The 112,896-nt window shown below is 70.0% G+C and carries 111 protein-coding genes, 1 tRNA gene and 1 riboswitch (1 of these 113 only partly in view); of the genes, 28 read left to right on the forward strand and 84 right to left on the reverse strand.

The genetic code is table 11. The annotated features are described in order from the left end of the window. Nucleotides 1-46 precede the first annotated feature (46 nt). The 3 genes from AB0A65_RS00005 to AB0A65_RS00015 all read right to left on the reverse strand — a co-directional run bounded on the left by AB0A65_RS00005 (nt 47) and on the right by AB0A65_RS00015 (nt 3,914). Entirely contained in the window at nt 47-1,519 is a 1,473-nt protein-coding gene (locus AB0A65_RS00005) for a trypsin-like peptidase domain-containing protein (RefSeq protein WP_359943694.1), read from the reverse strand. Nucleotides 1,520-1,695: 176 nt separating this feature from the next. Continuing rightward, on the reverse strand, nt 1,696-3,198 hold the full coding sequence (locus tag AB0A65_RS00010; protein WP_359943697.1) for a HAMP domain-containing sensor histidine kinase: 1,503 nt from the start codon (nt 3,196-3,198) through the stop codon (nt 1,696-1,698). Then, entirely contained in the window at nt 3,195-3,914 is a 720-nt protein-coding gene (locus AB0A65_RS00015) for a response regulator transcription factor (RefSeq protein WP_091053582.1), read from the reverse strand. The genes AB0A65_RS00010 and AB0A65_RS00015 overlap by 4 nt, the downstream gene beginning before the upstream one ends. 310 nt (nt 3,915-4,224) lie before the next feature. Between AB0A65_RS00015 and AB0A65_RS00020 the strand changes: the two genes are divergently transcribed. From AB0A65_RS00020 to AB0A65_RS00040, 5 genes are all read left to right on the forward strand, one after another. Continuing rightward, nucleotides 4,225-4,578: an STAS domain-containing protein gene (locus tag AB0A65_RS00020; protein WP_106361949.1), complete on the forward strand. Its 354-nt coding sequence runs from the start codon at nt 4,225-4,227 to the stop codon at nt 4,576-4,578. A 234-nt stretch (nt 4,579-4,812) separates the two neighbouring features. After that, nucleotides 4,813-8,502: a multifunctional oxoglutarate decarboxylase/oxoglutarate dehydrogenase thiamine pyrophosphate-binding subunit/dihydrolipoyllysine-residue succinyltransferase subunit gene (locus AB0A65_RS00025; RefSeq protein WP_359943702.1), complete on the forward strand. Its 3,690-nt coding sequence runs from the start codon at nt 4,813-4,815 to the stop codon at nt 8,500-8,502. Nucleotides 8,503-8,714: 212 nt separating this feature from the next. Beyond that, the gene (locus AB0A65_RS00030; RefSeq protein ID WP_359943705.1) at nt 8,715-10,040 is read left to right on the forward strand and encodes an extracellular solute-binding protein; all 1,326 of its coding nucleotides are present in this window, start codon (nt 8,715-8,717) and stop codon (nt 10,038-10,040) included. A 20-nt stretch (nt 10,041-10,060) separates the two neighbouring features. Then, on the forward strand, nt 10,061-11,005 hold the full coding sequence (locus tag AB0A65_RS00035) for a sugar ABC transporter permease (protein ID WP_359943708.1): 945 nt from the start codon (nt 10,061-10,063) through the stop codon (nt 11,003-11,005). A 1-nt stretch (nt 11,006) separates the two neighbouring features. Further along, nucleotides 11,007-11,894, forward strand: a complete 888-nt coding sequence (locus AB0A65_RS00040) for a carbohydrate ABC transporter permease (RefSeq protein ID WP_359943711.1) — start codon at nt 11,007-11,009, stop codon at nt 11,892-11,894. Nucleotides 11,895-12,025: 131 nt separating this feature from the next. Here the strand turns inward: AB0A65_RS00040 and AB0A65_RS00045 are convergent, their stop codons facing one another. Beyond that, complete coding sequence (locus tag AB0A65_RS00045; RefSeq protein WP_359943714.1) at nt 12,026-12,514, reverse strand: hypothetical protein; 489 nt, start codon at nt 12,512-12,514, stop codon at nt 12,026-12,028. A gap of 123 nt (nt 12,515-12,637) precedes the next feature. After that, nucleotides 12,638-13,600 carry a zinc-binding dehydrogenase gene (locus AB0A65_RS00050; protein ID WP_359943717.1) on the reverse strand — a complete coding sequence of 321 codons (963 nt, stop codon included), beginning with the start codon at nt 13,598-13,600 and terminating at the stop codon, nt 12,638-12,640. Between the two features lie 158 nt (nt 13,601-13,758). Here AB0A65_RS00050 and sodN point away from each other — a divergent pair, with 158 nt between their 5' ends. Next, nucleotides 13,759-14,169: a superoxide dismutase, Ni gene (gene sodN, locus AB0A65_RS00055; RefSeq protein WP_359943720.1), complete on the forward strand. Its 411-nt coding sequence runs from the start codon at nt 13,759-13,761 to the stop codon at nt 14,167-14,169. A gap of 180 nt (nt 14,170-14,349) precedes the next feature. After that, nucleotides 14,350-14,802, forward strand: coding sequence for an anti-sigma regulatory factor (locus AB0A65_RS00060; RefSeq protein WP_359943723.1), 453 nt, complete (start codon nt 14,350-14,352; stop codon nt 14,800-14,802). A gap of 192 nt (nt 14,803-14,994) precedes the next feature. Here the strand turns inward: AB0A65_RS00060 and AB0A65_RS00065 are convergent, their stop codons facing one another. Further along, the gene (locus AB0A65_RS00065) at nt 14,995-15,258 is read right to left on the reverse strand and encodes a WhiB family transcriptional regulator (RefSeq protein ID WP_112134386.1); all 264 of its coding nucleotides are present in this window, start codon (nt 15,256-15,258) and stop codon (nt 14,995-14,997) included. A gap of 839 nt (nt 15,259-16,097) precedes the next feature. After that, nucleotides 16,098-17,054: a diacylglycerol kinase family protein gene (locus tag AB0A65_RS00070; RefSeq protein WP_359943726.1), complete on the reverse strand. Its 957-nt coding sequence runs from the start codon at nt 17,052-17,054 to the stop codon at nt 16,098-16,100. A gap of 32 nt (nt 17,055-17,086) precedes the next feature. On the opposite strand from AB0A65_RS00070, the gene AB0A65_RS00075 reads away from it, so the two are divergent. Continuing rightward, a complete protein-coding gene (locus tag AB0A65_RS00075) occupies nt 17,087-17,536 on the forward strand; it encodes a hypothetical protein (RefSeq protein ID WP_359943729.1) in 450 nt (149 codons plus the stop codon). A 54-nt stretch (nt 17,537-17,590) separates the two neighbouring features. Here the strand turns inward: AB0A65_RS00075 and AB0A65_RS00080 are convergent, their stop codons facing one another. The 19 genes from AB0A65_RS00080 to proS all read right to left on the reverse strand — a co-directional run bounded on the left by AB0A65_RS00080 (nt 17,591) and on the right by proS (nt 34,392). Further along, entirely contained in the window at nt 17,591-18,328 is a 738-nt protein-coding gene (locus AB0A65_RS00080) for a CbiX/SirB N-terminal domain-containing protein (protein WP_359943732.1), read from the reverse strand. Next, the gene (locus AB0A65_RS00085; RefSeq protein ID WP_359943735.1) at nt 18,321-19,031 is read right to left on the reverse strand and encodes a phosphoadenylyl-sulfate reductase; all 711 of its coding nucleotides are present in this window, start codon (nt 19,029-19,031) and stop codon (nt 18,321-18,323) included. Before AB0A65_RS00085 ends, AB0A65_RS00080 begins: the two co-directional genes overlap by 8 nt. A 24-nt stretch (nt 19,032-19,055) precedes the next feature. Continuing rightward, nucleotides 19,056-19,196, reverse strand: a complete 141-nt coding sequence (locus AB0A65_RS00090) for a hypothetical protein (protein ID WP_359943738.1) — start codon at nt 19,194-19,196, stop codon at nt 19,056-19,058. A gap of 59 nt (nt 19,197-19,255) precedes the next feature. Continuing rightward, a complete protein-coding gene (locus tag AB0A65_RS00095; protein ID WP_359943741.1) occupies nt 19,256-20,929 on the reverse strand; it encodes a nitrite/sulfite reductase in 1,674 nt (557 codons plus the stop codon). A 48-nt stretch (nt 20,930-20,977) separates the two neighbouring features. Further along, entirely contained in the window at nt 20,978-21,079 is a 102-nt protein-coding gene (locus tag AB0A65_RS00100; protein ID WP_359943744.1) for a putative leader peptide, read from the reverse strand. A 126-nt stretch (nt 21,080-21,205) separates the two neighbouring features. After that, nucleotides 21,206-22,498 carry an MFS transporter gene (locus tag AB0A65_RS00105; RefSeq protein WP_359943747.1) on the reverse strand — a complete coding sequence of 431 codons (1,293 nt, stop codon included), beginning with the start codon at nt 22,496-22,498 and terminating at the stop codon, nt 21,206-21,208. A 159-nt stretch (nt 22,499-22,657) separates the two neighbouring features. Further along, nucleotides 22,658-24,160 carry a helix-turn-helix domain-containing protein gene (locus AB0A65_RS00110; RefSeq protein WP_359943750.1) on the reverse strand — a complete coding sequence of 501 codons (1,503 nt, stop codon included), beginning with the start codon at nt 24,158-24,160 and terminating at the stop codon, nt 22,658-22,660. Between the two features lie 66 nt (nt 24,161-24,226). Beyond that, complete coding sequence (locus tag AB0A65_RS00115; protein WP_359943753.1) at nt 24,227-25,624, reverse strand: choice-of-anchor A family protein; 1,398 nt, start codon at nt 25,622-25,624, stop codon at nt 24,227-24,229. A gap of 83 nt (nt 25,625-25,707) precedes the next feature. Continuing rightward, nucleotides 25,708-27,186, reverse strand: a complete 1,479-nt coding sequence (locus AB0A65_RS00120; RefSeq protein ID WP_359943756.1) for a histidine kinase N-terminal domain-containing protein — start codon at nt 27,184-27,186, stop codon at nt 25,708-25,710. A gap of 42 nt (nt 27,187-27,228) precedes the next feature. Next, on the reverse strand, nt 27,229-27,531 hold the full coding sequence (locus AB0A65_RS00125; RefSeq protein WP_106361934.1) for a DUF2469 domain-containing protein: 303 nt from the start codon (nt 27,529-27,531) through the stop codon (nt 27,229-27,231). Between the two features lie 111 nt (nt 27,532-27,642). Next, nucleotides 27,643-28,269: a ribonuclease HII gene (locus AB0A65_RS00130; protein WP_359943759.1), complete on the reverse strand. Its 627-nt coding sequence runs from the start codon at nt 28,267-28,269 to the stop codon at nt 27,643-27,645. A gap of 26 nt (nt 28,270-28,295) precedes the next feature. Next, entirely contained in the window at nt 28,296-28,889 is a 594-nt protein-coding gene (gene lepB / locus AB0A65_RS00135) for a signal peptidase I (protein ID WP_359945529.1), read from the reverse strand. Nucleotides 28,890-28,990: 101 nt separating this feature from the next. After that, complete coding sequence (gene lepB / locus AB0A65_RS00140) at nt 28,991-30,208, reverse strand: signal peptidase I (protein WP_359943762.1); 1,218 nt, start codon at nt 30,206-30,208, stop codon at nt 28,991-28,993. A gap of 111 nt (nt 30,209-30,319) precedes the next feature. Next, complete coding sequence (gene rplS / locus AB0A65_RS00145; RefSeq protein WP_359943764.1) at nt 30,320-30,670, reverse strand: 50S ribosomal protein L19; 351 nt, start codon at nt 30,668-30,670, stop codon at nt 30,320-30,322. Nucleotides 30,671-30,759: 89 nt separating this feature from the next. After that, complete coding sequence (gene trmD, locus AB0A65_RS00150) at nt 30,760-31,530, reverse strand: tRNA (guanosine(37)-N1)-methyltransferase TrmD (protein WP_359943767.1); 771 nt, start codon at nt 31,528-31,530, stop codon at nt 30,760-30,762. Beyond that, entirely contained in the window at nt 31,530-32,027 is a 498-nt protein-coding gene (gene rimM, locus AB0A65_RS00155; protein ID WP_359943770.1) for a ribosome maturation factor RimM, read from the reverse strand. The genes trmD and rimM overlap by 1 nt, the downstream gene beginning before the upstream one ends. Nucleotides 32,028-32,089: 62 nt before the next feature. Then, on the reverse strand, nt 32,090-32,320 hold the full coding sequence (locus AB0A65_RS00160) for an RNA-binding protein (RefSeq protein ID WP_026922808.1): 231 nt from the start codon (nt 32,318-32,320) through the stop codon (nt 32,090-32,092). A gap of 3 nt (nt 32,321-32,323) precedes the next feature. Beyond that, nucleotides 32,324-32,824 carry a 30S ribosomal protein S16 gene (gene rpsP / locus AB0A65_RS00165; RefSeq protein ID WP_359943773.1) on the reverse strand — a complete coding sequence of 167 codons (501 nt, stop codon included), beginning with the start codon at nt 32,822-32,824 and terminating at the stop codon, nt 32,324-32,326. 161 nt (nt 32,825-32,985) lie between these two features. Further along, on the reverse strand, nt 32,986-34,392 hold the full coding sequence (proS, locus tag AB0A65_RS00170) for a proline--tRNA ligase (RefSeq protein WP_359943776.1): 1,407 nt from the start codon (nt 34,390-34,392) through the stop codon (nt 32,986-32,988). A 145-nt stretch (nt 34,393-34,537) separates the two neighbouring features. Here proS and AB0A65_RS00175 point away from each other — a divergent pair, with 145 nt between their 5' ends. The 3 genes from AB0A65_RS00175 to AB0A65_RS00185 all read left to right on the forward strand — a co-directional run bounded on the left by AB0A65_RS00175 (nt 34,538) and on the right by AB0A65_RS00185 (nt 38,881). Further along, nucleotides 34,538-36,916, forward strand: coding sequence for an HAD-IC family P-type ATPase (locus AB0A65_RS00175; protein WP_359943778.1), 2,379 nt, complete (start codon nt 34,538-34,540; stop codon nt 36,914-36,916). Between the two features lie 114 nt (nt 36,917-37,030). Beyond that, nucleotides 37,031-37,987, forward strand: coding sequence for an ATP-binding cassette domain-containing protein (locus AB0A65_RS00180; RefSeq protein WP_359943781.1), 957 nt, complete (start codon nt 37,031-37,033; stop codon nt 37,985-37,987). Nucleotides 37,988-38,023: 36 nt separating this feature from the next. Further along, nucleotides 38,024-38,881, forward strand: a complete 858-nt coding sequence (locus AB0A65_RS00185; protein ID WP_359943784.1) for an ABC transporter permease — start codon at nt 38,024-38,026, stop codon at nt 38,879-38,881. A gap of 59 nt (nt 38,882-38,940) precedes the next feature. On the opposite strand, the gene AB0A65_RS00190 is transcribed toward AB0A65_RS00185, so the two are convergent. Then, nucleotides 38,941-42,090, reverse strand: a complete 3,150-nt coding sequence (locus AB0A65_RS00190; RefSeq protein WP_359943787.1) for an AAA family ATPase — start codon at nt 42,088-42,090, stop codon at nt 38,941-38,943. A gap of 296 nt (nt 42,091-42,386) precedes the next feature. Between AB0A65_RS00190 and AB0A65_RS00195 the strand changes: the two genes are divergently transcribed. Beyond that, on the forward strand, nt 42,387-42,881 hold the full coding sequence (locus AB0A65_RS00195) for a hypothetical protein (protein ID WP_359943790.1): 495 nt from the start codon (nt 42,387-42,389) through the stop codon (nt 42,879-42,881). A gap of 63 nt (nt 42,882-42,944) precedes the next feature. Here the strand turns inward: AB0A65_RS00195 and dapC are convergent, their stop codons facing one another. Continuing rightward, complete coding sequence (gene dapC, locus AB0A65_RS00200; protein WP_359943793.1) at nt 42,945-44,060, reverse strand: succinyldiaminopimelate transaminase; 1,116 nt, start codon at nt 44,058-44,060, stop codon at nt 42,945-42,947. A 4-nt stretch (nt 44,061-44,064) separates the two neighbouring features. Next, nucleotides 44,065-44,385, reverse strand: a complete 321-nt coding sequence (gene fdxA / locus AB0A65_RS00205; protein ID WP_359943796.1) for a ferredoxin — start codon at nt 44,383-44,385, stop codon at nt 44,065-44,067. 97 nt (nt 44,386-44,482) lie between these two features. Between fdxA and AB0A65_RS00210 the strand changes: the two genes are divergently transcribed. Next, the gene (locus AB0A65_RS00210) at nt 44,483-45,403 is read left to right on the forward strand and encodes a GNAT family N-acetyltransferase (RefSeq protein ID WP_359943799.1); all 921 of its coding nucleotides are present in this window, start codon (nt 44,483-44,485) and stop codon (nt 45,401-45,403) included. On the opposite strand, the gene AB0A65_RS00215 is transcribed toward AB0A65_RS00210, so the two are convergent. Both AB0A65_RS00215 and AB0A65_RS00220 read right to left on the reverse strand, forming a co-directional pair. Beyond that, nucleotides 45,393-45,884 (reverse strand): hypothetical protein, encoded by a 492-nt coding sequence (locus AB0A65_RS00215; protein ID WP_359943801.1) that lies wholly within the window; start codon nt 45,882-45,884, stop codon nt 45,393-45,395. The two genes, AB0A65_RS00210 and AB0A65_RS00215, sit on opposite strands and share 11 nt — an antisense overlap. Then, nucleotides 45,881-46,291, reverse strand: coding sequence for a hypothetical protein (locus AB0A65_RS00220; protein ID WP_359943804.1), 411 nt, complete (start codon nt 46,289-46,291; stop codon nt 45,881-45,883). The genes AB0A65_RS00215 and AB0A65_RS00220 overlap by 4 nt, the downstream gene beginning before the upstream one ends. A gap of 89 nt (nt 46,292-46,380) precedes the next feature. On the opposite strand from AB0A65_RS00220, the gene AB0A65_RS00225 reads away from it, so the two are divergent. Next, on the forward strand, nt 46,381-48,117 hold the full coding sequence (locus AB0A65_RS00225) for a SulP family inorganic anion transporter (RefSeq protein WP_359943807.1): 1,737 nt from the start codon (nt 46,381-46,383) through the stop codon (nt 48,115-48,117). Here AB0A65_RS00225 and AB0A65_RS00230 read toward each other — a convergent pair. Further along, nucleotides 48,055-49,605, reverse strand: a complete 1,551-nt coding sequence (locus tag AB0A65_RS00230; protein ID WP_359943810.1) for a heparinase II/III family protein — start codon at nt 49,603-49,605, stop codon at nt 48,055-48,057. The genes AB0A65_RS00225 and AB0A65_RS00230 overlap by 63 nt on opposite strands. A gap of 99 nt (nt 49,606-49,704) precedes the next feature. On the opposite strand from AB0A65_RS00230, the gene AB0A65_RS00235 reads away from it, so the two are divergent. The 3 genes from AB0A65_RS00235 to AB0A65_RS00245 all read left to right on the forward strand — a co-directional run bounded on the left by AB0A65_RS00235 (nt 49,705) and on the right by AB0A65_RS00245 (nt 52,674). Next, nucleotides 49,705-50,361, forward strand: coding sequence for a MerR family transcriptional regulator (locus AB0A65_RS00235; protein ID WP_359943813.1), 657 nt, complete (start codon nt 49,705-49,707; stop codon nt 50,359-50,361). A 3-nt stretch (nt 50,362-50,364) separates the two neighbouring features. After that, nucleotides 50,365-51,171: a fused MFS/spermidine synthase gene (locus tag AB0A65_RS00240; protein WP_359943816.1), complete on the forward strand. Its 807-nt coding sequence runs from the start codon at nt 50,365-50,367 to the stop codon at nt 51,169-51,171. A 341-nt stretch (nt 51,172-51,512) separates the two neighbouring features. After that, nucleotides 51,513-51,674: riboswitch (cyclic di-AMP (ydaO/yuaA leader) on the forward strand. A 7-nt stretch (nt 51,675-51,681) separates the two neighbouring features. Next, nucleotides 51,682-52,674: a C40 family peptidase gene (locus AB0A65_RS00245; protein ID WP_359943819.1), complete on the forward strand. Its 993-nt coding sequence runs from the start codon at nt 51,682-51,684 to the stop codon at nt 52,672-52,674. Between the two features lie 70 nt (nt 52,675-52,744). On the opposite strand, the gene AB0A65_RS00250 is transcribed toward AB0A65_RS00245, so the two are convergent. Then, a complete protein-coding gene (locus AB0A65_RS00250; RefSeq protein ID WP_359943822.1) occupies nt 52,745-53,695 on the reverse strand; it encodes a sigma-70 family RNA polymerase sigma factor in 951 nt (316 codons plus the stop codon). Between the two features lie 610 nt (nt 53,696-54,305). Here AB0A65_RS00250 and orn point away from each other — a divergent pair. Both orn and AB0A65_RS00260 read left to right on the forward strand, forming a co-directional pair. After that, complete coding sequence (orn, locus tag AB0A65_RS00255) at nt 54,306-54,938, forward strand: oligoribonuclease (RefSeq protein WP_359943825.1); 633 nt, start codon at nt 54,306-54,308, stop codon at nt 54,936-54,938. Nucleotides 54,939-54,995: 57 nt separating this feature from the next. After that, nucleotides 54,996-55,071, forward strand: a tRNA-His gene (locus tag AB0A65_RS00260). 47 nt (nt 55,072-55,118) lie between these two features. On the opposite strand, the gene AB0A65_RS00265 is transcribed toward AB0A65_RS00260, so the two are convergent. The 9 genes from AB0A65_RS00265 to AB0A65_RS00305 all read right to left on the reverse strand — a co-directional run bounded on the left by AB0A65_RS00265 (nt 55,119) and on the right by AB0A65_RS00305 (nt 62,360). Beyond that, nucleotides 55,119-55,592: a DUF1707 domain-containing protein gene (locus tag AB0A65_RS00265; protein WP_359943828.1), complete on the reverse strand. Its 474-nt coding sequence runs from the start codon at nt 55,590-55,592 to the stop codon at nt 55,119-55,121. A 40-nt stretch (nt 55,593-55,632) separates the two neighbouring features. Continuing rightward, entirely contained in the window at nt 55,633-56,172 is a 540-nt protein-coding gene (locus AB0A65_RS00270) for a DUF1707 domain-containing protein (RefSeq protein ID WP_359943831.1), read from the reverse strand. 23 nt (nt 56,173-56,195) lie between these two features. Further along, nucleotides 56,196-57,032: a type I methionyl aminopeptidase gene (gene map / locus AB0A65_RS00275; protein ID WP_359943834.1), complete on the reverse strand. Its 837-nt coding sequence runs from the start codon at nt 57,030-57,032 to the stop codon at nt 56,196-56,198. A gap of 4 nt (nt 57,033-57,036) precedes the next feature. Continuing rightward, a complete protein-coding gene (locus AB0A65_RS00280; protein WP_359943837.1) occupies nt 57,037-57,672 on the reverse strand; it encodes an adenylate kinase in 636 nt (211 codons plus the stop codon). Nucleotides 57,673-57,781: 109 nt separating this feature from the next. Further along, nucleotides 57,782-59,119, reverse strand: a complete 1,338-nt coding sequence (gene secY / locus AB0A65_RS00285; RefSeq protein WP_359943840.1) for a preprotein translocase subunit SecY — start codon at nt 59,117-59,119, stop codon at nt 57,782-57,784. Between the two features lie 237 nt (nt 59,120-59,356). Next, a complete protein-coding gene (rplO, locus tag AB0A65_RS00290) occupies nt 59,357-59,830 on the reverse strand; it encodes a 50S ribosomal protein L15 (protein ID WP_359943843.1) in 474 nt (157 codons plus the stop codon). A 2-nt stretch (nt 59,831-59,832) separates the two neighbouring features. Further along, nucleotides 59,833-60,015 carry a 50S ribosomal protein L30 gene (rpmD, locus tag AB0A65_RS00295; protein WP_106361906.1) on the reverse strand — a complete coding sequence of 61 codons (183 nt, stop codon included), beginning with the start codon at nt 60,013-60,015 and terminating at the stop codon, nt 59,833-59,835. 11 nt (nt 60,016-60,026) lie between these two features. Next, on the reverse strand, nt 60,027-60,665 hold the full coding sequence (gene rpsE / locus AB0A65_RS00300; protein ID WP_359943846.1) for a 30S ribosomal protein S5: 639 nt from the start codon (nt 60,663-60,665) through the stop codon (nt 60,027-60,029). Nucleotides 60,666-60,902: 237 nt separating this feature from the next. Beyond that, nucleotides 60,903-62,360, reverse strand: a complete 1,458-nt coding sequence (locus AB0A65_RS00305) for an RICIN domain-containing protein (protein ID WP_359943849.1) — start codon at nt 62,358-62,360, stop codon at nt 60,903-60,905. A 453-nt stretch (nt 62,361-62,813) separates the two neighbouring features. Here AB0A65_RS00305 and AB0A65_RS00310 point away from each other — a divergent pair, with 453 nt between their 5' ends. From AB0A65_RS00310 to AB0A65_RS00325, 4 genes are read left to right on the forward strand one after another with little or no spacing between them, the layout of a single operon-like run. Beyond that, entirely contained in the window at nt 62,814-63,314 is a 501-nt protein-coding gene (locus tag AB0A65_RS00310; RefSeq protein ID WP_359943852.1) for a GtrA family protein, read from the forward strand. Next, nucleotides 63,250-65,580: a glycosyltransferase gene (locus AB0A65_RS00315; protein ID WP_359943855.1), complete on the forward strand. Its 2,331-nt coding sequence runs from the start codon at nt 63,250-63,252 to the stop codon at nt 65,578-65,580. Before AB0A65_RS00310 ends, AB0A65_RS00315 begins: the two co-directional genes overlap by 65 nt. Then, nucleotides 65,577-67,010, forward strand: coding sequence for a glycosyltransferase (locus tag AB0A65_RS00320; protein WP_359943858.1), 1,434 nt, complete (start codon nt 65,577-65,579; stop codon nt 67,008-67,010). Before AB0A65_RS00315 ends, AB0A65_RS00320 begins: the two co-directional genes overlap by 4 nt. Continuing rightward, the gene (locus AB0A65_RS00325) at nt 67,000-70,527 is read left to right on the forward strand and encodes a PQQ-dependent sugar dehydrogenase (RefSeq protein ID WP_359943861.1); all 3,528 of its coding nucleotides are present in this window, start codon (nt 67,000-67,002) and stop codon (nt 70,525-70,527) included. The genes AB0A65_RS00320 and AB0A65_RS00325 overlap by 11 nt, the downstream gene beginning before the upstream one ends. Before the next feature lie 80 nt (nt 70,528-70,607). On the opposite strand, the gene AB0A65_RS00330 is transcribed toward AB0A65_RS00325, so the two are convergent. The 4 genes from AB0A65_RS00330 to AB0A65_RS00345 are packed head-to-tail and all read right to left on the reverse strand — an operon-like array spanning nt 70,608 to nt 74,841. Next, nucleotides 70,608-71,498 (reverse strand): carbohydrate ABC transporter permease, encoded by an 891-nt coding sequence (locus AB0A65_RS00330; protein WP_359943864.1) that lies wholly within the window; start codon nt 71,496-71,498, stop codon nt 70,608-70,610. Nucleotides 71,499-71,506: 8 nt separating this feature from the next. Next, on the reverse strand, nt 71,507-72,430 hold the full coding sequence (locus AB0A65_RS00335) for a sugar ABC transporter permease (RefSeq protein WP_359943867.1): 924 nt from the start codon (nt 72,428-72,430) through the stop codon (nt 71,507-71,509). Nucleotides 72,431-72,457: 27 nt separating this feature from the next. Continuing rightward, the gene (gene ngcE, locus AB0A65_RS00340; RefSeq protein ID WP_359943870.1) at nt 72,458-73,855 is read right to left on the reverse strand and encodes an N-acetylglucosamine/diacetylchitobiose ABC transporter substrate-binding protein; all 1,398 of its coding nucleotides are present in this window, start codon (nt 73,853-73,855) and stop codon (nt 72,458-72,460) included. 53 nt (nt 73,856-73,908) lie between these two features. Beyond that, entirely contained in the window at nt 73,909-74,841 is a 933-nt protein-coding gene (locus tag AB0A65_RS00345; RefSeq protein ID WP_359943873.1) for a MurR/RpiR family transcriptional regulator, read from the reverse strand. Nucleotides 74,842-74,979: 138 nt separating this feature from the next. On the opposite strand from AB0A65_RS00345, the gene AB0A65_RS00350 reads away from it, so the two are divergent. Next, nucleotides 74,980-75,933, forward strand: a complete 954-nt coding sequence (locus AB0A65_RS00350) for a BadF/BadG/BcrA/BcrD ATPase family protein (protein ID WP_359943876.1) — start codon at nt 74,980-74,982, stop codon at nt 75,931-75,933. A 189-nt stretch (nt 75,934-76,122) separates the two neighbouring features. On the opposite strand, the gene murQ is transcribed toward AB0A65_RS00350, so the two are convergent. Next, complete coding sequence (murQ, locus tag AB0A65_RS00355) at nt 76,123-77,049, reverse strand: N-acetylmuramic acid 6-phosphate etherase (protein WP_359943879.1); 927 nt, start codon at nt 77,047-77,049, stop codon at nt 76,123-76,125. Between the two features lie 102 nt (nt 77,050-77,151). Between murQ and AB0A65_RS00360 the strand changes: the two genes are divergently transcribed. After that, nucleotides 77,152-78,033 (forward strand): MurR/RpiR family transcriptional regulator, encoded by an 882-nt coding sequence (locus tag AB0A65_RS00360; protein ID WP_359943882.1) that lies wholly within the window; start codon nt 77,152-77,154, stop codon nt 78,031-78,033. 52 nt (nt 78,034-78,085) lie between these two features. Here the strand turns inward: AB0A65_RS00360 and AB0A65_RS00365 are convergent, their stop codons facing one another. From AB0A65_RS00365 to AB0A65_RS00490, 26 genes are all read right to left on the reverse strand, one after another. After that, nucleotides 78,086-78,739, reverse strand: a complete 654-nt coding sequence (locus AB0A65_RS00365) for a peptidoglycan recognition family protein (protein ID WP_359943885.1) — start codon at nt 78,737-78,739, stop codon at nt 78,086-78,088. Between the two features lie 55 nt (nt 78,740-78,794). After that, nucleotides 78,795-79,490: a GH25 family lysozyme gene (locus AB0A65_RS00370; protein ID WP_359945532.1), complete on the reverse strand. Its 696-nt coding sequence runs from the start codon at nt 79,488-79,490 to the stop codon at nt 78,795-78,797. A gap of 215 nt (nt 79,491-79,705) precedes the next feature. Continuing rightward, nucleotides 79,706-81,517, reverse strand: a complete 1,812-nt coding sequence (locus AB0A65_RS00375) for a glycoside hydrolase family 3 N-terminal domain-containing protein (protein WP_359943888.1) — start codon at nt 81,515-81,517, stop codon at nt 79,706-79,708. A gap of 165 nt (nt 81,518-81,682) precedes the next feature. Further along, nucleotides 81,683-82,078: a 50S ribosomal protein L18 gene (rplR, locus tag AB0A65_RS00380; protein ID WP_359943891.1), complete on the reverse strand. Its 396-nt coding sequence runs from the start codon at nt 82,076-82,078 to the stop codon at nt 81,683-81,685. Beyond that, complete coding sequence (gene rplF, locus AB0A65_RS00385) at nt 82,078-82,617, reverse strand: 50S ribosomal protein L6 (RefSeq protein WP_359943894.1); 540 nt, start codon at nt 82,615-82,617, stop codon at nt 82,078-82,080. The genes rplR and rplF overlap by 1 nt, the downstream gene beginning before the upstream one ends. Nucleotides 82,618-82,633: 16 nt before the next feature. Then, nucleotides 82,634-83,041, reverse strand: a complete 408-nt coding sequence (rpsH, locus tag AB0A65_RS00390; protein ID WP_112137307.1) for a 30S ribosomal protein S8 — start codon at nt 83,039-83,041, stop codon at nt 82,634-82,636. Between the two features lie 85 nt (nt 83,042-83,126). Further along, the gene (locus AB0A65_RS00395) at nt 83,127-83,312 is read right to left on the reverse strand and encodes a type Z 30S ribosomal protein S14 (RefSeq protein WP_030155111.1); all 186 of its coding nucleotides are present in this window, start codon (nt 83,310-83,312) and stop codon (nt 83,127-83,129) included. After that, a complete protein-coding gene (gene rplE / locus AB0A65_RS00400) occupies nt 83,312-83,881 on the reverse strand; it encodes a 50S ribosomal protein L5 (protein ID WP_112137309.1) in 570 nt (189 codons plus the stop codon). Before rplE ends, AB0A65_RS00395 begins: the two co-directional genes overlap by 1 nt. Further along, nucleotides 83,881-84,195 carry a 50S ribosomal protein L24 gene (gene rplX / locus AB0A65_RS00405; protein ID WP_359943899.1) on the reverse strand — a complete coding sequence of 105 codons (315 nt, stop codon included), beginning with the start codon at nt 84,193-84,195 and terminating at the stop codon, nt 83,881-83,883. Before rplX ends, rplE begins: the two co-directional genes overlap by 1 nt. 3 nt (nt 84,196-84,198) lie before the next feature. Next, nucleotides 84,199-84,564, reverse strand: coding sequence for a 50S ribosomal protein L14 (gene rplN, locus AB0A65_RS00410; protein ID WP_091039823.1), 366 nt, complete (start codon nt 84,562-84,564; stop codon nt 84,199-84,201). A gap of 12 nt (nt 84,565-84,576) precedes the next feature. Further along, nucleotides 84,577-84,846 (reverse strand): 30S ribosomal protein S17, encoded by a 270-nt coding sequence (gene rpsQ / locus AB0A65_RS00415; RefSeq protein ID WP_091053649.1) that lies wholly within the window; start codon nt 84,844-84,846, stop codon nt 84,577-84,579. Next, nucleotides 84,843-85,076: a 50S ribosomal protein L29 gene (rpmC, locus tag AB0A65_RS00420; protein WP_359943903.1), complete on the reverse strand. Its 234-nt coding sequence runs from the start codon at nt 85,074-85,076 to the stop codon at nt 84,843-84,845. Before rpmC ends, rpsQ begins: the two co-directional genes overlap by 4 nt. A gap of 2 nt (nt 85,077-85,078) precedes the next feature. Then, complete coding sequence (gene rplP / locus AB0A65_RS00425) at nt 85,079-85,504, reverse strand: 50S ribosomal protein L16 (protein ID WP_106361885.1); 426 nt, start codon at nt 85,502-85,504, stop codon at nt 85,079-85,081. Nucleotides 85,505-85,509: 5 nt separating this feature from the next. Next, nucleotides 85,510-86,322 (reverse strand): 30S ribosomal protein S3, encoded by an 813-nt coding sequence (gene rpsC / locus AB0A65_RS00430; protein WP_359943906.1) that lies wholly within the window; start codon nt 86,320-86,322, stop codon nt 85,510-85,512. Continuing rightward, a complete protein-coding gene (gene rplV / locus AB0A65_RS00435; protein ID WP_359943908.1) occupies nt 86,322-86,786 on the reverse strand; it encodes a 50S ribosomal protein L22 in 465 nt (154 codons plus the stop codon). Before rplV ends, rpsC begins: the two co-directional genes overlap by 1 nt. Before the next feature lie 36 nt (nt 86,787-86,822). Further along, a complete protein-coding gene (rpsS, locus tag AB0A65_RS00440; RefSeq protein WP_091053653.1) occupies nt 86,823-87,104 on the reverse strand; it encodes a 30S ribosomal protein S19 in 282 nt (93 codons plus the stop codon). Between the two features lie 3 nt (nt 87,105-87,107). Continuing rightward, nucleotides 87,108-87,950 carry a 50S ribosomal protein L2 gene (gene rplB / locus AB0A65_RS00445; RefSeq protein ID WP_359943911.1) on the reverse strand — a complete coding sequence of 281 codons (843 nt, stop codon included), beginning with the start codon at nt 87,948-87,950 and terminating at the stop codon, nt 87,108-87,110. Between the two features lie 22 nt (nt 87,951-87,972). Then, nucleotides 87,973-88,290: a 50S ribosomal protein L23 gene (gene rplW, locus AB0A65_RS00450; RefSeq protein WP_245888830.1), complete on the reverse strand. Its 318-nt coding sequence runs from the start codon at nt 88,288-88,290 to the stop codon at nt 87,973-87,975. After that, entirely contained in the window at nt 88,287-88,937 is a 651-nt protein-coding gene (rplD, locus tag AB0A65_RS00455; RefSeq protein ID WP_359943914.1) for a 50S ribosomal protein L4, read from the reverse strand. Before rplD ends, rplW begins: the two co-directional genes overlap by 4 nt. Before the next feature lie 2 nt (nt 88,938-88,939). After that, complete coding sequence (gene rplC, locus AB0A65_RS00460; RefSeq protein WP_359943917.1) at nt 88,940-89,587, reverse strand: 50S ribosomal protein L3; 648 nt, start codon at nt 89,585-89,587, stop codon at nt 88,940-88,942. A 7-nt stretch (nt 89,588-89,594) separates the two neighbouring features. Further along, nucleotides 89,595-89,903, reverse strand: a complete 309-nt coding sequence (gene rpsJ / locus AB0A65_RS00465; RefSeq protein ID WP_026922761.1) for a 30S ribosomal protein S10 — start codon at nt 89,901-89,903, stop codon at nt 89,595-89,597. 390 nt (nt 89,904-90,293) lie between these two features. After that, nucleotides 90,294-91,487 carry an elongation factor Tu gene (gene tuf, locus AB0A65_RS00470; RefSeq protein WP_359943920.1) on the reverse strand — a complete coding sequence of 398 codons (1,194 nt, stop codon included), beginning with the start codon at nt 91,485-91,487 and terminating at the stop codon, nt 90,294-90,296. Nucleotides 91,488-91,613: 126 nt separating this feature from the next. Further along, nucleotides 91,614-93,722, reverse strand: a complete 2,109-nt coding sequence (fusA, locus tag AB0A65_RS00475) for an elongation factor G (protein ID WP_359945535.1) — start codon at nt 93,720-93,722, stop codon at nt 91,614-91,616. 12 nt (nt 93,723-93,734) lie between these two features. Continuing rightward, on the reverse strand, nt 93,735-94,205 hold the full coding sequence (gene rpsG, locus AB0A65_RS00480) for a 30S ribosomal protein S7 (protein ID WP_359943922.1): 471 nt from the start codon (nt 94,203-94,205) through the stop codon (nt 93,735-93,737). A gap of 2 nt (nt 94,206-94,207) precedes the next feature. Further along, a complete protein-coding gene (gene rpsL / locus AB0A65_RS00485) occupies nt 94,208-94,579 on the reverse strand; it encodes a 30S ribosomal protein S12 (protein WP_091053661.1) in 372 nt (123 codons plus the stop codon). 607 nt (nt 94,580-95,186) lie between these two features. Continuing rightward, entirely contained in the window at nt 95,187-95,525 is a 339-nt protein-coding gene (locus tag AB0A65_RS00490; protein ID WP_359943925.1) for a hypothetical protein, read from the reverse strand. Nucleotides 95,526-95,578: 53 nt separating this feature from the next. Between AB0A65_RS00490 and AB0A65_RS00495 the strand changes: the two genes are divergently transcribed. Beyond that, nucleotides 95,579-95,767: a hypothetical protein gene (locus AB0A65_RS00495; RefSeq protein ID WP_359943928.1), complete on the forward strand. Its 189-nt coding sequence runs from the start codon at nt 95,579-95,581 to the stop codon at nt 95,765-95,767. 303 nt (nt 95,768-96,070) lie between these two features. Here the strand turns inward: AB0A65_RS00495 and AB0A65_RS00500 are convergent, their stop codons facing one another. From AB0A65_RS00500 to AB0A65_RS00550, 11 genes are all read right to left on the reverse strand, one after another. Further along, nucleotides 96,071-96,376 (reverse strand): AbrB/MazE/SpoVT family DNA-binding domain-containing protein, encoded by a 306-nt coding sequence (locus AB0A65_RS00500; protein ID WP_359943931.1) that lies wholly within the window; start codon nt 96,374-96,376, stop codon nt 96,071-96,073. A gap of 161 nt (nt 96,377-96,537) precedes the next feature. After that, the gene (locus AB0A65_RS00505; protein WP_359943934.1) at nt 96,538-100,428 is read right to left on the reverse strand and encodes a DNA-directed RNA polymerase subunit beta'; all 3,891 of its coding nucleotides are present in this window, start codon (nt 100,426-100,428) and stop codon (nt 96,538-96,540) included. Nucleotides 100,429-100,511: 83 nt separating this feature from the next. After that, nucleotides 100,512-103,943, reverse strand: coding sequence for a DNA-directed RNA polymerase subunit beta (locus AB0A65_RS00510; protein WP_359943937.1), 3,432 nt, complete (start codon nt 103,941-103,943; stop codon nt 100,512-100,514). Nucleotides 103,944-104,735: 792 nt separating this feature from the next. Next, entirely contained in the window at nt 104,736-106,007 is a 1,272-nt protein-coding gene (locus AB0A65_RS00515) for a hypothetical protein (protein WP_359943940.1), read from the reverse strand. Nucleotides 106,008-106,196: 189 nt separating this feature from the next. After that, the gene (gene rplL, locus AB0A65_RS00520; RefSeq protein WP_359943942.1) at nt 106,197-106,580 is read right to left on the reverse strand and encodes a 50S ribosomal protein L7/L12; all 384 of its coding nucleotides are present in this window, start codon (nt 106,578-106,580) and stop codon (nt 106,197-106,199) included. 39 nt (nt 106,581-106,619) lie between these two features. After that, a complete protein-coding gene (gene rplJ, locus AB0A65_RS00525) occupies nt 106,620-107,156 on the reverse strand; it encodes a 50S ribosomal protein L10 (protein ID WP_359943947.1) in 537 nt (178 codons plus the stop codon). 271 nt (nt 107,157-107,427) lie between these two features. Continuing rightward, a complete protein-coding gene (gene rplA, locus AB0A65_RS00530; protein WP_359943949.1) occupies nt 107,428-108,123 on the reverse strand; it encodes a 50S ribosomal protein L1 in 696 nt (231 codons plus the stop codon). Nucleotides 108,124-108,217: 94 nt separating this feature from the next. Then, entirely contained in the window at nt 108,218-108,649 is a 432-nt protein-coding gene (rplK, locus tag AB0A65_RS00535; RefSeq protein ID WP_106361868.1) for a 50S ribosomal protein L11, read from the reverse strand. A gap of 148 nt (nt 108,650-108,797) precedes the next feature. After that, nucleotides 108,798-109,529 carry a transcription termination/antitermination protein NusG gene (nusG, locus tag AB0A65_RS00540; protein WP_359943952.1) on the reverse strand — a complete coding sequence of 244 codons (732 nt, stop codon included), beginning with the start codon at nt 109,527-109,529 and terminating at the stop codon, nt 108,798-108,800. A gap of 254 nt (nt 109,530-109,783) precedes the next feature. Beyond that, the gene (gene secE, locus AB0A65_RS00545) at nt 109,784-110,065 is read right to left on the reverse strand and encodes a preprotein translocase subunit SecE (protein WP_198667517.1); all 282 of its coding nucleotides are present in this window, start codon (nt 110,063-110,065) and stop codon (nt 109,784-109,786) included. A 58-nt stretch (nt 110,066-110,123) separates the two neighbouring features. Continuing rightward, nucleotides 110,124-110,645: a helix-turn-helix domain-containing protein gene (locus tag AB0A65_RS00550; RefSeq protein ID WP_359943956.1), complete on the reverse strand. Its 522-nt coding sequence runs from the start codon at nt 110,643-110,645 to the stop codon at nt 110,124-110,126. A 92-nt stretch (nt 110,646-110,737) separates the two neighbouring features. Here AB0A65_RS00550 and AB0A65_RS00555 point away from each other — a divergent pair, with 92 nt between their 5' ends. Together AB0A65_RS00555 and AB0A65_RS00560 are read left to right on the forward strand one after the other, a co-directional pair. After that, nucleotides 110,738-111,658, forward strand: coding sequence for an ABC transporter ATP-binding protein (locus AB0A65_RS00555; RefSeq protein WP_359943959.1), 921 nt, complete (start codon nt 110,738-110,740; stop codon nt 111,656-111,658). Then, nucleotides 111,655-112,896, forward strand: the 5' portion of a protein-coding gene (locus tag AB0A65_RS00560; RefSeq protein WP_359943960.1) for an ABC transporter permease. Its footprint extends 390 nt past the window's final position; the window shows 1,242 of its 1,632 coding nt (coding positions 1-1,242); the start codon lies at nt 111,655-111,657; its stop codon lies beyond the right edge, outside the window. The genes AB0A65_RS00555 and AB0A65_RS00560 overlap by 4 nt, the downstream gene beginning before the upstream one ends.

Here is a 112,896-nt window from a genome sequence, read left to right on the forward strand (position 1 = left end):
CGGGCATCCGCCCGGGGCCGCGTCTCCGCATGTCCACGTTCAGGTGTCACGAGGCGGCGAGCGTCGCGTCCGTGGACGCCTCCTGGCCGTCCCGCGTGTACGTGATGGCGACCTTCGTGCCCGAGGCCGTGCCCTGCACCGCCGCGACCACCTCGGAGGCGCTGGTGATCGGGTTGCCGTCGACGGCGGTGATGATGTCGCCCTCCTTCAGGCCCGCGGACTCGGCGGGCGAGCCGCCCTCCACGGACAGGACCATCGCGCCGTTGCCGTCGGTGTCGGCCACCGAGACCCCGAGGTAGCCCTGCTCGACCGAGCCGCCCTCGATGAGCTGCTCGACCACGCTCTGCACGGTGTTCGAGGGGATCGCGAAGCCGAGGCCGATCGAGCCGGAGTCGGTGGTCGCGATCGCGGTGTTGATGCCGATGAGCTCGCCGTTGCCGTTGACGAGCGCGCCGCCGGAGTTCCCGGAGTTGATGGCCGCGTCGGTCTGGATCAGGCCGGTGAGCGTCGAGCTCGACTGCTGCTGGAAGCCCTGCTGCTCCTCGCCCGCGACGGTCATGGACCGGTCCAGGGCCGAGACGATGCCGGTGGTGACGGTCCCTTCGAGGCCCAGCGGCGAGCCGAGGGCCACGGCGGCGTCGCCGACCTGGATCGAGTCGGAGTCGCCGAACGTGATCGGCGTGAGGTTGTCGACGCCGGACACCTGGATGACCGCGAGGTCCTGGGTGGTGTCGGTGGCGATGATCTGCGCGTCGGCGGTCGTGCCGTCCGAGAAGCGGACCTCCACGGTCTGCGCGCCGTCGACCACGTGGTTGTTGGTGACGATGTAGCCGTCCTCGGAGTAGACGACGCCCGAGCCCTCCGCGGAGTCGGTGACGATCGTGACGACCGACGGGCTGACCTTGTTGACGATGTCGGTGTAGGTGAGGCCGTCCCCGGCGTTCATCGACACGGACTCCACGACGGTGGTGCCCGTGCTGCCGTCGTTGAGGAACCAGCCCGCCACGCCGCCGGCGCCGCCGGCGATCAGGGCGAGGGCCAGCGCCCCGGCGACGAGCTTGCCGCGGCCGCGCCGCGGCGGTGCCACGGCGGCGCCGTGGCCCTGGTACATCGGCGGGACCTGCGAGGGCTGCCAGCCCGGCGCGGGGGCGGCCATGTGCGGCGCGCCGACCGGGGCCGGGGCGGGGGCGCCCGCAGGGAGGACGCGCGTCTGGTCGGTGGGCGGGCCCTGGGGGGCCTGCGGGGCGGGCGCCTGGTGGACCGGCGGGTGGGCCGGGGCCTCCGGGTAGGAGGGGGCCGGGGCGGGCGGGAGGCTCGCCTCGGGGGCCGCGGGTGCGGCGGGGTGCTGGACGTGCTGGTCGGCGGCGGAGGAGTGGTCGGTGAAGCTCTCGGCGAGCGGCTGGTCCGCGGCGGCCGCGGCCTCAGGGTGGGGAGCCCCGGCGGGGCCCTGCGGCGATGCCCCTTCAGGGCCCTTGGGTTCGGTCCCCTCGGGGCCCTTGGTGCTCTCAGTGTTGCTCATGTAAGCAGCTTGCAGGGCCCAGCTCTCGGCCCGCTGCAAAAACGCCTTAAAACCCTTTAATGAACCGTGTCCCGTCCAGAGGCGGGCGCACTGGTCAGACGGGTCGGGCGGGCCCGGGCAAGCGTTGCCCCCGCGGGGGCTACCTCAGAGGTTCCCAAGAATCGGCTCGGAGGGACCTAGTCGTCCTGCTCTGCGGGTTCGGCCGCGAGGCGCACCGTGAAGGCCGTGCCCTCGCCGGGCCGGGACGCGACCTGGACCGTGCCGCCGTGGGCCTTGACGATGGCCGCGACGATCGCCAGGCCCAGTCCCGAACCGGGGTGGACCACCGCGTCGGAGCGGAAGAACCGCTCGAAGACCCGGTCGGCGGTCTCCTGCTCCATGCCCGGCCCGTCGTCGGCGACGGTGAGGAGCACCGTCCCGTCCTCGGAGGCGAGCTCCACGCGCACGATCGTGCCCGCGGGCGTGTGCCGCAGCGCGTTCGACAGGAGGTTGTCGAGGACCTGCCGCATCCGGGCCCGGTCCGCGGCGACCACCGTCGCCGAACCCGGGACGCACGAGAAGCTCAGCTCGTGGTCCTCGGTCATGACCGCGTGTGCCGCGACCGCCTCGTGCGCGAGCGGCGCCAGGTCCACCGGCTCGGTCTCCACCGGCCGCTCCTGGCCGAGGCGCGCCAGGTGCAGGAGGTCGCCCACGAGCAGGCCCATGCGCTTGGCGGCCTCCTCGATCTGGCGGATGTAGTGCTGCCGGTCGGCCTCGGGCATCTGCGGGTTCGACCGCACCAGCTCCGCGTACCCGCGCACGCTCGTCAGCGGCGTGCGCAGCTCGTGCGAGGCGTCGGCGATGAACTCGCGCATCCGCTCCTCGGAGTCGTGCGCGCGCTGCTCGGAGTACTCGCGGGCCCGAAGGGCCCCTTCGACTTTCGTGAGCATCGAGTTGATGGCCCGGCCGACGCGGCCGACCTCGGTCGCCGGGTCGTGCTCGGGGACGCGCCGCGAGTAGTTCCCGGCGGCGATCATCGCCGCGGTGTTCTCGATCTGCCGCAGCGGCGACAGGCTCGCCCGCACCAGGCCCACGCCGATCGCCGCGAGCCCCGCGAGGACGCCCGCGCCGATGAGCAGGTCCACCCAGACCAGGCCCGCGACGGTCTTGTCGAAGTGCGCGAGCTTGTACGACAGCACGTAGTACGCGTCGCCTTCGAGGTTGTGCGCCTCCGGGTCGTACTCCGGGTCGCTCGTGCCGACCATCGAGCCGGTCATCCCCAGGACCCGCCACCGGGTCGTGCCGTCCGCCGACAGGGCCGTGAACGCCTCGCCGTCGGCGGCCACCAGGTCGTCGTAGTCGAACACCGGGTAGTCCGGACGGTCCTTGGGCCGGTCGAACCGGTTGCCCTCGCCGTACAGGATCGAGAAGACGTACTGCTCGGGGCGCAGCGCGGGCGCGTCCTCGGAGTCGTCCATGTTCTCGGGGTCGAACGTGTCCGGGCTGAACCCGAGGAGCTGCGTCTCCAGCTCCTCGTCCACCGTGCCCAGGAAGTACGAGTGCAGCGCCAGGATCGTGGACACGCTGATGAGGATGAGCGACCCGGCCACGAGGACGAGCACGGCCGCGGTGAGCCGGACCCTCAGCGGGGTGCGGTCCCACTTGTCGCGGGCGCCTTCAAGGACGCGCGGTGCGCTCAACGATGCTGCTCCCGCAGGACGTAGCCGATGCCCCGGAGGGTCTGGATGAGCTTCGGCTCCCCCGTGTCGATCTTGCGCCGCAGGTACGACACGTACGACTCCACGATCCCGTCGTCACCGCGGAAGTCGTAGCGCCACACGTGGTCGAGGATCTGCGCCTTCGACAGCACCCGCCCGGCGTTGATCATGAAGTACCGCAGCAGCTTGAACTCGGTGGGCGACAGCTGCACGGCCTTGCCCGCCCGCCACACCTCGTGCGTCTCCTCGTCGAGTTCGAGGTCCGCGTACTGGAGGCGCGAGGGCCGCGGCAGCTCCCCGGAGGAGCGGCGCAGCACCGCGCGGATGCGCGCCACGACCTCTTCGAGCGCGAACGGCTTGGTGATGTAGTCGTCCCCGCCGACCGACAGGCCCGTGACGGTGTCGGCCGTGTCGTCGCGGGCGGTGAGGAAGAGCACCGGCGTGTGGTCCGAGCCCGAGCGCATCCGGCGGACCACCTCGAAACCGTCGAAGTCCGGCAGGTTCACGTCGAGGACCACCAGGTCGGGGCGGTGGCGGGCCACCGAGCGGAGCGCCTCGTCGCCCGAGCCCACGGCGTGGACGGCGAAACCGGCGTACCGCAGCGACGTCGCGAGCAGCTCGCAGATGTTCTCGTCGTCCTCCACGACCAGGAGGGTCGCTTCGGTCTCGGCGCTCGGCTGGCTGGTCGAAAGCGGCATGTGCCTCATCTTCGCGGTCGGGGCGGGCCGGTCGGCACGACGGGCCGGTGCTCCGCTGGTCACAGGTGGTCCTGAAGCATACGCCGGGCGCCGTGGCGTGCCAAGCAGTCGCGGCCCGCCCCCGCGGAGGTGACCGTCCGCACTGATGCGGATCACGTTCGTGTGACCTTTTTCCGAAGAGTGCGTGGCTTTGCGGTCGTCCGGCGCGCGCGAGCTGTTTTCGGTCGGAGCCGTCGGATAGACTTCGTATTCCAGCCGAGTACGGCAGGTGTGCTCGGGCAAGGATCCCAACAGGGGCGAGGATCGCAATATGACGCTGTCTATCGAGACCGCCACCACCGACACCGGTGTCGTCACCGTCGAGCTCTCCGGCGAAGTCGACTACGCCACGGCGCCCCAGATCCGGGAGACGATCACCAACGCTCTCGAAGCGGGCGGCGCCACCGCCATCCGGGTCGACGTCGCCAAGGTGACGGTCCTCGACTCCACCGGCATCGGCACCATCGTCGTGGCGTACCGCATCGCCCGCGAGATGGGCGTCGCGCTGGCCGTCGTCAACCCCAACCGCTTCATCACGCGGCTGTTCACCGTCGTCGGCGCCGAGGAGCTCCTGGAGGAGCCGACCGAGACGTTCTCCGGCAAGGAGCGCAGCGCGGCGGGCTAGCGCGCGCCACCCCGCACGCAGCGTGCCGAGAGGCTCCCGCAGGACGCACCGCGCCGGTGTGTCGAAACAGACTTCCACCCGTATCCACCTGCTGCGCAGCACAAATGCGACGGTCCCAGTGACCGGACCCGCAACGGCGTCACCGGTACTACAGTTCCTCCCCCTCCCGGTTACCCTTGAGTCCGGGGACTGCCGTCCCCGTCCACGCAGCGTCAAAGAAGAGGCGATTCAGTCGTGTCGAGTGCGACTCCGGGCAATCCGCTGACCGATTTCGGTGCCAATGAGTGGCTGGTCAACGAGATGTACGAGCGATACCGCGAAAACCCCGACAGTGTGAGCGCCGGGTGGCGCGAGTTCTTCGGGGGCGATCCGACGACCGCGCACCTCAACGGCGGGAAGCCGGCCGCGCAGGCCGCTCCCGAGCAGGCCCCGCAGGCCCCCGCCCCGGTGAAGACCGAGCCGGCCGTGCAGGCCGCGCCGGTGGTCCCGGCGGAGCCCGTGAAGCCCGCGCCCGCTGCCGTGGCACCCGAAGCTTCGACCGAGAAGGCGACCCCAGCAGTGAACGATTTCGGTACCAAGCCGCTCAAAGGCGTCGCGGCCAAGGTAGCCCAGAACATGGACGCGTCCCTGGAGATCCCGACGGCCACGTCCGTCCGCGCGGTCCCCGCGAAGCTCCTGTTCGACAACCGGATCGTCATCAACAACCACCTCAAGCGCGGCCAGGGCGGGAAGGTCTCCTTCACGCACCTCATCGGCTACGCGCTGGTGCAGGCGGTCAAGGCCCACCCGGGCATGAACGCCTCCTACAAGGTGGTCGACGGCAAGCCGCAGCTCGTCACCCCCGAGCACGTGAACCTGGGCCTGGCGATCGACCTCGCCAAGCCGGACGGCTCGCGCACCCTCGTGGTGCCGTCCATCAAGAACACCGAGACCATGGACTTCCGCGAGTTCTGGCAGGCTTATGAGGACCTGGTCCGCAAGGCCCGCAACGGGAAGCTCACGATGGAGGACCACGCCGGGGCGACGCTCACGCTGACGAACCCGGGCGGCATCGGCACCGTCCACTCCGTCCCGCGCCTGATGAAGGGCCAGGGCCTCATCGTCGGCGTCGGCGCCATGGAGGTGCCCGCGGAGTTCGCCGGGGCCTCCGACGAGACCCTCTCCGACCTGGGCGTCTCCCGGATCATGACGGTCACCTCGACGTACGACCACCGGATCATCCAGGGCGCCGAGTCCGGCCAGTTCCTGGCGACCCTCCACAAGCTCCTGCTCGGCGACGGCTTCTTCGACGAGGTCTTCCGCTCGCTGCTCATCCCGTACGAGCCGGTCCGCTGGGTCCGCGACGTGTCGAAGACCCACGAGGGCCAGATCGACAAGAACGCGCGCGTCATCGAGCTCATCCACGCGTACCGGGTCCGCGGCCACCTCATGGCCGACACGAACCCGCTGCACTACGAGATCCGCCGCCACCCCGACCTCGACATCCTGTCGCACGGCCTCACCCTGTGGGACCTCGACCGGACGTTCCCCGTCGGCGGCTTCGCGGGCCAGCAGCGCATGAAGCTGCGCGACATCCTCGGCGTCCTGCGCGACTCCTACTGCCGCCGCATCGGCGTGGAGTACATGCACATCCAGGACCCCGAGGAGCGCGCCTGGCTCCAGCGGCGCATCGAGGTGCCCTTCGAAAAGCCGAAGGTCGAGGAGCAGAAGCACATCCTGGGCCGCCTCAACGCCGCCGAGGCGTTCGAGACGTTCCTCCAGACGAAGTTCGTGGGCCAGAAGCGGTTCAGCCTCGAAGGCGGCGAGTCGCTCATCCCGCTGCTCGACCGCATCCTCAACGAGGCCGCGGGCGCCGAGCTCGACGAGGTCGTCATCGGGATGCCCCACCGCGGGCGCCTGAACGTCCTCGCGAACATCGTCGGCAAGAAGCTCTCCAAGATCTTCACCGAGTTCGAGGGGCACATCGACCCCAAGAGCATCGGCGGCTCCGGCGACGTCAAGTACCACCTGGGCCTCAAGGGGCGGTTCACGTCCCCGAACGGCCGCGACGGCATCACGGTCTCCGTGGCCGCCAACCCGTCCCACCTCGAAGCGGTGAACCCGGTCCTCGAAGGCGTCGTGCGCGCCAAGCAGGACCGCCTCAACCTCGGCGAGGAGGGCTTCACGGTCCTGCCCGTCGCCATCCACGGCGACGCGGCGTTCGCGGGCCAGGGCGTGGTCGCCGAGACCCTGAACCTGTCGCAGCTGCGCGGCTACCGCACCGGCGGCACCGTGCACGCCGTCGTCAACAACCAGGTCGGCTTCACCACCGCGCCCGCGCACTCGCGCTCGTCGCTGTACTGCACCGACGTGGCCCGCATGATCCAGGCGCCGATCTTCCACGTCAACGGCGACGACCCCGAGGCCGTCACCGAGGTCGCCAAGCTCGCGTTCGCCTACCGGCAGCAGTTCCGCAAGGACGTCGTCATCGACATGGTCTGCTACCGCCGCCGCGGCCACAACGAGGGCGACGACCCGAAGATGACCAACCCGGAGATGTACCAGGTCATCGACGCGAAGCAGTCGGTCCGCAAGCTGTACACCCGCGCGCTCATCGGCCGCGGCGACATCACCATGGAGGACGCCGAGGAGTCCCTGGCGGACTACCAGGCGCAGCTGGAGCGGATCTTCCGCGAGACCAAGGAGGCCCTGGCCGGGCAGACCGGCCCGCTGCCGTGGCGCCACCAGCCCGAGCCGGTCGCCGACATCGACACCTCCGTCGACGCCGAGACGATCGCGATGATCGGCAAGGCCCACACCACGCTCCCCGAGGGCTTCGCCCCGCACAAGGCCGTCCGCCGGGTGCTGGAGAAGCGCAGCGAGATGTCCACCTCCGGGAACGTCGACTGGGCCTTCGCCGAGACCCTCGCGTTCGGCTCGCTCCTCATGCAGGGCAAGGCCGTCCGCCTCGCCGGGCAGGACTCGCGCCGCGGCACCTTCGTGCAGCGCCACTCCGTGGTCATCGACCAGGAGACCGGCGGCGAGTACACGCCGCTGTCGAACCTGGGCGAGCACACCGCCAAGTACTTCGTGTACGACTCGCTGCTCAGCGAGTACGCCGCGCTCGGCTTCGAGTACGGCTACTCGGTCGAGAACCCCGAGATGCTGGTCCTGTGGGAGGCCCAGTTCGGCGACTTCGTCGACGGCGCCCAGACCGTCATCGACGAGTTCATCTCCTCGGGCGAGGCCAAGTGGGGCCAGCACTCCAGCGTGTCGCTGCTGCTGCCGCACGGCCACGAGGGCGCCGGCCCGGACCACACCTCCGGGCGCATCGAGCGCTTCCTCCAGATGTGCGCCGACGAGAACATGCGCGTGGTCAACTCCACGAGCCCGGCGAACTACTTCCACCTGCTGCGCCGCCAGGGCCTCGACCCGGTCAAGAAGCCCCTCGTGGTCTTCACGCCGAAGTCGCTGCTGCGCCACAAGGCCGCCGTCAGCCAGCTGGAGGAGTTCACCACCGGCCGCTTCCAGCCCGTCCTCGGTGACCAGGCGCTCGCCTCCGGCGAGATCCGCCCCGAGAACGTCAAGCGCGTCCTCCTGTGCTCCGGCAAGGTCTACTACGACCTGGCCGCCGCCCGGGCCGCCCGCGGCGTCACCGACACCGCGATCCTCCGCGTCGAGCAGCTGTACCCGCTGCCCGCCGAGGAGCTCAAGGCCGCGCTCGGCGCGTTCCCGAACGCCGTCGAGACCGCCTGGGTCCAGGAGGAGCCCGCGAACCAGGGCGCGTGGTCGTTCATCGCGCTCAACCTGCTGGAGCAGCTCGGCGGGGTCCACCTGCGCCGCATCTCCCGCCCGGCCGCGGCCGCGCCGTCCACCGGCTCGCCGAAGGTCCACGAGGTCGAGCAGCAGGCGCTCATCGACGTGGCGGTCCCGCAGCCGCAGTAAGCGACGAGAACCGAAGGGGGAGGCCGGAAACGGCCTCCCCCTTCGGCGTTCCCGGGCCCGGATCAGGGGCCCCAGGAATAACAGGTTGCGCATTGGTAGCGGTTTCTATATATGCGCACTCTTGACTCCTGTGATGAGAGCGATAACAATGGCAGGACGGCGCACCCTTCGCACAGCCGTCCCAACAAAGCTCACATTGGAGTGATGCATAGATGCCGAACCATCCCTCGCCTCCTGGAGCGCTCTCCAGGAGGACGCTCCTCACCGGGACGGCCGCCGCCGCGGGCCTCGGTCTCACCGGGTGCGGGTCCCTCGCGGTGTCGCTGAGCGACAAGACCGTCGTCAAGCAGTGGAACCTCCTCGCCGGCGCCGACGGCGCCATCATGACCGACCTCCACACCCGCTTCGAGGACGAGTACCCCGACGTCGACCTCCAGGCCACCACCCTCGGCTGGGGCACCCCGTTCTACACCCGGATCGTCATGGGCGCCTCCGGCGGCAACGGCGCCGACGTCGCCACCGCCCACGTCTCCCGCATCAAGAGCCTCTCCCCCGCCACCCTCCTCGACCCCTACGAGCTCAAGGAGATCGAGGACGCCGGGCTCGACCCCGACGCGTTCCCCGCCGAGCTGTGGGACAAGTGCTTCGTCGACGGCGCCCTCTACGCGGTCCCGCTCGACACCCACGCCCTCGTCAACTACTACAACCGCACCGTCTGCGAGCAGATCGGCGTCCTCAACCCCGACCGGACCCTCCTGGAGACCCAGGGCCGCGAGGACTACTTCGACATCCTCCGCGAGGCAAAGGCGGTCACCGGCGAGTACGGCACCTCGCTCGACACCTTCGGCGGCTGGCGGCAGTTCTGGGCCTGGTACCGCCAGGCCGACGGCGAGATGTCCTTCGGCGACGGCGACTACGAGATGGACGACGACAAGGCGCTCCAGGCCATCGAGACCATGTACCTCATGGCCGAAGAGGGCCTCTGCCCCACCTTCGCCGACGGCGCCCAGTGCGCCGCCAACTTCGAGAACGGCGCCGCCGGGTTCGTCCAGGTCGGCAACTGGGAGATCACCCGCTTCCGGGCCTTCAACGAGGCCCAGGGCCTCGACTTCTCCATGACCGAGATGCCCGACTTCTTCGGCAACCGCCGCACCCAGGGCGACTCCCACTCCTTCATCCTCCCCCACCACAACCAGTGGGACCCCGAGGTCCGCAAGGCCACCATCGAGTACGTGGCCTTCATGCTCCAGAACTCCTTCGACTGGGGGGCCGGGGCCGGCCACACCCCCGCCTACCTGCCCGTCACCGAGAGCCCCGAGTACCAGGCCCTGGAGCCGAACGCGGAGTACTCCGGCGTCGTCGACAACGTCCAGCTCGACCCGGACGTGTGGTTCGCGGGCTCCGGCGCCCGCCTCTTCGACGAGTCCGGCTCCGTGTTCCAGCAGGTCTACAGCCTGGCACTGAACCCCGAGGACGCGCTGGCGCTGCTCAAGGAGCGGATCCAGGACCTCGTCTCGCTCCCGAACCCGGTCGACTGAAACGATCCAAGGATCTCCCCATGACTGCGCAAACCGAGACGCCCGCCGAGGCGCCGACCGCGGAGACGCGGCCCCCGAGCACCCCGAACGCCAAGCGGCGCAACTGGACCGGACTTTGGTTCGTCCTCCCGTTCTTCGCCGCCTACGCGCTCTTCCTGATCTGGCCGACCGTCCTCGGCCTGTACTACTCCTTCACCGACAAGTCGATCACCGGCCGCACCCCGAGCTGGGTGGGCCTGGACAACTGGGCCGAGGCGTTCGCCGACGAGCGCGCCTGGAACGCCCTGTGGAACACCGCGGTGTTCACGCTGTACTCGACGCCGCCGCTGGTCATCCTGGCGATCGTCTTCGCGCTCCTGGCGAACCGGGCGCGCCGCGCGGGCTGGTTCCTGCGGCTGGCGTTCTTCGCGCCGTTCGTCGTCCCCGTCTCGGTCGTCACGACCATCTGGACGTGGATCTACCAGCCCGACGGCGGCCTGCTCAACCACTACCTGGAGCTGTTCGGGATCCAGAGCCCGGACACCCCCACGATCTGGCTCCAGGACGAGCACCGCGCCATGTGGGCCGTGGTCATCACGACCGTGTGGTGGACGCTCGGCTTCAACTTCCTGCTGTACCTCGCGGCGCTCCAGACGATCCCGCAGGACGTCTACGAGGCGTCCGCGATCGACGGCGCCGGCTGGTTCCGGCAGCTGCGCAGCATCACGCTGCCGCTGCTCAGCCGCACCACGGGCCTGGTCATCACGCTCCAGCTCATCGCGTCCCTGCGCATCTTCGACCAGATGTACCTCATGACCGGAGGCGGCCCGAACCGGGCCACCGAGGTCGCCATCCACTACATCTACATCGCGGGCTTCGAGGGCTACCGGATCGGCTACGCGTCCGCGCTGTCGTACGTCCTGTTCGTGCTCATCCTGCTCGTCTCGATCGTCCAGTTCCGGCTGTTCTCACGGAAGGGGGCCTGACATGACCGCAGTGCTCGACAAGCCCGCCGAAGCGCCCGCGCAGGAGCCCCCGCGGCGCCGCAGGTTCAAACGCCCGTCCGTCGGGGCGGTCATCGTGTACGTCGCGGTGGTGCTGCTCGCGGTCCTGTGGCTGCTGCCGCTGCTGTGGGCCCTGTCCACCTCGCTGAAGACCGAGACCGAGGCGAGCCTCGGCCAGGACGTCCACTGGATCCCGCGCGACTGGTCGCTGGAGGGCTACCGGACCCTGTTCCAGCAGGGCGACCACCTGGTGTGGATGGTGAACTCCACCGTCGTGTCCACGATCGTCACGGTCCTGACGCTGGTCCTGTGCGTCTTCGCGGCGTACGGGTTCTCGCGGTTCGACTTCCCGGGGAAGAACGTGATCTTCGGGATCATCATCGCGGGCCTCATGGTCCCCGGCCAGGCGCTCATCATCCCGCTGTTCGACATCGTGGGCTTCCTGAACCTGTCGAACACCTACTGGGGCCTGGCGCTCCCGCAGGTGGTCGCGCCGGTCATGGTGTTCATCCTGAAGCGGTTCTTCGACGCGGTCCCCCGCGACTACGAGGAGGCCGCGAAGATCGACGGCGCCGGGCACCTGCGGGTGCTGTGGAGCGTCATCCTGCCGCTGTCAGGGCCGATCCTCGCAGCGGTCGGGATCTTCACGTTCATCGGCTCGTGGAACAACTTCCTGTGGCCGCTGATCGTGGCCACGGACCCGTCGATGATGACCCTCCCGGTCGGCCTCGGCGTGGTCACGGGCGGGTACGGCCTGCTGTACGCGCAGAACATGGCCTCCGCGGTCGTGGGCGCGCTGCCGCTGCTCGTGGTGTTCATGATCTTCCAGAAGCAGATCGTGAACGGCGTGGCGGGCGTGGGCCTGAAGTAAGCGCGTCGAACGCACGAGGACGGGGCCCGGATCTCTCGATCCGGGCCCCGTTCGTGTTCGTCTCTCAGAGCGGTCCCCGCGTGCTCCAGCGGTCGCCGCTCACTCCGGCACTGCCGTCAGATCCGGTCCCTTCATAGAACCCCCTCCTTGACGAGGCACGACGCCGGGCTGTAGCCGACGGTGTCGCCCGACTGGACCCTGATCCACTCGGTCTCCCAGCGCAGGCCCGCGCAGCCGATGGTCCTGCCGCCCTGGGTGGGCTCGCACGCGCCGTTGACCTCGGTCTTGTTGTGCAGTCGGAGCAGGCGCCGCGCGCCCATGTCGGTCTCGGTGAACACCGAGACGCCGAACGTGGCCTTCACCGTGTACTTGCACGACAGGTCCTGCTCGTGGGTCCAGCCCTCGGAGAGGATGGCGTGCTGCGCCGCGATCGGGCGCGCCTCGGTGCCGGTGACCCCGGCGGCCTCGGAGGCCGAGCTCTCGCCGTTCCTCGCCAGTGCGATGGCGACGACCATGATCGCCGCCGCGATCGCCACCCTGACCAGGATCTTCCTGGTCACGGTCCACGTGCTTCCGGCGGCGGACTTGATGCCGCCCTTGACCCGACCCATTACCGACATGGCCGCTGCTCCCTGCTTTCGGAGTGACCTCCATTACAGGGTGGGGGCAGGCGGGGCCGGCCGCGGGAGAACCCCGCAGAAACCGGCCCCACTGTCGTACTTACGACGCTGTCGCGTGCGGCGTCAGGCGTTGGTGACGACGACCTTCCCGAACGCGTCGCCCGAGGCCAGGCGGCGCAGGGCCTGCTCGGCGTCGGGGAGGGCGTGCACGGAGTCGATCACGGGCTTGAGGCCGCTCTCGGCGCAGAACAGGAGCAGCTCCCGCAGCTCGGTGAGGGTGCCCATGGTCGAGCCGACGATCTCCAGCTGCTTGAAGAAGACGTGCCGCATGTCGACCTCGGCGATCGGCCCGCCGGTGACGCCGCAGTTGACGAGGCGCCCGCCGGGCTTGAGGGACTTGATCGAGTGCTCCATGACGGGCGCGCCGACCGAGTCGACGACCACGTCGACGCGCTCGGGCAGGCGGCCCCCGGCCTCGACGGGCACGGCCCCGAGCTCGGCGGCCCGCTCGCGCCGCTCGGGGGTGCGGCCGGTGGCGTACACGCGGGCGCCGAGGGCCCCGGCGAGGACGATCGCGGCGGTGGCGACGCCGCCGCCGGTGCCCTGCACGAGGACGGCGCCGCCGGCGCCGAGGCGGCCGCGGGAGGTGAGCATCCGCCAGGCCGTGAGGTACGCGGTCGGCAGGCACGCGGCCTCGGCGGCGGTCCAGCCCTTCGGCACGGGCACGAGGTTGCGGGCGGGCACCGAGACGTACTCGGCGAGCGTCCCGGGGTGGAGCTCGGAGAGGAGGGTCCGCTTGGGGTCGAGGGTCTCGTCGTCGAGCGAGGGGTCGGCGATGACGGGGTAGACGACGACCTCGTCGCCCTCGGCGGTGCGCCCCACGGCGTCGGTGCCGAGGACCATCGGGGTCTGCTCGGCGCGCAGGCCGACCCCGGCGAGCGACCAGAGGTCGTGGTGGTTGATCGAGGCCGCGACGAGCTCCACGCGGGTCCAGTCCTCCGGCACCGCCGGGGGATCGATCTCACCCACCGAGAGCGCGTCGAACGGGTCCTCGGGATTCACGTTGCGGGCGTAAGCGGCGAGCATCGGGACTGACCTCCGTCTCGTTGTTTTCACTGTCCACCATGGTGTTCTGTGAGCAGCGCTGTCGCGTACCCAACTCTAGGGGCCGGGCCAAATGGGGCGGCCGGAGAGGTAGGGTCGGCGGTGGAATCACAACCCACTGAAGGAAGCTGGAGGGGCGCATGTTCAAGCCTCTGTTCAAGCGGCTGCTGCCGCAGATCTCGGCTTCCGCTCACTGCGACCTGCCGTGCGGGGTCTACGACCCCGCCCAGGCCCGCATCGAAGCGGAGTCGGTCAAGGCCATCTGCGAGAAGTACCAGGCCAACGAGGACCCTGAGTTCCGCACCCGCGCCCTGATCATCAAGGAGCAGCGCTCGAACCTGGTCAAGGAGCACCTGTGGGTGCTGTGGACCGACTACTTCAAGCCGCCGCACTTCGAGAAGTACCCGCAGCTCCACACCCTCGTGAACGAGGCGACGAAGCTCGCGGGCGCCTCGGGCGCCAAGGGCTCCGCCGACCCGAAGGTCGCCGAGGAGCTGCTCGCGAAGATCGACCAGATCGCCGAGATCTTCTGGGAGACCAAGAAGGCGTAAGCGCCTTCGCGAATCGTGTGGAGCGCCCTGTCCCGAGCCACGGGAGGGGCGCTTCTCCGTTCGGGCCGTCCCCGCGGGTGGGAATTCGCCCGGGGTGTTCCGCACCCGGGCCGCGGTCCGATTATCCTTTGCAGCGAGAGGGGTCCACGGCCTTGGGCTCCTTGGTCACAGGAAGCGGTTATGCCGGTGAGCGATGAGCGCGACGACGTGCTGCTGCTCGACGTCCCCTCGACGGGCGACTACCTGTCGGTCCTGCCGACCGCGACCGCGGCGGTGGCGACCCGCCTCGGGTTCTCGCTCGACGAGATCGAGGACCTGCGCGCGGCGGTGAACGCCGCTGTGGCGCTCCTGATCCCGCCCGACCCCGGCCGCCCGCGGCCGTTCCGCCGCAAGGGCGGCGACGAGCCCCTCAAGTGCCGCCTGGAAGTGGGCGAGGAGGCCCTCCAGATCGTGCTGAGCCGCCCCAAGGGCGAGCCCCTCCCCGACGCCGGGTCCTACCAGTGGCAGGTCCTCAGGGCCCTCACCGACGAGGTCGAGGCCGAGGTCCACGACGCCACCACGACGATCCGCATCCGCCAGCGCCGCCCCGCCACGGAAGCGGACGCCGACACCGAGCGCCACCAGATCCACTGACCCCCGCCGCCTCCCGGCGGAATGTCGTACCCCTCGGGCACCATTCAAACCGGGGGCCCACCCCACCGCCTTCGGCGGGTCGTCAGCGTGTCCGCGGCCGGACAAGCTTGAAGGCCCGGCGGGCGGCCGGGCCTTCCAAGCTTCTGTTGTCGCAAATTCGAGGGATGGGTTACATCAAGGGATTGCGCAGTACTAGCCGACGACCTGGGTGGCGAGCGTGCGCAGGGCGCCGGAGCGGCGCTTCACCTCGCGGCGCTCGATCTCGCTCATGCCGCCCCACACGCCCGCGTCCTGACCGCTCTCGAGCGCCCACCGCAGGCACTCCTCGGTCACGGGGCAGCGCCGGCAGACGTTCTTGGCCTGCTCGATCTGTACCAGTGCCGGACCGGTGTCCCCGATCGGGAAGAACAGCTCGGGGTCCTCGTCGCGGCAGATGGCCTCGTGGCGCCAATCCATCAAAACATCTCCTTGCTAAGCATCAAGCATCTTGCTTTCACGGTGTTATGGGTTAGTTCTTGCGTTCGGGCGTCGCGGGCCGCTGGGGCCACGCGCCGGGCGTTCAGGTCGCGCTCCGCTCGCGCGCCGTACCGTGTTCCGCCCAGCGAATCGCTGCGGCGGTCGCACCACACGTACGGGCGCTATGGGGCACTCGGCACGGATCGCGGTTCCCCGCAAAGGGAATCGTTGTCACCGCAAGCTCGGAATGCCCTCGCGTCGCGCCAGCACCGTTGCTGAACGCTCTGGGCCGGGGGGCACACCCGCCTACGGCGTCGGCCGCCCAAATGGCGACTGCAAACTTACAGCTCCGCGAGCGGATCTGCGACAAGTCCGCACCGTGACCCGGGCCCTTGTGAATACTTTCACAAGGCTGTGCTTTGTCAAGGGTTCGACTCCGGAAATGAGTACGAAGTGAGTGAACTCACCGTGCTACCTCGAAGAAGACTCCGGGAACTCGTTCCGCAATGCCGCGGGGACCCCTACCGCGGGCCCTCGTGCGACACCCGCCACACGATCCCTCCGCGCGAGCCGAAGCCGTTGTCCGGCTTGCAGGCTTCGTAAAGGAGGGGGTCGGTGACAGCCAGTCGAACCGGTTTGACACACTGGTACTCAAGGTTGGCAGACACACCTTCAAAAGAAGTCCGCCAGGGCAGAAGTACCCGCAACGCCCGGTCTATACGCACCGAAAAGACGATATTCGGTTGTAAGTCTCGCGCCGTCCCGGTAGGGATGGCGAAATCAACCTTGCCTGCTCACGGGCGACTTGTCAACACCCACCTAGAGGTTTTCCCAAGTTGTTAGCAGGCCACCCGCAGCGCCTTCGGCACCGAGCTGAGTTCGAGTTCGGTGCGCTCTCCGAGATAGTCCCCGTCGAGCTGGAACGCCTGCGGGAGCGACGCGCGCAACCGGATCCTGGAGAGATCGTGATGCGTCACCGCGTGCTTCCCGTCGGGTCCGTCCCGTCCCACCAGCAGTGAAGCGGCGGTCCGAGCGGCGTCCGACAAACCCAGTTTACGCAGAATCAGGACATCAAGTCCAGCATTAAAGGACGCCCGCGCGTTGAGATTCACCGGGAGCGCGCCGAGGTACGTCCACGGTGCGCAGTTCTGCACCACGACCATCCCGGTCGATTCGATCTCCTCGCCCGTGGACAGCCCCACTTCGATCGAATCCCCTTCCACGCCATGCTCGTTCAGTTCCGCCATGACGGCGCGGGCGTAGTGCGCGCCGAGATTGCGCTTCTTGCGGTACGACTCCACCTTCTTGATGATCGACGCGTCCCAGCCGAGTCCGGCGCAGAACGTGAACAGCCGGTCGACCCCTTCCCCCTGCGCGCGACCGAGACTGACGGTGCGGGTGCGCGGCGAGTCCACCAGCGCGGACACGATCGCCATCGACGCGCGGCGCCGGTCCCACGGCAGGCCGAGGGCCCGCGCGAACACGTTCGTGGACCCGGCCGGGATCGGCGCGAACACCGGCGCCTCCTCGGCGGGCCGCCCGTCGGCGACCAGGCCGTTCACGACCTCGTTGACCGTGCCGTCCCCGCCGAGGCTCAGGACCACGTCGTACCCGGCGTCGGCGCCCCGGCGCGCGAGCTCCTCGCCGTGGCCGCGGTCGCCGGTCTTCTGCACGGTCAGGTCCAGCACCGAGTCGAGCTTCTTCACGACCCAGCGCGTACGGCGGCGCGAGCCGGTGGAGGCCTTCGGGTTCACGATGAGCAGGCCGCGCTGTGGCGCTGCTTTCAGGTCGCGCATAGGCGCAGCGTAGCCCGGGATACGGTTGGCGTGTGAACGAAACCGACGCCGACATGGGCGCGGTCACCGAAAGCCACGGTGACAGCGCACGTCCGTGGACCCTGACCGCAGCCGCCGGCGTGTTCTGGCTCCTCGCAACGGGACTCGTCGCGGCCGGGGCCTGGGGCCTGATCGAGATCCTGACCGGCCACGTCGACACCGTGAGCGGGGCCGTCGGGATCGCGCTGATGGCGTGGCTCGCGGCCCTGTACTACTGGTTCATCGGGCGCCGACTCCTCCAGTGCCGCGACATCGTCGCGCAGGCGGTGTTCCAGGCGCTCCTGTGGCTGCCGGTCGGGTACTACCTGCGCGAGGCCGCGCACCCGGTGGTCGGGGTCGCGGCGTGGGCGCTCGCGGCGGTGATGCTGGCGCTGGTCCTGTGCGGCCCGAGCCGCCGGGCCGTGGGGTTCGGGGAGCACCGGCCCTTCAGCGAGGGCGAATAGGCGGGCTTGAACCCGCGACCTCCTGGACCACGACCAAGCGTTCTACCGGCTGAACTACGCCTCCGCGGCGCGCTTCGCGATGAGGTCGAGCAGTTCCGGTGCGGCGCCCAGAGGTTCACCCGTGTGGACGACGCCCGCGCCGCGCGCCGAGGCGAGCGCGGCGTCGCAGAGGACGCCGGGGGCGATGAAGTAGCAGACGGCCGCGATGCGCTGGGCGCCTTGGGCCTTCAATGCCGCGACGGTGTCGGCCGGGCGGGGGCCGGGGCCCGAGGCGAAGCCGGGGCCGGCGGGGACGCCGAGGAGGCGGCCCGCTTCCTCCGCGACCGCGACGACGTGCGCGCGGCCCTCGTCGACGCGGGTGCCCGCGGCGCACACCACGAGCCCGTCGATGCCATAGGGCAGGTCGCGGACCAGCGCGTGCGCGAGGGACGGGTCCCCCACCGGGCGCGCGACGGCGACCGCGAGGCCCGGGCGGGACTCCTCGGCGCGCTTGGCGACCTCGGGGAGGTCGGTGCGGGAGTGGTAGGCGTCGGTGAGCAGCAGCGGGAGCGCCACCGCCGTGGTCTCGCCGGTGTCGGCGATCGTGTGCAGGACCTCCACCGGGTGCGGCTCGTTGAACTCCAGGAAGCCGACGTCCGCTCCGGCCGCCCGCGCGATGGCGCGGACGGCCTCCGGGGAGCGCGGGTCGGGGCTGCCGTGGGCGACCAGGACGATCGGACGCGGCGGCCCCGAGGGCGCCGGACCCGCCGCGGCCGGGGCCGTGGCGGGGACCGGTGCCCGGCGGTCAGACATGCAGTCCGCACTCGGTCTTGTCGAACGCGGCCCAGCGGCCCGCGCGCGGGTCCTCGCCGGGCGCGGTGCGGCGGGTGCACGGCCAGCAGCCGATGGAGCGGAAACCGTCCTTGAGCAGCGGGTTCACCGGGATGTTGTACCGCTCGATGTACGCCTCCTGGTCGGCCTCGGTCCACTTGGCGATCGGGGAGACCTTGACCTTGCGGCGCGAGAGGTCGAAGTCGACGACCTTCGTGCTCGCGCGGGTCGGGCCCTCGTCGCGGCGCAGGCCGGTGGCCCAGCCGTCGTAGTCGGCGAGGGCCGCGTTGAGCGGCAGGACCTTGCGGAGCGAGCAGCACTCGTCGGGGGCGCGGGAGAACAGGCGCGGCCCGAACTCGGCGTCCTGGGACAGGACGCTCTGGTCGGGCTGGATGGAGCGGACGTTGACGTCCATGGTCGAGGCGACGAAGTCGCGGACCGCCAGGGTCTCCGGGAAGTGCAGGCCGGTGTCGAGGAAGACCACGTCGATGCCGGGGGCGACCTGGCTGGCGAGGTGGACCACGGCGGCGTCGGCCATCGAGGAGGTCACGCAGAAGCGCTCGCCGAACTCGCCGACCGCCCACTCGATGATCCGGTGGGCCGTGGCGTCTTCGAGGCGCTCCCCCGCTGCGGTGGCGAGGTCACGGAGTTCGAATGGGTCTCTCTGGGTCCCGTTGCTGCTCATGCTGCTTCACTCCGATCGGGGTGTTCACTCCGGCTGGTCGCCGGTGGAGGGCGCCGCGATAATGGGCGCGGCCGCCATCCCGTGGTATTTGACGGCGAAGACGCGGGTGCAGTCCGCGCAGTGCCATCCGCCCTTGATGTCGACGTCGCTGTCGTCATCGGGCACGTAGGGTCGAAGGTCTTCCTCCCCGCAGTACGGGCAGTGGTAAGGGACGACGCGGCCGCTCACTGGAGGTCCGTCTCCTCCGCGCGGTGGACCCACTGCGCGAACGTCTCGCCCTCGGTGCGCCCGCCGAGGTAGCGGCGGGTGACGCGCTCGACGTAGTCGCCGAGGTCCTCCGAGGCGACCTTGAGCCCGCGGGACTTGCGGCCCAGGCTCGCCGCGGCCGCGTGGCCGCCGCCGAGGTGGACCTGGAAGCCCTCGACCTGCTGGCCGTCCTTGACGACGAGCTGGCCCTTGAGGCCGATGTCGGCGGTCTGGGTGCGCGCGCACGCGTTCGGGCAGCCGTTCACGTGGACCGACACGGGCGTGTCGAGCTCGGGGACGCGCTTCTCCAGTTCGGCGACGAGGTCGCGGGCGCGGTCCTTGGTGTCCACGATCGCGAGCTTGCAGAACTGGATCCCGGTGCAGGCCATGGTGGACCGGCGCCACGGCGACGGGTTCGCCTCCAGGCCGATCGCGCGCAGGTCCTCGACGGCGTCGTCGACCTTGTCGGCGGGGATGTCGAGGAGCAGGAGCTTCTGGAGCGGGGTGGCGCGCACGCGGTCGGAGCCGTACTTCTCGGCGATGTCGGCGAGCTGGCCGAGCATCGTGCCGGAGACGCGGCCGACGACCGGCGCGAGGCCGATGAAGTACTTGCCGTCGTTCTGCTGGTGGACCCCGATGTGGTCGAGGAGCTTCTCGGGGACCGGGGGCTGCTCCAGGTCGGGGAGCTTGCGGCCCAGGTACGCGTCCGATTCGAGGACCTCACGGAACTTCTCGGCGCCCCAGTCCTTGACGAGGAACTTCAGGCGGGCGCGGGTGCGCAGGCGCCGGTAGCCCCAGTCGCGGAAGATCTTGACGACGTTGACCCACACGTCCACGATGTCGTCCTGCGCGATCCAGGTGCCGAGGCGCTGGGCGAACATCGGGTTCGTGGAGAGGCCGCCGCCGACGTACAGGTCGAAGCCCGGCCCCAGTTCGGGGTGGTGGGCGCCGATGAGCGAGATGTCGTTGGTCTCGTACGGGCTGTCGGGCAGCCAGCCGATGGTCGACTTGAACTTGCGCGGCAGGTTCGAGAGGCTGCGGTCGCCGATGAAGCGGTCGTAGATCTCCTGGATCTGCGGCGTGGCGTCGATGACCTCGTCCACGGCGACGCCCGCGACCGGAGAGCCGAGGATGACGCGCGGGCAGTCGCCGCACGCCTCCTGCGTGTCGAGGCCGACCGCTTCGAGGCGGCGCCAGATCTCGGGGACGTCCTCGACGCGGATCCAGTGGTACTGGACGTTCTCGCGGTCGGTGACGTCGGCCGTGTCGCGGCCGAACTCCTTCGAGATGCCGGCGACCGTGCGCAGCTGCGCGAGGTTGAGCTGGCCGCCGTCCATGCGCACGCGCATCATGAAGTACTTGTCGTCCAGCTCCTCCTCTTCGAGGATGCCGGTCTTGCCGCCCGCGATGCCGGGCTTGCGCTGCGTGTACAGGCCCCACCAGCGGAAGCGTCCGCGCAGGTCGGCCGGGTCGATCGAGTCGAAGCCGCCGTGAGCGTAGATGTTCTCGATGCGCTGCCGCACGTTCAGCGGGTTGTCGTCCTTTTTGGACTGCTCGTTCTTGTTGAGCGGCTCCCGGTGGCCCATGGCCCATTGGCCCTGGCCTTTGGGGCGGGACGGTTTGCGCGTTGGCGTTGGCACGGTACTCCTCATCGCGGACACAGGTGTGGCGTGGTTCGTCGGCGGAAAAGCCGGAAGGAATTAAGCGCGCATCAGACAAGCGGCGCTGAACACACGGCAGAGGTCGACGTGGCGGCGTGCCACCAGTCGGAGCCCGTGTGCGCGAGACATGCCTAGAAGCATGACACAGGTTCCCGTCCACTGCACTCGACGTCCCGCTCCCTGGACAGCAGGTCACATGAGCGTGACACGCGTACGGCCGGGCCCCGTGGTCGCGGGGCCCGGCCGTACCGGTGTGCGGGACGCTTGTTACGCGTCCTGCATGTCGCGGTGCCGCGTCTCGGGCAGCGCGAGGATGCACAGCAGGTTCACGACGGCGATGCCGCCGAGGAGCCAGCCGACCCCCGAGGTGCCGGAGGTCGAGGCGATCTGGGCGACCACGAGCGGCGTGATGCCGCCGCCGAGCAGGCCGCCGATGTTGTACGCCAGGCCCGCGCCGGAGTAGCGGACGCCGGTCGGGAACAGCTCCGGCAGGAACGCGCCGATGGGCCCGTAAATGATGCCCATCGCCAGCAGCGCGCCCGAGAGCGCGACCGCGATGAGCACCAGGTTCTTCGTCTCCAGCAGCGGGAACAGCGCGAAGCTCCACACAATGCCGAAGACCGCGCCCGCGATGATGAGCTTCTTGCGCCCGTGCCGGTCCGAGAGGCGCGCCACGAGGAACGTGCTGATCCCGAGGACGACCACGGCGATGAGGGTGAGCCCGAGCATCGTGTTGCGCGGGATGCCGAGCACGGTGGTCGTGTACGTCAGGCAGTACGTGGCCGCCGTGTAGAACATGATGTAGACGACGAGGATCGACCCGGCGCCGAGCAGCAGCTCCTTCGGGTGGCGGGTGATGACGGTGAGCAGCGGGACCTTCGCGGCGCCGGTCTCGTCCATGTGCTTCGCGAACGCCGGGGTCTCGGCGACCTTGAGGCGGATGACCAGGCCGACGGCGACGAGCGCGAACGACAGCAGGAACGGCACGCGCCAGCCCCACGAGTCGAAGGCCGCCTCCGGGAGCCAGGCCGAGAGGGCCCAGAACACGCAGGTCGCGACGAAGTAGCCGACCGGCGAGCCCATCTGCGGGGCCGCCGCGTACAGGCCGCGCCGGTCCGCGGGCGCGTGTTCGGTGGAGAGCAGGGCCGCGCCGCCCCACTCGCCGCCGAGGCCGATGCCCTGGGCGACGCGCAGGACCACCAGGATGATCGGCGCCGCGACGCCGATCGTCCCGTAGGTCGGCAGGAGCCCGATGAGCGCGGTCGACAGGCCCATGAGCAGCAGCGACACGATCAGGGTGGCCTTGCGGCCGATCCGGTCGCCGAAGTGGCCGAACAGGATCGCGCCGAGGGGGCGGGCGACGAACCCGACGGCGAAGGTGCTCAGGGCGGCGAGCGTCCCCGCGAGCGGGGACAGGGTCGGGAAGAACAGCTCGTTGAGGACGAGCGCCGCGGCGGTGCCGTAGATGTAGTAGTCGTAGAACTCGATCGCGGTGCCGATGAAGCTGGCGGTCGCGATCCTCCTCATGTCCTGGGGCGGGGTGGTCGTGGTACTGCTCATGGTCGTCCTGTCGACGGGGGCGGGCGTGTCGCTCGCGGTCCGGACGGGGCGCCGCCCGTCCCGGCCGGGAGTAGGGCGAGCCTATGAGCGCGGTCGCTCGGAACGGTTTGTCGAGAAGGCAAAATCGCGGCGGACGGGCTTGTCCGCGGCGACAACGCGTCAGTCGGCCAGGCGCAGCTGGATCATCGCGAGGAGCCGCTGGTCGGGGTCGTCGAGGTCGATCCCGGAGACCTCCTTGATGCGCCGCAGGCGGTACCGGAGCGTGTTCGGGTGGACGTGGAGGGCGGCCGCGGCGGCGCCCACGTCCCCGAACGCGTCGAGGTGCGCACGCAGGGACTTCGCCAGCTCGGGGCTGAGCGCGTCGGCCGCGCCCCGCAGGCCCGGCACGGCCGCGAGCGCGTCGAGGGCCTCGCGCAGCAGCAGCTTCGAGCGGACCGCGCCGATCGGGACGACGGGCTCGCCGCTCCCGGCGACCGCCAGGAGCACCTGGTACGCCTGCTCCTTCGCGGCGGGGATCTCGGCGACCTTCGGGACCGGGTCGGCGAGCGCGGCCTGCGCAGGGGTGCCGAGGTTCTGCCGCAGGGCCGCGACGAGCCCGCCGAGCCAGTCCCCCACGCCGTCACCGTCGCCGGGGACCATGAGGTAGACGAGGCCGCAGGCGCGGGTGAGGTACACGTCGTGGCGGTAGGCGGCGGCGTAGACCGAGGCCACGTCGAGGGCCTGCGTCAGGTGCAGTTCCTTTGCGGCCGAGTCGGGTTCGGGGTCGTGGAGGTCCACGGCGGCGACGCTCATGGGGGTGTGGGCGTCGAGGCCGAGCTGGCGGGCGAGGAGCTCGGAGTCGACGCGGCCGGTGAGGAGGCCGTAGGCGAAGTCGGGCGGGACGGCCATGGTGGCGTTGCCGCCGGGGGCGGCCATGCGGAGCGCGGCGAGGCGGCTCGCGCCGCGCAGGACCTCGGCGGCGTCGGCGCTGAACGGGGTGCCGGTGTGCTGCACCCAGATCGAGCCGAGGGGGCGGCTGCCGGCCTGGACGCCGACGGCCAGCCGCTTGTTGGCGCCGATCGCGGGGTGGGCGGGGATCGCGATGACCTCGTCCGGGGGCCAGAGCCGCCGGAACACGCCCTGCTCGCGCAGGTGGTCGCGGTACGGGAGGGGGCAGCGGCGGCCCATGATGGTCTCGCGGCGGACCCAGTCGGCGTCGTCGCCGGTGTGGGAGTAGGCGACGACCTGGTGCGCGGCGTCCTCGATGGTGACGAGGCCGCCGACGAGGGTCGCGACGGTCTCGGCGAGCGCAGGCAGGCCGGTCACGGAGGCGTCGTCGCTCCAGGAGCCCTCGACGGCGGTGCGGGCGAGCATCTCGACCTGGTCCCAGCGGACGCCGTCGTCGATGTGGACGACCGGGAGCGGCGGTTCCGGGCCGGTGGCGGGACCCTTGACGACGAGCGCGGCGGCCCCGGCGCGGGCGGCGTCGGCGGCCATGGCGAGAGCCTGCTCGCCGCGGGCGCCGATCGCGAGGACGAGCTGGCCGGGCTCGGCGCGGTCGCCGGGTTCGAGGAGGGCCACGCCGGTGATGGCCGGGTTGGGGCCGGAGGAGGGGCGGACGGCGCGGACGACCGTGTCGCCGAAGGCGGCGAGCACGGCGTCGAGCAGGGTTGGTCCGGACATGCGTCCGATGTTATTGCAGGCCCCGGGGCCGCCGGAGGACCCCTCGGGTTCCGGCGGCCGACCGGGTCACTCCTCGGCGGTGCGGCGGCTGGCGGCGAAGGCGACGATGGCGCCGACTGCGGCGAGGGCCGCGCCGATGCCGAGCGGCAGGGCGAAGCGGGCGCCGGTCCCGGCGAGGCCGCCGGGGCCGCCGCTGGTCAGGACCGCCGCGGGCTCGCTCGTGGTGGCGCCGGTGGCGGAGGACGGCGCGTCGGTGGTGCTGCCGGTGGACGGCTCGTCCGTGGTGGGCGCGTCGGTCGTGTCGGCGGTCGTGGGCTCGTCGGTGGTCGGGCCGTCCGTGGTGGCGTCGTCGGTGGTCGGCACGTCGGTGCTGTTGATCGGGACCGAGGTGGGGTCGTCGTCCTCGCACTCGGGCAGGTCGCCCTCGAACGGGTAGGCGTGGACCTCCTGGCCGGAGCCGGCCTGGGAGCTGGAGCCGTGGACGAGGTTCCCGGTGAGGAGCATGCGGCCGTTGGTGCCCGACATGGTGACCTCGGTGGTGGACGACTGCTCCCCGGCGAGGACGGAGCCCTGGAACTGGGTGGTGCCGCGCAGGTTCACCTCGGCGGCGTCGGGGAAGTTCCACAGCAGGCGGGAGCGGTACTCGGTCTGCGGGCCGGAGTTGACGTTCAGGGTCCTGGCGTCGCCGTAGAGGTTGACGAGTATCGTGGCGCCGGCGGGGATGCCCGTGAAGCGGAGCGCCTGCGCGCCGCCGGTTCCTGAGACGAGGTCGGCGTCGACGGCGAAGACCTGGAGCGGGGAGGCGCCGTCGCCGGTGAAGAGGGTCTCGTAGCCGACGTTCTGGACGGTGCCGGTGACGGTGCGGCGGACGCCGTCCGCGGGGTAGGCGTAGCAGTGGCTGGCGGTCGAGAGCCGGTCGCGCAGGCTCGCATAGGAGTCGACCGCGGCCGTGTCGGTGACGGCGTCGGGGTTCACTTCGCCCGTGGGGGTCCCGGCGACGCGGACGACGCCGGAGTGCGAGCCCTCCTCGGCGAGGAGGCGCTGCTCGGTCGCGATACTGAGGTCGCCGCCGACGACGAGGTAGTCGGAGCCGTCGGGCGGGGGCACGCGGGAGCCGACCCCGGCGATGCCGACGTTGTAGATGGAACTGCCGCCGGTCTTGTTCTGCGTGAAGTCACCGAGGACCACGTTGCGGCCCTCGGACTCCGCGGCGGTGCCGGTCACGGTGAAGTCCCCGCCGACGAACACGTTGACGGAGTCGTCGTAGCCGATGATCCCGCCGTTGTTGTTGTCGTCGGGGTACGCGGTGGGGCAGTCCGCTCCCGAGCAGGGGCCGAGCCCGTCGGGGAGCGGGGCCGCGAGCGCGCCGGGGACGGCCAGCATGTACGCGGCGCCCGCGACGAAGACGGCCGCGGCCGCTACGGCCGCTCGCAGTGCGACAGGGCGCGATCGGGTCGCGGGCATGGCCGCCTCCAGTCCACAGTGGTAATCCCTGGGACTGTTGTAGCAGGTTCGGGGCCCGAACCCGGGGAGAACGCCGCGCGCTCCTACTGGAGGGCGAAGTCCACTACCGCTTCGGTACCGCCTTCGGGGCGCGGGCGCATGTCGATCGTGCCGCGCAGTTCGCCCGTGACGAGCGTGTGGACGATCTGGAGGCCCAGGCGGGTGGAGTCGGCGATGCGGAAGCCCTCGGGGAGGCCCTTGCCGTGGTCGGAGACGGTGACGCGGAAGTGGTCGCCGTCGCGCTCGACGCCGATGACGACCTCGCCGTCCTGGCCGGGCGGGTAGGCGTGCTCGACGGCGTTCTGGATGAGCTCGTTGACGACCATGACCAGCGGTGTCGCGTACTCCGAGGGCAGGACCCCGAAGGTGCCCTCGCGGCGCAGCGTCACCTTCGACTCGGCCACGGAGACCTCGACGGCCATGGAGGCGACGCGGTCGACGATCTGGTCGAAGCCCACGGACTCGTCCGAGGACTGCGAGAGCGTCTCGTGGACGAGCGCGATGGACGCGACGCGGCGCACCGACTCCTCCAGGGACAGGCGGGCCTGCGGGGAGCCGACCCGGCGGGCCTGGAGGCGCAGGAGCGCGGCCACGGTCTGGAGGTTGTTCTTGACGCGGTGGTGGATCTCGCGGATGGTCGCGTCCTTGGTGACCAGTTCGCGGTCGAGGCGGCGGACCTCGGTGATGTCGCGGACGAGGACGAGCGCGCCCGCGGCCTTCCCGCCGGGGCGCAGCGGGAGCGCCCGCATGAGGACGGTGGCGCCGCGGGCCTCGATCTCCTTGCGCCGCGGCGTGCCGCCCGCGAGCGCGTCGGCGATGCGGCGCGCGGCGTCGGCGCCCGCGTCGGGGCTGGAGGGGAGGCTGCGGGTGAGCTCGGCGAGGTCGCGGTCGCGGAGGTGGCCGGTGACGCCCATGCGGCGGTACGCGGACAGCGCGTTCGGGGAGGCGTAGCGGACGAGGCCGTCGGCGCCGATGCGGACGAGGCCGTCGCCGATGCGCGGCGCGGTGGTGGGCTCGCCGGGCAGCAGCGGGGGCGGGAAGCCGCCGTCGGTGAGCATCTGCACCAGGTAGTCGGCGGTCTTGAGGTAGTTGAGCTCCAGGTGGGAGGGGCTGCGGGTGTCCGAGAGGTTGGTGTCGCGGGCGGCCACGGCGATGACCTGGCTGCGGTCGCGGCGGCGCACCGGGATGGCCTCGTGGCGGGCGGCGACGTCGCCGCGCCAGACCGGGTCGCCCTCGCGGAAGATGCGGCCCTCGGTGTACGCGACGCTCAGGTGCTTCGCGTCCTCGCCTTCGAGGAGGCGCCCGACCTGGTCCTCCTCGTACGCGGTGGGGCCGGTGGTGGGCCGGACCTGGGCGAGGCACACGTACCGGCCCGGGTGGTCCTTGACGGCGCCCCAGAGGAGGAAGTCGGCGAAGGAGAGGTCGGCGAGGAGCTGCCATTCGGCGACGAGCCGTTGCAGGTGGGCCGCGGAGTTCGACGTGAGGTCGGTGTGGGCGCTGATCACGTCACGGAGTGTGGACACCGGACCAATGGTAGCGGCGGGCCGCGGTCCGCGGCCCGTCCTCTACGGCAGGGTCATGTCGGGCTTGTCCAGTTCTTCGACGTTGACGTCCTTGAAGGTCAGGACCCGGACGTGCTTGACGAAGCGGGCGGGGCGGTACATGTCCCAGACCCACGCGTCGCTCATCTCGACCTCGAAGTAGGTCTCGGCGTCGGCACCGCGCACGTTGACCTCGACCGCGTTTGCCAGGTAGAACCGCCGCTCGGTCTCGACGACGTAGGTGAACTGCCGCACGATGTCCCGGTACTCCCGGTACAGCTGCAACTCCATGTCGGTCTCGTACTTCTCGAGGTCCTCGGCGCTCAACGCTCCTCCTTCAATGCGACGGTAACCACGATAGTGCGCGCATGCCCCGCCGCGGACGCGGCTTGCCTTGCAAGCCCCGGATTCACGCCGGGCGGACCCGGTCGGGCCCGGTCAGGCGGCGGCGGGTACGGCGAGCGCGGCGACGTTGGCGTAGGAGAAGCGGTGCTCCTCGCAGGGGCCGAAGCGGCGCATGGCCTCCTCGTGCGCGGGCGTCCCGTATCCCTTGTGGACGGCGAAGCCGTACTCGGGGCGGCGGCCGTCGAGCTCGGCCATGATCCGGTCCCGGGTCACCTTGGCGACCACGCCCGCGGCGGCCACGCACGCGGCCGTGCGATCGCCCTTGACGACCCCGAGGCTCCCGGGCAGGCCGGGGACGGGGAACCCGTCGGTGAGCGTGTACCCGGGCCGCTCGGGCAGGCGCGCCACGGCGACGCGCATGCCCTCCAGGTTGCAGACGCCGACGCCGCGCCGGTCGATCTCCCGCGGCGGGTAGCTGACGACGGCGATGAGCGCCCGGGAGCGGTGCAGCCGCTCGAAGACGCGCTCGCGCGCGGCCTCGGTGAGCAGCTTCGAGTCGTTCAGCTCCTCCAGGCGCGCGCTCGGCGGCAGGACGACCGCCGCGACCACCAGGGGTCCGGCGCACGCGCCGCGCCCGGCCTCGTCGGTCCCGGCGACCGGCCCGAGGCCGCGCCGGGACAGGGCGGCCTCCAGCGCGTACAGGTCGCCGTCGCGCCGCATCCGGGAAGGGGCCGGGCGGAGCACGGTCAGGAGGGGTCGGGGACGTCGTCGAAGGTCTCCGGGATGGAGAACCAGTTGAAGTCGCCGAAGGGCCAGAACAGGACGAACGCCTTGCCGATCACGGCGTCGACCTCGATGGTGGAGGCGTCGACGTTCCCGCCGGTGCGGATGAACCGCTCGCGCGAGTCGCCGGAGGCCGAGCGGTGGTCGCCCATGACCCACAGGCGCCCCTCGGGGACGACCACGTCGAACGGGTCCTGCGAGGGCGGGTCCTGCTCCCCGGTGACCGGGTTGGTGAACAGGTACGAGTCCTCTTCGAGGGCGACCCCGTTGACGGTGATCCGCCCCTGGTCGTCGCAGCACACGACGTGGTCGCCGCCGACGGCGATGACCCGCTTGATGAACTCGTCCTCCTCCATGACCGACCGCCACGACTCGGGCGCGGTGAAGACGATGATCTCGCCGCGCTCGGGTTCGGAGAAGTCGTACACGAGCTTGTTGACGAGCACCCGGTCGTTGATCTGGAGGGTGTTCTCCATCGATCCGGAGGGGATGTAGTAGGTCTGGACGACCCACGTGCGCACCACGATCGCCACCAGGATGGCCACGCCCAGCAGGATGGGGAGTTCCTTCCAGAACGACCCCTTCTTCGCTGGCTGCTGCTTGTCGGAGGTCTCCTCGGCGCCCTCGCCGTCGGCGCCGGGCGCCTGCCCTTCTTCGATCACGGTGCGAGTCTACGCGCTCGCGCTCCGACGGCAGGGGCGGTGGTCGCGGTGGCGGGCAACGAAGGCGGTGAGTGCCAGGCCGTGCCCCAGGCCGCCGGGAGGCCGTCCCCGGCGGTGCCCGAGGCGGACTGGGCCCCTTCGGTTCCGGTGGTCCCGTCGAGCGCGTCGAACGAGTCGGGGATCTCCAGTTCGGTGGCCCTGTCGGTGGGCCACACCAGGGCGATGGCCCGGCCGATGATGTTCTCCACCGGGACCGGGCCCTGGCACCGCGAGTCCTTCGAGTTGCCGCGGTGGTCCCCCATCACCCACACTTCCCCCTCGGGGACGGTGACCTCGTCGAAGCGGCGCGAATGGCACGTGCCGGGCTCGGGTTCCACGGGCGCGTTGTCGTACACGTACTCGTCCTCGTGGAGCGAGACCCCGTTGACGACGACGTTCCCGTCGGCGTCGCAGCACATGACGGTGTCGCCGCCGACGCCGATGACGCGCTTGATGAAGTCCTTCTCGTCGGGCTCGGCGAGGCCGATGAGGTCGAGGACGCCGGTGGTGATGTCGTCTATGACGCCGCCGTCGCCGCCCGCGGGCCGGTACTCGGGGTCCCAGGAGTCGGTGCCGCGGAAGACGACCACCTCGCCGCGCTGGGGCGTGCGGAGCGTCGTGGTGAGCTTGAGGACGAGGACCTTGTCCCCCTCCTGGAGGGTCTGCTCCATGGAGCCGGACGGGATGTAGAAGGGCTGCACCGCGAACGTGCGCAGCAGGACCGCCGCGGAGAACGCGACGACGAGCAGCAGCGGCAGCTCGATCCACAGCGACAGGTACTGGCGCTTGTGCGGCTGCGAGAGGCGGCTCTCGGACTCCTTCTTCGGCTTCCCGACGGCGTCGTGGGTGCCGCTGACGACGCGGTGCGACGCGGAGACGCGGTCGTGGGAGGCGGAGACCCGATCGTGTGAAGCCGAGACCCGGTCGTGCGCACCGGTCACCCGGTCGTGCGGTCCCGTGACGCGGTCGCGCGCGCCGGTCGGTCCCTCGGGGCGGGTGAGGCGCTGGGTGGCGTCGGTGGCGGCCGGGCGGCCCGCGAACGGGACGCCGGGGCGGCCCTGCGGCTTCGCGGGGCCCTTGGGGGGCACGGGGGCGCCGGGCCCGCCGGGGCCGGGGAGGCGGCTCCAGTCGATGCGGCGGGGTCCCTTCGCCCCGTCGGAGGAACCGGGACTCATGCGGTGAGCGTAGCGGAGAACACGCGAAATGGAAAAACCCCGGGCGGGTGCCCGGGGTTCTCCGAAAACTATGCAGATCTACGGCTCGCAAGCTTCGCCGAGGCCCGAGGATCAGACCTCGCGGCGCTCCTTGATCTTGGTCGCGGCCTTGCCCTTGCGCTCGCGCAGGTAGTACAGCTTCGCGCGGCGGACCTTGCCGCGCATGGCGATCTCGATCGAGTCGACCATGGGGCCGTGGACCGGGAAGGTGCGCTCGACGCCGATGCCGTAGCTGATCTTGCGGACCGTGAAGGTCTCGCCCAGACCGCCGCCGTGGCGGCGGATCACGACGCCCTGGAACACCTGGACACGGGACCGGTTGCCTTCCTGGATCCGGACGTTGACCTTGACGGTGTCGCCGGGACGGAAGTCCGGCACGTCGGCGCGCATGGAGGCGGCGTTCAGCTCATCCAGAATGTTCATTGGTTTCAACCCTCGTTGACGAAGAAGTTCAGAAGTCCCGATCCGGGAGAGGTACCGCTTGAACGGGCGGGACGTCACGGGGAACCGTCTTACTCTGCCACACCCTGCTCGGGCGCGGCGGGCCCGGCCCCTTCGAGGAGGAGCCGGTCACGTTCATCGAGGCTACCCGGGCCGAGCCGCTCCAGCAAATCCGGGCGGGCCCGCGCGGTGCGCAGGAGCGCCTGCTCGCGCCGCCACCGGTCGACCTTGCCGTGGTCCCCCGAGAGGAGGACCGGCGGGACCTCGTGGCCGCGCCACTCGGCGGGCCGCGTGTAGGCGGGCGCTTCGAGCAGGCCCGCGTTGTGCGACTCGTCGTCCAGTGACGCCGCGTTGCCGAGGACCCCGGGCACCAGGCGCGCCACGGCCTCGACGATCGCGAGGACCGCGACCTCGCCGCCGAAGAGCACGTAGTCGCCGATGGAGACCTCGGTGACTTCCATCGACTCGGACGCGTAGTCCACGACCCGCTGGTCGATGCCCTCGTAGCGGCCGCAGGCGAACATCAGCCACGGCTCGGCCGCCAGCTCGTGCGCCATGGCCTGCGTGAACGGTCTGCCGGCGGGGCTGGTGACGAGCAGCCGGGGCTTCTGCTCCCCCGGAACGAGCTCGTCGAGGCACTCGCCCCACGGCTGCGGCTTCATGACCATCCCGGCGCCGCCGCCCGCGGGGGCGCCGTCCACCGAGTGGTGCACGTCGTGGGTCCAGCGGCGCAGGTCATGGACGTTCAGGTCGAGCAGGCCCCTCTCGCGGGCGCGCCCGATGAGGGAGAGGTCGAGGGGGGCGAGGTACTCGGGGAAGACGGTGACGACGTCGATCTTCACTACAGCTCCAGCAGCCCGGGCGGGAGGTCCACGGTGATGACCTCGGCCTCGAAGTCGATCATGGTGACCATCTCGGCGACGAACGGGATGCGCGCCGGGTGGGTGCCGGGGCGCCGGACCACGAGGGTCTCGTGGCCCGCGCCGTGCTCGACGCGCGCGACCGTGCCGACCTCGGTGCCGTCGGCCTCCACGACCTTCAGCCCTTCGAGGTCGTCGTCGCGGAACTCGTCGTCGGCGAGGTCGTCCTCGTCCACGTCGACCGAGAGCAGCACGCCGCGCAGCAGCTCGGACGCGTTGCGGTCGGTGACGCCCTCGAAGCCGACCATGGGCCGGCCCTGGTGCCAGCGCACGGTGAGGGCCTTCAGGGGGCCGTTCTTGGTGGCGTACTCGATTCCGGGCTGGAACCGGGCCTCGGGATCGTCGGTGCGGACCTCCACGACGAGTTCGCCGCGCAGCCCGTGGGGGCGCACGATCCGGCCGACCACGACCTCTGCCATTGCTTGCCTCTCCTTGCAGCACGACAGCCCCGGGGCGAACCCCGGGGCTGTCGCGTTATGACTCAGTAGGAATCGACGACCTCGACGCGGATGCCGCGACCGCCGATCGAGCCGATGACCTGCCGCAGCGCGTTGACGGTGCGGCCGCCGCGGCCGATCACCGTGCCCAGGTCGTCCGGGTTGACCCGGACTTCCAGGCGCTTGCCGCGACGCGAGTCGACCAGACGGACACGGACATCGTCAGGGTGATCGACGATGCCTTTCACAAGGTGTTCAAGCGCTGGTCGCAGCACGGTCTACTCCCCTTTTTCGTCGGACGCCTCGGCGGCCTCCGCCTTGACCTCTTCAGTCTTAGCGGATTCGTCGGCCTTCTCGGCGGACTTCTTCGACTTCGACGCGGGCTTCGTGTCGGCGGCCTTGGCGGCCTCCTCCGACACGTACGCCTTCGACGGGTCGATACCGGACTCCTTGAGGGCCGCGACGTACAGCGACTCCTTCTCGGGCTTCGGCTCGGCGACCTTCAGCGGGGCCGGCTCGGGCAGGCCCTTGAAGCGCTGCCAGTCGCCGGTCTTGCGGAGGATGGCCTTGACCTGGTCGGTCGGCTGGGCGCCGACGGAGAGCCAGTGCTGGACGCGGTCGGACTTGACCTCGATCCGGGACGGGTTCTCCTTCGGGTGGTAGATCCCGACGTTCTCAATGACCTTGCCGTCCCGCTTGACCCGCGAGTCGGCGATGACGATGCGGTACTGGGGAGTACGAATCTTCCCCATACGCGTGAGGCGAATCTTCACTGCCACGTTCTTGTTACTCCTGTAATAAGGATCACGTAGCGCGCACGCCTTCCAGGGGAATCACTCCGGATTGCGTTCGCGCTGAAACCTGGCTTTGCGTCACGGTAGTTGAGAGGGCTTCCGTCCCAAAGCTCATGTACAGCGACCGAGTCTAGCGCACAGGTAGATCAGTACGACCGGGCGAGGTAGGCGATGAGACCGGGTTCATCCAGGGAGTCCGGTACGGAGCCGTCCTCGCGTTGCAGGACCCGGACGGTGACCGAGGATTCGGCGGCCTTGCGCTCCCCTTCGACGCCGCAGGCGTCCCAGGGCAGGCGGGCGTACCCGGTCTGGGCGGCCTCGACGGCCTCCGCGACCGAGGTCGTGTCGGTGGTGTGCGACTCCCGGAACTCCAGGGCCTCGTTCCACAGCTGCTCCTGCGCGCCCTGGAGCGCGGCGGCGACGGCTTCGGCGAGCATCCCGAGCGGGATCGTCTGCTTGGAGCCCTCGACGCGGGAGGCCACGGTGGCCTCGCCGTTCTTCAGGTCGCGGGGGCCGATCTCGATGCGGACCGGGTAGCCCTTGAGCTCGGCGTCCACGGCGCGGCGGCCGAAGGCCACGTCGGCGCGGTCGTCGAGGCGCACGCGCAGGCCGTCGCCCTTGAGCTCGTCGAAGACCTTGCGCGCGGCGGTCTGGACCTCGTCGGTGTCCTTGACGGCCATGACGCAGACCTGGACGGGCGCGAGGTTCGGGGGCACGCGGAGCCCCGCGTCGTCGCCGTGGCCCATGATGAGCCCGCCGATCATGCGGGTGGAGGTGCCCCAGGAGGTGGTCCAGCCGTGGGCCTGCTTGCCGTCCTTGCCCTGGAACTGGATGTCGAACGCCTTCGCGAAGTTCTGGCCCAGCTCGTGGGAGGTGCCCATCTGGAGGGCCTTCCCGTCGCGCATGAGCGACTCGACGGCGAACGTGTTCAGGGCCCCGGCGAAGCGCTCGGCCTCGGTCTTGATGCCGCGCAGCACGGGCAGCGCCAGCACGTTCTCCATGAAGTCGGCGTAGACCTCGTGGAGGATGCGCAGCGTGAACGCGTGGGCGTCCTCATAGGAGTCGTGGACGGTGTGGCCCTCCTGCCACAGGAACTCCGAGGAGCGCAGGAACAGGCGGGTGCGCAGCTCGTAGCGCATGACGTTGCACCACTGGTTGAGCAGCAGGGGCAGGTCGCGGTAGGAGTTCACCCACTTCGCCATGTACTCGCCGATGACGGTCTCGGAGGTGGGGCGGATCGCGAGCTTCTCTTCGAGCTCCTTGCCGCCGCCGTGCGTGACCATCCACAGCTCGGGGGCGAAGCCCTCCACGTGGTCGGCCTCGCGGGTGAAGTAGGACTCGGGGATGAGCAGGGGGAACGAGGCGTTCTCCGTGCCGGTCTCCTTGATGCGGGCGTCCATCTCGGCCGTCATGCGCTCCCACAGGGCGAAACCGGTCGGACGGATCACCTGCGACCCTCGGGCCGGCCCGTTCTCGGCGAGCTGGGCCTTGGCGATGACGTCCTGGTACCAGCGAGGGAAGTCCTCGCCCTGCGGTGTGAGTACATTGGCCATAAACAGGGATTCTACGGGCCGGGCCCCGCCTGGCCGCAATCGGATTCCGCCGCTATGGCATCGGTCGGACGGCCGATGGGGCGATTGCGAAATCCCGGTCCTTCGGCCCTGATACAGGACGGCGAACGTCGCATAAGCTGTCGACGTGACAACACCCATGCTGGCAGGCGACCGCGGCCTGACGGCCGCAGAGGTTGCCGAGCGCGTCGAGGCCGGAGCCGTCAACGAGGCCAAGCGGCACACGAGCCGCCCGTTCTCCGCCATCCTGCGCGCCAACCTGTTCACCCCGCTCAACGCCGTCATCGGCGTGCTGGCCGTGATCGCCGTGACGTTCGGCGGCTGGAAGCAGGGCCTGTTCGCGGGCGTCATCATCGCGAACATCCTCATCGGCACCATCCAGGAGCTGCGCGCCAAGCGCACCCTCGACAAGCTCTCGCTCATGAACCAGGCCAAGGCGAAGGTCCTGCGCGACGGCGAGGTCCAGGAGATCGACCCGAACCGGATCGTCAAGGACGACCTGGTGTTCGTGGAGCCCGGCGACCGCGTCGTCGTGGACGGGCCCGTCGTGGAGTCCCGGAACCTGGAGATCGACGAGTCGCTGCTCACCGGCGAGGCCGACCCGGTCGCGAAGGCCCCCGGGGACGCCGTCAGGTCCGGGTCGTTCGCCGTCGCGGGCACCGGCCTGTTCCGGGCCGAGCACATCGGCGCGGACTCCTACGCCGCCAAGCTCGTCGAGGAGGCCAGCAAGTTCACGCTGGCCCGCTCGGAGCTGCGCGAGGGCATCAACCGGTTCATCAAGCTCATCAACTGGCTCATCGTCCCGATCGCGATCCTCCTCATCGTCAGCCAGGCCGCCGACGCGCAGAACTGGCGCGACATCATCGTCTCCACCGTGGCCGGGATCGTCCCCATGATCCCCGAGGGCCTGGTGCTCCTCACCTCCGTGGCGTTCGCGGTCGGCGTGGTCCGCCTCGGCGCCCGCAAGTGCCTCGTGCAGGAGCTGCCCGCCATCGAAGGGCTCGCCCGCACCGACGTGCTGTGCCTGGACAAGACCGGCACGCTCACCGAGGGCGGCATGGACGTGGACGAGATCCGCCCCATCGAGGGCGGCGACCGGGCCGCGTCCCTGGAGGCCCTCGCCGCGCTCGCCGCGGCCGACGACAGCCCCAACCCGACCATGCAGGCCGTCGAGGCCCATCTCGCGGACGAGTCCGTGGCGGACCCGCGGTGGCGGGTCATCGACGTCATGCCGTTCTCCTCCGCGCGCAAGTGGTCGGGGACGCGCTTCACCGACCACGGGACCTGGCTCCTCGGCGCCCCCGACGTGCTCCTGGACGCCGGCGACCCGGTGCTCCTCGAAGCCGACATGCTCGCCGCGCAGGGCCTGCGGGTCCTGTCCCTGGTCACCGCCGAGTCCGCGTCCACCAAGGGCGGCGTCACCGGCGTCAAGGCCCAGGCGCTCGTGGTCCTGCGCCAGCGCCTGCGCTCCACCGCCGCGGCGACCCTCGCCTACTTCAAGGAGCAGGGCGTCGCCGTCAAGATCATCTCCGGGGACTCCCCGGCGGCGGTCGGCGCGGTCGCGGCGCAGCTCGGCGTCGAGGGCGCCGCGGACACCGTGGACGCCCGCCGCCTCCCCGAGGACCCCGAGGAGCTCGCGGACCTGCTGGAGCGGGCCACGATCTTCGGGCGCGTGAAGCCGCACCAGAAGCAGGCGTTCGTGAAGGCCCTCCAGTCGCGCGGGCACACCGTGGCGATGACCGGCGACGGCGTCAACGACGTGCTCGCCCTCAAGGACGCGGACCTGGGGATCGCGATGGGCTCCGGTTCGGCCGCGGCCCGGTCGGTCGCACAGGTCGTGCTCCTGGACGACGAGTTCGCGACGCTCCCGCACGTGGTGGCCGAGGGCCGCCGGGTGCTCGGGAACATCGGGCGGGTCTCGAACCTGTTCCTCACCAAGACCGTGTACGCGATCGCCTTGGCGCTGTTCATCGCCGTGGGCGCGTCGATCGCGTGGTTCGCGGGCAACGACCCGCTGCCGTACCCGTTCCTGCCGATCCACCAGTCGCTCATCAACGCGTTCACGATCGGCATCCCGGCGTTCTTCCTCGCGCTCGCGCCGACCTTCGACCGGGCCCGGCCCGGGTTCGTGAAGCGGGTCCTGAAATTCGCGATCCCCGCGGGGATCTGCTGCGCGGTCCCGACGTTCGCGGTGTACCTGGCGTCGCTCGCGCACGACGGCTACGACTCGAAGCAGCCGCAGACGACGGCGGCGATCACGCTGTTCAGCCTCGCGCTGGTGGCTTTGGCGATCGTGGCGAAGCCGTACACGTGGTGGAAGGGCCTGCTGGTCGGGGTGTGCGCGGGCGCGTTCGTCCTGGTGCTGGCGGTGCCGCCGTTCGCGCGGTTCTACGAGCTGTCGCTGCCGGGCGTGTGGAACACCACGGCGGCGGCGATCGCGGTCGGCTGCGGTGTGGCGGCCCTGCTGTTCTGGCTGGTCGTGCGGCCGAAGCACCTGGCGGACTGACGCTATTTCCGCTCGTTCGGGGCCCCGCTACATCCGGTGTAGCGGGGCCTCGCGGTTTCTGGCGGGCGTGTAGCGCCTCTGGAGTGAAGGCAGATATCACTCAGGAGGCCGACCATGGCAAGCGAGACCGCGATCCGGGCCGAGGGGCTCGTCAAGCACTTCAAGGACATCAAGGCCGTCGACGGCGTGGACCTGGAGGTCCCGGCGGGGACCGTGTACGGGGTGCTCGGGCCGAACGGGGCGGGGAAGACGACGACCGTGCGGATGCTGGCCACCCTGCTGCGTCCGGACGCGGGGACGGCGACGGTGTTCGGGAACGACATCGTGGCGGACCCGTCGGCGGTGCGCACGCAGGTGAGCCTGACGGGGCAGTACGCGTCGCTGGACGAGGACCTGACGGGCGCGGAGAACCTGGTGCTGCTGTCGCGGCTGTACGGGTTCGGGAAGCCCGCGGCGCGGTCGCGCGCCGGGGACCTGCTGGACGCGTTCGGGCTCTCGTACGCGGCGGGCAAGCAGGTCAAGTCGTACTCGGGCGGGATGCGGCGGCGCCTTGACATCGCGGCGTCGATCATCATCACGCCGAAGCTCCTGTTCCTGGACGAGCCGACCACGGGCCTGGACCCGCGCAGCCGCAACCAGGTGTGGGAGGTCATCCGCACGATCGTCGGCGAGGGCACCACGGTGCTGCTGACGACGCAGTACCTGGAGGAGGCCGACCAGCTGGCGAGCCGCATCGCGGTCATTGACACCGGGAAGGTCATCGCCGAGGGCACCCCGGGGCAGCTGAAGTCCTCGGTGGGCGCGGGCTCGATCAAGCTGCGCCTGCACCACACCGACCAGCGCGAGCACGCCAGGAGCGTCCTCGCCGAGGCGCTCGACGCCGAGGTGGAGCTGGACGACGACCCGGTGGCGCTCACGGCGCGGCTGCTGCCCGGGCAGGACAACGCCGTGCAGGGCGCGCACGCGCTGAGCGAGCTGGCGAAGGCCGGCATCCTCGTCGACGACTTCTCGCTCGGCCAGCCGAGCCTGGACGAGGTCTTCCTCGCCCTCACCGAGCGCGTCGGCGCCTAGACAGCCCACTTGAGAGAGACAGAGGACGAACCGATCATGGCTTTCACCGAGACGAAGACGAGCACCGATCAGGACGCGCCGGCGCCTGTGGAGAAGGAGCGGCTGCGGAAGCTGCTCAACCAGGGCGAGCGCCCGGCGCCGCCGAGCGCGTTCGCGTCGGCGCGGGCCTTCGCGTGGCGCTCGATGCTGAAGATCAAGCACGTGCCCGAGCAGCTGGGCGACATCCTGGTGTTCCCGATCATCATGCTGCTCATGTTCACGTACCTGTTCGGCGGCGCGATCGCGGGCGGCACTGGGGACTACCTGCAGTTCCTGCTGCCGGGGATCATGGTCATGAGCATCGTCATGACGACGATCTACACGGGCATGTCGGTGAACATCGACATCAACAAGGGCGTCTCGGACCGGTTCCGGACGCTGCCGATCTGGCGGGCCGCGCCGATGGTCGGGTACCTGCTGGCGGACATGTTCCGGTACGCCGCCGCAGGCGCGATCATGTTCGGCACCGGCATGGTCATGGGCTACCGGCCCGAGGGCGGCGCGGCGGGCGTGCTGCTCGGCGTGGGGCTGCTGCTGGTGTTCTGCTTCGCGTTCTCGTGGGTGTGGACCTGGCTGGGCCTGATCACGCGGTCGGAGAAGACCGTCATGTCGATCTCGATGTCGATCATGTTCCCGCTGACGTTCCTGTCGAACATCATGGTCGACCCCTCGACGATGCCCGGCTGGCTCCAGCCGGTCGTGGAGAACACGCCGATCTCGCAGCTCGTGGACGGGGTGCGCGGCCTGTTCGACGGCACGGCGCCTTCGGGGGCGGTCCTGACGACGCTCGTCTGGTCGGCCGGGTTCATCGCGGTCTTCGGGTTCCTGACGCTGCGGGCGTACAACCGCAAGTGAGCTTCATCGAAAAACACCCGGCGGGGCCGGGAGGGCATTCGCCCTCCCGGCCCCATCGTCTACAGGGACCAGTCGGGGGCGGCCGGTCCGGGCCGGTAGGCGCACGAGGAACCGGTGGTGACGGCGGCGCGCAGGTGGGCGCCGAGCGCGGGGTGTCCGTCCTCGATCTTCTTGAGGGTGTTGCGGATGCGGTTGGTGACGGACTTGCGGGCCCGCTCGTGGTTGTCGCCGAGGCGCCGGGCCCGGCCGCCGAGCCCGGTGGCGGCCTTGAGGTGCTCGATGAGGGCCTGGCGTTCGGCGTCGAGCGCGGCGGCCCGGGCGTCGTCGCCGACGGCGGCGGCCGTGTCGATCTGCTCGTCGAGGGCTTCGAGGTGCTCGCGGAAGCGGGTGCGCGACTCGGCGTCGAGGAGGTCGTCCCCGCCCAGGCGGGCGTCGGCGGCGACGGCCTCGGACGGGTCGAGCAGGTCGGCCGCGGCGATCTCCGCGCCCGGGCGGGAGAGGAGTTCGCGGAGGTCCGCGAGGCCCTTCGCGTGCGGCAGGTGGAGGACGGCCCCGGCGTAGGCGAGGGTCCAGGTGGCGCCGTCGCGGCGGAACACGTTCCCGGCGTCGGGAGCGAGAGGCGAGCGGGACTCGCGTCCTTGGCCGCCCCCGCTTGCAACGGTGCCCGGCGGGTACGACAGCGCCCGGCCGCCGGACGGATCGGACGGATCGCCGGAGAGGCCGGTGCCGCCGCGGGCGAGTCCGGTTCCGTCGGCGGCGGGGCCGGTCCGGCTGCGGGCCGCGTCGGCCCGGTCGCGGATCTGGTCGATCCCGTTGCGGGCGAGTTCGGACCAGGGGCGGGCGCCGAGGAGGTCGGACTGCTTGGCGGCGGCGGCGAAGTGGGCGGCGGCGCGGTCGGGTTCGCCGAGGAACGCGGCGAGGGTGCCGAGCCAGTGGCCGATGGGGCCGCTGATGCTGGTGCCCCACATGGCGACGAGCCATTCGCCCTCGAAGGGGGCGAGCCGGTCGTAGACGTCCCGGGCGAGCTCCGCGTCCCCGTCGGCGACGGCGAGCTCGGCCTCGAAGCGGAGCATGAGGGACTCCCAGGACCCGAACATGTCCTCGGCGGCGACGAGGCGTTCGCGCACGGCGCGGGCCCGCGCCGTGTCCCCTGAGCGCAGGGCCGCGATGGCGGCGAGGAGGTCGCCGTGCCAGCCGCCGAACGTGGTGTGGCGGACGACGTGGGACGTGTCGGGGACCTCGCCGCGGGCGAGCTGGAGCTCCCAGCGCAGATGCGCCAGAAGGTCCTGGTAGGCCCGGTCGTCGGAGACGAGCACCGCGGCGCCGTCGATGAGCGCCTGCGCTTCCGCGAAGCGGCCCTGGACGATGTCGATCACCGCCTGGTCCACGTAGGACCCGCCGTGCCAGCGCTCGGACTCGCTGGCCTCGGCGAGGGAGCGGAACTCGGCGAGCTGGGTGAGGAACGCGGGGTCGCCCTGCTCCAGGAGCACGACCCACCGCAGTGAGGACGCGAGGAGGCGCATCTCCTCGTCGCCGGTGCGGCGGGTGATCTCGGCGAGCTCCTCCACGATCTCCTGGCGCCGGGCGGCGGTGCCGGGGCCCCAGGTGGCGGCGTGGGTGGCCCAGAGGCCGAAGGCGATCTCGTCGTCGTCGCCGCGTTCGCGGGCGGCGATCATGAAGCGGTACAGGAGCTGCCGGGTGAGGGCCTCGTGCTCCAGGCCGGGGTCGGCGGGCTCCCCGGCGAGGCCCTCGTAGGCGATGGCCTTGAGGCGCATGAGGTCGTCGGTGCGCTCGTTCTGGGGGACGTCCATGACGGCGCGGGTGAGGAGCATCGGGTCGCCGTGGTCCTCGGCCTCCTGGAGGGCGAGGGCGTAGAGGGCGCGGGCCTCGGTCCCGCGTTTGAGCCACTGGAGGGCCTCGCCGAGCTGGAGGCGCAGGACGACGCGCTGGCGGACCATCGCGGGGGTGCAGCGCTCGACGGCGCGGCGGAAGTACTTCTCGGCGCCGCCGAAGCTCATGCAGGAGGTGGACTTGGCGCCCGCGCGGGTGATGAGGTCGACGGCGGTCTCGGGGTCGAGGTCGTCCCCGGCGAGCCAGGCGTGGTGGGCGATCTCGGTGATGAGCATGTGCTTCTGGAGGGACTCGTCGGCGACGAGGGCGCGCACGACGCAGCCGTGGTGGTGGGCGGCCTCGTCGGGCTCCATCGTGTTGTAGAGGGTCTCGCGGACGAGGTCGTGGACGAACACGTACCGGTCGCGCTCGCGCCGGACGAGGCGGGTCTGGCAGGCGGTGTCGAGGGCGCACTCGATCTGCTGGAGTTCGATGCCGGACGCCTGGGACATGATCCCGGCGTGGAACTCGCGGCCGCCGACGGAGGCGAGGACGAGCATCTTGAGGATCGGTTCGGGGAGCTGGTCGAGGCGGCGGCGGAGGGCGTCGCGCATCCCGGCGCTGGTGGCGTCGACGGGCTGGCCGGAGGCCCACAGGAGCGCGGTCTGCTCGACGAAGAACGGGTTGCCGCCGGTGCGGCGGGTGATCTCGGCGACCGTGCCGGGGTCGGGGGCGGAGCCGACGGTGGCCTCCACGAGGGCGGCGACGCCGTCGTCGGCGAGGCCGTCGAGGCCGACCATGGCGGCCTTGGAGACGAGCTGGAGCATGCGGCCGCGGAGGCGGTGGCCGGGGTCGATCTCGGAGTCGCGGTAGGTGCCGACGAAGAGGATGCGCTCGAAGAACGTGTGCTGGCACGCGAACTTGAGCAGTTCGATGCTGGCGGTGTCGGAGAAGTGCAGGTCGTCGAGGACGATGAGGAGGGGGCGCACGCGGGAGGCGTTGATGAGCAGCTGGGTGACGGCGTCGTGGAGCTCGAACTCGACGGGCCGGGCCCCTTCGCCCTCGCCGAGGAACACGTCGATGGCGGGGGCGGGGCGCAGGGACTGCCAGACGTCGTCGCCGAGGCGCCCGCGCAGGGAGCGCAGGACCTGGAGCCACAGCCAGTTGTCGGGGACGGCCTCGGACTCCCAGGAGGTCGCGAAGGCGACGAGGAGGTCGTCGCGGCGGCCCGCGGCGGCCTCGGTGACCAGCGCGGTCTTCCCGATGCCGGCCTCGCCGACGACGAGGACGAGGCCGCCGTGGCTGGCCGCGGTGCGGTCGGCGGCCGCGCGCAGGGCGGAGGCGGGGTGGTCGCGTCCGATGAGCAGCGAGTCAGTCACCCGACCAGTGTGGCCGAAGGGTACGACGCCCGCCAATCGGTTCTGTTTTCACTGTCGGGTTCCGGACGAATTCGTTTCGGGGCGATCCCCCTGCTCAGGGCGGTCCGGTCGGGCAGGATGTCGGTATTTGCCCGGTGGATTCTCTCGAACCTGTGCGCGGTTTACGTCGAGTACCTAAAGTCCTACGGAAAGTTAGGCATCCCGGTGCCGACGGGGCGGTCGGGCCGTTCTCACCGACGGTCAAGGCAGGACCGCACCTGAGCCGGGGGCGCCGACAATCCACAGGAGCAATCCTCATGGCACAGTCCACGTCCAACGGAGCACGTAAGAACACCTGGCGAGCGGTCCTCATCGGGGCCGCCGTACCGTTCGCCGTCCTCGCCGCCGCACCGGCGGTCGGGGCCGCCGAGACCACCGACCGAGTCGAGACCGTCAACAGCGAGCAGCTTCCGCCGCTGCCCGGCGACCTGCCGGTGCCGGGCGACCTGCCCGTGCCCGACCCGACCGCGCTCACCGACCTCGCGACCTGCCTCACCGACCTGCAGGCGGCGCTCGACGCCGGCGCGCAGATCCCGGCCGAGAGCCAGGACGAGTACGAGCAGCTCCCGGGGCTGCCGCTGCCGGTGCCCGCGCCGGACCTGCCCGTGCCCGGCGGCGACTCGCCGATCCCGGACATCGGGGCGCTCGCCCAGACCTGCCAGGACATCCTCGCGACCGTGACCGGCGCCGTGCCGGAACCGCCGGTCGACCTCCCGGTCGACCCGCCGGTGGACGTGCCCGCGGTCCCGTAACGGGGACCGACGCACCGCGAAGGGGCCCGCAGCGAAAGCTGCGGGCCCCTTTTCCCGTGCGTGCTACTTGAGGCGCTGCGCGGCGTCCGCGATCGCCTCGTCGGTCGCGGTCAGGGACAGCCGCACGTGGCGGTTCCCCTTGGCGCCGTAGAACTCCCCCGCGGCGGCGAGGATGCCGCGGTCGGCGAGCCAGGCGACGGTGTCCCAGCAGTCCTCGTCGCGGGTGGCCCACAGGTACAGGCCCGCGGTCGAGTGGTCGATGCGCAGGCCGGCGGACTCGACGGCGGCGCGGAGGACCTCGCGGCGGCGCCCGTACCGCTCGCGCTGGGCGATCGCGTGCTCCTCGTCGTGGAGGGCGGCGATCGTGGCGCGCTGGACGGCCCACGGGACCATGAAGCCCGCGTGGCGGCGGATCTCCAGGAGGTCGGCGACGATCGCGGGGTCCCCGGCGAGGAACGCGGAGCGGTACCCGGCGAGGTTCGAGCGCTTCGACAGCGAGTGCGCGGCGAGGAGGCCGGTGAGGTCGCCGTCGTTGACGCGCGGGTCGAGGACCGACACGGGCGGGTCGCCGTCGTCCCAGCCGAGCGTCAGGTAGCACTCGTCGGAGGCGAGGACGATCCCGGAGTCGCGGGCCCAGCGGACCAGGCCGCGCAGGTGCTCCACGGACGCGGTCTCGCCGGTCGGGTTCGTCGGGTAGTTGATCCACGCGAGGCGCAGGCGCGAGGACGCGGCGTCGCGCGGGTCGGCCACGGGGGCCGGGTCGGCCTTCGCGAGGATCGCGCCGACCTCGTACGTCGGGTAGGCGATCTCGGGGTAGGCGACGGTCTCGCCGGGGCCGATCCCGAGCTGGAACGGCAGGTTCGCGACCAGTTCCTTGGAGCCGACGGTCGGGAGGACCGCGACGTCCTCGGCGACGCCGGTGTGGCGGTGCAGCCAGGAGCGCATCGCCGCGGCGAGGTCGGGGGGCCCGGCGACCGTGGGGTACCCGGGCATCGCGGCGGCCTCGTGCAGCGCCGCCTGGATCGAGTCGGGCACCGGGTCGACGGGCGCGCCGACGGTGAGGTCGACGAGGCCGTCGGGGTGCGCGGCCGCGCGCTCCTTGTACGGGGCCATGCGGTCCCACGGGAAGCGCGGCAGCCGCCGCGCGGGCGAGGCGCCGTGGAGGCGGCGCAGCGCCACGGGACTACTCCGCTTTCGTCGGCAGCTCGGCCACGAACGGGACGTCGCTGTCGATCTTGCCGACCTTGGAGGCCCCGCCGGGGCTGCCGAGGTCGTCGAAGAAGTCCACGTCGGCCTTGGTGTAGGCGGCCCACTCCTCGGGGACGTCGTCCTCGTAGAAGATCGCCTCGACCGGGCACACCGGCTCGCACGCACCGCAGTCGACGCACTCGTCGGGGTGGATGTAGAGCTTCCGGTTGCCTTCGTAGATGCAGTCGACGGGGCATTCTTCAATGCAGGCCCTGTCGAGCAGGTCCACGCACGGCTCGGCGATTACGTAAGTCACGAGTCGTCCTTCCTACGGCGCGCAGTCGGGCGGACTGCGCTGAGATGAGCCTAAAGCTTATTTCCTCTAGTAGACCCGAAGGCTTGGGGTGCGCCAGATGCTGGGACCGGAACACGTCGGCCGTCGCGTGGCGGTTCGGATCAGACTGCGGGACGCCCGGCCCGGTCGCCGGTTCACGGACGTCACGGGCGAGCTTATCGAGTTCGGCCCGGACCACTGGCTCGTGCGGCCTGCCGCAGGGGCAGCCGTCACCATCGACGCGGCCGCCGTCGTCGCGGCCCGCCCGATCCCGCCGAAGCCGACCCCGTTCTCCGAGATCATCGGCCTGGAGCGCCTCCTCGCCGAGACGTGGCCCGCGACCGAGACCGCCGACCTCGGCGGGTGGCTCCTGCGGGCCGCCGGCGGGTTCACCAACCGCGCGAACTCGGTCCTGGCGCTCACCGCCCCCGAGGGCGGCACCGATGCCGCGGTGGCGGCGGTCGTCGAGTGGTACCAGGCGCGCGGGCTGGTCCCGAAGATCTCCCTCGCCGGGCCCGTGACGCGCCGCCTCGAAGACGAGCTCGCCGAGCGCGGCTGGACCCCCGAGATGGACACCGTCGTGATGGTCAAGGCGCTCAAGGAGACCCGCTACGAAGGCGAAGCGGTCATCACGCACGCCCCGAGTGAGGCGTTCCTCGCGCAGACCGACCGCGGCGCCCCCGGGACCGCGCCGCGGGTCTTCGGCTCCGGGCCCGACCGGGCCTACGCCGAGATCCGGCGCGGCGGCGCGCTCGCCGCCCGGGGCCGCGGGGCCGTCGCCGGGGACGTCATGGCCCTCACCAGCGTCGGCACCGACCCTGCGCACCGCCGCCAGGGACTCGGCACCGAGGTCATGGCCGCGCTCGAAGCGTGGGGGGCGGGAACGGGAGCGGCGCGCGCCGCCCTCCAGGTGGAGGCCGACAACGCGCCTGCGATCGCGATGTACGAGCGGCTCGGGTACGCCGAGCGCTACCGGTACCGCTACCGGGTCAAGCCTTAGCGGCCGCGGTCTTCTTGGAGGGGCTGGCCTTGCGCTCGAACGCGATGCGCGTGGCCTTCAGCTCGCGGCCGTACACGTCCACGCCGAGGGCCATCACGATGAGGAACCCGACCCAGCCCGACAGGGCCAGCAGCGCGAAGTAGATCGGGATCTGCGAGAACACGCCCTGGAGGTCCGGGTAGTCCACGCGCGCGATCAGCGGGTTGATGAGCACCGCGAACAGGGTCGCGACCAGGAAGATCACGAGCAGCTCGCCGGTGATCTCCTGGCGGCGGCGCCGCACGCCCCACCAGATCCCCGCCGCGATCGCGACGGCGGCCATGGCGCCGAAGGTGTACAGGCCCACGAGGTCGCCGACCGCGGTGCCCTCGCCCCACACGTTCGAGGCGATCCGGCCCGCGAGGTTCGCGGCGATCAGGCCCAGCGCGAAGCCGTAGATCGACGGCCAGTGCGGCATCAGGAGGCGGCTGAGGAGGGTCACTGTCGGGACTCCTTCGGGGCAGAGGGGGCTTTGCTCGGTCTGGGACGAAAATACCGCCACAGCGCGACGGCGATCCCGGCGGTACCGGCCAGGAGCAGCGCGTAGCCGTTGAAGCCGCTGGTGATGATGAGCGAGCCCGCCTGCGTCGGCATCGACGCGGCCAGGACCACCGCGAACCACGCCAGGGACGTCAGCAGCGCGCCCCACCTGGTCCCCGTCCACCACACCGCCAGCGCGGCGAGCGCCCAGTTCCCGGCGAACGCGAGCGCCCCGGCGAGGGGGATCGCGATCCCGTCCCAGTAGAACGGGACGAGGAACGATTCGATCAGGGCGGCGAGGGCCGCCGCGGCCGTCGCGACGACCGCGCCGCCGACCCGGACCGCCGTCTCCAGACCTCTCTCACGCACGGTGGCGATCCTACGGCAGCAAGCGAACCGGTCGCCGCCCCGGCGCGTTGGAGGCGCCCTCCCGTACCACCGGACGGGACAATACGCTCATGACCACGATACGAGAGACAACTGCCACGAAAGCCCGACGATTCCGACAGCTGTTTCCCGAACGGTCCGACTTCCAGCACGTCCGCCGCCACTGGCACACCGACCTCCTCGCCGGGCTCACCGTCGCGGTCGTCGCCCTGCCGCTCGCGCTGGGCTTCGGGATCGCCTCGGGTCTGGGGGCCTTCGCGGGCCTCATCACCTCCATCATCGCCGGGGTGCTCGCCGCGCTCCTCGGCGGCTCGAACCTCCAGGTCACCGGCCCGACCGGGACGATGGCGGTCGTGCTCGTGCCGCTCGCGGCCACCCACTCGCACACCGGGGTCATGCTCGTGGGGGTCATGGCCGGGCTCATGCTCGTCGCGCTCGCGCTCACGGGCGCCGGCCGGTACGCGCGGTACGTGCCCGTCCCGGTCGTGGAGGGCTTCACGGCGGGCGTCGCGATCGTCATCGCCGTCCAGCAGCTGCCGTCGACACTCGGGCTGCCACCGCAGAACGAGCACATGCTCACGGGCGCTTGGGAATCGCTCCAGGCGTTCGCGGCGCAGCCGAACTGGGCGCCGGTGGGCGTCGCCGCGGGCGTGGTCGTCGCGATCCTCCTCGGCTCGCGCCTGCACTCGCAGATCCCCACCCCGCTGCTCGCGGTCATCGCCGCCAGCGCGGCGGCGTGGTTCGCGGACCTGGACGTGGCGGTCATCGGGTCGCTGCCGCGCACCATCCCCGCCCCGGACGCCGGGTTCCTCTCCTTCGCGTCGGAGGCCCCGCAGCTGGTGGCCGCGGCGGTCGCCATCTGCGCGCTGTGCGCGCTCGAATCGCTCCTGTCGGCCACCGTGGCGGACAACATGACCGTGGGGCGCCACCACAACCCGGACCGGGAGCTCCTCGGGCAGGGCGTGGCGAACCTGGTGACGCCGTTCTTCGGCGGCATGCCGTCCTCCGGGGCGCTCGCACGGACCGCGGTCAACGTCAGGTCCGGCGCGGCCGGGCGCCTCGCCTCGCTCACGCACGCGCTCGTGCTGGCGGTGATGATGCTGGCGCTGGCGCCACTGGTCGCGCACATCCCCCTCGCCGCGCTCGCGGGCGTGCTCATCGCGACGTCGATCCGGATGATCGAGGTCGGCTCGATGCTGGCGCTGGCGCGGTCGACGCGCGCCGATGCGGCGGTCATGTGGCTGACGCTCGGCGCGACGGTGGTGTTCAACCTGGTGTGGGCGGTCGCGGTGGGCATCGCTCTCGCGGGGCTGCTGGCTCTCGGCCGGATCTCCCGGTCCGTCTCGGTGGAGGAGGAGCCGATCGACCACGACGACCACCACGACGAGGAGGCGGCGCTGCTCCACGAGCACATCGTGGCGTACCGGCTCGAAGGGCCGCTGTTCTTCGCGGCCGCGCACCGGTTCCTGCTCCAGCTCCTCGACGTGGCGGACGTGCGGGTGGTCGTGCTGCGCATGAGCCGCGTGTCCACGATGGACGCGTCGGGGGCGACGGTCCTGGCGGACGCGATCAAGCGCCTGGAGCACCGCGGCATCGCCGTGTACCTCTCGGGGCTCGAACCCGTCCACGCCAAACCCCTTGAGGCCCTTGGGGTCCTGGAGCCGCTGTGGCAGCAAGGGCGGCTGTTCGAGCACACCAAGGAGGCGATAGCGGCCGCCCGCCAGCGCCTCAAGGCCGACGGGCTCCTAGAGCAGCTCGAAGCGGAGGCGCGAGGGTTCGGCGGGGAGGCCGAAGCGGAGCGCCCATAGGCGGTCGGCGGTGCCGCGGTGGTCGGCGGTGTCGACCGAGTCGACCACCGCGTCGTCGGGGTTGACGCCGTGGAGCACGAGGGTGCCGCGCTCGCCGGTCCACACGGCGCGGTCCCCTTCGAGCTCGGGCCTGATGCGGCTGACGAAGACCTCCGTCAGCTCGGGCCCGAAGTCGCGCAGGGCGATCCCGTCGTCGGTCCAGGCGAACTTGCGGATGAGCGCGCCGTCGCCGTACGCGTCGACGTACACCTCCAGGCCCTCGGGCCCGTCCACGAGCTCGGCCCGCGAGTCCTCGCCGGGCTGCTGCGCGGCGCCCTCGACGGTGGGCACGGAGTGCCACGCCGCGGAGGGGTGGACCTGCTCGTACCGCTCCTCGCCGAAGTACGCGGCGGTGTACTCCCCCGCCCCGGCGTCGCAAAGGAGCTGCTCGCCGTCCACGGCGATGATGAACGAGCCCAGGTCGAGGTGGTTGTGCGGCTCCTCGTTGTACCCGCCCTTGACGGCGAGCGCCCACAGGCGGCGCCCGATCTGCCTGCGCTCCACGAACCAGCCGACCTCGGGCAGGAGCGTGCGGGCGGGCCCGACCTCCTCGGGGAGCGGGCGGCCCCATTCGAGGGTGCGGGTGAGCGGGGCCCACCGCGCGCACTCGTCCTCGGCGAACGTCTGCGGCCGGTCGGCGGCCGGCGGCTCCGCGCCGAGCCGGTCCTGGAGGCGGGTGAGCAGGCCCGCGGGCAGCACGGGATCGGCGTCGGTGTCCCCGAACGTCGCGAACGACCCGGGGTAGAGCTGGGCGCGGGCCGGGAACGCGGCGATGGCCTCGTTCCCTTCGAGGAGGTCCTCGCCGGTGGCCTCGCGCCATGCCTCGGCGAAGTACGTGAAGTACCCGAAGCCGTAGATCCAGTAGTAGACGCCCTCGACGCAGCCGCCGTCGGGCCCGAAGGAGAACAGGTAGCTCTGGAGCGCGGGCAGCACCCGGCCGCGGATGACGTCGGTGTCGTACCCGAGCGCGAGCGCGGCGAGCCCGGCGGCGCCCGCGCACACGGCGGTCCAGTTGGAGATGCGCAGCTCCCACCACAGCGGGAACTCCGACTCGAAGAACGGGTCGAGCACGCGCTCGCGGATCTCGGCCTCGACCTGCTCGGCGCCCTCGACGTCCTCGCGCAGGCGCAGGATCTCGGCGAGGGTCTGCGCGGTCTCGCACGCGAACAGGTCGACGCACGTGCGCGGGTCGAAGTCCTCGCCCCAGTGCGCGGGCAGGGCCCAGGACCGCTCCTGGCAGACGTCCTTGATGAGCGAGGAGAGCGCGGCGGCCTCCCCGGTGATGGCGAGCGCGGCGAGGTGGCGGCGGCGCGCGAAGTACTGGACCTCGTAGGGGAGGCGGCGGCCGGTGGCGGCGAAGTCGTCGGCGAGCGCCGGATCGAAGTCCGGCACGGGCCTCGCGGCGATCTCGCGGAGTTCTTCGAGAAGCGCCGTACGAAGGTCACTCATCGACCAACGCCTTTCCGGGTGCGGGGTGGAGATCGGGCGGGGGATCCTGCCGTGGCTCAACGGTAACGCGGGCCCGCTTTCCGTCATAGACTCCCTCGTATGCGCATCGGCGAGCTGTCGGAGCGGACGGGCGTCCCGGCCGCCACGATCAAGTACTACCTGCGGGAGCACCTCCTCCAGGCGGGCGAGCACGGCGAGGGCAACACCGTCGAGTACGGGCCCGGCCACGTGCACCGCCTGACGCTGATCCGGGCGCTCTCGGAGACCGCGGGCCTGTCCGTGGCGCAGATCGGCGAGGTCCTCACCGTGCTTGCGCGCCATCCGGAGTCGGCGTTCCAGGCCCTCGGCGCGACCCTCGCGGCGACGCACCGCGACCCGACGTTCTCCCTCGCCAGCGAGGGCACCACGGAGGCCGCGGAGCGGACCGTGGACCAGCTGCTCAACGAGTACGGCTGGGCCGAGGTGGCGCCGCCGATGTACCGCGACGCCATGGTCACGGCCCTGACCGCGTTCTACCGCTTGGGGAACCCCGACCCGCAGGAGGTGCTGGAGCACTACGCGGACGCCGCGGCGGCCCTGGCCTCGGCCGACATGGAGGCCGTCGCGGAGGCCACGAAGGTCGAGGGCGTCAACGTCGAGCAGGCGGTGACCGCGACCGTGCTCGGCGAGACGGTGTTCGCGGCCCTGCGCCGCATCGCCCACATCGCCGCGTCCGCGCGCACGCAGGCCGCCCAGGGCCCCTCGGGCACAATCTAGGACGTGAGCGCACTCCGATTCGACCGCGACCCGAGCCGCCCAAACCTCCTCCACTTGGTCTTCGACGAGGTCGTGCAGGCCACGATCGACCTCGACGACCCGTCCTACCTGGACGCGGAGTACATGCAGCGGATCGCGTACCTCGTGGACGCGGCCGCCGAGCCGAAGCGGCCCCTGCGGGTGCTGCACCTGGGCGCGGGCGGGCTGGCGATGGCGCGGTACGTGGCGGCGACCCGGCCGGGCTCCTACCAGCAGGCGGTCGAGACGAACGACGAGCTGATCGAGCTCGTCCGCGCCGAGGCCCCGCTCCCCCGCGGCGTCAAGGTGAAGATCCGCCGCACCGACGCCCGCGAGGCCGTCGAGTCGGCCCCGGATGCCACTTACGAACTGATCATCACCGACGTCTACGACGGCGCCCGCGTCCCCGCGCACGTCACGAGCACCGAGTTCCTCCACGGCGCGAACCGGGTCCTGCGCCCGGGCGGGCACTACGCGGTGAACCTCTGCGACGGCGGCCAGATGAAGTTCCTGAAACCGGCCCTCGCGGCGATGCGGGAGGTGTGGCCGCATGTGGCGGTCATGGCCGAGCCCGCGGTCCTGCGCGGCCGCCGCTTCGGCAACGTCGTCGCCGTCGCCTCCGGTGTCGAGCTGCCGGTCGCGGAGCTGCGCCGCCGCTGCGCGGGCGCCGCCTTCCCCTGCCGCGTCGTCGAGGGCGCCGAACTCCGCGAGTACATCGCCGGCGCGCCCCCGGCCACCGACACCACCGCCATCAAGTCCCCGCCACCGCCCCGCTCCCTCCGCAGCTTCTGACCGCTCCCGGCCGCCGCCGCCGAGCCGCTGTCGCACCCGCCTGGCACGTTTGAAAGCGGGGGCGACTCGCGACGCGAGGGCCCCTCGCGAACCGTCCCGGCGGACGGTCCAGCCGCGGGTGGGCCGTTCGGACAATAAAGCCGCAGGATAGTGGCCCTGTCTCCCGTCGCGTCACGACTGTCCGGTCTCGATCGGTGAAGGCGCTCACAGAGGACTTGGCGATCCGGGTCACCCCGTACTAACGTCGGCGCCTGTTCCGGTCGGGTCCTCAGGGCTCCCCCAGAGACCCACCCGCCCGGACCGCCGAGCCGCGCAGCGCATGACGCCCGTTCCTCCCGGTGCAGGGCGAGACACCGCAGCGCGGGCCGGGGACCCAGCCGCGCCGTTCCCCCCATCCCGACGGCGCAGGGGTGAATCCCGCGAGGACGAACGTCCTGGCGGGTAGGGCGATCTTCCCTGCCCGAACCCGACAGCTAACCCGGTAGGCGGTCGAGGAAGAAAGGCCACCTGGTGGCTCAAACCTGCACAGACATCGACCATCGCTCGCGCGCCGCGGCGATCCTCCGCCGCGTCGCCGCCTACACCGGCGTCACCGTCGCCACCGTCGGGCTCGTGACGGCATTCGCCGGCAGCCGCGCCCACGCGGCCGACATCGACTACGACTCCGCGTCCGCCACCGAGATCGAGGACCACCTGGAGGACCTCGAGACCGAGCGCGACGCCACCGCCGCCACGATCACCGGCCTCCAGACCGACCTCGCCGCCGCGCAGGCCGTCATCGACGCCGCGGCCGCCGACTACGGCTCCTCCGACGTCCAGCTCACCTACGTCACCGCCGCGGTCGAGTCCGCCGACGACGAGCTCGGCGCGAAGGTCTCCTCGCTCGTCCGGTACGCGCAGGAGCAGACCGACAAGTACGCCGAGGCCGAGGCCGCCACCGAGACCACCGAGACCCTCACCGCGCAGATCGCCGGCCTCACGACCGAGGTCGACGGGCTCGACGCGCAGATCGAGGAGGCCCAGGCCGCCTACGACGAGGCCGCCGAGGCCGAGGCGGCCGCCGCCGCTGCGGAGGCCGAGAGCGAGAGCACCTCGTCCTCGTCATCCTCCTCCTCTTCCTCCTCGTCGTCGGGCTCGACGGCCGAGTACAGCGCCGACGCCGCGACCGCCGCGGTCCAGTTCGCGAAGGACCAGCTCGGCGAGTCGTACGTGTTCGGCGCCGCGGGCCCCGACACCTGGGACTGCTCCGGCCTCATCGTCGGCGCGTACAACGTCTCCGGCGTCTCGCTGACCCACTCGACGTGGACCATGTGGGACGAGACCAGCGCGATCGACAAGGGCGACCTGCAACCGGGCGACCTGATCTTCTACAACGGCCAGAACCACGTCGCCATGTACATCGGCGGCGGCCAGGTCATCCACGCGCCCAAGCCGGGCGACGTCGTGAAGATCACGAACCTGGACGACATGGGCATGTCGGTCGACGGCTACCGCCGCGTCTGATACCAGGACGAAGACGGAGGGCCGGGGCTTTCGCCCCGGCCCTCCGCCGTTCACATCATCGTCTACGCCTTCAAGCCGCCTCGGCCATCACCTGGTCGTTGGCGAGCTCCTTGAGGCGCGCGAGCGCCTGGATCTCGAGTTGGCGGATGCGTTCTCGCGACAGGTGGAACCGGTGCGCGACCTCGGTGAGCGAGTGCTCGCGGCCGTCTTCGAGCCCGTAGCGGGCCTTGACGATGCCGGCGGAGCGCTCGTCGAGGTGGTTGAGCATCATCTCGATCCGCTGCCGCTCCATCCCGGCGAGGACCACGTCCTCCGGGCTGGGCTCGTCGGAGTCGGCGACGAGGTCGCCGAGGTTGGTGTCGCCGTCGTCCCCGATCGGCGTGTCCAGCGAGACGGTGTCCTGGCTCCAGCGGATGAGCTCGTTGACCCGCTCGACCGTGACGCCGAGCGCGGCGGCCACCTGGTCGGGTTCGGGGTCGCCGCCGAGTTCACGCGTGAGCTGGCGGGTGACGTTGCGCATCCGGTTGACGTCCTCGACCAGGTGCACGGGCAGGCGCACGGTGCGCTCCTGCTGGGCGATGGCCCGGCTGATCGCCTGGCGGATCCACCACGTGGCGTAGGTCGAGAACTTGAAGCCGCGCGCGTAGTCGAACTTCTCGACGGCGCGGACCAGGCCGGTGTTGCCCTCCTGGATCAGGTCGAGCATGGGCATCCCGGAGCGGACGTACCGGCGGGCGATCGACACGACCAGCCGCAGGTTCGCCTTGATGAACTGTTCCTTCGCCTTGGCGCCGTCCTCGATCAGGCGCTTGAGCTCCTTCTCGGTGGCCCCGCCGAAGGTCTCCCCTTCACCCAGCAGGTGCTTCGCGAACAGACCCGCCTCGACCGCCTTCGCCAAGTCGACCTCGGCTGCAGCGTCGAGCAGCGGCGTCTTCGAGATCTCATGCAGGTAGACGCCTACAAGGTCTCGTTCCTCAGCGACCTCTTGGGTGGTGAGGGTGGGTGTTTCAGTAGTATCCACGCTCAAGGTCTCCTCCAGCTTCCTCGTCCCCCGACACCGCGTGAACGGTGTACCAGTTACAACGACCGCTTCGTTGCGTGGAATTCCGTGCCCCGGTGTTCGATGCGCCACGGTTACGAAACTGATGCGAACGGGTGCCCTTTCGGGTGTTCGCGCAATCCCGTCGTCCGGTCTCGCGGGCTATGCTCGGTTCACGGCTCCTGTCACTGGGACGGGGGCGGGGATCGTTCATGATGCCTCTGAGACGGAGATCACCTCACCGGCGTCGCGGTGGGGCGATCCGATTCCTGGTCACGGTATCGTCTCCGGCCTGCTTCATCGCAAACCTTCAATCTCTAGGGGTACACGCGCCTTACCTTGAAAAAGTTGAGAGATCATCTCTTTGCGGCCCGAATCACTCGGATAACGGCCGGGAAGGCGGCGACGCTCTGATACCCGCACCATAGCGGACGGTAGCGGTGACAAGCAACACCATTCTCAGCTGTTGATGTCGGATTCCGAGCACCCCTCGTTCCCCTCCAGTCTGCGCCTCCCCGGGCCTCCGCGGGGGCCTTCCGGGCCCGTGACTCGAAGATCACGCCCGTGACCGGCGGCGCGTAGAGTTGGCCGGGTGACAGAAGAACGCCTTGTGTGGGTCGACTGCGAAATGACCGGCCTCGACCCGGACACCGAAGCCCTCATCGAGATCGCCGTGCTCGTCACCGGACCGGACCTCGAACCCCTGGACGACGGCATCGACATCGTGATCGCGTGCGACGAGGCCGTCCTCGGGAACATGGGCGCGTTCGTGGCCGACATGCACGCCAAGTCCGGTCTCACCGACGAGGTGCGGGCCTCGAAGACCTCGCTCGCCGACGCCGAGGACCAGGTCCTGGAGTACGTGAAGCGGTTCGTCCCCGAAGCGCGCACCGCCCCCCTGTGCGGCAACTCCATCGCCACCGACCGCACGTTCATCACGAAGTACATGCCGCGCCTCGACGGGCACCTGCACTACCGGATGATCGACGTGTCCTCCATCAAGGAGCTCTCGCGGCGCTGGTACCCGCGCGTGTACTACAACCAGCCGCCGAAGGGCCTCGCCCACCGCGCGCTCGCCGACATCAAGGAGAGCGTGCAGGAGCTGGAGTACTACCGCCGCACCGTGTTCGTGCCGCTGCCGGGGCCGACGACCGAGGAGGCCAAGGCCGCCGCCGCGGCGCTGGTCGAGGCGTCCGGTGAGACCCCGAACACCCAACCCCGTTGACATCAGGCGGGCGCGGGTGGCTATTATTGTCCCCGGCTTCCTTGTTGAAGCCCGATGGTGGTCGTAGTTCAGCTGGTAGAACGCTTGGTTGTGGTCCAGGAGGTCGCGGGTTCAAGTCCCGTCGATCACCCCATCTGAAAAAGCCCCGCGGCATCGCCGCGGGGCTTTTCGCTTGCCCTGCTAGCGGTTCCGCTTGCGGCGCAGGCGCTCCTTGCGCTTGCGCTCCTCGGCGGGCCGCATGATGAAGCGCTCGGCGGCCGTCAGGGCCGTGCCGATGACGGCGAGCGGGACGATGACCCAGATGGGCCAGAAGTAGACCGAGCCCTCGGTGAGGGCCTCCACGACCGCCCACACGCCGAAGTTGATGCCGATCGGGATCGAGAACCCGAACCACAGCCACTTGATCCAGTCGGGGGTGCCGAGCTTCTCGGGCTCCTGGGCGTCGATGATCCGCTGGTACGCGGGCAGGTCCGCGAGGACCACCTCGGCGTCGCCGACGGTCTGGGCCGCGAGGAGCACGTCGACGCGCTTCTCGTACTCGTCGAGGTCGATGTACCCCTGGTCGACCGCGGCGCGGAGGATCTCGGTCAGGGCGCCGCGCTCGGTGTTGCCGATCCGCATCGTGCGGTCGCCGTACCGTTCGAGGGAGGACATGTCGGGGCTCTCCTTGGGGGGACGGGGTGTTCGGGGCGGTTCAGTGGCCGTAGTGGCGGCGGCGGTCGCGCCGCTCGTCGCGGCGTTCGCGGCGGCGCTCGTCCCGGTCGCGGTCGTCCTCGTCGTCATCGTCGTCGCCGCCGAAGCCGAGGTTCACCACCTGGAGGACCGTGGCGATGCCGAGGCCGAGGATGGGCCAGATGGGCCAGAAGTACGGCGCCTCGCCGGTGCCGATCCAGGTCGCGAACCACACGCCGGTGGTGATCAGGCCGACCGTGATGAGGCCCTGGAGGGCCGGGATGCGGCGCAGGCCGCCGCGGCGGCGCTCGGCCGGGGCCGAGGGGGTCGCGGGGGCGGTCTCACCTGCGGGGACGACCTCGGCCTCCTTCGGGCGGCCGCCGGGGAGGTCCTCGAAGATGAGGTCGAGCTCGGCGTTGGTCTTGGCGCCGTACGCCGCCTGGGAGCGCTCGTCGAACTCGGCGAGGTCGATGCGCCCCTCGTCGAGCGCCGCGCGAAGCTGCTCGATCGCCTTGTCTCGGTCGGCGTTCGAGATGCGCAGCCTGCTGTGGTCTTCGGTCACGAGGCCATTATGGCACCGGCGGCCTATTCGCCGCGAGCCGCGCTCGCAGCGAGTTCGCCCAGCTGTTCGACGCCGCCGTCGGGGGCCGTCAGGACCCACACGCCGTCCTCGCAGAGGGCGATGGTGTGCTCGGTGTGGGCGGCGACGGAGCCGTCGTCGGTGACGATGGTCCAGCCGTCCTCCAGCTCCGCGGTGTCGGGCGAGCCCAGGGTGACCATGGGCTCGATCGCCAGGGCCATCCCGGGGCGGAGCTTCGGGCCCTCCCCCGGGCGGCCGTAGTTGAGGATGTGCGGGTCCTGGTGCATCTCGGTGCCGATGCCGTGCCCGCCGAAGCCGGTGACGATCCCGTACTCGCCCGAGTGCTCCACGGAGTGCTCGATCGCGTGCGAGATCCCGCCGAGGCGCTTGGACGTCGCCGCGGCCCGGATGCCGGCCCACATGGACGCCTCGCACGCCTCGCGCAGCGCCCGCAGCTCCGGGGCCACCTCGCCGATCTCGATGGTGATCGCCGCGTCCCCGTGCCAGCCGTCGACGATCGCGCCGACGTCGACCGACAGGAGGTCCCCGGCCTTGAGGACGGCGTCCTCGGCCGGGATGGCGTGGACGACCTGCTCGTTCACCGACGAGCAGATCGAGGCCGGGTACGGGCCGAAGCCGATGTCGTAGCCCTTGAACGAGGGGACCGCCCCGGAGGAGCGGATGACCTGCTCGGCGATGCGGTCGAGTTCCGCCGTCGAGACGCCGGGGCCCGCGGACTCGCGCATGGCCTGGTGGACCTCGGCGACGACGAGGCCCGCGGTCCGCATCTTGCGGATCTGCTCCGGGGTCTTGTACTGGATCCGGTCGCGACGGCGGAACACGCGGCTACTCCGCGGCGCCGATGGCGCCGAGCGCGCGCTCGGTCACCTCGGCGACCTCGCCGATCGCGTCGATCCGGACGAGCTTGCCCTGCTCCTCGTAGTAGCCCACGAGCGGCGCGGTCTGCTCCGCGTAGACCTTGAGGCGGTTCTTGATCGTCTCGGGCTGGTCGTCCGTGCGCTGGAAGAGGTCGTCGGAGTCCGGGTCCGCGGGCGGATCGAACTCCAGGTGGTAGACCTTGCCGGTGGACTTGGAGACGCGGCGGCCGGACAGGCGCCGCACGACCTCGTCGTCGCTGGCGACCAGTTCGAGCGCGGTGTCGAGGACGGTCCCGGCGGCCTTGAGGATGCCGTCGAGGACCTTCGCCTGCTCGGTGTTGCGGGGGTAGCCGTCGAGGAGGAAGCCCTCCGCGGCGTCGTCCTGCGCGAGGCGGTCGGCCACCATGTCGTTGGTGACCTCGTCGGGGACGAGGTCACCGGCGTCCATGTACTCCTTGGCCTTGAGGCCCAGCGGGGTGCCGCCGGAGACGTTGGCGCGGAAGATGTCGCCGGTGGAGATCTTGGGGATGCCGAGCCGCTCGGCGATGATCTCCGCCTGGGTGCCCTTGCCGGCCCCGGGCGGGCCTACGAGTACCAGTCGCAAAGAAGTTCCTCCCGTGTCGTGCTGCCGATCCTCGGCGTCCTGGCGTTCGCCGAGCGTGCCGATAGCGCGGCCTGGGCGGCCGCGCTGTGGCACCGAGTTCAATCCTGCGTCAGCGCAGGAAGCCCTCGTAGTGGCGCTGCATCAGCTGGGACTCGATCTGCTTGACCGACTCCAGGCCGACGCCCACCATGATCAGCACCGAGGTGCCGCCGAACGCGAACTGAGCGAACAGCTGCTGGTTACCGAACGCGATGATGGCCAGATTGGGAAGGATAGCGATCGCGGCCAGGTAGAGCGAGCCCGGGAAGGTCAGGCGTGACAGGACTCGCTGCAAGTAGGTCGCGGTCGGGTTGCCGGGGCGCACGCCCGGGATGAACCCGCCGGCCTTCTTCATGTTCTCCGCGACGTCGTCGACCTTGAAGGTGATGGAGACGTAGAAGTACGTGAAGAAGATGATCAGGAACGCGTACAGCGTGATGTAGACCCACGAGCCCTGGTTGAGCAGGTACCGGTCGATGAACTGGACCCACGAGGCGTCGCTGTTCTGGTTGAGCTGGCGGAACAGCGTCGGGATGTACAGCAGCGACGAGCCGAAGATGACGGGCACGACGCCGGCCTGGTTGACCTTGAGCGGGATGTACGTGGACGTCCCGCCGTACATGCGGCGGCCGACCATCTTCTTGGCGTACTGCACCGGGATGCGCCGCTGCGACTGCTCGATGAAGATGACCGCCACCATGATCGCGACGCAGAGGCCGACGATGACGGCGAACATGAACCAGCCCTCGGACTCCTGGAGGGACCAGAACTGGCCGGGCATCTGGGCGGCGATCGACGCGAAGATCAAGAGGCTCATGCCGTTGCCGACGCCGCGCTCGGTGATCTGCTCGCCGAACCACATGATCATCGCGGAGCCGGCGACCATGACCGCCACGACCGTCACGACGGACATCCAGTAGGGGATGTTCGCGTCAGTGGCCGACAGGTCGGGCAGGATCGGGCTCGGGCACTCGGTCTGGAACAGGATGCCCGACCGCGCCAGCGCGATGTAGCCGGAGGCCTGGAGCAGGGCGAGGCCGAGCGTCAGGTACCGGGTGTACTGGGTGATCTTGACCTGGCCGGGCTGGCCCTCCTTGCGGAGCTGCTCCAGCCTGGGGATCACGACCGTCAAGAGCTGCATGATGATCGACGCGGTGATGTACGGCATGACGCCGAGTGCGAAGACCGAGAGCTGGAGGAGCGCTCCACCGGTGAACAGGTTCAGGAGGCCGAAGACGCCCGCTTCATCTACCGGCTGTGCCCCGAGGCAGGACTGCACCGCGGCATAGTCGATGCCGGGACTCGGCATCTGCGCACCCAGTCGGTACAGACCGATGATCATCAGGGTGAACAGGATCTTCTTGCGCAGATCCGGGGTCCGAAACGCGCTGATGAAGGCGGAGAGCAATGCGGTTCCTCCTGAACAAGACCCCCTGGCGGGGCCCATGGTGTTGCGGTGCAACACCTTTCGTTACCAGTGGGCGTGTGAAGTTCGTAGCGAGAGGGTCACGCGCCCGAGGAAGACGGTGGTCCTCGCCAAGGGAGCCTAGCAGGCGCATTCGGACGCAGCGTTATCGGCACTCAGCATGACGAAACGGGCCGGAGGGAACTCCGGCCCGTTTGCGCAGTTCAGTTGTTCGTCCGCCTACTCGGCGAGCGCCTCACCGGTCTTCTTGTCCACCACGGTGGTCGAGCCGCCGGCGGCGGAGACCTTGGTGGTGGCGGAAGCGGAGAAGGCGTGCGCCGACAGGTCGAACTTGACGCCTTCCAGCTCGCCGGAGCCGAGGACCTTGATGAGCTCCTTCTTGTTGAGGACGCCCACCTCGATCAGCTGCTCGGGGCCGACCTGGCCGCCCTCGGGGAAGAGTTCCACGAGGCGGTCGAGGTTGACCACTTGGTAGACGAGCTTGTTGTGCGGCTTGAAGCCCTTGAGCTTCGGGAGGCGCTTCTGGAGCGGCAGCTGGCCGCCCTCGAACGCCGCCGGCACGGTCTTGCGGGCCTTGGTGCCCTTGGTGCCGCGGCCGGCGGTCTTGCCCTTGGAGCCCTCACCGCGACCGACGCGGGTCTTGGCCTTCTTGGCGCCGGGGGCCGGCTGAAGGTCGTGAATGCGAATGCTCATGACTACTCGACCTCCTCGACGTCGACCAGGTGACGGACGCGGTGGACCATGCCGCGGTACTGCGGGAGGTCCTCCTTGTAGACGGTCTGGCCGATCTTGCGGAGGCCGAGCGTCTGGATGGTCGCGCGGGCCTTCGGCTTCTCGCCGATGACCGACTTGTGCTGGGTGATCTTCAAACGTGCCATGTCAGATCCCCCTAAGCCTGCGCAGCCTGGGCGGCCTCGGCGCGGGCGCGCAGCAGGCCCTGGGGAGCGATGTCCTCCAGCGGCATGCCGCGGCGGGCCGCGACGGCCTCCGGGGATTCGAGCTGCTTGAGCGCGCGCACCGTCGCGTGGACGATGTTGATCGCGTTCGAGGAGCCCAGGGACTTCGACAGGACGTCGTGGACGCCGGCGCATTCGAGCACGGCGCGCACGGGGCCGCCCGCGATGACGCCGGTACCGGCGGAGGCGGGCTTCAGGAGCACCTTGCCGGCCGCGTCCTCACCGAACGTCTCGTGCGGGATGGTGCCGCCGATGCGGGGGACCTTGAAGAAGTTCTTCTTGGCCTCTTCCACGCCCTTGGCGATGGCCGCGGGGACTTCCTTGGCCTTGCCGTAGCCGACACCCACGTTGCCCGCGCCGTCGCCGACCACCACGAGGGCGGTGAAGGCGAAGCGCCGGCCGCCCTTGACGACCTTGGCGACGCGGTTGATGGTGACGACGCGCTCGATGTGCGGGGACTTCTCGGCGCGGTCGCGACCGCGACCGCCCTCGCGCCCGCCCCGGCCACCGCGGCCGCCGCGGTCATTGCCGCCGCTGCCCCGGCCGCCGGCCGCTTGCTGTTGATCAGCCACGAGACTGATTCCTTTCGTTCGCTAAACGCTGACCCGGAACGGGCCAACTCGCATCGGATGTCCGGGTTCGGGACCCGGAGACGTCGCGCCGGAGCGCAACTTCTCGATTATGCCTGGTCAAGGGTCATGCGGCGAACGGCGGGGTGGGGATGAGGCAGGCGACACAGGCCGCCGCGCGTTCTCGGAACGCGCGGCGGCCTCGGCTGCGCCTCGACGGCGCCTTATATATGCGGCGTCTTACCGGACGGTGACGGCCCAGCGCTGGTTGGCGGCGCCGGTGCAGGTGCTCTGCACGACGGCGGCGCCGTCGGCGGTGGAGGAGCCGCTGACCGAGACGCACAGCCCGGAGTGCTGGGCGACGATCAGGTACCCGCCTCCAGAGGCGGCGCGGAGCGAGAAGCGCTGGTTGCCCCCGGCCCAGCAGCCCCACTGGCCGACGGGGGCGCCGCTGGCGGTGGACTGGTCGAGGACGTCCCAGCACTTGCCGGTGGCGGTGTTGGCGATGGAGCCGACCTTCGAGCCGGGGTAGACCGGGTCGAAGGTGAACGCCTGGGGCGCGCCGGACCAGCAGCCGTACTGGATGAGGGTGGTGCCGTCGGTGCCGGAGCCGGACGGGACGTCGATGCACTTGCCGGAGCCCGCGTTGACGAACTTGGTGGAGTACGGGTTGCCGTCGTCGCTGCCGACGACGCCCTGAATGGTGCCCGCGGCGGCGTCGATGTTGAGGGTGGAGTACCAGGTGAGGGTCATGCTGGTGGAGCTGGGGAAGCTGATGGGGAGCCAGACGTACTCGCTGTCCATGGGTTTGCCGCCCCACTGGGGTCCCCAGCGGTCGCCCATGTAGAGGTAGCTGGTCCCGGCGGTGCCTTGGACGGTGGTGACATGGGTGGGCTGGGAGCCGTAGGTGGTGGAGTTCCCGGCGTTGGACCAGCCGGACCAGGCGCCCTCGGGGAAGTTCGTGGTGGTGGCGTACTGGGTCTGGTTGGCGTTCCAGCCGGTGGCGCCGGAGGTCACGAGGAAGTAGACGCCGCCCCGCTGGAACACCGCCGGGGCTTCCCGGTGGTATCCGTCGAAGACGTAGACGAGCTCGTCGATGGCGAGGAAGTCGTCGGTGAGGCGGTAGACGTTGAGGTCGTAGTTGACGTCGGCGGCGGAGATGAGGTAGCCGGTGCCGTCGGTGTCGACGAAGAGGGTCATGTCGCGGGAGTCGTACCCGGCGGGGCGGAACGACCCCTGGTAGTCGTAGTCGCCGTCCACGGTGTCGGAGACCGCCACGGCCACTTCGGCGTCGCCGTAGTCGACGCCGTTCTCCTTGTGGGCCCACAGCACGTACTTGCCGGTGTTGGGGTTGTAGACGACCTTGGGGCGCTCGATGTTCGCGGGCGAGAGGTCGGGGTCGGACTCGGCGCTGAGGATGTCGTTGCGGAAGGTCCAGTTGACGAGGTCGGTGCTGGAGTACATCGAGACCTGGTCGAAGAGGTAGTCGTTGCGCTGCTCGCCGACGAGGTAGTAGGTGCTCCCGACCTTGAGCATGCCGCCGCCGTGGGCGTGCATGAGGTTCCCGGAGGTGTCGGTGATGGTCTGCCCGTTGTCGAACGCCACCGCGGCGGCTTCGGCCGGGGCGGGGGCGCCGAGGCCGAGCACGGCGGTCGCGAGGGCCGTCGCCGCCGCGAGCGCGCCCAGTCGTGAGGACATCGTCGTCTCCTTCGCTTGGGCCCCAAGAGCAGGGCCGGATCGAACGATTTCGATATTTCCACAGATTCCCCTCCTTGTAAAGACCCTTCGTCTAACGGGTTTAGTAACATATTTCCTCACGTTTCGATGGAACCCGATAAAGCTACTCACCGGTCGTCCCCCATTCGGGCAATAATCTCCGGTCAGGTACCCGACAGTCCGCGCCGGAATTGTAATCACGACTTGTCCGAATAGATCTGATACGCACGGGACGCGCGAAATCCGGTTCCGCGCAAACTGGACATTTGCTGACTCAGAAGTGACGCACCGTGATTCCGGTACGGGATCGCCGGGGCCCATGTGCTGCTCCGCACTGGCTAGGGTGGGTTCCACAACCCGATCAGCCGCGCGCACGAACGTCCAAAGAAGACGAGTCGGTGCGTTTATCCGCCGTGCCTTCAGGAGGCAAATCGAATGCGTCGGCTCCGGCCGCAACAGTGCCGCCGACAACTGTCGCGGCTCGCCCGATTCACAGGCGTCGGCCTGACCTGCTTCGCAATTCAGGCCGGAATTCTCCTGGCCCTGAAAGGCGCCGGAACCCCCGGCCCGCTCGCGAACGCGGTCGGATTCCTCGCCTCCGCCCAGGTCAACTTCCTGCTGTCCACGTACGTCACGTGGTCCGACCGCCGCCGCCCCGGCCCCCGCGCCGGGCGCTGGCTCTCCTTCCAGGCCACCGTCGCGGTGAGCCTGGCCTGCAACACGGGCGTGTACGCCCTCGTCTCGGCGTTCCTGCCGCCGGTGGCCGCCGCGGCCGCCGGGGTCGGCGCCGGGGCCCTGCTCACCTACCTCGCCAGCGACCACCTCGTGTTCCGCCGCATGACATCCACCACCGACCACTATGGAGACTCCCTTGACGATCATCGCCGACCAGCCGCAGCACTCCCCGGTCCGCACGGCGGCGCCGCCGCCGACTGACGGCGTCGCCGTGGTCATGCCCGCCTACCGCGAGGAGGCGAACGTGGCCGCCACGGTGCAGGACTTCCTCTCGACGCTCGTGCGCGAAGGGGTCCCGCACGCCGTGATCGTCGTGGACGACGGCAGCGACGACCGCACCGGCGCGGTCATCGACCGGCTCGCCGCCGCCCACCCCGGGCGCGTCATCGCGGTCCACCACGACCGCAACCGCGGCTACGGCGCGGCCGTGCGCACCGGGCTGGAGACCGCCCTGCGGCGCACCGGGTTCCGCGAGATCCTCCTGACCGACGCGGACTGCCAGTTCCGCGCCGGGGACCTGGTGCGGCTGCGCGAGCGCAAGAAGGAGGAGCGCGCCGACGCCGTGATCGGGTACCGGCGCAGGCGCGCCGACCCGTGGCGCCGCCGCCTCAACGCGAAGGTCTGGACCACCCTGTGCAAGGCCCTGCTCCAGGTCCCCGGGCGCGACGTCGACTGCGCGTACAAGCTCATCGACCGCTCGCTGCTCCAGGACCTGCGGCTCACCGGCCAGGCCGCCGCGATCTCCCCCGAGCTGCTGTGCCGCATCTCCGGGGACGGCGCCCGCATCGTCGAGCACCCCGTGGAGCACTACCCGCGCGAGCACGGCGAGCAGACCGGCGCGCGCCTCTCGGTCGTCGTCAAGTCCCTCGTCAGCCTCGCGGTCGTCTACGGCCACATGGTGCGCGACGCGCAGCGCCTCGGCTGGCTCCGGCGCCTCACCGCCCCCCGCGACCCCGGCGCGGCCCTGATCACGCTCGCGGCGGTCGTCGCCAGCGTCGTCGCGTACTTGTACTTCGCCGACCACGGGTACCTCCTCGCGTACCCGGACGCGAACTCGCACCTGCTCATCGCGCGGCGCGTGGTCGAGAGCCCCACGGCCGGGCTCGCGCAGCTCGGCGGCGTCTGGCTCCCGCTGCCGCACCTCCTGACGGCGCCGCTCGCGACCTGGGAGGCGTTGTACACCAGCGGGTTCGCGGGCGCCGCGGTCTCGATGGCCGCATACGTCGTCGCCGTGCGGGGCCTGTTCGTACACGCCAGGTCCGTGGGCGGGCACTGGGCCGCCGGGCTCACCGCCGCGGGGCTGTTCGCGCTCAACCCGAACGTGCTGTACCTCCAGGCCACGGCCATGACGGAGCTGCTGCTGTTCGCGTGCGCCGTCGTCGCGGTCCACCACCTCCACGAGTGGTGCACGCACGGGCGGCTGCGGGACCTGACGCTCGCGTCCGCCGCGGTCCTCGCCGCGTCGCTCACCCGCTACGAGGGCTGGATCCTCTGCGCCGTCACGGGTCTCATCGTGGCGTTCACCGCGCTGCGGCGGCACCGCCGGTACGCCCACACCGAGGGCTCGGTGGTCGTGTTCGGGTTCGTCGCGGGCGCCGGCATCCTCGGGTGGACCGCCTGGAACCTCGCGATCTTCGGCGACCCGCTCAACTGGAAGTCCGGCGAGTACGCCGACGCGTCGCTGTGGGTGGCCCAGGGGGAGGCCAACGTCGGGTCGCTGCCCACGAGCGCCGCGACCTACGGGTACGCCGCGCTCCACAACCTCGGGATCGCCACGGCCGCGATCGGGATCGCCGGGCTCGTCCTCTACGCCGTACGGAACCGCGTGCGCTCCCTCGCGCCCTACACGATGCTCGTGTTCGCGCCGTTCTTCCTGTGGGCGCTGTTCTCGGGCGAGCGGCCCCTCCACGTCGAGGAGGTCATGGGCGGGCTCTACAACGTCAGGTTCGGGCTCATCATGCTCATCCCCGCGGCCGTGTTCGCCGGGTACCTCGTCGGCGTGCTCGTGCAGCGCCTCCCGAGCAGGAGCGGCGCCGCGGCCGGGGCGCTCGCGCTCGCCGCGGTCGCCGGGGCCACCGTCGCCGTCGGCGGGCCCGTGGTGCTCGACGAGGCCGTCCAGTTCCGCTCCAGCGAGACCGCGGCCGACGACGCCGCCGTGGCCGCGTGGCTGCGCGGGCACCACGACGGCGGGACGACGCTCATGATGTCGTTCGAGAACGAGTCGGTGACCTTCGAGTCGCAGGTCCCCACCGGTTCGCTCATCTACGAGGGCTCGTACCGGATCTGGGAGGAGGCCCTCGCGGACCCGCACGCCGCGGGGGTCGAGTGGATCTACATGCGGGCCGAGCCCGGCTCCGAGGACGACGTCTGGCAGGCCCTGTGGGGCACCGACCTTCTGGAAGACCACTACGACCTGGTCTACGACGAGGACGACCGCCTCGTCTACCGCGCCGAGGAGACCGCATGAGCCTCAACGAGACCGACGCGCTCAGCGCCCGGCGCCTCCTGTCCCCCGGCCAGTGGGCCCTCGGGCTCGGCGTCGTCGGCGGCACCGCCGCGTGCATCGCGCTCGACCTGCTCACCGGGATCGGGCCGAGCCCCCTCCAGTGGGCGCAGGGCGGCATGTGCGCGCTCATCGTCCTGTACCTGGCCGTGATCGGCTTCAAGCTCGCGATGGTCCTCGGTTCCGGCCGGTCCACCGCGATGCGCTTCGCACCCGGTGCGCTGGAGACGTTCCCGGACGCCGAGCTCCCCCGGTACACCGTCCTCGTGCCGCTGTACCGGGAGGCCGCGGTCGTCCCCGGACTCGTGCGGCGGCTCTCCGCGATGGACTACCCGCCCGAGAAGCTGGAGATCCTCCTGCTCGTGGAGGCCGACGACGGCGAGACCCGGACGGCGATCGCTGCGCAGCGGCTCGGGCGCACGTTCCGCACGGTCGTCGTGCCCGACGCGGGGCCGAAGACGAAGCCGAAGGCGTGCAACGTGGGCCTGGCCCAGGCCACCGGCGACCTGTGCGTCATCTTCGACGCCGAGGACCGGCCCGACCCCGACCAGCTCCGCAAGGCCGCTCTGGCGTTCCGGGTGCTCCCGGACCGGGTGGTGTGCGTGCAGGCCGAGCTCCAGTACTGGAACCCGTGGACGAACTGGCTCACCCGGTGCTTCTCCGCCGAGTACGCCACCAACTTCAGCCTCACCCTCCACGGCATGGACCGGCACCGGCTGGCGATCCCCTTGGGCGGCACGTCGAACCACTTCAGGATCGACGCGCTGCGCGACCTCGGTGGGTGGGACCCGTTCAACGTCACCGAGGACGCCGACCTCGGCATCCGCATCGCCCGGCGCGGCTGGGACGTCAGGATGATCGTCTCGGTCACCGAGGAGGAGGCGAACTCCGCGCTCGGCAACTGGATCCGCCAGCGCTCCAGGTGGATCAAGGGGTACCTCCAGACGTGGCTGGTGCATTCGCGGGAGCCCGTGCGGATGTGGCGGGAGCTGGGGACGAAGAAGACCCTGGCGATCCACCTGACGCTCGGGTTCTCGACGGTCACGACGCTGATCAACCCGCTGATGTGGCTGATGACGCTGTCGTACTTCGTGTTCGGGCCCGAGTGGATGGAGCCGCTGTTCCCGCCCGCGGTCCTGTACGGGGGGATGTTCGCGATGATCGCGGGGAACGCGCTCATGTGCTACGCGCTGATGCTGGGGTGCCTGAAGCGGGGGCTGTACGCGGCGGTGCGGGCGATGCTGACGGTGCCGCTGTACTGGGCGCTGATGAGCGTCGCGGCGTACAAGGCGCTGGTGCAGCTGATCCGGCCGAGCAAGCGGCACTTCTGGGAGCTGACGGTGCACGGGCTGGACACGTCCGACGAGGCCGGGGAGGTCGTCCATGCGCGGTAAGGGACTGGGCCGCTTGGCGGTCGGGGCGCTGCTGGGCGCGGCGCTGCTCGTGGCGCCGGGGGCGCAGGCGGCGCCCCCGGAGGAGTTCGAGAAACTGCTGGTGGTCGACGGACTGGAGGAGCCGACGTCGTTCCGGTTCACGCCGGACGGGGACATCCTGGTGGCGGAGAAGAACGGCGACATCGAGCTGGTCCACGACGGGGAGCTGCACGAGCACCCGCTGATCGAGCTGGCGACGGCCGGGTCGGACGAGCGGGGGCTGCTGGGCCTGGAGCTGGACCCGGACTTCGCGTCGAACGGGTTCGTGTACGTCGGGTACACGGCGGCGGACAACCTGGACCGGTTGAGCCGCTTCACGATGAGCGGCCACGAGATCGATCCGGACTCGGAGCTGGTGCTCATCCAGTCGCACCAGGACGCGAACGTGTTCCACCACTCGGGGACCGTCAAGTTCGGGCCGGACGGGAAGCTGTACTGGACGCTCGGGATGAACACGAACTCCCAGAACCCGCCGAACCTGGGGAACGTCCACGGGAAGATGCACCGGATCAACGCGGACGGCTCGATCCCGGCGGACAACCCGTTCGTGGACACGCCGGGGGCGGAGCCGTCGGTGTGGGCGTACGGGCTCCGCAACTCCTTCCGGTGGGACTTCGTCCCCAGCGGACCGAACGCGGGGAGCGTCCTCGCGGGGGACGTGGGCGGTTCGGAGTGGGAGGAGCTCAACCGGATCGAGCGGGGCGCGAACTACGGGTGGCCGCACGTGGAGGGGCCGTGCGACGGGTGCCCGTACGCGCAGCCGGTGTACGCGTACCCGCACACGGCGCCGCCCGCGAGCGCGGGCTCGATCTCCTCGGTGGAGGTGTACGAGGGCGGGCTGCTGGGCGCGCAATACGAGGACGCGGTGTTCTTCGCGGACTACACGCTCGGGTTCGTGAAGTACCTGGAGATGGACGCGTCGTTCGAGACCGTGGTCGGGGTGCACGACTTCGACCTGGACGCGGGCACGCCGGTGGAGCTCCAGACGGGCCCCGACGGGGCGCTGTACCAGTTGAACATCTACCCCGGTGAGCTGTACCGGATCGCGCCCTCGGGTGGGAACCGGACCCCGGTGGCGAAGGCGTCGGCGTCGCCCGACTCCGGTTACGGGCCTTTGGAGGTGGCGTTCTCCTCGGAGGGGTCGGGCGACCCGGACGGGGACGGGCTGTCGTACTCGTGGGACTTCGGGGACGGGGAGTCCTCGACGGAGGCCGACCCGGTGCACACGTACACCGACGACGGGGTCTACCAGGCGGTGCTGACGGTCTCGGACGGCGACAAGTCGGCGCAGGCCCACGTGGAGGTGCAGGTCGGGAACACCAGGCCGGAGGCGGTGGTCCTGACCCCCGAGTCGGGGCTCGCGTACGACGCGGGGGACGTGATCGCGTTCTCGGGCGCGGCGACGGACCCGGAGGACGGGGAGCTGGGGGCGGCCTCGCTGTCGTGGACCGTGCAGTTCCACCACGCCGACCACGTGCACCCGTTCTACGGTCCGGCGGAGGGCGCGGGCGGGGAGATCACGATCCCGCGGGCGCCGCACGGGGGCGACAACACGTTCTACCGGATCGCTCTGACGGCCACGGACTCCGGGGGCCTGACGGACACGACCTATGTGGACGTGCATCCGAACACGGTGGAGGTGTCGATCGCGACGGACCCGCCGGGGCTGGCGTTCACGCTCGACGGGCGGCCGTACGAGTCGACGTCGAAGCGCCTGGTCGTGGGCACGGAGTACGCGCTGGGCGCGGAGTCGCCGCAGTACGCGGACGGCACGCGGTACCGGTTCGCGGGCTGGTCGACGGGGGCCGAGCGGCAGCACGTGTTCACCGTGCCCGGTGAGGACGCGGCGGTGACGGCCGAGTTCGAGGAGCTGCCGGTGCCGCCGGACCCGTGGGAGGCCACGGACGTCGGCGAGCGGACCACGTTGGGGCTGAGCAGCTTCGATGACGGCGAGTTCACCGTGTCGGGCGCGGGCTGGGACGTGTGGGGCGGGACCGACGAGTTCCACTACGTGCACCAGTCGCTCGTCGGGGACGGGTCGATCACGGCCCGGCTCACCGGGCTCGACGCCGAGAACCCGTGGGCGAAGGCCGGGATCATGATCAAGGAGTCCACCGCGGAGGGCGCGACCTATGCGTCCGTGGCGGTGACCCCGGAGCACGGGGCGCACTTCCAGGCGGACTTCGGGACCGACGGCGGCGGGTTCGACTACACGGCCGGTTCGGCGTGGCTCCGGTTGACGCGCAACGGGGACGAGTTCACCGGGGAGCTGTCGGCGGACGGGGAGACGTGGACGGCGATCGGGTCGGCGACGGTGCCGATGTCGGCGAACGCCCGCATCGGCCTGTTCGCGACCGCGCACGACAACACGCGGTTCGCGACGGCGGTGTTCGACTCCGTGGAGGTCGCCGCGAGCGGCCCGGAGCTGACGTGCGAGGACGTGGGCGATCCGGCGGTCGCCGGGTCGGCGTCGTTCGCGCCCGACGGGACCGCGACCCTGACGGGGGCGGGGAACGACATCTGGGGGGAGGCCGACCAGTTCCAGTACTGCCACCGGGAGCTCGCGGGCGACGGGGAGATCATCGCCCGCGTCGCATCCCTTGAGGACACGGACGAGTGGGCGAAGGCCGGGGTCATGGTGAAGACCGCCCCCGAGGAGGGCGCCGACTACGTCGCGGCCATGGCGACGTCGGGTCAAGGCGTGCACTTCCAGACCGGGTTCGACACCGATGTGGACGGGCCCGCTTCCGATGCGCCCGTGTGGCTCCGGCTCGTGCGCGAGGGCGCGCAGGTGACGGCGTACCACTCGGCGGACGGCCTCGCGTGGGAGCCGTTCGCGGGCGGGGCACTCGCGGGCCCGGCCACGGTGGGGCTGTTCGTGACCTCCCACAACGGCGGCGAGGCGAACACGGCCGTGTTCGACTCGGTCGTGGTCCGCGACGGGGCGCCGCAGGTGCCCGAGCCGTGGACCTGCGGCGACGTGGGCGGCCCGCGCATCCCCGGGGACGCGCTGTTCTCCGGCGGATCGGTCACGGTGACCGGCGCGGGGAACGACGTCTGGGGCGACGCGGACCAGTTCCACTTCTGCCACCAGCCCCTCGCCGGGGACGGTGAGATCACCGCGCGCGTGGCCTCCCAGGAGGACACCGACGAGTGGGCGAAGGCCGGGCTCATGGTCAAGACCGCACCGGAGGCGGGCGCGGACTACGCGGCCGTCATGGTCACCCCCGGGCACGGCGTCAGGTTCCAGACCGGGTTCGACACCGACACCGGCGGGGCCGGGGACGGCGCGCCGATGTGGCTGCGGCTCAACAGGACCGGCGGCACCGTGACCGCGTCGTGGTCCGAGGACGGGGAGGCGTGGACCGCGTTCGCAGTGGCCGAGGTCCCCGGTGACGCGGTGATCGGCCTGTTCGCGACCTCGCACGACGGGGGCGACCCGGGCGCGGCCGTGTTCGACTCGGTGGCCGTGTCGTAGACCGGCGCCGGGGGTCAGCGGAAGCCCCCGGCGCCGACCGCCGCTCGGGACGCGAAGGGGGCGTCCCGGGCGGCGGCTCGCTACTTGATCGCGCCGGCCGTCAGGCCCTCCTGGATCTGGCGCTGGAACAGCACGTACGCGACGAAGATCGGGATCATCGCGAGCACCGTCCCGGCGAACAGCGCGCCCGAGTCGCCCTCGTAGCCCTGGCGCATCGCGAGGTTCGCGAGGCCCTGGGAGATGACGGCGTCGTCGGGGTTGCGGCCCATGAGGACCAGCGGCAGCAGGAACTGGTTCCACTGCCCGATGATGTTGAAGATCGTGATCGCGATCAGGCCCGGCTTCGCCATCGGCAGCATCACCTGGAAGAACAGCCGGTAGTGCCCGGCACCGTCCACGATCGCGGCCTCCGCGACCCCCGTGGGGAGCGTGCGGAAGAACGCGGTCAGGAAGAACACCGTGAACGGCAGCGAATACGCGATGTAGACGATGATCAGCCCGGTGTAGGTGTTCAGCAGGCCCACGTTCCCGAGGGTCTTGAACAGCGGGAACAGCGCCAGGAACACCGGGAACATCATCCCGGCCGCGAACCCGAAGTAGATGACCCGGTTCCCGAAGAACTGGTAGCGGGCCAGCACGTACGCGGCCATCGCGCCCAGGAGCATCGTCCCGGAGACGCTGAAGACCATGACCTGCAACGTGTTCAGGAAGAACGCGCCGATGTGCCCGTTCGTCCACGCGTTCGCGAAGTTCTGCCAGTGCAGCGACTCCGGCAGCGCCAGCGGCGCCGACGCGATCTCCCGCGTCGTCTTGAACGAGGACAGCACGATCCACACCACGGGCACGATGACCATGAGCGACCACAGCCACAGGAAGCCCTGGGAGAAGAAGTTGAGCACGGCGCCTTCGCGCGGCGCACCGGAGGCGCGCGACTTCGCGGCGGGGGCCTTGACGGGGGTCTCGGTTGCCATGTCGAACCTCAGTACTCGATCTGCTCGCGGCGGCCGAACCGCAGCGACACCACGGCCAGGGACAGCGCGGCGAAGAACAGGACCACGCCGATCGCCGACGCGAACGCCTGCTCGCCGTGCTTGAACGCGTACTTCCAGATGACGCCCCCGACGACCTCGCTCGCCGTGTCGGGGCCGCCCTGCTCGGGTGTCATCAGGTACACCAGCACGAACACGTCCAGCGCCACGATGGACAGGTAGATCCACGCGGTCTGGACCGAGTCCCACAGCAGCGGCAGCGTGATCTTGAAGAACATCTGGAACCGCCCGGCCCCGTCGATGATCGCCGCCTCGTAGATGTCGCGCGGGATCGACGCCATCGCCGAGGAGAAGAACACCAGGTAGAACCCGACCGCGCTCCACACCAGGACCCCGATGACGGCCGCCAGCACGAACCGCTTGTCCGCGAGGAACCCGTTCACCGGCGTCGGGAGCCCGATCGCCCCCAGCGTCCCGGTGATCAGCCCGCCGAAGTTCTCCGGCGCGTACACCTGCTTCCACAGGATGCCGACGATCGCGACCGACAGCACCTGCGGGAAGAAGTACACGACCTTGTGGAACTTCGAGCCCGCCACGCCCTCGATGCGGCCCTGGCGGCTGCGCCCGCCCAGGTTCAGCATGAACGCGAAGAACAGGCCCAGCGCGATCGTCACCACCGGCAGCACCACCAGGATGATCCCGGTGTGCCGCAGGGCGGGCAGGACGAACCGCTCGTCCTTGAACAGGTTCACGTAGTTGTCGAACCCGATGTAGTTGAAGGAGTTGCTCGACCCCGACCAGTCGGTCAGGGAGATCTGGAAGGCCTGGGCGAACGGCAGGATCACCAGCCAGGCGTAGAGTCCCACCGGCAGCGCCAGGAAACTCAGGATGAACGGGTACCTGCCGTGCTTCACGACCCAGGCCCTCCTCTCGCTCCGGACCTAGTCCTCGTGGGTGAACTTCTCGATGGTGTCGTCCGCGGCCGTCTCGTCGGCCACCGTCTGCATCCGGTCGATGAACTCCGCCGCCGTGGACTCGCCCGACAGGAGCGATCCGAGCGCGGGCCGGACCTCCTCGTTCATCTTCGTGTACCAGAACCGGAAGAACGGCTGGAACAGGTCGTCCGGGTTGGACACCAGCGCGTCGGTCGCCTGCGCCGCGGGGTTGTCCAGCTCCACGCCCTTGACGATCGTCGCCGCCTGCACCGTGTCGCCGAAGATCTGCGCGCCCTCCTTGGAGAGCATGATCCGCAGGTACTCGTACGCCCCGGCCAGGTTCGTCGCGTTCTTCGGCACCACGAACGGCTCCTCGCCGCCCGCGCTGATCAGGCCCGGCTGCACCGAGCCCTCGAACGCCGGGACGCCCATCGGCATGTACTCGAAGTCCGCGGGCGCGATCGCCGCCTGCTCGTTCGGCAGCCACGACCCGCACGGGAGGAACGCGGCCTTGCGCTCGTTGAACGCCGTCTGCGACTGGATGTGGTCGATGCCCGGCGTGCCTTCGAGGATGTACCCCTCGGTGTAGAGGGCCGCGAGCGCCTCGGCGGCCTTGACGACCGACTCGTTGCGCCACGCGTCGGGCTCCAGGTGGTCGATGGCCTTGAGGACCTCGACGCCGCCGTGGCGGCCCGCGAGGATCAGCAGCAGGTCGTACAGGTACACCGGGTGCTGCCCCGCGTACGTCCACGGCGCGATCCCGGCCTCCTTGATGACGGGGCAGAGCGCGAGCATCTCCTCCCACGTCGTCGGCGCGGTCCAGCCCTGGTCGCGGAACAGCTTGGCGTCGTACCAGACCGTCCACGCCGAGAACACGTAGTTCAGGGCGTACACCTCGCCGTTGTAGGTGCCGGAGGTGAGCACGCCGTCCCGCAGGGTCTCGCGGACCGTCACGGCCGGGTCGTCGTACGAGGGCGCGTCGAGCAGCGGCGTCAGCTCCGCCAGCTCCCCGTCCGAGACGAGGGAGTCCATCGGGATCTGCTGCGCGCCCGAGTTGTCGAGCACGTCCGCGGGCTTGCCCTCGGCGAAGCGCGGCTGCTGCGTCTCGGCGATCGCCTGCGTCGCGAGGAACTCGATCTCCGCGTCCGGGAACGCCTCGTTGTAGATCGCCTGGTGCGCCACGGCGTACTCGTTGCCGAAGCCGCCGTCGAAGATGACGACGTCCAGGGGCGCCGACGGGTCGACGCTGAACGGGTTCTCGGCGTCGTCGCCGACCTCCACGTCGTCGACCTCGTCGTCGCTGCCGCTGGTCGCGCACGCGCCCAGCGAGGAGGCCGCGAGCCCGGCGGCGGTGGCCCCGAGCAGGTTGCGGCGGTTGAACAGCGGGCGGTTTGAAGTCCTCATGGGTTTCGCTCCTGATTGGGGGTAGAGGGTGTTGGTGCAGATCGGTCGGGCGGTCAGCCGGCGCCGTTCCGGGGCCGCGGCGTCGGTCGGTGGCCGACCACGGCTCGCGCACGCGATTCCAGGGCCTCGCTGGCCTCCGGGAAGCGCCGCTGCGCGACGGCTATGTGGACGAGATCGGCCACCAGCAGCTGGGAGTGCCTGGCGGCCAGCAGGTCCGCGCGGTGCCCGGTCCGCCGGGACGCGGACACCAGCGTGACGTCGGCGATCTCGGCGATCGGCGACTCGGGGAACGCCGTGAGCGCCACGGTGAGCGCCCCCCGGCTCCCGGCCTCCGACAGCATCTCCACGATCTCCACGGTCGTGCCGGACATCGAGGCGGCTATCGCCACGTCCCGCGGGCCGAGGATCGCGGCGCTGGCCAGCGCGTCGTGGACCTCGGTCCAGGCCCACGCGGCGACGCCGGTGCGGTAGAAGCCCATCTGGAGCTCGCGGGCGACGATGGCGCTGGAGCCGACGCCGTAGACGTCGACGCGGCGGGCGTTCGCCACGCTCGCGGCGACGCGCTCGACGGCGGCGAGGTCGAGGAGGTCCATGGTGCCGCGGAGCATCGCGGCGTCGATCGTGATGAGCTGCTTGAGGACTCGGTCGAGCGGGTCGTCGGCGCCGATCTCGCGGCCGATGTTGACGTCCCAGCCGGTCTCGTGCCTGGCCGAGGCCCTGCCGGTCTCGGTGGCGATGGCGACCCGGAGGGCCGCGTAACCGTCGTATCCGAGGTGACGGCAGAATCGTGTGATGGTTCCTGGGGAGGTGCCCGAGAGCTCGGCGAGATCCATGATCGTCGCCCGGGCCGCGGCTTCGGGGTCGGCCAAGACCTGGTCGGCCACTTTGGACATTGCCTCGGAGAGGTCGTTCGCGCCCAAGCGGATCCGTTCGAGGACACCCGCATCCGCTGAGGCGGGCGGGGCATCTGTCCGGGTTCGGTCCATGGGCGACCCTTTCGGGAGGTGGATTCAAGAAAAACTATTACCTATGCCACACTCGTGTCAAGTTCATGAGAATTTTTTTTACTGGTTTGCACCTAGAGCGGATACTGCTGGTAGCGCGAGAAGCGAGGACCCTCATACATGCATGCAAGACTCGCCGTCGGCCTTGACGCCGGCGGGACCAGCAGCCGCGCCGTCCTCATCGATGAGAGCGGAGCGGTGCTCGGCACCGGCGCGTCCGGACCGGCCAACCCGGTCGGCGGCGACCGGGAGATCGCCCTGTCCAACATGGCGCTGGCGTTCCAGCGGGCCCTCGGCGGGATCGACCCGGCCGAGGTCGGCTCGGTGTGCGTCGGCACCGCGGGCGCGCTGTCCCTGACCGAGGAGGTGCGCGAACTCTCCGCGGACCTCAAGCGGCGCTTCGCGACCGCCTGCGAGGTCGAGGTGGTCTCGGACGCGGTCATCGCGTTCGCGGCCGGGTCCTCGGCCGCCGACGGGACCGTGATCGTCTCCGGGACGGGCGCGGTGGCGTTCGCGATCCGCGACCGGGCCCCGGCGCTGCGCTCCGACGGCTACGGCTGGCTGTTCGGCGACGCGGGCTCCGGGTTCTGGCTCGGCCGCGAGGCCGTGCGGGCCGCGCTGCGCCACATCGACGGGAACGGCCCCGGCGGCCGCCTCGTCGAGGCCATCATCGCCGCGATCGCCCCCGACAAGCGGCGGTCCGGCGCCCTCGTCGCCAAGTGCATGGCGGACCCGCCCGTCCGCCTGTCGCGCTTCGCGTCCCTGGTCTGCGAGGCCGCCGACGGCGGCGACGCGGTCGCCGAGTCGATCGTCGCGCGGGCCGTGGGCCACCTGGCCGAGTCGGTCTCCTACGTCGTCGACCGCGAACTGCCGATCGTCATGGCCGGCAGCCTCCTGACCCGACCCACCCCCATCGCCGCGCTCCTCCAGGAGCGCTTCCGCCTGGTCTACCCCAAGGCCGGCATCAGCAAGGCCACCGATCCCGCCATCGGCGCGGCCTGGATGGCCGCCAGCGTGTTCGTCACCGACCCGGCCGAACGCGCCCGCCTCCACCGCCAGCTCGCCTGGCGTTAGCAACCCGCCAAAGACGAGACGCCGCCCCCGCCCCGACTGTCACACCCATCAGTGACACTCGAACCGGGGGCGGCGCCGTTCACCCGCCGACGCGGCGTACCCGAATGCCGCCGCCGCCGGCGAATGTCGTACCCCAGGGGCACAGTTGAACCGGGGGCGGCCGACGGCCGCGCCCGATCCGGCGCGCCCTCAGGCCGCCAGCGCGCCCGAGAGCCTGCCGTCGGCGCGTTCGAGCCGCGCCGCGGCGTCGGCGGCCCCGACGCCGAGTTCGAGCATCACGACCGCGGTCTTCACGTGGTTTCCCGAGGCCGCCAGGGCGGCCTCGGCCTCGTCGGCCCCGGCGCCGGTGATCTCGCGGATCATGCGGACCGCGCGGGCGGCGAGCTTCTGGTTGGCGACCTTCATGTCCACCATGTAGTTCCGGTAGACCTTCCCGAGCCGCACCATGCTGATCGTCGACACCATGTTGAGCACGAACTTCTGCGCCGTCCCCGACTTCAGCCGCGTCGACCCGGCCACGACCTCCGGCCCCACCTCGACCTCGATCCGGTGCTCGGCCGCCTCCGAGAGCACCGTGCCCGTGTTGCACGACAGCCCCACCGTCAGCGCACCGCGCCGCCTGGCCTCGCGGACCGCTGCGACGACGAAGGGGGTGCGGCCGCTCGCGGCCAGGCCGACGACCGCGTCGGCCGGGCCGATGCCGTCGGCGGCCATCGCGGCCTCGCCCGCGGCCGCGTCGTCCTCGGTGCCCTCGACCGCGCCGCCCTCGGCGGCCTTGCCGCCCGCGATGACGGCCTTGACGAGGTCCGGGTCGGTCGAGAACGTCGGCGGGCACTCGGCGGCGTCCATCACGGCCATCCGCCCGGCCGTCCCGGCCCCGACGTACCGCAGCCGCCCGCCCTTGGCGAGCCGGTCGGCCACGGCGTCGATCGCGGCGGCCACGTCGGGCAGCACCGCGGCGACGGCGGCGGAGACGCTCGCGTCGGCCTCGTTCATGGTGCGCGCCAGGTCGAGGGTCGACAGATCCTCTATCCCCGCGTACCGGGGGTCGGCGCGCTCGGTCGCCAGCATTGCCAACAGGGTTCGCGCTTCAAGGCGCTCGGTCGGTTCACTCACAGTTGCGAGCGTAGCGCAATGAAGTAAAATTTCACCCATCAAGGTTAGAGTGAAGAATCGCGCCGCACCGTGACGAATCGCCCGCGGGTGTACCGTGACGTCATGCCAGCAAGCCGCACCGAAGCGCCCAACCTCCTGGTGCTCATCAAGTCGGTCCTGCCTTCCCTCTCGAAGGCCGAGACCAAGGTCGCCCAAGAGATCATCCGCGAGCCCGAGGCCGCCTCCACGCGGACCATCACCGAACTCGCCCGCGCGGCGGGCACCTCCGAAGCGACCGTGGTGCGATTCTGCCGCTCCCTCGGCCTCGCCGGCCACCGCGAGCTGCGCATGCGCGCCGCCCAGGCCGTCATCGGCACCGGCGACGGCCCCGACCGCGAGATCGCGGGCGGCGACATCCCCACCGGCGCCGACATGTCCCGCATCATCGCCACCATCTCCTACGCCGACGTCGGCGCGATCACCGACACCGCGAACGCCCTCGACACCGCCGCCTGCGAGGCCGCGGTCGCCGCGCTCGCCGCCGCCGGGCGCATCGACGTGTTCGGCGTCGAGGCGTCGGGGATCGTCGCCGCCGACCTCGTGAAGAAGCTGCACCGCATCGGGTCCGTGGCCTTCAACTGGCCCGATGTCCACTCCGCGCTCGTCGCCAGCGCCCTCGCCGGGCCCAAGGACGTCGCCGTCGCGATCTCCCACTCCGGGGCGACCACCGAGACCGTGGAGTTCCTGGAGGCCGCCCGCGACCGGGAGGCCGTCACCGTCGCCATCACCAACCACGCCCGGTCCCCGCTGGCGCAGGCCGCCGACCTGGTGCTGACGACCGCCGCGCGCGAGACGACGTTCCGGTCCGGCGCCACCGTCAGCCGCATCGCGCAGCTCATGGTCGTGGACTGCCTGTTCGTGGGCGTCGCCGCCAAGCAGCGCAAGCGCACCGCGAAGGCCCTCGCGGCCACCGCCGCGGCGGTCTCGCACCGGCAGCGGACGTGACGATCGCGCGCGGCGGTCACCGCGCCGCGCGCGATCAGCTCGTGTACCCGGCCTACCAGTCGCGGGCGGCGTCCACTTCGTCCCGCAGCTGCGGGAGCCGGTCGTGGAAGATCCCGGGGCACTGGGTGGAGTTGAAGTCCATGTGCCCGTAGATCTCGCTCGACGGGATGCCGTACTGCTCGCACGCGTACGCGCACAGCGTCACCAGCGACTCCCATTGGGCCGCAGTGGGTACGGCGCCGTCGTGGTAGGCGCCCTCGTTGGAGATGCCGAGGGCGCTGCCGTTCTGGCCCGAGGTGTGGATGCCCATGATGAAGCGCTGCCCCGAGCGCAGGGCCGCGAGGCTCCCGGTGGTGCCCTCGGTGATCCAGCCGCCGCGGCTGACCACGAAGTTGTAGCCGGAGTCGCGCCAGCCGTTCCCGTCCATGTGCAGGTCCTGCACCCACTTGGCGTGGGCGTGGGCCTGCGCGCGGGAGTAGTCGGTGGTGTTCGCCGAGACCGTGTGGTGCACGATCAGCTTCGCCGGGCTCCCCTGGATGACGGGGTTGGTGCCGTTCGGGGGCCGCGCGCCCCAGGCGGTCGTCGCGTCGACGTCCGGCTCGACAGCGGCGAGGGCGGGCGTCGCGCTCGCGGCGGTCACGCCCGCGGCGGCGATGAGGGCGCCGGTGCCGAACAGGACCCGGCGGCGGATGCGGTGGTCGTCCATGGTCTGCCTCCAGGAACGCCGTGGGCCGGGCCCGGGGCCCGGCCCACGCGTCGCGCTAGGTGTTGTTCGCCAGCGCGGTGAGCCGCGCGGTCGAGCCGTTGAAGTAGTTCCGGTCGACGTTCCCGGAGATGCCGGAGACCGAGCCGGTGGACGTGTACTGCCAGAACGTCCAGGTGGTGCTGCTCCACCCGGCGGGGAGCGACGGGGTCGAGGCGCCCCAGTGGGCGACCCACAGGGGGCTCTTGGAGGCCATGCCGGTCCAGGAGCCGGTGCAGGTGTTCCACCACGAGGCGGTCGTGTAGATGACGACGTCGCGGCCGGTCCGGGTCTTGTACGTGTTGTAGAAGTCCGTGATCCAGTTGCGCATCGAGGTGGTGCTCAGGCCGTAGCAGGCCGCGCCCGAGGGCGGGGCCTCCAGGTCGAGCGCGCCGGGGAGGGTGAGGCCGTCGGCCGACCAGGCGCCGCCGTTGCTGGCGAAGTAGTTCGCCTGCGCCGCACCGGTGGAGGAGTTGGGCCGCGCGAAGTGGTAGGCGCCGCGGACGACGCCCGCGGCGTGCGCTGCCGGGTAGTTGGTGTTGAACCGGGCGTCCTTGAAGGTGGTGCCCTCGGTCGCCTTGATGTAGGCGAACTGGATGCCCGAGTTCTTGACGGACGTCCAGTTGATGGCGCCCTGGTAGTTCGAGACGTCGATGCCCGCGAGGCCCTGGGCCTGCGCGGGGCTCGCGACGGCCAGTCCGGTCGCGGTCAGCACCGCGGAGAGGAAGACCACGACCGCTGCGCGCAGTCCGTGGCGTCTTCTGAGGTTGCGGAGGGTTGCGAAGAGGTTCACACAATGCTCCCTGCTTGTCAGGAGATCTCACAAATGGGGGGAGTGCCTGGTTTGGCACTTGGCCCCAGTATGTAGATAAGTTCCACGAACAGTCAAGCCTGTGAAAATAACTTTCCGTTTCGCGGCGGTGAACGTGACTACCGGTAGCCGAGGCCGTGGCCGAAGGGGTAGAGCACGCCCCCTGAGGCGGCCGGGACGTCGACCGGGAGCGTCCCGGTCGGCTCGACCGCGCCCGCGATGACCTTCGCGAGGGCCGCGAGGGAGGGCGCGGCGTACGAGTACGCGGCGAGGCTCGCGTTGGCGCCGGGCAGCTGCGCGGCGTCGTAGGGCGTGCCGACCGCGGCGGTCACCACGGGGGCCGCATCGCCGTCGGAGGCGCCGTCGAGGAGCGCGGCCACGAGGTCGGCCTGCGGGGAGCCGGCGCGCACGTTGCGGGTGGCGACGACGACGAGGTCGCGCCCCGCGGCGGCGGCCACGGCGGCCGCGATGGCGTCGGCGTCCGGCTCGTCGCCGGTGACGTGGGCTTCGGCCTGGAACCCGTTGGCGTTCAAGGCGGCCGCGAGCCGCTGGGTGGTGTTCTCGCCCCACCCGGTGACCAGGACCGAGCCGGAGGCGAGCGGCAGCGTGCCGTCGTTGGCGAGGAGCGTGACGGAGCGGTCGGCGATGTCCTCGGCGGCGGCGCGGTTCGCGTCGGTGCCGACGGCGTCGGCCGCGGCGCCCTCGTCGGCCTCCGGATCATCCACAATGCCCCGCGAATGCTTCAGGGTGAGAATGCGCCGCACCGATTCGTCGATGCGTTCCTCGGTGAGCTCCCCGGCGGCGAGGGCGTCGAGGACGGCCCGGTGCGCGAGCGGAAAGTCCGGGGGCATGAGCAGCAGGTCGGCCCCGGCCAGGAGCGCGAGGACCGGGACGCGGTCGTCGCCGTACTCGGTGCGCACGCCCTGCATGTCGAGCGCGTCGGTGACGACGACGCCGGTGAACCCGAGCCGCTCGCGCAGCAGCCCGGTGAGGATCGGCGGCGACAGCGTCGCGGGCATGAGCGAGTCGTCCAGTGCGGGGAACTGCAGGTGGGCGGACATGACCATGTCGGTCCCGGCCGCGATGGCGGCCTTGAAGGGCGGCGCGTCGACCGCCTCCCACTCCTCGGCGGTGTGCGTGATGACCGGCAGGCCCACGTGGCTGTCGGTCGAGGTGTCGCCGTGGCCCGGGAAGTGCTTCGCGGACACCGCGACGCCCCCGGCCTGGTACCCGCGGACCTGCGCGGCCGCGAACTCGGCCACGAGACCGGGGTCGGAGCCGAACGAGCGGACCCCGATCACCGGGTTCGCGGGGTCCACATTGACATCCGCATCGGGGGCGAAATTGTGGTTCAGGCCCATCGCGCGCAATTCGGCGCCCGCGATCCGCGCCGCCTCCTCGGCGGCGGCGGCGTCCCGGGTCGCGCCCAGCGGCATCGCGCCGGGGAACTGCGTGGCGGGCTCGCCGATGCGCACGACCGAGCCGTACTCCTGGTCCGTGGCGATGAGCAGCGGCACCGCCGAGACGTCCTGGAGGCCGTTCGAGAGCCGCGCGACCTGCTCGGGGTCGGCGAGGCCGTTGGCCCAGTCGAAGTAGATGACGCCGCCGGGACGGTACGCCGCCACGAACGCGGCCCCGTCGTCGGCGCCGAGCCGCTCCCGGTTCGAGGCGACCGCGTCCGGGTCGCCGGAGTCCGCGGACTCGCCGTGGACGTACACCATGAACAGCTGGCCGACCTTGTCCTCCAGGGACATCGACGCGAGCAGCTCCCCCACCGGGTCCGCGGTCGTCTCCTCCACCGGCTGGTCCCCCTCGGGCTCGTCGGGCTCGTCGCCGCCCGCAGTCGCCTCGGCGATCACGGCTCCGCCGCCGACGACCGCGAACGCGGCCGTGACACTGGACAGGAGCACGGTCTTTCGGGAGAGCTTCACCGGACGCACCCGCCCATGGTCGCTCAAGCGGCCCCGGCGCCCGCGCCCGCCCCCCTCCCGGGACGCCCAAATCACCCTGACGGGACGTTTTCCGGCAGCGGGCAGGACGAAAGCCGGGCCGGAGCAGATGCTCCGACCCGGCTTCCGAAAAGCGGTCCTAGCGGACTAGAACTTCAGACCGGCCTCGCGGGCGGCGTCGGCCAGGGCCGCGACGCGGCCGTGGTACTTGACGCCGCCGCGGTCGAAGACCACGGCCTCGACGCCGGCGGCCTTGGCGCGCTCGGCGACCAGCTTGCCGACTTCCTTCGACTTCGCGGTCTTGTCGCCCTCGAACGCGCGCAGCCCGGCCTCCACCGTCGACGCGGCGGCCAGCGTGCGGCCCGTCACGTCGTCGATGACCTGGGCCACGATGTGCTTCGAGGAGCGGAAGACCGCGAGGCGCGGCTGAGCGGCCGTGCCCGTGATCTTCTTGCGGCCGCGGAAGTGCCGGCGGTTCTTGCCGATCCGGCGGCGCTCGGACACCGACCCGGACGGGCGGCGGTTTTCGAGTTTGCTCGCCATTACTTACCTGCCTTCCCGGCCTTGCGGCGGATGCGCTCGTCGACGTACTTGACGCCCTTGCCCTTGTAGGGCTCCGGCGGACGCAGACGGCGGATGTTCGCGGCGACCTGGCCGACCAGCTGCTTGTCGATGCCCTCGACGTGCAGCAGGGTCGGCTTCTCGACCGTGAACGAGATGCCCTCAGGCGCGTCGACCTGGATGGTGTGGGAGAAGCCGAGGCTCATCTCCACGCCCTTGCCCTTGGCCTGCGCCCGGTAACCGGTGCCGTTGATCTCCAGGGACTTCTTGTAGCCCTCAGAGACGCCGACGACCATGTTGTTGACGAGGCTGCGCGCCAGGCCGTGGAGGGCCCGGGACTTCCGCTCGTCGTTCGGACGGGTCAGGGAGTAGGTCCCGTCCTCGCCCTTCTCGATGCCGATGGGCTCGGGCAGCTCATGGCTGAGCTGGCCCTTGGGGCCCTTCACGGTCACCGTCGCGCCATCGACCTTGACGTCGACGCCGGAGGGCACCAGAATCGGCTGCTTCCCAATGCGGGACATGCTTAATACCCTCCTGCTACCAGACGTAGGCGATGACTTCGCCGCCCACGCCGCGCTTGCGAGCCTGGCGGTCAGTCAGCAGGCCCTGGGACGTGGACACGATGGCCACACCCAGGCCGCCGAGGACGCGCGGCAGCTCAGTGGACTTGGCGTAGACCCGCAGGCCCGGCTTGGAGACGCGGCGCAGGCCCGCAAGGGACCGCTCGCGGCGCTCGCCGAACTTCAGGTCGATGACCAGGGTCTTGCCGACCTTGCCCTCTTCGGGCTCCTCGGCGCGCCAGTCGGCGATGTAGCCCTCCTGCTTGAGGACCTCCGCGATGGAGGCCTTCATCTTGGAGTGCGGCATCGCGAGCTGGTCGTGGTACGCCTGGTTGGCGTTCCGCAGACGGGTCAGCATGTCTGCGATCGGGTCGGTCATTGTCATTAGCGTTGTTTACCTTTCTCACCCCGGTTCCCCGCCTTGTGAAGCGCGGCAGGGCCTGTGGCGATCGGAGCTATGGTTCCTGGAGTTACCAGGAGGCCTTGTGGACGCCCGGGAGTTCACCCGCGTGGGCCATGTCGCGCACGCAGACGCGGCACAGGCCGAACTTGCGGTAGACGGCCTTCGGCCGGCCGCACTTCTGGCAGCGGGTGTAGGCGCGCACGGCGAACTTCGGCTTCCGCTTGGCCTTCGCGATGAGGGCTTTCTTCGCCATTAGTCGTTCTCCTTGAACGGGAAGCCGAGCAGCTTCAGGAACGCCCGGCCTTCGTCGTCGGTCTTCGCGGTGGTCACCAGCGTGATGTCCATGCCGCGAACCCGGTCGATCTTGTCCTGGTCGATCTCGGGGAACACGGACTGCTCGGTGAGACCGAAGGTGTAGTTCCCGTTGCCGTCGAACTGCTGGTCCGAGAGCCCGCGGAAGTCGCGGATGCGCGGCAGCGCGATCGCCAGCAGGCGGTCGAGGAACTCCCACATGCGGTCGCCGCGGAGGGTCACCTTCGCGCCGATCGCCTGGCCCTCGCGGAGCTTGAACTGCGCGATGGACTTCTTGGCCAGGCGGACCAGGGGCTTCTGCCCGGTGATCGTCGCCAGGTCGGCCAGAGCGCCGTTGATCAGCTTCGAGTCCCGAGCGGCCTCGCCGACACCCATGTTCACCACGATCTTGGTCAGACCGGGGATCTGGTGGATGTTGACGTACTTGAACTGCTCCTGGAGCGCGGGGCGGATGTCGGAGCGGTAGGTCTCCTTCAGCCGCGGCTGCGTCTTCTCTGCAACGTCAGTCATTACAGGTCCTTACCCGTCCGCTTGGAAACGCGGACCTTGCGGCCGTCGTCGCCGAACCGGTAGCCGACGCGGGTCGGCTGGTTGTCGGCGTCGAGCACCTGCACGTTGGACACGTGGATCGCGGCTTCCTGGGTGACGATGCCACCGGTCTTCGATCCACGCGCCGTCTGGCCGGCCTTGGTGTGCTTGGTGATGCGGTTGACACCCTCGACGAGCACGCGCTCGCGGTCGGGGTACGCCTCCAGCACCAGGCCCTCGGCGCCCTTGTCCTTGCCCGCGATGACGCGGACTCGGTCGCCCTTCTTGATCTTCATCTCTTACAGCACCTCCGGTGCGAGGGAGATGATCTTCATGAACTGCTTGTCGCGCAGTTCGCGGGCGACCGGCCCGAAGATACGGGTCCCTCGCGGTTCGCCGTCCTTGACGAGGACGGCGGCGTTCTCGTCGAACTTGATGTACGTGCCGTCGGGACGGCGCGTCTCCTTGACCGTGCGAACGATGACGGCCTTGACGACGTCGCCCTTCTTCACCCCGGCACCCGGGGTGGCGTCCTTGACGGAGGCCACGATCGTGTCACCGATCCCGGCGTAGCGTCGGCCGGAGCCGCCGAGCACCCGGATGCACAGGATCTCCCGCGCACCGGTGTTGTCGGCGACCTTGAGCCGCGACTCTTGCTGAATCACGTCCCGGTCCCCCTACTTCGCCTTCTCAAGGATCTCGACGATGCGGAACCGCTTGGTCTTCGACAGGGGACGCGTCTCCATGATGGTGACGCGGTCGCCGATGCCGGCCTCGTTGTTCTCGTCGTGAGCCTTGTACTTCTTGTTGGACTTGATGACCTTGCCGTACAGCGAGTGCTTCTTGCGGTCCTCGACCTCGACGACAGCGGTCTTGTCCATCTTGTCGCCGACGACGAGGCCCTCAAGGACCTTGCGGCGGCCGCGAGTCTGAGTTTCCTCGCTCACTTCTCAACCTCCTCGGGCGCGCTGCTGAGGCCCAGCCGGCGCTCGTTCATGACGGTGTAGATCCGCGCGATCTCCTTGCGGACCAGACCGAGCTCGTGGTTGTTCTCCAGCTGGCCGGTGGCGTTCCGGACCCGCAGGTTGAACAGCTCTTCCTTCTTCTCCACGAGCTTCGCCTGGAGTTCCTTCTCGTTGAGCTCGCGCAGCTCACCGGTGTCGATACCAGTAGCCATCACTACTCACCTGCCCCTTCACGAGAGACGATGCGGCACTTCATCGGGAGCTTGTGGATCGCCCGCTGAAGGGCCTCGTGGGCCGTCTCCTCGCTCGGGTACGAGAGCTCGAACATGACGCGGCCCGGCTTGACGTTCGCCACCCAGAACTCGGGCGAGCCCTTACCGGAGCCCTGACGGGTCTCCGCGGGCTTCTTGGTGATCGCACGGTCCGGGAAGATCGTGATCCACACCTTGCCGCCACGCTTGATGTGGCGGGTCATGGCGATACGAGCGGACTCGATCTGGCGGTTGGTCACGTAGCTGTGCTCCAGCGCCTGGATGCCGTACTCGCCGAAGGAGACCTTCGTGCCGCGAGTGGCCTTGCCCTTGCGCTTCGGAGCGTGAGGCTTCCGGTAACCGCGCGGCGGTTTCCGTGGCATGAGCATGTCGCTTAGCCCTCCTGCTTCTCAGTGGCGGGCGCGGCGGCAGCGGCCTCCGCAGGCTGAGCGGCGGCCCCGCGGCCACCACGGCCGCGTCCGCCACGGGCGCCCCCGCCGCCGGCACCGCCGCGGCCGCCGCGTCCACCGCGGTCGCCGCCGGCGTCACGACGACGCTGCACCTGCTCGGCCTGCTCCTTGAGCGTGGCCTCACCCTTGTAGATCCACACCTTCACGCCGATGCGGCCGAAGGTCGTGGCGGCCTCGAACAGGCCGTAGTCGATGTTCGCGCGCAGCGTGTGCAGCGGGACCTGGCCCTCGCGGTACTGCTCGGAACGGCTCATCTCGGCGCCGCCGAGGCGGCCCGAGCACTGCACCTTGATGCCCTTCACGGTCGGGTTGCGCATGGCCGACTGAATGGCCTTGCGCATCGCGCGACGGAAGTTGACACGGCTGGACAGCTGCTCCGCGACGCCCTGGGCCACGAGCTGAGCATCGATGTCGGGGTTCTTGACCTCGATGATGTTCAGCTGGACCTGCTTGCCGGTCAGCTTCTCCAGGTTGCCGCGCAGACGATCGGCCTCGGCGCCCTTGCGGCCGATGACGATGCCCGGGCGGGCGGTGTGGATGTCGACGCGGACCCGCTCGCGGGTGCGCTCGATGTCGACCTTGCTGATCCCGGCGCGCTCCAGACCCTGGGTCATGAGCTTGCGGATCTTGACGTCCTCGCCGACGTACTCGGCGTACTCCTTGTCGGCGTACCAACGCGAGGTCCAGTCGGCGCTGATGCCGAGGCGGTACCCGTGCGGGTGGATTTTCTGACCCATTAGGCGGTCTCCTCCTTCTCAGCGGTCTCGGACTTCGCCTCGGCCTCGACCGGCTTCGGCGCGGCCTTCGGGCGGCGCACCGACGGAGCGGCGCTGGAACCCTTGGCCTGGACGGACTCGACCACCACGGTGATGTGGCTGGTGCGCTTGTTGATCCGGTAGGCGCGACCGTGGGCGCGCGGACGGTACCGGCGCATGGTCGGGCCCTCGTCGACCTTGATCTCGGACACCAGAAGCGATTCCGGGTCCAGACCGAGGTTGTTCTCGGCGTTCGCCTGAGCCGACGCGATGACCTTGTAGACGACCTCGGCCGCGCTGAAAGGCGCGAACTCAAGGGTCGTCAGGGCCTCGTCCACAGGCAGGCCACGCACGAGGTCGACGACGCGGCGCGCCTTGCGGGGAGCTACGCGGACGTACCGCGCCACCGCGCGCGCCTTCGGAGCCTCCTGCTCCACTGTTGCCATCGTTCTAATCCTTCGTTCGTTTCTCAAACCCGTGGCCTAGCGGCGACGGCTCTTCCGGTCGTCCTTCTCGTGCCCGCGGAACGTGCGGGTCGGGGCGAACTCGCCGAGCTTGTGCCCGACCATGTTCTCCGTGACGTAGACCGGAACGTGCTTGCGACCGTCGTGGACGCCGAAGGTCAGCCCGATGAAGTCCGGGGTGATCGTCGAACGGCGCGACCAGGTCTTGATGACGTTCTTGCTCTTGGTCTCGACGGCGACGTCCACCTTCTTCTGGAGGTGGTCGTCGACGAACGGGCCCTTCTTGAGGCTGCGAGCCATGGCTTACTTACCCCGCTTCCGGTTGGCGTGGCGACGGCGCACGATGAGCCGGTCGGTCGGGTGGTTCTTCTTCCGCGTGCGACCCTCGGGCTTGCCCTGCGGGTTCACCGGGTGGCGACCACCGGACGTGCGGCCCTCGCCACCACCGTGCGGGTGGTCGACCGGGTTCATGACGACACCGCGGACGGTCGGGCGCCAGCCCTTCCAGCGCATGCGGCCGGCCTTGCCCCAGTTGATGTTCCCCTGCTCGGCGTTGCCGACCTCGCCCACGGAGGCGCGGCAGGTGACCTGGACCAGGCGGATCTCGCCGGACGGCATGCGCAGGTGCGCGTACTTGCCTTCACGGGCGAGGAGCTGGATCGAGGCACCGGCCGAGCGGCCCAGAGCGGCACCGCCGCCGGGCTTGAGCTCCACCGCGTGGACCGTCGTACCGACCGGGATGTGGCGCAGCTCCAGCGAGTTGCCGGGCTTGATGTCCGCGCCCGGGCCGTTCTCGATGGTGTCACCCTGCTTGATCCCCTTGGGGGCCAGGATGTAGCGCTTCTCGCCGTCCGCGTAGTGCAGCAGCGCGATGTTCGCGGTCCGGTTCGGGTCGTACTCGATGTGCGCGACCTTCGCCGGCACGCCGTCCTTGTCGTGGCGACGGAAGTCGATCACGCGGTAGCGACGCTTGTGGCCGCCGCCGCGGTGACGGGTCGAGATCTTGCCCGAGTTGTTGCGGCCGCCGGTCTTGGAGATCGGGCGCAGCAGCGACTTCTCGGGGGTCGAACGGGTGATCTCGGCGAAGTCGGAGACGCTGGAGCCACGACGCCCGGGCGTCGTCGGCTTGTACTTGCGAATAGCCATATCGGTTAACTCCCTGCGTCTCTTAGGCGATCTGTCCGCCGAAGATCTCACCGAGACGACCGGGGTCGCCCTCGACGGTGACGATCGCGTGCTTGACGCTCTTGCGCTGGCCCCAACCGGTACGGGTGCGCTTGCGCTTGCCCGATCGGTTCAGGGTGTTGACGCTCTTGACGTCCACGTCGAAGATCTCCTTGATGGCGATCTTGATGTGGCTCTTGTTGGCGCGCGGGTCGACCTCGAAGGTGTACTTGCCCTCACCGAGGAGGGTGTAGGTCTTCTCCGAGATGACCGGCTTGATGATGATGTCGCGCGGGTCGGCGACGGTCACTTCGCTGCTCACGCCGCGACCTCCTCGTCGGTCCGGTCCGCGATGAACGCCTCGATGGCGGCCTCGCTGAACACGATGTCCTCGTTGTTGAGCACGTCGTACGTGTTGACCTGGCCCCAGTCGAGCAGGTGCACCTCGGGGAGGTTGCGCAGGCTCTGGGCCGCGGTCTCCTCGTCGCGGGAGAGGACCACGAGGACCTTCGACGCGCCGGTGATCGCCGCGAGGGCGGCCTTGGCGGCCTTGGTCTTCGGGGTCTCGTCCGCGATGAACGAGTCGATGACGTGCACGTTCTCGCCGCGCACCCGGTCGGTGAGGGCGCCCGCCAGAGCGGCCGCCTTCATCTTCTTCGGGGTCCGCTCGGCGTACGAGCGGGGCTGCGGGCCGTGGACGACGCCGCCGCCCGCGAACTGCGGGGCGCGGGTCGAGCCCTGGCGCGCGCGGCCGGTGCCCTTCTGGCGGTAAGGCTTGCGACCGCCGCCGCGGACCTCGCCGCGGGTCTTGGTCTTCGCCGAACCCGAACGGGCGGCCGCGAGCTGGGCCGTCACGACCTGGTGCATGAGCGGGATGTTCGGCTCGACGTCGAAGATCGACGCCGGAAGCGCGATGGTCTTCCCGGTCTCCTCACCAGAGGCGTTCTTCACGATGATTTCAAGGCTCATGCTTATGCCACCTGCTTCACTGCGGAGCGGACGAGCACCAGGCCGTTCTTCGGACCGGGCACCGCACCCACGATGAGCAGGAGCCCGCGCTCGGCGTCGACCGCCTGGACGCGCAGGTTCTGCGTGGTGTGGCGCGAGCCGCCGTGGCGGCCGGCCATGCGCATGCCCTTGAACACGCGGCCCGGGGTCGCGCAGCCGCCGATGGAACCGGGGGCGCGGTGGACCTTGTGCGCACCGTGGCTGGCGGGGAGACCGCCGAACCCGTGGCGCTTCATGACGCCCGCGAAGCCCTTGCCCTTGGTGGTGCCCGTGACGTCCACGATCTGGCCGGCCTCGAAGGAGGTGGCCTCGACCGTCTGGCCGAGCTCGTAGTCGGCGGCGTCCGAGGTGCGCAGTTCGACGAGGTGGCGACGCGGCGCGACGCCGGCCTTCTCGAAGTGCCCCTGGAGCGGCTTGGTGACGTTCTTGAGTTTGATGTCGCCGAAGCCCAGCTGGACGGCCGAGTAGCCGTCGACGTCGGGCTTGCGGACCTGGGTGACCACGTTCGGGCCGGCCTGCACCACAGTGACGGGAACGGCGCGGCCGTTCTCGTCCCAAACCTGGGTCATGCCGAGCTTGGTGCCCAGGATTCCCTTGATCTGCCTGTCCATTGGTCCCCTACAGCTTGATCTCGATGTCGACGCCGGCCGGGAGGTCAAGGCGCATCAACGAGTCGACCGTCTTCGGGGTCGGGTCGAGGATGTCGATGAGGCGCTTGTGGGTGCGCATCTCGAAGTGCTCTCGCGAGTCCTTGTACTTGTGCGGCGACCGGATGACGCAGAAACGGTTGATCTCGGTCGGCAGCGGCACCGGCCCGGAGATGGCAGCACCGGTACGGGTGACCGTCTCCACGATCTTGCGGGCCGAGGAGTCCACGACCTCGTGGTCGTAGGCCTTCAGCCTGATGCGGATCTTCTGTCCCGCCATGTGTCCTAACCTAACGTAAATTGGCTGTTCAGACCGCTCCACGCGGTCGGGCGTGTCGCGAGTTTGAGACTGGCTCGGGCACGCGAATGCCCTCTGCCGGCCTTTCTGGCTCGCCCGCCTGCCCGTCGTGAACGGTCCCTCTCAGCACAGCAACAGCGCCTACTAGGGCCCGCGGGCCGGGCGTGAGCACCGCGCACGTCGAAAGCGCGCTGGTGCGAACGCAACCTGAATATTATGCCTGCTCCCCCGAATGCCCAGCAAGCTGGGGTCGGGGAACAGTGGGACAGGTTACGCGGATGCAGGTGTATTCGCGTCCGGGACGTCACAGGACGACGCTCCCCGGACGCGAATGAACCGGGGCGGCCCTCGCGGACCGCCCCGGAACGGGTCTTACTTGACGACCTTGGTCACACGACCGGAGCCGACGGTGCGGCCGCCCTCGCGGATCGCGAAGAGCAGGCCCTCGTCCATGGCGATGGGCTGGATGAGCTCCACCTTCATGTCGGTGTTGTCGCCCGGCATGACCATCTCGGTGCCCTCGGGGAGGGTCACGACGCCGGTCACGTCGGTGGTGCGGAAGTAGAACTGCGGGCGGTAGTTGTTGAAGAACGGGGTGTGGCGTCCGCCCTCGTCCTTCGACAGGATGTACACCGCGGCCTCGAAGTCGGTGTGCGGGGTGGTCGTGCCAGGCTTGACGACGACCATGCCGCGCTCGACCTCTTCGCGCTTGGTGCCGCGGAGCAGGAGGCCCACGTTCTCACCGGCGCGCGCGTCGTCGAGGGTCTTGCGGAACATCTCGATGGCGGTCACCTTGGTGGTGATGGCGCCCTCGCGGATGCCGACGATCTCGACTTCCTCGTTGGGGAGGAGCACGCCGCGCTCGACACGACCGGTGACCACGGTGCCGCGGCCGGTGATCGTGAAGACGTCCTCGATCGGCATCAGGAACGGGAGCTCAGTGGCGCGCTCCGGCTCCGGGACCGAGTCGTCGACGGCCTGCATGAGCTCGGCGACCGCGTCGACCCACTTCTGCTCGCCTTCGAGGGCGCCCAGCGCGGAGACCTGCACGACCGGGGCGTCGTCGCCCGGGAAGTTCTGGTCGGACAGCAGCTCGCGGACCTCCATCTCGACGAGCTCGAGGATCTCCTCGTCGTCGACCATGTCGGCCTTGTTGAGCGCCACGACGACGTAGGGAACGCCGACCTGGCGGGCGAGCAGGACGTGCTCGCGGGTCTGCGGCATGGGGCCGTCGGCCGCGGACACGACCAGGATCGCGCCGTCCATCTGGGCCGCGCCGGTGATCATGTTCTTGATGTAGTCGGCGTGACCGGGGCAGTCGACGTGCGCGTAGTGACGCGCCTCGGTCTGGTACTCGACGTGCGAGATCGAGATGGTGATACCGCGCTGGCGCTCCTCGGGAGCGTTGTCGATCTCGTCGAACGGCGTGTACGGGTTGAGGTCCGGGAACTTGTCGTGCAGGACCTTGGTGATCGCGGCGGTGAGCGTGGTCTTGCCGTGGTCGACGTGACCGAGCGTGCCGATGTTCACGTGCGGCTTGGTCCGCTCGAACTTTTCCTTAGCCACTTCGTCCTCCTGTGGACTGGGTAAATCTGGTTTGACTTATCTGACCTATTGCGTCGCTTCGGATTTCAGCGCCTCTGCTGGCAACAGGTGGTCAGCGGTCCCGCCCAGGCTCGGGCGGGGAGCCGCTTACTCGCCTGTCGCCTTGGCGATGATCTCCTTGGCGACGTTCGTCGGGACTTCGGCGTAGGTGTCGAACTGCATCGAGTAGTTCGCGCGCCCGGCCGTCTTCGACCGCAGGTCGCCGACGTAACCGAACATCTCCGACAGCGGCACCTTGGCCACGACCGTGCGGTCGTTGCCGCGCTCGCCCATCTCCTGGACCATGCCGCGACGGGAGTTGATGTCGCCGATGACATCGCCCATGTTCTCTTCAGGGCAGATGACCTCGACGGCCATCAGCGGTTCGAGGATCACCGGACGAGCCCGCTTCGCGGCCTCCTTCAGCGCCATGCGACCCGCGATCTTGAAGGCCATCTCCGAGGAGTCGACCTCGTGGTACTGGCCGTCGACCAGTTCCATCTTGACGCCCACCAGCGGGTAGCCCGCCAGGACGCCGTCCTCCAGCGCGGACTCCGCGCCGGCCTTCACCGACGGGATGTACTCGCGCGGGATGCGGCCGCCGGTGATCTTGTCGTCGAAGGCGAAGATCTCGTCCTCGTTCGACTTCATCTCCAGCGGTTCGAGGTTGACGAGCACCCGCGCGAACTGACCGGAACCGCCGGTCTGCTTCTTGTGCAGGTACTCGACCTTCTCGACGCGCTGCGTGATCGTCTCGCGGTAGGCCACCTGGGGCTTGCCGATGTTCGCCTCGACGTTGAACTCCCGCTTGATGCGGTCGACCATGATGTCGAGGTGCAGCTCGCCCATGCCCGAGAGCACGGTCTGCCCGGTCTCCTCGTCGGTCTTGACGCGGAAGGTCGGGTCCTCCTCGGCCAGGCGCTGGATCGCGGTGCCCAGCTTGTCCTGGTCGGCCTTCGACTTCGGCTCGATGGCCACGTCGATGACCGGCTCGGGGAAGATCATCGACTCCAGGATGACCTGGTTCGACGAGTCCGACAGCGTGTCGCCGGTGGTGGTGCCCTTGAGGCCCTGCACCGCGATGATGTCGCCCGCCTGCGCCGACCCGCGCTCTTCGCGCTTGTTGGCGTGCATCTGGTAGATCTTGCCGATGCGCTCCTTGCGGCTCTTGGTCGAGTTGATGACCTGAGTGCCGGTCTCGACCGTGCCCGAGTAGATCCGGACGTAGGTGAGACGACCGAGGTGCTTGTCGGTCTGGATCTTGAACGCCAGCCCCGCGAAGGGCTCCTCGACGTCCGGGTGGCGCTCGGCCGGGGTCTCGTTGTCGGTGAGGGTCCCCTGGATCGCCGGGATGTCGAGCGGGCTCGGCAGGTAGTCGATGACCGCGTCGAGCAGGGGCTGGACGCCCTTGTTCTTGAACGCGGTACCGCAGATGACCGGGTTGATCTCGTTCGCGATCGTGGCCTTGCGGATGGCGGCCTTGACGTCCGCGACCGAGATGTCCTCGCCCTCCAGGAAGCGCTCGGCGAACTCGTCGTCGACGTCCGAGAGGGTCTCCATGAGCTTCTCGCGGTACTCGGCGGCCTGGTCGGCCATGTCCGCCGGGATCTCCTCGATCTCGTAGTGCTCACCGAGGCCGGTCTCGCCGCGCCACACCTTGGCGTGCATCTCGACCAGGTCGACGACGCCGATGAAGTCGGCCTCGTTCCCGATCGGGAGCTGGATCACCGCGGTGTTGGAGTTGAGGCGGTCGCGCATCATCTCGACGCAGCGGAAGAAGTTCGCACCCGTGCGGTCGAGCTTGTTGACGAAGCACATGCGCGGGACGTCGTACTTGTTCGCCTGGCGCCACACGTTCTCGGTCTGCGGCTCCACGCCGGCCACGCCGTCGTAGACGGCGATCGCGGAGTCGAGCACGCGCAGCGAACGCTCCACCTCGACGGTGAAGTCGACGTGGCCGGGCGTGTCGATGATCTGGATGACGTGGTCGTCCCACTCGCACTTGGTCGCAGCGGAGGTGATGGTGATACCCCGCTCCTGCTCCTGCTCCATCCAGTCCATCGTGGCAGCGCCGTCGTGGACCTCACCGATCTTGTGCGACACGCCCGTGTAGTACAGGATGCGCTCGGTCGTGGTGGTCTTACCGGCATCGATGTGGGCCATGATGCCGATGTTGCGGAGCTTGGCGAGCTCTGCGTTGGCTTTGTTAGCCACGATGTCTCCTTCTCACTACCAGCGGTAGTGCGCGAACGCCTTGTTGGAATCGGCCATCTTGTGCGTGTCCTCGCGCTTCTTGACCGCGGCACCGAGACCGTTCGAGGCGTCCAGGATCTCGTTGGTCAGACGCTCGACCATGCTCTTCTCGCGGCGGTCGCGGGAGAACCCGACGAGCCAGCGAAGGCCCAGGGTGGTGGCGCGCTGGGGGCGCACGTCCACGGGGACCTGGTAGGTGGCGCCGCCGACGCGGCGGGAGCGGACCTCAAGGGTCGGCTTCACGTTGTCGAGGGCGCGCTTGAGGATCACCACGGGGTCCGAGTCGGCCTTCTTGCGGCAGTTCTCAAGGGCCTCGTAGACGATCCGCTCGGCGAGGCGGCGCTTGCCGTCCTTGAGCACCTTGTTGATCAGCTGGGTGACGAGCACCGAGTTGTAGACCGGGTCGGCGGTAAGCGGCCGGCGCGGCGCGGGACCTTTACGCGGCATGCCTACTTCTCCTTCTTCGCGCCGTAGCGGCTGCGGGCCTGCTTGCGGTCGCGGACACCCTGGGTGTCCAGCGCGCCGCGGATGATCTTGTAGCGGACACCCGGGAGGTCGCGGACACGGCCGCCGCGGACCAGCACGATGGAGTGCTCCTGGAGGTTGTGGCCGACGCCGGGGATGTAGGCGGTGACCTCGGTGCCGTTCATGAGACGGACGCGGGCGACCTTGCGCATGGCCGAGTTCGGCTTCTTGGGCGTGGTCGTGTACACGCGCGTGCAGACGCCGCGGGCCTGCGGCGAGCCCTTCAGCGCGGGCGTCTTGTTCTTGCTGGTCTTGGCCTGGCGGCCTTTGCGGACCAGCTGCTGGATAGTCGGCACTAGGCGGACCCCTCTCAACAGTGCGGTTGCGTACTCTGTTCCGACGCCATCTGTCCCCCATGCCGGAGCAGGCGCAAGCGCTGCTCAGTGGCGTGGGTTCCCGTCCCCCGCGTTCGGGCGTGTCGCGTCTCTCCGGACCCATACCCGCGCCCCGGCAGACCGAAGTCCGCCGCAATGCGAGTTCAGACGCGTTCGCGAAGCGATCTCCTCGGAGACCGGCTAAAGAGCCGTGTTCGCGAAGCCCCCAGTGCGAGGGATGCGTGCCGATGGCGCCGGCCCGCGGGACGGGAGTCCCGAGTGCCTTGCAGACACGCAACCTGGCCTGGCTCTCACGGGGACCGAGCTGCCGGAGTTGACAGGGCCACCATGCCGCTCAAAGCGGTGTCCAGGCGCAAGGGAGAAGCCTACCTAGCCTAACGAACAAGGTCAAAGCCGATTTCGCCCTGAGCGGCATCCGTGTCCAGTGTCACGGAGCCCGGGGCGAAAGGGCGATGCCTCGTCCATGCGGCGCGGTAAGCACACCGCAGCCATCTTATCTCGCGGGACGCGCGGTCCCCGCGCGGGGAGCCCGGTGGGAGTGCTTGTTCACCAGGGCTTCCCCGGGATGTCAGGCGACCCCGCCGCCGTACGGCTCCTGGCCCGCCGAGCGGGCCATCGAGATCACCCAGACCAGCAGCGCCGCAACGACAACGGCCCCCGCGATCCCCAGTGCGGTCCACGCCGTCCGCCGGATCCCCGGCAATCGCGACGCCCCCAGCAGGAACCCCTCCGAGGCCCGGATGTCCGCCTCGGCCTGCCGGGCCAGCATGAGCGCCATCACCGCCGGGATCGCACCGCCGACGAACACCGACAGCGCCGCCCCCACCCCGGCCAGCATCCTGGCCGCCACGACCTTCGTCGACTCCACCGGCTCCGGATCCTCCGGATGCCGAACCCCAGACTCCATCAACCCATCCTATTGGGGTTGCGCCCCACCCTCGGACGAGGGAACATCCCGGCATGACAAACCGCCCGAGCGATGCAGAGCTCAAGGAACAGTACAAAGAAGCCTGGGATGAATGGTTCGCCTCAGAAGACGCCGGGCTCTGGGACTCGACCGTCGGGGACGGCCTCGAAGACGAGCCCGAGTGGAACACCGTAATTCCCGAGAAGAACGACGACAGCGGCGGCGCTTCGCACCGCCGCTGACTCACGGATTCTTGAAGATGTCGTGCGTGCCGATCCGCCGCCAGACGATATGGGGTTCGCCTGGGACTTTCTCGCCACCGTACGACCAAGTAGCGCGTCCGTCGGGAGCCCAGGTCAGTTCAAAAACCCCCGGGGCCGACTTCACTCCCTTCACTCGAAGTCCGGGACGAGGTTGCGTCCCTGCCGACAAGTCAGCTTTGAAGTCGCGCATCGCTTTCAAGAACCGCTCCCGTTGCTCGTCACTGAGTCGCTCCCAGTCCTGGTCGAACTTGGAAGACGGTTCATAGGTCGGAACCACAACAGCTAGCGCTCCCGGTTCAGGTACTCGAACATCTCATCGATGTCGTCGAAGACCTTGCCGCTGCCCCCCGCAGCGATCTCCGCCTCCACCTCGCGCTCGCCTGCCTGCCATTCAGAAGTCCAGAACCACCGCTGATCGGCGGGGATCTCGACAACGCCTTCCATCGTGACCACCCCATCCTCGTGGATGTTGAACCTGATGGTGTCGCCTTCTTTGACTTGCAAAGCCTTTCGAACCTCCTTCGGAAGAGTGATCTGTCCCTTCTGGCGGATTCGAGCGGTGCAGGTCGCGATGATCTCGGGTTCCATGCGTTGCTCCTCTGCCGCGAGACACCCTCCCCAGGATGTTCAATATTTCCGATTGTAGCACTTCTTGCCTTCTTGCCTTCTTGAAACGCCGGTGGGCCGGTGGCGCTTCGCGCCACCGGCCCACCGGTTTCTTGCATGCCGTCGGGAATCGGCGGGTGTTGCTAGAAGGTCCCCAGGTCGTACGAGTCCTCAAGGCTCACGGCCGGGCCGCCGCCGTAGGCGAAGGCCGAGGCGGTGGTGTCCTCGTAGCCGCCGAGGGAGTAGACCGCGGCCTTGGCTTCCTCGGTGGGTTCGACGGAGACGTTGCGGTACTTGGCGATGCCGGTACCGGCCGGGATGAGCTTGCCGAGGATGACGTTCTCCTTCAGGCCGACCAGCGAGTCGGACTTGCCGGAGATCGCGGCCTCGGTGAGCACGCGGGTCGTCTCCTGGAACGAGGCCGCGGACAGCCACGACTCCGTCGCCAGGGACGCCTTGGTGATGCCCATCAGCTGCGGGCGGCCGGAGGCCGGCTCGCCGCCGTTGGCGATGATCTTGCGGTTCTCCTCCTCGAAGGAGAGCCGGTCGACCAGGGAGCCCGGCAGGAACTCCGACGTGCCCGAGTCGATGATCGTGATCCGCTTGAGCATCTGGCGCACGATGATCTCGATGTGCTTGTCGTGGATCATCACGCCCTGCGACCGGTACACGTCCTGGACCTGCTCCACCAGGTGGCGCTGGACCTTCCGCGGACCGAGCACGCGCAGCAGCTCGTGCGGGTCGATCGTGCCCTCGACGAGCTTCTCGCCGACCTCGACGTGCTCGCCCTCGCCCACGCGCAGGCGCAGACGGCGCGGCACCTTGTCGACCACGATCTCCTCGGAGCCGTCGTCCGGCGTGATGATGATCTTCCGCGACTTCTCCGCGTCCTCGATGCGCACGGTGCCGCTCGCCTCGGCGATCGGCGCCTTGCCCTTCGGGATGCGGGCCTCGAAGACCTCCTGCACACGCGGCAGGCCCTGCGTGATGTCCTGCGACGTCGCCGCACCACCGGTGTGGAACGTACGCATGGTCAGCTGGGTGCCCGGCTCGCCGATGGACTGCGCCGCGATGATGCCCACGGCCTCGCCCAGGTCGACCTTCTCGCCCGTGGGCATCGAACGGCCGTAGCAGGCCGCGCACACGCCCTGGCGGGACTCGCAGGTCAGGACCGAGCGGACCTTGACGCTCTGCACGCCCGCTTCGAGCAGCGTCGCGATGTGGTCGGAGTTCAGCGAGGTGTTCCGCTCCAGGACCACCTTGCCGTCGACCTCGACGTCCTCGGCGAGGTTCCGCGCGTCGATCGAGGAGTCGACGATGTCGGACTCGATCAGGCGCCCGTCGACCTCGGTCGCGAACTGGAAGTCCAGCGCCCGGTCGGTCCCGCAGTCGTCCTCGCGGATGATGACGTCCTGCGACACGTCCACCAGGCGACGGGTCAGGTAACCCGAGTCGGCGGTCCGCAGCGCGGTGTCGGCGAGGCCCTTGCGGGAACCGTGGGTCGAGATGAAGTACTCCAGCACCGTCAGGCCCTCGCGCAGCGAGGACTTGATGGGGCGCGGGATGATCTCGCCCTTCGGGTTCGCCACCAGGCCGCGCATGCCGGCGATCTGGCGGAGCTGAAGCATGTTGCCCCGGGCCCCGGAGTTGATCATCTGCCACAGCGGGTTCTCCGGCTGGAGCGTCTCGTTGAGGTCTTCGAGCACCTCGGCCGTGGCCTTGGTCCAGATCTCGGTGAGCTCGCCGCGCCGCTCCTCGGCCGTCATCAGGCCGCGGACGTACTGCTTGTCGATCTTGGCGGAGTCCGCCTCGTACTTCTCCAGGATCTCGGCCTTGTGGGCCGGCTCCACGACGTCCTCGATGCCGATGGTCACACCGGACCAGCCGGCCCAGCGGAAGCCCGCGGACTTCAGCGCGTCCAGGCAGGCGCCCAGCTGCACCTTCGAGTAGTGCTCGGACAGGTCGTGGATGATGTTCGACAGCTGGCCCTTGCGGACTTCGTAGTTGACGTACTCGAAGTCCGGCGGCAGGCACTCGTTGAAGAACACGCGGCCCAGCGTCGTCTCCACCAGCAGCGGCTCGCCCGGGGTCCACTCCTCAGGAGCAGTCCACGGCTCGGCGCCGCCGCCGTTGTTGATGTGCTGGATGCCGTCCAGGCGGATGCGGATCGGCGACTGGAGGTCGAGCTCCCCGCGGTCCTTCGCCATCTGCGCCTCGCCGACGTCGGCGAACGCCCGGCCCTCGCCCACGCGCCCTTCGGACTTGTGGGTCAGGTAGTACAGGCCGATGATCTGGTCCTGCGTGGGCAGGGCCACCGGCTTGCCGTCCGAGGGCTTCAGGATGTTGTTCGACGCCAGCATCAGGATGCGGGCCTCGGCCTGGGCCTCGGCGGACAGCGGCACGTGCACGGCCATCTGGTCGCCGTCGAAGTCCGCGTTGAACGCGGTGCACACCAGCGGGTGCAGCTGGATGGCCTTGCCCTCGACGAGCTGCGGCTCGAACGCCTGGATGCCGAGGCGGTGCAGCGTGGGCGCGCGGTTGAGCAGGACCGGGTGCTCGGAGATGACCTCTTCGAGCACGTCCCACACGACCGGGCGCGCGCGCTCGACCATGCGCTTGGCCGACTTGATGTTCTGCGCGTGGTTCAGGTCCACCAGGCGCTTCATCACGAACGGCTTGAACAGTTCCAGCGCCATCTGCTTCGGTAGGCCGCACTGGTGCAGCTTCAGGCGCGGGCCGACCACGATGACCGAACGGCCCGAGTAGTCCACGCGCTTGCCGAGGAGGTTCTGGCGGAACCGGCCCTGCTTGCCCTTGAGCATGTCGGACAGCGACTTGAGCGGGCGGTTGCCCGGACCCGTCACCGGACGCCCGCGGCGGCCGTTGTCGAACAGCGCGTCCACCGACTCCTGGAGCATCCGCTTCTCGTTCGCCACGATGATCTCGGGCGCACCGAGGTCCATCAGGCGCTTGAGCCGGTTGTTCCGGTTGATGACGCGGCGGTACAGGTCGTTCAGGTCCGAGGTCGCGAACCGGCCGCCGTCGAGCTGCACCATCGGGCGCAGCTCCGGCGGGATCACCGGCACGCAGTCGAGGACCATGCCCAGCGGCGAGTTGCCGGTGGCCTGGAACGCGGCCACGACCTTCAGGCGCTTGAGCGCGCGGAGCTTCTTCTGCCCCTTGCCCGTCGCGATGGTCTCGCGCAGGTTGATCGTCTCGGCGTCCAGGTCGAGGTTCTCCAGCAGGTTCTTGATGGACTCCGCGCCCATCCCGCCGGTGTAGTACTCGCCGAAGCGCTGCTGGAGCTCGCGGTAGAGCATCTCGTCGCCGATGAGCTGGCGCACGTCCAGCTTGCGGAACGTGTCCATGACCTCGTCGAGGCGGTCGATCTCCCGCTGGGCCTTGTCGCGGATCTGGCGCATCTCGCGCTCGCCGCCGTCCTTGACCTTGCGGCGGACGTCGGCGCGGGCGCCCTCGGCCTCCAGCTCGGCCAGGTCGGCTTCGAGCTTCGAGGCGCGCTCCTCGATCGCGGCGTCGCGCTGCTGCTCCAGGTGGCGCTTCTCGGCGACGATCTCGTTCTCCAGCGTCGGCAGGTCGCGCTGGCGCGCCTCGTCGTCGACGGCGGTGATCACGTAGGCCGCGAAGTAGATGACCTTCTCAAGGTCCTTCGGCGCCAGGTCCAGCAGGTAGCCCAGGCGCGAGGGGACGCCCTTGAAGTACCAGATGTGCGTCACGGGCGCGGCCAGCTCGATGTGGCCCATGCGCTCGCGGCGGACCTTCGAGCGCGTCACCTCGACGCCGCAGCGCTCGCAGATGATGCCCTTGAAGCGGATGCGCTTGTACTTGCCGCAGTAGCACTCCCAGTCCCGGGTCGGACCGAAGATCTTCTCGCAGAAGAGACCGTCCTTCTCGGGCTTGAGGGTCCGGTAGTTGATGGTCTCGGGCTTCTTCACCTCGCCGTGAGACCACTGCCGGATGTCCTCCGCGGTGGCGAGGCCGATCTTCAACTTGTCGAAGAAGTTGACGTCGAGCACTGAACTCTTCTTCCCCTTGTGCTGCTTCTGTAAGGATGGGATGAGACGTAAGGCGGGGGCCCTGAGCGGGCCCCCACTCGACGTCAGGCGCTCTCGAAGTCCACGCTCGAGGGCTCTTCGTGGGACAGGTCGATCCCGAGCTCCTCGGCCGCGCGGAAGACCTCGTCGTCGCTCTCGGTCATCTGGATGGCCTGCCCGTCGGCGGACAGCACCTCCACGTTGAGGCAGAGCGACTGGAGCTCCTTGAGCAGCACCTTGAACGATTCGGGAATGCCCGGTTCGGGGACGTTCTCGCCCTTGACGATCGCCTCGTAGACCTTCACGCGGCCCACGACGTCGTCGGACTTGATCGTCAGCAGCTCCTGGAGCGCGTACGCCGCGCCGTAGGCCTGCATGGCCCAGCACTCCATCTCACCGAAGCGCTGGCCGCCGAACTGGGCCTTGCCGCCGAGCGGCTGCTGGGTGATCATCGAGTACGGACCGGTCGAACGCGCGTGGATCTTGTCGTCGACCATGTGGTTCAGCTTCAGGATGTACATGTAGCCGACCGAGATCGGGTCCGGGAACGGCTCGCCGGAGCGGCCGTCGAACAGCTGCGCCTTGCCGGTCGGGGCGACCATGCGCATCCCGTCGCGGTTGGGCAGCGTGTTCGCCAGGACGCCCTGGACCTCCTCGGGGTGGGCGCCGTCGAACACCGGCGTCCCGACCTTGGAGTCCGCCGGGGCCTCGTCGGCGCCGATGGCCTTCAGGGCCTGCTGCCAGGCCTCGTCGAAGCCCTCCAGCTTCCAGCCCGTCTTCGCCGCCCAGCCCAGGTGGACCTCCAGTACCTGGCCGATGTTCATTCGGCCGGGCACGCCCAGCGGGTTGAGCAGGATGTCGATCGGGGTCCCGTCGGGGAGGAACGGCATGTCCTCCTGCGGCACGACCTTCGAGATGACGCCCTTGTTGCCGTGGCGGCCGGCGAGCTTGTCGCCCACGCCGATCTTGCGCTTCTGCGCGATGTACACGCGGACCAGCTCGTTCACGCCCGGGGACAGCTCGTCGCCGTCCTCGCGGCTGAAGGTGCGCACCCCGATGACCGTGCCGGCCTCGCCGTGCGGGACCTTCAGGGACGTGTCGCGGACCTCGCGGGCCTTCTCGCCGAAGATGGCGCGGAGCAGGCGCTCCTCCGGGGTCAGCTCGGTCTCGCCCTTGGGCGTGACCTTGCCGACCAGGATGTCGCCGTCCTCGACCTCGGCACCGATGCGGATGATGCCGCGGTCGTCCAGGTCGGAGAGCATCTCCTCGCCGACGTTCGGGATGTCCCGGGTGATCTCCTCCGGACCGAGCTTCGTGTCGCGGGCGTCGACCTCGTGCTCGTCGATGTGGATCGAGGTGAGCACGTCCTCTTCGACCAGGCGCGAGGAGAGCACGATGGCGTCCTCGAAGTTCTGGCCCTCCCAGGTGGTGAACGCGACCAGCAGGTTCTTGCCGAGCGCCATCTCGCCCTTGTCCGTGGACGGGCCGTCGGCGATCGGCTGGCCGGCCTCGACGCGCTCCCCCTCGGTGACCAGGGGCACCTGGTTGATGCACGAGCCCGCGTTGGAGCGGCGGAACTTGTGCAGCAGGTAGGTGCGGCGCATGCCGTTGTCCTGCGAGATGGTGATGTAGTCGGCGCTGGAGTCCTCGACGGTCCCGTCGGCCTCGGCGACGACCACGTCGCCGGCGTCGACCGCGGCGCGGTACTCCATGCCGGTGCCCACCAGCGGCGAGTCGGTCTTGATGAGCGGCACGGCCTGGCGCTGCATGTTCGCGCCCATGAGGGCGCGGTTGGCGTCGTCGTGCTCCAGGAACGGCACCAGCGCGGTCGCGACCGAGGTCATCTGGCGCGGCGAGACGTCCATGTAGTCGATCTCGTCGGCGGTGAGGAGCTCGGCCTCGCCGCCGCGGCCGCGGGCCAGGACCTGCGCGTCGACGAACGAGCCGTCTTCGTTCAGGAGCTGGTTCGCCTGCGCGATGGTGAAGCGGTCCTCTTCGTCGGCGGTCAGGTAGTTGACCTCGTCGGAGACCTTGCCGTCCACGACCTTCCGGTACGGCGTCTCGATGAAGCCGAACGGGTTGACGCGGGCGAACGTCGACATGGCGCCGATGAGGCCGATGTTCGGGCCTTCCGGCGTCTCGATCGGGCACATGCGGCCGTAGTGCGACGGGTGAACGTCGCGCACGTCCATGGCGGCGCGGTCGCGGGACAGACCACCGGGGCCGAGCGCCGAGAGGCGACGGCGGTGGGTCAGGCCCGTGATCGGGTTGACCTGGTCCATGAACTGCGACAGCTGCGAGGTCCCGAAGAACTCCTTGATCGCGGCCACGACGGGGCGGATGTTGATCAGGGTCTGCGGCGTGATCGCCTCGACGTCCTGGGTCGTCATCCGCTCGCGCACGACGCGCTCCATGCGCGAGAGGCCCACCCGGATCTGGTTCTGGATGAGCTCGCCCACGGTGCGCAGGCGGCGGTTGCCGAAGTGGTCGATGTCGTCGGGCGCGTAGCCCGGCTCGGCCGAGTGCAGGCGCAGCATGAACTCGATCGTCGACGCGAGGTCGTCCTCGGTGAGGACGCCGGTCGAGATCGGGTGGTCCAGGCCGAACTTCTTGTTGACCTTGTACCGGCCGACCTTGGCGAGGTCGTAGCGCTTCTTGTTGAAGAACAGGTTCTCCAGCAGCGACTGCGCGTTGTCCTTCGTCGGCGGCTCGCCCGGGCGGAGCTTGCGGTAGATGTCGAGCAGGGCCTCGTCCTGCGAGTTGATGGTGTCCTTCTCCAGGGTCGCCATCATGAGCTCGGACCAGCCGAAGCGCTCGCGGATGCGGTCGTTGTCCCAGCCGATGGCCTTGAGCAGCACGGTCACGGCCTGGCGGCGCTTGCGGTCGACGCGCACGCCGACGGTCTCGCGCTTGTCCACGTCGAATTCCAGCCACGCGCCGCGGCCGGGAATGACCTTCGCGCTGGTCAGGTCGCGGTCCGAGGTCTTGTCGGGCTGCTTGTCGAAGTACACGCCGGGCGAGCGGACGAGCTGCGAGACGACCACGCGCTCGGTGCCGTTGACGATGAAGGTGCCCTTCGGGGTCATCATGGGGAAGTCGCCCATGAAGACCGTCTGGCTCTTGATCTCGCCGGTGGTGTGGTTGATGAACTCCGCCGTGACGAACAGCGGGGCGCAGTAGGTGAGGTCCTTCTCGCGGCACTCCTCGATCGGGGCCTTGACCTCGTCGAAGCGAGGGTTGGAGAAGGACAGGCTCATGGTGCCCGAGAAGTCCTCGATCGGGCTGATCTCTTCGAGGATCTCGTCGAGGCCGCTCACTGCGTCTTCGCCCACGCGGGCGCGGTAGGTCTCGTTGCCGACGAGCCAGTCGAACGAGTCGGTCTGGAGCGCCAGAAGGTTCGGGACTTCGAGTTTCTCTTCGATCCTGCCGAACGAGATACGGCGGGGAGCGTGCTTGCTCTTGCTGGAGCTGGTCTTGCCAGTGCGGGAAGCTGCCAAGATTCGTCCTTCCGAGGACCTGAGTGTTACGACGGCCGGCGCATGCCACAGTCACCGCATCGATGCGGGATCGACGAGGACAGCCGGATACGGGCATCGAAACGAGCGGTCATGCTGGGCATGACGTCAAACGTGAGTCGAAAGCCTGGAATCCCCACCGTCCGCGACCCTCACCGCGTCAAGAAGGCGTGAAGGAGGCAGCGCAAATTATTACCCTAGCGTACACTCCGGCAGACTGTCAACTGCCCCACCGTGCGGCGGGGTGAGTGGTGACGACCATCTCTCTGGCTGCCGAAGTTCCTCCCGGTCTGGGCCGGTCCCGCGTGGGGGCCGTCGTGCTGTCCTGCCTCTGCGCCACACAGTGGCGCTTGAGGAACTAGTTTGCAGGATCAAGTCACACTTCGTCAAGTCAGGCGTCTAATTCGCCCGGATGCGCCCCTTCGGCCCGGTCGTGCGGAGCGGGCGGGATGCAGGCACGATGCGTCCCTCGGGGCGGCGGAACGCGCCGCGCGGAGGGCCCGTCCCGGGCGTGTCGCGGAAGGTGCGGGCGCGGGACGCCTGCGCGTCGCCCGCGGCCGGGTCCGGCTCAGGCCGGAGCCCCGCCGAGAAGCGGCGTCTCGCGCCCGGGCTCCTGCGGCGGCGAGGCCGCCGCACTTGTACAACGAGCCCGCGCCGTGAAGGTGACGCGGGCTCGGCGGCGGGAACGGGGCGGCCCGGGCCGCGCCCCATCTGCGCGACCCGGGCCTTTTCTTCCCCGATAGAGAGGTGGTCTTGGGTGGTGTGAACGGCGGGCTAGGCGTCCAGGAGCTCCTGGGCCTTGCTGATCGCGTCGTTCATCTCCTCCTGCCAGGCGTAGACGTCCTGCTCGATGGCCGCGTAGGCCTCGACGTGGACCTCTTCGTACGCCTTCTCGGAGGCGTCGGCGTAACCGGACTCCTCACCACAGGCGTCGAAGTCGACGGCCGTCTGGATCTCGTACGCCTTCCAGTCCTCGTACGAGTCCCCGGCGTCGTCGGGGATCGGCGCGATCACGGCGTCGGAGTCGGACATCATCATGTCCTTCTCCTCCTCCGAGGCGTCCTGGTAGTAGAGCGCGTTGAAGAACTCGTAGACGGGGAGCGAGTTGTACTCGTCGAACTCCCATCCCTCGTAGCCCTTGCCGGTGATGCAGTCGACGAGCTCGCCCTGGAGGTCGGCCATCTTCGCGCCGTACTCGGCCTCGATGTCCTCCCACATGGTCTCGTCGCCCCAGGAGGGGTTCTCGGGGCGGTAGGACCAGTAGGAGTAGGACTCCTCGGCGCCGCCCTCGCCCTCGTAGGTCTCCTCGACGAGCTGGGGCTCGCCGTAGAGGGCCTCGATCATCTCCAGCTGGCAGCCGCCGGGCTTGGGCTCCTCGCCCATGTCGTCCTCGCCGACGTCGATCGAGCCGTCGTCGACGACCTCTTCTTCGGCGGACTCGTCCTCACCGGGCATCTCGACGGCGTCCTCGGCCCACTCGCCCTCGCCGTTCATCATGTCGGCGTAGTCCTGGGCGGTGCCGTAGGACCACTCGGCGTACTCCTGGCCCTGGTAGGCGACGTACCAGCCGTACTGCTCCTCGGGGGTGAGGGCGTCCCACTCGGTGGTGTCGGGCTCCTCCCAGGTGCCCTCCTCCTCGTACTCCTCCTCCTCGGCGGCGTAGTAGTCCTCGGCGGCCGGGTCCTCCCAGCCGTCGGGGCTGTTCGCCCACATGCCGAAGCCGTACTCGGCCGCCTCGTCGGCGCCGACGAGGAAGCCCTCGTGGGGGTAGTAGGAGGTGAGCGAGTCCTGCACCTCGGGCTCGTACGCCTGCATCATCCAGGGCTCGTGGACGGTGAAACCCTCGGCCTCCAGGCACTGCTCGACGATCCGGAACTCGGCGGCGGCGAGCTCTGAGTCGATGCGGTTGCTCTCGTTGAGCATCTCGACCAGACGGTCCGCATCGGACTTCTCGGCGTCCTCGCCGAGGCCGAGCATGCCGCAGCCGGCGGTGAGCGCCAGCACGGCGGCCGCACCTACGGCGGCGGCCCCTCTTGTCCCGGGCATCGTCGTTCTCCTCGCGTGTCAGGTGTGTCTACCCGCAAGACGAGGCGGTGCCCGGATTTCGTTGCAAGGCTTCGAGGAATCTTCTGAAAATCTCTCGGGTGGCACGAAACCGGGGCCGCACTGCGCGATGCAGTGCGACCCCGGTCTCCGTACCCAGGGCTGGGAGGCCCCTGGCGTCTAACAGGAGTGCTACTTGAGCGACACGGAGGCGCCGGCGCCTTCGAGGGCCTCCTTGGCCTTCTCCGCGTCGTCCTTCTTCGCACCTTCGAGGACGGCCTTGGGGGCGCTCTCGACGAGCTCCTTGGCTTCCTTCAGGCCGAGCCCGGTGAGGGCGCGCACCTCCTTGATGACCTTGATCTTCGACTCGCCGGCCGAGTCGAGGACGACGTCGAACGTGTCCTTCTCGACAGCGGCTTCCTCGCCACCGGCGGCGCCGGCGACGGCGGCCACGGCGACGGGGGCGGCGGCGGTGACGTCGAACTTCTCCTCGAACGCCTTCACGAAGTCGGAGACCTCGAGGAGGGTCATGCCCTCGAACTGCTCGAGCAGCTCGTCGGTGGACAGCTTAGCCATGGTGTGTTCCTTTCTGTAAAGTCTCGGACCTGCTGGGGATTACTCCCCGGCGGCCGCTTTCTTGTCCTGCAGCGCCGCGCCGAGCCGTGCGACCTGCCCCGCGGGGGCGGCGAGCACGGAGGCGGTCTTCTGCGCGGTGGCCTTGAGCGCACCGGCGAGCTTCGCCAGCAGCACCTCACGCGATTCGAGGTCGGCGAGCTTGTTGATCTCATCGACGGAGAGGGGCTTGCCCTCCATGTACCCGCCCTTGATCACCAAGGCCTCGTGCGACTTCGCGAACGCGCGGAGCCCCTTGGCGGCCTCGACCGGGTCACCCTGGATGAAGGTGATCGCGGTGGGGCCGACGAACAGCTCGTCCAGGCCGGTGACACCGACCTGGTTGGCGGCGCGCTTGGCGAGGGTGTTCTTGGCGACGCGGTACTGCGTCCCCTCGCCGAGGGAACGCCGGAGCTCGCGCAGTTCGGCAACGGTCAGCCCGCGGTACTCGGTGAGCACCGTGGCGGTCGCGTTGGAGAACTCGTCGGCGAGTTCGGCGATGGCGGTCGTCTTGCCCGCCGGGTATTCCCTGTCAGCCATGTTTCCCTCCTTTCTCGGCTGGTCAATCCACAACCGTGCGGAGGCGACAAAAAAGGCGCCCTCGCGGACGCCTCATCACTGGGACCTTCGGGCCGGAGCCCGCACCATGGTCGCTTCGAGTAGTCGCCCTACGTCGGTCCCCGGAGGGTTTACAACCGCGCAAAGCGGTGACCGAACGGTCTATGGGTTGTTGAGTTCCAACCTTACACGGTCGACGACGCAGCCCCAGCACAGGAGACCTGTACCGGGGCTGCGTCACACCTAGGAGGCGCTACTTGATCTTGACCGCCTGCGGGTCGACCGGGATGCCCGGGCCCATGGTGGTGGAGATCGTGGACTTCTTGATGTAGACGCCCTTCGAGCTGGCGGGCTTCAGACGCTGGACCTCTTCGAGGGCCGCGTTGTAGTTCTCCGCGAGCTGCTCGGCCGAGAAGCTGGTCTTGCCGATCGGCAGGTGCAGGTTCGCGTGCTTGTCCACGCGGAACGCGATCTTGCCGGCCTTGATCTCGGTGACGGCCTTGGCGACGTCCGGCGTGACGGTGCCGGTCTTCGGGTTCGGCATGAGGCCGCGCGGGCCCAGGATCCGCGCGATCCGGCCGATCTTGGCCATCTGGTCGGGAGTGGCGACGGCGGCGTCGAATTCGAGCCAGCCCTCGGAGATCCGCTTGACGAGCTCGTCGGAGCCCACCTCGTCGGCACCCGCGGCGACGGCGGCCTCGGCCTTGTCGCCCTCGGCGAAGACGATGACGCGGACGGTCTTGCCCGTGCCGTGGGGCAGGGAGACGGTGCCGCGGACGAGCTGGTCGGCCTGGCGCGGGTCGACGCCCAGGCGCAGGGCGACCTCGACAGTGGCGTCGAACTTCGTCGGGGAGGTCTCCTTGGCGAGGCCGGTGGCCTCGGCCGGGGCGTAGAACTGCGTCCGGTCGACCTTCTTGAACAGGTCTTGGTACTTCTTGCTGCGCTTCATGTTCCATCCTTCGGATGTCGTGGTGTGGGCGGGCGCGCGCCCCTCCACTGGGTTCGCCGCCGGCGGTGCCGGCGGAAGTGACGTTCGGGTGGCGCTAGCCCTCGACGGTGATGCCCATGGAGCGGGCGGTGCCGGCGACGATGAGCGACGCGGCGTCGAGGTCGTTGGCGTTGAGGTCGGGGAGCTTCTTCTCCGCGATCTCGCGCACCTGGGCCGAGGTCACCTTGCCGACCTTGACGCGGTGCGGCTCGCCCGAGCCCTTGGGGACGCCGGCGGCCTTGAGCAGGAGCTTCGCGGCCGGCGGGGTCTTGAGGACGAACGTGAACGAACGGTCCTCGTACACCGTGATCTCAGCGGGGAGGACTTCGCCGCGCTGGGATTCGGTGGCCGCGTTGTAGGCCTTGCAGAACTCCATGATGTTGACGCCGTGCTGACCGAGGGCGGGGCCCACCGGCGGAGCCGGAGTGGCCTGACCACCCTGGAGCTCCAGCTTGAACGTCACAACGGCCTTCTTGTTGGGAGCCATCGTGTCCTTCTCTTCCTGGGATTACGCGGGGCCGTTCCCCCGCGTCTTCTTGCGAGCGCGCAGCAGCGACAAGCAGCTGCGCAACCGTTCCAGGGTACCTGCCGGACGGCAGGGCCCCTGAACGGAGGTATGTGAGCTGTAGCTCGTGCTACAGCTTCGAGACCTGGTTGAAGTTGAGCTCGACCGGGGTCTCGCGGCCGAAGATCGACACGAGGACCTTGAGCTTCTGCTGCTCGGCGTTGATCTCGCTGATCGTGGCGGGCATCGAGGCGAACGCGCCGTCGACCACGGTCACGGACTCGCCCTCGACGAAGTCGACCTTGATGTCCGGGTCGGACGAGGAGGCGTCGGCCGAGGACTCGTCCTTGGGCTTCTGCTCGGGCGGGAGCAGCCACTGGATGACCTCGTCGAGCGGGAGCGGGCTGGGCCGGTCGGTGCGGTCGACCACGCCGACGAAGCCGGTCACGCCCGGGGTGTTGCGCACGACCGAGTAGGACTCGGGCGTCATCTCCATGCGGACGAGCACGTACGAGGGGAAGACCTTGGCCTCCACCTTGGAGCGCTTGCCGTTCTTGATCTCCACCTCGGTGTGGGTGGGGACCTCGATCTGGTAGATGTAGTCCTCCATGTCGAAGGACTGGATGCGGTTCTCCAGGTTCGAGCGCACGCGGTTCTCGAAGCCGGCGTAGGAGTGGAGCACGTACCACTCGCCGGGGGCGAAGCGCAGCTTGGCGCGCAGCGCCTCCGCCGGGTCGACCTCGGGCTCGGCGGGCTCCGCGGACTCCTCGTCGGTCTCCGGCTCGTCGTCGACGTCCGCGACCTGCGCAGCGGCGGCCTGCGCCGCGGCTTCGTTCTTGAAGGCCTCGTCGAACTCAGACACGCTTGACTCTCATTCCGGCTCGGTGCCCGCCGACGGCGGACACTGCGACTGTGCTTCGGTTTCTCGGATGCGGCGGCGCCGCGGCGCCGGGCGGTCCCGCCGCCTCGGCCAGGGCCGCCTGTGAAGTCGCGCGCCGGCGGAACCGGCGCGCGTCATACCCACTAGGGTAGCCGCTCCGCGGCGCGCCGCGACTCAGGCACCGTCGAAACGGCGCAGGTCACGCGAACCGGGCGGCCCGGGCGGGGCCGCGGAAGCTAGGAGTCGGCGCCGAAGGCCCGGCGGACGAGGTCGCCGAAGAGCAGGTCGAGCCCGCCGATGTACGCCATCATGATGCCGACGAAGACGAGCACCACGATCGAGTAGGTGATGAGCTGGCGGCGGGTCGGGTAGACGACCTTGCGGAGCTGCTCGACCACCTCGCGCAGGAACCGCCCGAGCTTCTTGAAGGGATTGCGCTCGGCGGTCTTCTCGCCCTGCTTGCGGGTGGGACGACCCTTGTCGGCGGTCGCATCGGAGCGGCTGGTGTCGTCGGCCACGTCGGCTTCCTCCAGGGTTCGTCTCTGATCGGGGCGGTCAGGCTTGCAGCATACCGGACTAGCCGGACGCGTCCGCGTCGCGGCGTCGCGCTTCGTAAGCGGCGCTGATCTCCAGCTTGCGCTCCCGCCAGTGCTCGTGCATGAGCCGCATCTCCACCTTGATGAACTCCATGAACGCGGCGGTCTGGATGAGACGGTCGCGGCCCGGTCCGACGGGGAGGGTCTCGATGCCGACGACCGCGGTGTCGCGGTAGCGGTCGAGGAAGCCGGAGCGATCGAGCATGATGCCGCCCCAGATGTCCTCGTCGTTGAGGCGGTAGACGTCGGCGCGGGTGGAGGCGCGGCGGGTCTTGAAGACGAGCCCGGCGGCGAGCAGCTCGCGCACGGCGCCGGAGACGGCGGCGAGGCTGATGCTCAGGCCCTCGGCGATCTCGGCGGCCGTGTAGGTCTCCTCGTCGTCCACGAGGATGTAGGTGAAGACCCGCGCGGCCATGCGCTGCATGCCGCTGCCGACCAGGATCGCGGCGAACTGCTCCACGTAGTCGAGCATGGCCTTGCGCTCCGCGCTGTGCTCTTCCATGTCTCTCCTTCGCCGCGCCCTGATGGGTCTTGATGGTATCTTGACGCTCCATAGGTTTCACAAATTTGTGAAAACTATGATAGCTTGAGCGCATGAACGCAGTGATCCGCACTGAGAACCTGGTCAAGCGCTTCGGTCACGTGACCGCGCTCGATCATCTCAACCTCGAAGTGGCCCAAGGCGAGACCCACGGATTCCTGGGCCCGAACGGCGCCGGCAAGTCCACCACCATCCGCGTCCTCCTCGGGATGCTCCGGTCCGACGAGGGCCGCGCCGAGCTCTTCGGCGCCGACCCCTGGAAGGACGCCGCCGAGCTCCACCGGCGCCTCGCCTACGTGCCCGGCGACGTCGCCCTGTGGCCCGGCCTCACCGGCGGGGAGACCATCGACCTGCTCGGGCGCCTGCGCGGCGGCACCGACAAGGGCAAGCGCGACGAGCTCCTGGAGCGCTTCGACCTCGACCCGCGCAAGAAGGGCCGCTCCTACTCCAAGGGCAACCGGCAGAAGGTCGCCCTCGTCGCCGCGTTCGCCGCCGACGTGGACCTGCTCCTGCTCGACGAGCCCACCTCCGGCCTCGACCCGCTCATGGGCGCGGTCTTCAACGAGTGCGTCAAGGAGGCCGCCGCCCAGGGCCGCACCGTGCTCCTCTCCAGCCACATCATGAGCGAGGTCGAGGCGCTGTGCGAGCGGGTGAGCATCATCCGCAAGGGCGTCATCGTCGAGACCGGCTCGCTCGCCGAGATGCGGCACCTGTCGCGCTCGCGGCTGCGCGCGACCCTGAAGAACCCCGTGCGGGGCCTGGAGGACCACGAGGGCGTCCACGACCTGGCCGCCGACGGCCTCGACATCGACTGCACCGTCGACGCCTCCGCGCTCGACGACGTGCTCGCGCAGCTCGCCGTCGCGGGCGTCGCCGGGCTCACCTGCGAGCCGCCGTCCCTGGAGCAGATCTTCATGCGCTTCTACGGCGACGAGCTCGCCGCGTCGGGCGTCCACGAGGGGAACGGGAAATGACCACCGCAGCAGCGGAGATCGAGGACGGCCTCGGGACGCTCGCCGGGACCGGCAAGATCCTCCGGTTCCAGCTCCGCCGGTCCCGCATGTTCCTGTTCTGGTGGATCGCGGGCATCGCCGGGTTCACCTGGATGGTCGTGCCCGTCATCGCCGACCAGTACACGACCGAGGCCGAGCGGGTCGGGTTCGCGGCCACGATGAGCTCCCCCGCGATGCTCTCCATGAGCGGGCCGGTCGAGTACGTCCACGCGTACGCCGAGAGCGTCGGCGCGCTGTTCTCCCACCGGATGATCCTGTGGACCTGCGCGATGACCGCCGTCATGTTCGTCCTGCTGGTCACCCGCCTCACCCGGGCCGACGAGGAGACCTCGCGGTCCGAGGTCATCCGGTCGCTGCCGATCGGGCGCCGCGCCGACCTGGCCGCCGCGCTGCTCGTCAGCGCCGGGGCCGCGGTCGTCCTCGGCGGGCTCCTCGCGCTCGCCGCCACGGGCCTCGACGGCGGGGACGGGACCAGCCCGCTCCTGTTCGGGGCCGTCCACACCGCGGTCGGCCTGGTCTTCGCGAGTCTCACGGCCGTGGCCGCGCAGCTGAGCGAGAACGCCTCCACGGCGACCGGGTACGGGCTGGCCGCGCTCGGCGCGTCGGTGCTGTTCGCGGGCGCCGGGAACGCCGAGGGGAACTGGGCGACCTGGCTCTCCCCGATCGGCTGGTCGCAGCTCACGTTCGTGTACACGCCCGAGCAGCGGTGGTGGCCGCTCCTGGTGTCGCTGCTCGTCGCGGTCGCGGCGGTGCTCGTGGCGTTCACGCTGGTCGCGCACCGCGACTTCGGGCAGGGCATGTTCGCGGCCCGCCGCGGCCGCGCCGAGGCCAAGCCGGGCCTGAAGTCCGCCGGGGCGCTGACGTTCCGCCTCACCCGCGGGCTCATCTGGACCGGCGCGATCACGCTCCTGCTGCTGGGCATGGCGTACGGCTCGGTCCTCGGCGGCGCCGACGACTTCGCCGACGGGCTGTCCCAGGCGCAGAAGGAGATCCTCGACCGGGGCGGGGCCACGCTGCAACTGAGCTTCGCGACCACGTTCATCTCCATCAACGCGATCGTCGCGGCCCTGTTCGGCGTGCTCGTCGTCGGCCGCGGCCGCAAGGAGGAGACCGTCGGGCGCGGCGAGCTCATCGCCGCCGGACCCGTGTCGCGCCTCGGCTGGCCCGGCACGTACCTGCCCGCCGCGCTGTTCACCGCC

This window comes from Glycomyces sp. NPDC047010 (assembly GCF_040644205.1).
Classification (GTDB): domain Bacteria; phylum Actinomycetota; class Actinomycetes; order Mycobacteriales; family Micromonosporaceae; genus Glycomyces.

Excerpts from the sequence above, each read along its gene's own strand:
- AB0A65_RS00005 (WP_359943694.1), bottom strand. The coding sequence starts at position 1,519 with ATGAGCAACACTGAGAGCACCAAGGGCCCCGAGGGGACCGAACCCAAG.
- AB0A65_RS00015 (WP_091053582.1), bottom strand. The coding sequence starts at position 3,914 with ATGCCGCTTTCGACCAGCCAGCCGAGCGCCGAGACCGAAGCGACCCTC.
- AB0A65_RS00020 (WP_106361949.1), top strand. The coding sequence starts at position 4,225 with ATGACGCTGTCTATCGAGACCGCCACCACCGACACCGGTGTCGTCACC.
- AB0A65_RS00030 (WP_359943705.1), top strand. The coding sequence starts at position 8,715 with ATGCCGAACCATCCCTCGCCTCCTGGAGCGCTCTCCAGGAGGACGCTC.
- AB0A65_RS00035 (WP_359943708.1), top strand. The coding sequence starts at position 10,061 with ATGACTGCGCAAACCGAGACGCCCGCCGAGGCGCCGACCGCGGAGACG.
- AB0A65_RS00040 (WP_359943711.1), top strand. The coding sequence starts at position 11,007 with ATGACCGCAGTGCTCGACAAGCCCGCCGAAGCGCCCGCGCAGGAGCCC.
- AB0A65_RS00045 (WP_359943714.1), bottom strand. The coding sequence starts at position 12,514 with ATGTCGGTAATGGGTCGGGTCAAGGGCGGCATCAAGTCCGCCGCCGGA.
- AB0A65_RS00050 (WP_359943717.1), bottom strand. The coding sequence starts at position 13,600 with ATGCTCGCCGCTTACGCCCGCAACGTGAATCCCGAGGACCCGTTCGAC.
- sodN (WP_359943720.1), top strand. The coding sequence starts at position 13,759 with ATGTTCAAGCCTCTGTTCAAGCGGCTGCTGCCGCAGATCTCGGCTTCC.
- AB0A65_RS00060 (WP_359943723.1), top strand. The coding sequence starts at position 14,350 with ATGCCGGTGAGCGATGAGCGCGACGACGTGCTGCTGCTCGACGTCCCC.
- AB0A65_RS00065 (WP_112134386.1), bottom strand. The coding sequence starts at position 15,258 with ATGGATTGGCGCCACGAGGCCATCTGCCGCGACGAGGACCCCGAGCTG.
- AB0A65_RS00070 (WP_359943726.1), bottom strand. The coding sequence starts at position 17,054 with ATGCGCGACCTGAAAGCAGCGCCACAGCGCGGCCTGCTCATCGTGAAC.
- AB0A65_RS00080 (WP_359943732.1), bottom strand. The coding sequence starts at position 18,328 with ATGTCTGACCGCCGGGCACCGGTCCCCGCCACGGCCCCGGCCGCGGCG.
- AB0A65_RS00085 (WP_359943735.1), bottom strand. The coding sequence starts at position 19,031 with ATGAGCAGCAACGGGACCCAGAGAGACCCATTCGAACTCCGTGACCTC.
- AB0A65_RS00095 (WP_359943741.1), bottom strand. The coding sequence starts at position 20,929 with ATGAGGAGTACCGTGCCAACGCCAACGCGCAAACCGTCCCGCCCCAAA.
- AB0A65_RS00100 (WP_359943744.1), bottom strand. The coding sequence starts at position 21,079 with ATGCTTCTAGGCATGTCTCGCGCACACGGGCTCCGACTGGTGGCACGC.
- AB0A65_RS00105 (WP_359943747.1), bottom strand. The coding sequence starts at position 22,498 with ATGAGCAGTACCACGACCACCCCGCCCCAGGACATGAGGAGGATCGCG.
- AB0A65_RS00110 (WP_359943750.1), bottom strand. The coding sequence starts at position 24,160 with ATGTCCGGACCAACCCTGCTCGACGCCGTGCTCGCCGCCTTCGGCGAC.
- AB0A65_RS00115 (WP_359943753.1), bottom strand. The coding sequence starts at position 25,624 with ATGCCCGCGACCCGATCGCGCCCTGTCGCACTGCGAGCGGCCGTAGCG.
- AB0A65_RS00130 (WP_359943759.1), bottom strand. The coding sequence starts at position 28,269 with ATGCGGCGCGACGGCGACCTGTACGCGCTGGAGGCCGCCCTGTCCCGG.
- lepB (WP_359943762.1), bottom strand. The coding sequence starts at position 30,208 with ATGAGTCCCGGTTCCTCCGACGGGGCGAAGGGACCCCGCCGCATCGAC.
- rplS (WP_359943764.1), bottom strand. The coding sequence starts at position 30,670 with ATGAACATTCTGGATGAGCTGAACGCCGCCTCCATGCGCGCCGACGTG.
- rimM (WP_359943770.1), bottom strand. The coding sequence starts at position 32,027 with ATGGCAGAGGTCGTGGTCGGCCGGATCGTGCGCCCCCACGGGCTGCGC.
- proS (WP_359943776.1), bottom strand. The coding sequence starts at position 34,392 with ATGGCCAATGTACTCACACCGCAGGGCGAGGACTTCCCTCGCTGGTAC.
- AB0A65_RS00180 (WP_359943781.1), top strand. The coding sequence starts at position 37,031 with ATGGCAAGCGAGACCGCGATCCGGGCCGAGGGGCTCGTCAAGCACTTC.
- AB0A65_RS00185 (WP_359943784.1), top strand. The coding sequence starts at position 38,024 with ATGGCTTTCACCGAGACGAAGACGAGCACCGATCAGGACGCGCCGGCG.
- AB0A65_RS00195 (WP_359943790.1), top strand. The coding sequence starts at position 42,387 with ATGGCACAGTCCACGTCCAACGGAGCACGTAAGAACACCTGGCGAGCG.
- AB0A65_RS00210 (WP_359943799.1), top strand. The coding sequence starts at position 44,483 with ATGCTGGGACCGGAACACGTCGGCCGTCGCGTGGCGGTTCGGATCAGA.
- AB0A65_RS00225 (WP_359943807.1), top strand. The coding sequence starts at position 46,381 with ATGACCACGATACGAGAGACAACTGCCACGAAAGCCCGACGATTCCGA.
- AB0A65_RS00230 (WP_359943810.1), bottom strand. The coding sequence starts at position 49,605 with ATGAGTGACCTTCGTACGGCGCTTCTCGAAGAACTCCGCGAGATCGCC.
- AB0A65_RS00235 (WP_359943813.1), top strand. The coding sequence starts at position 49,705 with ATGCGCATCGGCGAGCTGTCGGAGCGGACGGGCGTCCCGGCCGCCACG.
- AB0A65_RS00265 (WP_359943828.1), bottom strand. The coding sequence starts at position 55,592 with ATGTCCTCCCTCGAACGGTACGGCGACCGCACGATGCGGATCGGCAAC.
- rplO (WP_359943843.1), bottom strand. The coding sequence starts at position 59,830 with ATGAGCATTCGCATTCACGACCTTCAGCCGGCCCCCGGCGCCAAGAAG.
- rpmD (WP_106361906.1), bottom strand. The coding sequence starts at position 60,015 with ATGGCACGTTTGAAGATCACCCAGCACAAGTCGGTCATCGGCGAGAAG.
- AB0A65_RS00305 (WP_359943849.1), bottom strand. The coding sequence starts at position 62,360 with ATGTCCTCACGACTGGGCGCGCTCGCGGCGGCGACGGCCCTCGCGACC.
- AB0A65_RS00310 (WP_359943852.1), top strand. The coding sequence starts at position 62,814 with ATGCGTCGGCTCCGGCCGCAACAGTGCCGCCGACAACTGTCGCGGCTC.
- AB0A65_RS00320 (WP_359943858.1), top strand. The coding sequence starts at position 65,577 with ATGAGCCTCAACGAGACCGACGCGCTCAGCGCCCGGCGCCTCCTGTCC.
- AB0A65_RS00325 (WP_359943861.1), top strand. The coding sequence starts at position 67,000 with ATGCGCGGTAAGGGACTGGGCCGCTTGGCGGTCGGGGCGCTGCTGGGC.
- AB0A65_RS00330 (WP_359943864.1), bottom strand. The coding sequence starts at position 71,498 with ATGGCAACCGAGACCCCCGTCAAGGCCCCCGCCGCGAAGTCGCGCGCC.
- ngcE (WP_359943870.1), bottom strand. The coding sequence starts at position 73,855 with ATGAGGACTTCAAACCGCCCGCTGTTCAACCGCCGCAACCTGCTCGGG.
- AB0A65_RS00345 (WP_359943873.1), bottom strand. The coding sequence starts at position 74,841 with ATGGACCGAACCCGGACAGATGCCCCGCCCGCCTCAGCGGATGCGGGT.
- AB0A65_RS00350 (WP_359943876.1), top strand. The coding sequence starts at position 74,980 with ATGCATGCAAGACTCGCCGTCGGCCTTGACGCCGGCGGGACCAGCAGC.
- AB0A65_RS00360 (WP_359943882.1), top strand. The coding sequence starts at position 77,152 with ATGCCAGCAAGCCGCACCGAAGCGCCCAACCTCCTGGTGCTCATCAAG.
- AB0A65_RS00365 (WP_359943885.1), bottom strand. The coding sequence starts at position 78,739 with ATGGACGACCACCGCATCCGCCGCCGGGTCCTGTTCGGCACCGGCGCC.
- rplR (WP_359943891.1), bottom strand. The coding sequence starts at position 82,078 with ATGGCGAGCAAACTCGAAAACCGCCGCCCGTCCGGGTCGGTGTCCGAG.
- rplF (WP_359943894.1), bottom strand. The coding sequence starts at position 82,617 with ATGTCCCGCATTGGGAAGCAGCCGATTCTGGTGCCCTCCGGCGTCGAC.
- rpsH (WP_112137307.1), bottom strand. The coding sequence starts at position 83,041 with ATGACAATGACCGACCCGATCGCAGACATGCTGACCCGTCTGCGGAAC.
- AB0A65_RS00395 (WP_030155111.1), bottom strand. The coding sequence starts at position 83,312 with ATGGCGAAGAAAGCCCTCATCGCGAAGGCCAAGCGGAAGCCGAAGTTC.
- rplE (WP_112137309.1), bottom strand. The coding sequence starts at position 83,881 with ATGACTGACGTTGCAGAGAAGACGCAGCCGCGGCTGAAGGAGACCTAC.
- rplX (WP_359943899.1), bottom strand. The coding sequence starts at position 84,195 with ATGAAGATCAAGAAGGGCGACCGAGTCCGCGTCATCGCGGGCAAGGAC.
- rpmC (WP_359943903.1), bottom strand. The coding sequence starts at position 85,076 with ATGGCTACTGGTATCGACACCGGTGAGCTGCGCGAGCTCAACGAGAAG.
- rplP (WP_106361885.1), bottom strand. The coding sequence starts at position 85,504 with ATGCTCATGCCACGGAAACCGCCGCGCGGTTACCGGAAGCCTCACGCT.
- rpsC (WP_359943906.1), bottom strand. The coding sequence starts at position 86,322 with ATGGGTCAGAAAATCCACCCGCACGGGTACCGCCTCGGCATCAGCGCC.
- rplV (WP_359943908.1), bottom strand. The coding sequence starts at position 86,786 with ATGGCAACAGTGGAGCAGGAGGCTCCGAAGGCGCGCGCGGTGGCGCGG.
- rpsS (WP_091053653.1), bottom strand. The coding sequence starts at position 87,104 with ATGGCTCGCAGCCTCAAGAAGGGCCCGTTCGTCGACGACCACCTCCAG.
- rplB (WP_359943911.1), bottom strand. The coding sequence starts at position 87,950 with ATGGCTATTCGCAAGTACAAGCCGACGACGCCCGGGCGTCGTGGCTCC.
- rplD (WP_359943914.1), bottom strand. The coding sequence starts at position 88,937 with ATGAGCCTTGAAATCATCGTGAAGAACGCCTCTGGTGAGGAGACCGGG.
- rplC (WP_359943917.1), bottom strand. The coding sequence starts at position 89,587 with ATGGACAGGCAGATCAAGGGAATCCTGGGCACCAAGCTCGGCATGACC.
- rpsJ (WP_026922761.1), bottom strand. The coding sequence starts at position 89,903 with ATGGCGGGACAGAAGATCCGCATCAGGCTGAAGGCCTACGACCACGAG.
- rpsG (WP_359943922.1), bottom strand. The coding sequence starts at position 94,205 with ATGCCGCGTAAAGGTCCCGCGCCGCGCCGGCCGCTTACCGCCGACCCG.
- AB0A65_RS00490 (WP_359943925.1), bottom strand. The coding sequence starts at position 95,525 with ATGGAGTCTGGGGTTCGGCATCCGGAGGATCCGGAGCCGGTGGAGTCG.
- AB0A65_RS00495 (WP_359943928.1), top strand. The coding sequence starts at position 95,579 with ATGACAAACCGCCCGAGCGATGCAGAGCTCAAGGAACAGTACAAAGAA.
- AB0A65_RS00500 (WP_359943931.1), bottom strand. The coding sequence starts at position 96,376 with ATGGAACCCGAGATCATCGCGACCTGCACCGCTCGAATCCGCCAGAAG.
- AB0A65_RS00515 (WP_359943940.1), bottom strand. The coding sequence starts at position 106,007 with ATGCCCGGGACAAGAGGGGCCGCCGCCGTAGGTGCGGCCGCCGTGCTG.
- rplL (WP_359943942.1), bottom strand. The coding sequence starts at position 106,580 with ATGGCTAAGCTGTCCACCGACGAGCTGCTCGAGCAGTTCGAGGGCATG.
- rplJ (WP_359943947.1), bottom strand. The coding sequence starts at position 107,156 with ATGGCTGACAGGGAATACCCGGCGGGCAAGACGACCGCCATCGCCGAA.
- rplA (WP_359943949.1), bottom strand. The coding sequence starts at position 108,123 with ATGAAGCGCAGCAAGAAGTACCAAGACCTGTTCAAGAAGGTCGACCGG.
- rplK (WP_106361868.1), bottom strand. The coding sequence starts at position 108,649 with ATGGCTCCCAACAAGAAGGCCGTTGTGACGTTCAAGCTGGAGCTCCAG.
- AB0A65_RS00550 (WP_359943956.1), bottom strand. The coding sequence starts at position 110,645 with ATGGAAGAGCACAGCGCGGAGCGCAAGGCCATGCTCGACTACGTGGAG.
- AB0A65_RS00555 (WP_359943959.1), top strand. The coding sequence starts at position 110,738 with ATGAACGCAGTGATCCGCACTGAGAACCTGGTCAAGCGCTTCGGTCAC.